Origin of the sequence: Streptomyces sp. NPDC093546 (genome assembly GCF_044765045.1) — a bacterium.
Lineage (GTDB): Bacteria > Actinomycetota > Actinomycetes > Streptomycetales > Streptomycetaceae > Streptomyces.
Map to the genome: position 1 here is coordinate 1 of NZ_JBIWJG010000019.1, position 96,078 is coordinate 96,078.

Consider the following 96,078-nt stretch of genomic DNA (forward strand, 5'->3'; position numbering starts at 1 on the left):
GCGGCCCCCACCCCGGTGCGGGCCAAGGCGGCCGAGGAGTTCTTGAACGCCGCGCTCGAAGAGGGCGGCTTCTGGGACAACGGCAAGATCATCACTCCCTCGATCGCCAAGCAGTTCGCGGAGCTCGCCTCCGCCGCCTGCAACCCGATCGACGACGTACGAGGCACCGCCAAGTACCGCCGTCACGCCGTCGGGATCATGGCCCGCCGCACGCTCGGCTGGACCTGGGAGCAGTACCGCGGCACCGGCCGCACCCTTGAAGGAGCTGCATAACCATGCGCGTCAATTTCACGGTCAACGGACGTCCGCAGCAGGCCGACGACGTCTGGGAGGGCGAGTCCCTCCTGTACGTCCTGCGTGAGCGCCTGGGCCTGCCCGGCTCCAAGAACGCCTGTGAGCAGGGCGAGTGCGGCTCCTGCACGGTCCGCCTGGACGGTGTCCCGGTGTGTTCGTGCCTGGTCGCGGCCGGCCAGGTCGAGGGCCGCGAGGTCGTCACCGTCGAGGGCCTCGCCGACTACGCCAAGCAGCGTGCCGAGCACAGCGGCGCGTGCGGCACCGGCGCGTGCGGCTCGGCCGGCTCCGGCGGCAAGGAGGGCACCTCCCTCCAGGCGGCCCAGCAGTGGTCCGCCAAGGGCACCGACTCGCAGACCGGTGAGGGCGGCGAGCTCTCCCCGATCCAGCAGGCGTTCATCGACGCGGGCGCCGTCCAGTGCGGCTTCTGCACCCCGGGTCTGCTGGTCGCGGCCGACGAGATGCTGGAGCGCAACCCGTCGCCGTCCGACGAGGACATCCGCGAGGCGCTCTCCGGCAACCTCTGCCGCTGCACCGGTTACGAGAAGATCCTCGACGCGGTCCGCCTGGCGGCCGCTCGTCAGGGAGAGGCAGTCTGATGGCTCAGAACACCCGAGTCGCGTCCGCCCCGGCGGGCACCCCCACCAAGGTCACCCAGGGCTCCCAGACCAAGGGCGGTATCGGCGAGTCGACGCTCCGCCCCGACGGCACCCTCAAGGTCACCGGCGAGTTCGCCTACTCCTCGGACATGTGGCACGAGGACATGCTCTGGGGCCAGATCCTCCGCTCGCCCGTGGCGCACGCCGAGATCGTGTCCATCGACACCTCCGAGGCCCTCGCGCAGGCCGGCGTCTACGCCGTCCTCACCTACGACGACCTGCCCACCGAGGTGAAGAACTACGGCCTGGAGATCGAGGACACCCCTGTCCTCGCCCACGGCCGGGTGCGCCACCACGGCGAGCCGGTCGCCCTGGTCGCCGCCGACCACCCGGAGACCGCCCGCCGCGCCGCCGCGAAGATCAAGGTCGAGTACAAGGAGCTGCCCGTCGTCACCGACGAGGCCTCCGCGCTCGCGCCGGACGCCCCGCTGCTGCACCCGGGCCGGGACGACCACCACGCCGGCCACGTACCGCACCCGAACATCGTGCACCGCCAGCCGATCATCCGCGGCGACGTGGAGGAGGCCCGCAAGCGGGCCGACGTGATCGTCGAGGGCGAGTACACCTTCGGCATGCAGGACCAGGCCTTCCTCGGCCCCGAGTCCGGCCTCGCCGTGCCGTCCGAGGACGGGGGTGTCGACCTCTACGTCGCCACCCAGTGGCTGCACTCCGACCTCCGCCAGATCGCCCCGGTCCTCGGCCTGCCCGAGGAGAAGGTCCGCATGACGCTCTCCGGCGTCGGCGGTGCCTTCGGTGGTCGCGAGGACCTGTCGATGCAGATCCACGCCTGCCTGCTGGCGCTCCGCACCGGCAAGCCGGTCAAGATCGTCTACAACCGGTTCGAGTCGTTCTTCGGCCACGTCCACCGGCACCCGGCGAAGCTCTACTACGAGCACGGCGCCACCAAGGACGGCAAGCTCACGCACATGAAGTGCAAGATCGTCCTGGACGGCGGCGCGTACGCCTCCGCCTCCCCGGCCGTCGTCGGCAACGCCTCCTCGCTCTCCGTCGGCCCGTACGTCATCGACGACGTCGACATCGAGGCCATCGCGCTCTACACGAACAACCCGCCCTGTGGCGCCATGCGCGGCTTCGGCGCGGTCCAGGCGTGCTTCGCGTACGAGGCCCAGATGGACAAGCTCGCGGCGAAGCTGGGCATGGACCCGGTGGAGTTCCGCCAGCTCAACGCCATGGAGCAGGGCACGCTCATGCCGACCGGCCAGCCGGTCGACTCGCCCGCCCCGGTCGCCGAGCTGCTGCGCCGCATCAAGGCCCGCCCGCTGCCGCCCGAGCGCCAGTGGGAGACCACCGCGGGCGCCGACGTCCGCGCGCTGCCCGGCGGTCTGTCCAACACCACGCACGGCGAGGGCGTCGTCCGCGGCGTCGGCTACGCGGTCGGCATCAAGAACGTCGGCTTCTCCGAGGGCTTCGACGACTACTCCACCGCCAAGGTCCGCATGGAGGTCATCAACGGCGAGGCGGTCGCGACCGTCCACACCGCGATGGCGGAGGTCGGCCAGGGCGGCATCACCGTCCACGCCCAGATCGCCCGCACGGAGCTGGGCGTCACCCAGGTGACGATCAACCCGGCCGACACCCAGGTCGGCTCGGCCGGCTCCACCTCCGCCTCCCGCCAGACGTACGTCACCGGCGGCGCGGTGAAGAACTCCTGCGAGCTCGTCCGCGAGAAGGTGCTGGAGATCGGCCGCCGCAAGTTCGGCACCTACCACCCCGCGTGGGCCACCGCCGAGCTGGTGCTCGAAGCCGGCAAGGTCGTCACCGACGGCGGCGAGGTCCTCGCCGACCTGGTGGACGTCCTGGAGGACGAGGTCGTCGAGATCGAGGCCGAGTGGCGCCACCGCCCGACCGAGGCGTTCGACCTTCGGACGGGCCAGGGCAACGGCCACGTCCAGTACTCCTTCGCCGCGCACCGCGCGGTCGTGGAGGTCGACACCGAGCTCGGACTGGTCAAGGTCATCGAGCTCGCCTGCGCCCAGGACGTCGGCAAGGCCCTCAACCCGCTGTCCGTCGTCGGCCAGATCCAGGGTGGCACCACCCAGGGCCTGGGCGTGGCGGTCATGGAGGAGATCATCGTCGACCCGAAGACCGCGAAGGTGAAGAACCCCTCCTTCACGGACTACCTGATCCCCACCATCCTCGACACCCCGACCATCCCGGTCGACGTGCTCGAGCTCGCCGACGACCACGCGCCCTACGGTCTGCGCGGCATCGGCGAGGCCCCGACCCTGTCCTCCACCCCGGCCGTCCTCGCGGCGATCCGGAACGCGACGGGCCTGGAGCTCAACAAGACGCCGGTACGCCCCGAGCACCTCACCGGCACCCTGTAAGCCCTCGGGGCCGTGAGGCCCCGGGGCCCGCAAGCCCTCCGGGTGGTGCGTGCCTCCCAGGAACGTCACACTTCCCAGCCCGCACCGCCCGGAGCAGCAACCGCGCCGCTCGCGGTTCCCCCCACGCTTCACCCCCCACCGATCCTCCATCCCCCAACCCCCCCACACCGACGAAGTACCCCCACGCAGAACCCCGTTCGTCTCGGGCCGTCCCCCGGGTCGTGCAGCCAACGCACCATCCCAAATCCCGCAGCTTTATGCCCCTGTGCATGCGGGTGCCCCTTTGAACCTTGGGAGTAGGCACCATGACCCAGTCGTCAGTGGAGCCGAAGACCGTCGCCGACGACGCGGGCTCCGGCTCTCGCGTCCCCGCCGGACGGTCTTGGCTCGACCGGTACTTTCACATCACCCACAGAGGATCCACGGTCGCGCGAGAGGTGCGCGGCGGCATCACCACCTTCATGGCGATGGCCTACATCCTCCTGCTCAACCCTCTGCTGCTCGGCGGCGAGGATTCGCTCGGCGACAAGCTGAGCCAGCCCGCGCTGATCACGGCCACCGCCCTCGCAGCAGCGGTCACCACTCTGGCGATGGGTTTCATCGGCAAGGTTCCGCTCGCCCTCGCGGCGGGCCTGAGCGTCGCGGGCGTCATCTCCACCCAAGTCGCCCCCGAAATGACCTGGCCGCAGGCCATGGGCATGTGCGTCATCTACGGCGCCGTGATCTGTCTGCTGGTGGTCACCGGCGTCCGTGAAGTCATCATGAACGCCATACCGCTGGCGCTGAAGCACGGCATCACGATGGGCATCGGCCTCTTCATCGCGATGATCGGCTTCGTCAACGCCGGCTTCGTCGGCAAGGGCGAGGGCGGCGGCCCCGTCACCCTCGGTGTCGGAGGCTCCCTGACCGGCTGGCCGGTCGCGCTCTTCGCCTTCACGCTCCTGCTGATCTTCGCGCTCCAGGCCCGCAAGATCCCCGGAGCCATCCTGCTCGGCATCGTCGTCGGCACGGTCGTCTCCGTCATCGGCACCGCCACCGGCCTCATCGGCGAGAAGGAGTGGGGCGGCGCCGCGCCGATCCTGCACGGCAGCCCGGTCTCCATGCCGGACTTCTCGCTCTTCGGCCAGGTCAGCTTCGGCGGCTGGGACAAGCTGGGCTACGCCGCCGTCAGCATGATCGTCTTCACCCTGGTGCTGGCCGGCTTCTTCGACGCCATGGCGACCATCATCGCCGTCGGCCAGGAGGCCAAGCTCGCCGACGCCCAGGGCAAGATGCCCGGCCTGAACAAGGCGCTGTTCATCGACGGCGCGGGCGGCATCATCGGCGGTGGCGCCGGTGCCTCCGGCCAGACCGTCTTCATCGAGTCCGCGACCGGCGTCGGTGAGGGCGCCCGTACGGGCCTGTCCGCCTCGGTCACCGGCCTCTTCTTCGCCGCGTGCCTGTTCTTCACCCCGCTCACCCAGCTGGTGCCCGGCCAGGTCGCCTCCGCCGCCCTGGTGGTCATCGGCGCCATGATGCTGCAGAACGCCCGGCACGTGGACTGGACCGACTGGTCCGTCGCCGTCCCGGTCTTCCTCACGGTCGTGCTGATGCCGTTCACCTACACCATCACCACGGGTGTCGGCGCCGGTGTCATCGCGTACTGCGTCATCAAGGCCGCCCAGGGCAAGTGGCGCGAGCCCAGCATTCTGATGTGGGTGCTGTCGGCGGTGTTCATCTTCTACTTCGCCATGGGTACCGGTCACTGACGGAAGACCGGGCCCTCCACACCGAAGCTCTCTCGAAGGAGGCCGACATGCTGGACATCGCCGAGGAACTCACCCGGTGGGTCGAGCAGGGACGCGACTTCGCCGTGGCCACCGTGGTGGCCGTCGGCGGCAGCGCGCCCCGGCAGCCGGGCGCCGCTCTCGCCGTCGACAGCGAGGGCACCGCGATCGGCTCGGTCTCCGGCGGATGTGTGGAGGGCGCGGTCTACGAACTGTGCCAGCAGGCGCTGGCGGACGGCGAGACCGTCCTGGAGCGCTTCGGCTACAGCGACGAGGACGCCTTCGCGGTCGGCCTGACCTGCGGCGGCATCATCGACATCCTCGTCACCCCGGTTCGCGGCGGGGTCTACCCCGCCGCGCTGGCGGCCGCCGCCGGAGGGGAGGCGGCGGCCCTCGCCAGGATCACGGAGGGACCGGCGGAGCTGCTCGGTACGGCTCTGCTGGTCCACCCGGACGGCTCGTACGAGGGCAGCCTCGGCGGCCACCCCGAGCTGGACCGCACGGCGGCGGGCGAGGCCCGCGCCATGCTCGACGCCGGCCGCACCGGCACGCTCGTCATCGGCGAGGACGGCTCCCGCTGCGGACAGCCGCTCACGCTGCTGGTCGAGTCCAGCCTCCCCGCGCCCCGCATGATCGTCTTCGGCGCCATCGACTTCGCGGCGGCGCTGGTCCGGGTCGGCAAGTTCCTCGGCTACCACGTCACCGTGTGCGACGCCCGCCCCGTCTTCGCCACCCCCGCCCGCTTCCCGGAGGCGGACGAGGTGGTGGTCGAATGGCCGCACAAGTACCTCGAGTCCACCGAGGTGGACGGCCGCACCGTGCTGTGCGTGCTCACCCACGACGCCAAGTTCGACGTGCCCCTGCTCGAACTGGCCCTGAAGCTCCCCGTCGCGTACGTCGGCGCGATGGGCTCCCGCCGCACCCACCAGGACCGCAACAAGCGGCTGCGCGAGGTCGGCGTCACCGAACTGGAGCTCGCCCGCCTGCGCTCCCCGATCGGCCTGGACCTCGGCGCCCGTACGCCGGAGGAGACGGCCCTGTCGATCGGCGCGGAGATCGTCGCCGCCCGGCGCGGCGGCAGCGGCGTCTCCCTCACCGGCGCCCACACCCCGATCCACCACGACGGCCCCGACGCCCCGGCGGGCCGCATCGGCTCCGTCGCCTGACAGCGCCGCCGCAGGCTCTGCTCAGTCGGTCGCGTCCCGCGGCGGCACGTACGCCAGCTGCACCCGCCGGGACGCGCCGCGCCGGTCCGTCATCGTGCAGCGGCCCGGGCGGTCGCCGGAGAGCGTGATCTCCTGGGCGCCCTGCTCCCGTACGCCCTGCGTGAGCGGTTCGTACATCGCCCGCGAGGCCCGGACCGAGCTGCGGCACAGCACCAGACGCAGGCCCAGGTCCCGGCCGAAGGGCAGGAACTCCAGCAGCGGGTGGAGCGGGTTGCCCGAGGCGGTGGCGACCAGCTCGTAGTTGTCCACGAGGACGAAGAGGTCGGGGCCCGTGTACCAGCTGCGGTCGCGCAGCTGCTCCGCCGTGACGTCCACGCCGGGCATCCGCTCCCGGAGCACCGCCACCAGCTCGGCCACCACCTCCTTGAGCCGGGCGCCGCTCGCGCAGTACTGCGTGCGGTCGGGGGGCAGGTCGTGCAGCAGGGACCGCCGGTAGTCGGCGACGACCAGCACCGCCTGCCGCTCCGCGTACCGGGAGGTGATCTGCCGGCCGATCAGCCGCAGCAGGGAGGACTTGCCGAACTCGTGGTCCCCGACGACGACGAGGTACGGGTCCGACTCGAAGTCGATGGTCACCGTCGACAGGCTCGCCTCGTCTATGCCGATGGTGATCTCCCGCCCGGGGTCGTCCTCCCGCTGCCGGCCCAGCTCCTCCAGCGGCAGCAGCGCCGGCAGCACCCGTACGGGCGGTGCCGACGGGCCCGCCCAGGCCTCGCCGATCGCGGTGACCAGGTGCGTGGTGGCGGCCTCAGCCGACGCGTCCGGCCCGTCGGGCCCCTCGCTCAGGCGCGGTACGGCGGCCAGGAAGTGGTACCCGCCGGGGCTCAGACCACGGCCGGGAGCGCCGATCGGGACGGCCTCCGCCTTGCGCCGGTCGATCTCCGACTCCGCGGGGTCGGCGAGCCGCAGCTCGGTCGCGGGGCCGAGCCGGTCGCGCAGGGCGGGGCGTACGTCGGCGTAGCGTGGTGTCGCGAGGATCAGGTGGACGCCGTGGGCGGGGCCGCGCGCCGCCAGGTCCACGATGGTCTCCTCCAGCTGCTCGTAGTCGCTCCGGAAGGCCGACCAGCCGTCGATGACCAGGAAGACGTCGCCCCACTTGTCCTCGGCCCACTCGCCGGTGGAGCGGGCCCTGCGGTACTCCTCCATGGAACCGATGCCGTGGAGCCGGAAGAACGCCTCGCGCTCGGCGAGGACGCCGGCGATCTCGGCGACCGTACGGCGCACCTGCTCCCCGTCGAGCCGGGACGCCCGCCCGCCCAGGTGCGGCAGGCCCTCCAGCAGGCGCAGGGAGCCGCCGCCGAAGTCGAGGACGTAGAACTGCGCCTCGCGCGGCGTGTGGAGGAGGGCGAGCCCGCAGATCAGCGTGCGCAGCAGCGTCGACTTCCCGGACTGCGGCGCGCCGATCACCAGACCGTGTCCCGCGGGGCCCGAGAAGTCGGCGTACCGGACCTCGCGGCGCTGCTCCTCCGGCTTGTCCAGCAGCGCCACCGGCACGGTGAGCGGCGCCGGACGTCCCTCGGGGCCGTCGGCGGAGCGCCGGGGGTGCAGTCCGCGCTCGTCGTCGGTGACCAGGGGCGGCAGCAGGTCGGTGAGGGCCGGGGGCGTGTCCAGCGGCGGCAGCCACACGCGGTGTGCGGCCGGGCCCTGCCCGCGCAGCCGCCGCACGGCGAGGTCGAGCAGCGACTCCTCCGACGGGCCGGCCGCGCCGGAGACGTACGCCCCCTTGAACCGGACCAGCGTGTTCGTCCCGGACCGGAGGTAGCCGAGGCCCGGGGCCTGCGGCAGGTGGTACGCGTCCGCCACGCCGATCGCGGCGCGCGACTCGGCCGCCGAGGAGGCCCGCAGGCCGATGCGGTACGAGACGAAGGCGTCGAGCCCGCGGATCCTGGTTTCCTCCAGGCGCTGGGAGGCCAGCAGCAGGTGGATGCCGAGCGACCGGCCGAGCCGGCCGATCCGGATCAGCAGCTCCAGGAAGTCGTGCCGGGGGGTGAGCAGGTCGCCGAACTCGTCCACCACGATCATCAGCGACGGCAGCGGCTCGAGGGCGGCGCCGTCGGCGCGGGCCTTCTCGTACGCGGTGACGTGCGGGAAGCTCCCCGCGTCCCGCAGCAGGTCCTGGCGGCGCCGCAGCTCGCCGGTGAGCGCCTCGCGCAGCCGGTCCACGAGGGCGGGATCGTCCGCCAGACCGCCGACGACGGCCGAGACGTGCGGCAGTTCCGCCAGGGCGGCGAACCCGGAGCCGTCCTTGGCGTCCGCGAGGAGGAAGTTGACCGTCTCGGAGGAGTGGGTGACGGCGAGCGCCAGCACCAGGGCCCGCAGCAGCTCCGACTTGCCGGAGCCGGTCGCGCCGACGCACAGGCCGTGCGGGCCCATGCCGCCCTGGGAGGCGTCCTTCAGGTCGAGGTGGACCGGCCCGCCGTCGTCGTCCAGACCGAGCGGGACGCGCAGCCGCTGGTCCGCCCGGCGGCGGCGCCGCAGGCGTGCCACGTCCAGGCGGGCGGGGTCCTCCAGGCCGAGCAGCGTGGCGTAGGACGTGAGCGGGTCGGGCGGGGTCGCGGCGGCTCCGCCGCCCCGCCGGGCGCCGAGCCAGCGCTCGCGCATCCGCAGCGTCGTGTCGGCCAGGGCCCGCCGGGCCTCCGCCGTACTGGTCGCGTCCTCCAGCCGGGGTACGGCCACGCGGAAGCGCCGGCGCCGGGCCAGCGCCCAGCCGACGCCGATGCTGGAGGCGAGGGTGGCGTCGACGTACGACTCGGACGGGTCCTCGAGGGCGAGCTCGACCCGGGTGCCGAGCAGCCCCAGCAGGCCGGGGCCGAAGTCGCTCCACCGGCGGGCGGAGACCAGGAGGTGGACGCCGTAGTTCAGTCCGGTGTTGACCAGGCGGTGGATGGTGTCGGCGAAGGCGGGGTCCTCCCAGTGGAAGTCCAGCCAGCCGTCGATCACCACGAAGATGTCGCTGCCGCTGCCGTCCGGCAGCTCACCGGCCGCACGCAGCTCGCGGAACTCCTCGACGGAGTCGATGCCCCGGTCCCGGAAGAGCGCGCGCCGCGCCGCGACCGCGTCCCGCACGGCCGTCAGGACCTGCTGGACGGCGCTGTGCTCGTGCGGCGCGGCCACCAACCGCACGTGCGGCATGGACCGCAGCACCCCGAGCCGGTTGACGGCCCCTTCGAGGAGGTAGAACTCCACCTCGTGCGGGGTGTGGGTGAGGGCCAGGGACATCGCGATCACCCGCAGCAGGGTCGTCTTGCCGCTGCCCAGCCGGCCGACCACCGCGGCGTTGCCCTCCCGCCCGGCCAGGTCCAGGAACATCGACTCCCCGCCCGAGGTGGCCTCGGTGCGGCCGATCGGCACCAGCAGCCGGGACGCGCCCTCCCAGGAGTCGCAGATGAACCCCCGGTCCGGGGTGTCCACCGGCGGCGGGAGCAGCGCGCCGAGCAGCAGCTCGTCGGCCTTCGCGGTCCGGGCGGCGAAGGGCCCCGCCGCGGCGTCGATCACCGGGGCGTACGCGAGGGGCACGTGCCCCTCGTACTGGCCCGACTTGGTGGGCGTCTGCTCGGGCCCCACCTGGTTGACCACCGCGTCGTGGACGTACGTGTACAGCTCGTCGGGCGTGATCACGCCGTCGCGGTCCAGGTCGGCCAGGCCCGTGGCGAGCCCTTCGTTGACCGCCGTGGTGAACCGGGAGCCGGGGCGGGCGTTGTCGAGGGTGAGCTGGTCGCCTTCGTACGCGTACTCCAGCGCCGTGGAGGCGGTGATCACGAAGGTGCCGCGGCCCACCAGCGCCGACTCGACGTCGACGGGTGCGGGCGACATGGGGGTGCCGCGGTGGAAGAGGCCGCTGTAGCAGCAGTCCAGCAGCACGATCTTGGCGCGGGCCTCGCACTCGTCGAGGAGCTGGTGGACGAGGTCGGCGCGGACGGCGGTGGTGTGCGGGCGGCCGAGGTCGGTGCCGATGGTGGCGAAGAAGAGCCGGCCCGTGTCGTTGCGGACGCCGTGGCAGGAGAGGTAGAGCAGCACCAGGTCGTCGGGGGCGCGGTGCGCGAGCAGCGCCTCCATCTCGCGCTCGATCTCGTCCTTGGGGCGGTTGGAGAGCGTGCGGACGAAGTCGAAGCGGCCCACCGCCGGGTCCCTGAGCAGCGCCTCCAGCTCCCCGGCGCCGCGCGCCGGGGACCGCAGCTGGTTCAGCCCCGGGTCGACGTACCCGTCAGTCGCGACCAGCAGCGCGATTCTGCGTCCCGCCATCGCCGTCCCCCGTCGCGCCGTCCGTTTCCGCGCCGTCCGCGCCCGCCGCGATCCGCGCCGCCACCACCTCGACGAGCGCCGACTGGTCCTTGGCGGACAGCGCCTCGAAGGTGCCCTTGTGGCCGTCGAACTCCCACGCCACGGAGCGCGCCTTGGAGCGCTGGATGTACGCCACCAGCACATTGCTCATCGCCTTCACGGCGGCGGCCGAGAACGCCCCGCTGACGACCAGGACCCCGAGCTCGTACCCCGCCGAGGCCATGGACCCGCCCGGGGCCAGGGCCGGCTTGCGCCGCACCTGGAACCGGCCGAGCGCGCGCAAGTCCTGGTAGAGGGACGTGACCTGACGGTCGAGCTGCTCGGGGGAGGCCGAGGGTCCGGCATCCACCCTCAGTTCCATCTCGTCCATTCCGCCTCCCTGGGCCCCGGGGTTACGCCGATCGAGCCGATCGTATAGCGGGCCGGTGACAGTGCGTCAGTGGTTCGCCACGGATGGGTGCCGCTCGGGCGTCGCGTCCGGGCCCGGGTCCTGGTCCGGGTTCAAGCCGGGTTCGACGGGAACTCGCCAGATCCCGGTGGTGGGCGGTGCGCGGCCTGCCCGGACCCGGGATGATGGGCGTCCCGCGTGGTCCCCGCCGGATGCGATGGAAAGGTGGTTTCCGTTGCGCACTGTCGGAGTGGAAGAGGAACTCCTGCTGGTGGATCCGCACAGCGGCGAGCCACGGGCGCTGTCCATGGCCGTGCTGGCCCTCGCCGCCAAGGAGAGCCGGGACGGAAGGGAGAACGCCTTCCAGAAGGAACTGCAGGGTCAGCAGCTGGAGTTCGCCACGCACCCGTGCTCCGGCATGCGCGAGCTGCACGCCGAGGTGGAGCGCTGGCGCGCGGAGGCGGCCCGGCACGCGGCCGCGGCGGGCGGCGCCGTCGCCGCCCTGGCGACCTCACCCCTGCCCGCCGGGCCCGCCTTCACCGAGGGCGCGCGCTACCGCTGGATGCAGGAGCAGTTCGGCCTCACCGCCCAGGAGCAGCTCACCTGCGGCTGCCACGTCCATGTGTCGGTCGAGTCCGACGAGGAGGGCGTCGCCGTCCTCGACCGCGTCAGGCCCTGGCTGCACGTGCTGCTCGCGCTCAGCGCCAACTCACCCTTCTGGCAGGGCCGCGACAGCGGGTACAGCAGCTACCGCAACCGCGTCTGGGGCCGCTGGCCCTCGGCCGGCCCGGTCGAGCTCTTCGGCTCCGCCGACCGCTACCACCAGCAGGTTCGCGACCTCCTCGGCACGGGCGTCCTGCACGACGAAGGCATGATCTACTTCGACGCCCGGCTGTCCCACGCCTACCCGACCGTCGAGGTCAGGGCCCCGGACGTCTGCCTGGACGCGTCCACCACCGCCCTGATCGCCACCCTCGCCCGCGCGCTGGTCGACACCGCGGCCCGCGAGTGGCGCGACGGCGTGCCCCCGGCCCGCCACACCGTCGGCCTGCTGCGGGCCGCGGCGTGGCGGGCGAGCCGCTCCGGCGTGGACGACGAGCTGCTCCACCCCCTGACCATGCGGCCCGTCCCCGCCGAGCACGTCGTGCACGCGCTGCTCGCCCACGTCGAGGACGCCCTGGAGGCCAACGGCGACCTGCCCGACGCCCGCAAGGGCGTCGCCGAGCTGCTCGCCCACGGCAACGGCGCGCGCGTCCAGCGGGAGCTGCTGCGCCGCACCGGCAGCCTGCGCGATGTCGTCCTCGCGTGCGTACGCCGTACCCAGGAGCACGTGTACTGAGGGCGGGGCCGCGCCCGTACGCATGGAGGGCACGCGCGTGCGAATCCGGTGGCATGATCCGCGGAACTTCGGGCAGGGGCGGGTGGCCGGGCGGCGCCCGGCGACCGCACCGATGTCCCCGGTCCCAGGAGAACCACGCATGAGCACCCGAACCTCTCGCCCCGGCTCGCCCATATACGACCAGCTGGTCGAAGAGCACGGAGACGTGATCAAGGAGGCGAGAAGGCTCGCCGAGCTCACCCACCGGCAGGCCGACCGGGTGCTCAGCTGGGACACGCCGTCCCTGGGCTTCCTGTCCTGGGAGGACGGGGAACGGTCGGGACCGGGGCACCCCGACCGCGACGCCCACTGACTGGTTCGCCCGGAATGCCGGGAGGTGTGACCTGTTCCAGTCTGGATACGCGATCAGGCGTAGCGCCTGACGTCCGGGTCAGGCCCGATCAGCACACGGGAGCCACGCCATGGGAACCGAGGAATCGATGGGTGACGAGGTCTACCAGCCCGTCGCCGAGGACCGGGAGGACACGGGCATCCTCGACCCCGAGGACACCCTGTCGGACCGCGAGGCGGACCCGTACGACGAAGGCTGGTCGCCGCCTGAGCGGCCGCTGGCCGTGGACCACACCGGCACCACCGCCCGCGAGCAGCGCGAGGGCGAGAGCCTGGACCAGCGGCTGGCCGAGGAGGTCCCGGACCCGGCGCTGCAGCCCGAGGACCCCCAGGCCGTGTCCAACGGCATCGGGGACCTGCCCGGCGGGGACGGCGAACCCCTCGACGACCAGGTGGGACGCGAGCGCTCCGGCCGGCTCGTCGCGCCCGACGAAGGCGCCCACGCCGACACCGAGAAGGACGTCGTCGCCCGCGACGTGGGCATCGCCGGAGCCGCGGCCTCCGCCGAGGAAGCCGCCATGCACACCGTCCCCGACGAGGGCGACGAGGCCTTCTGATGCCGGCCGCGCCGTCCCCCGGGTCCCCCGAGGCCCCCACGCACTCGCACGTCACCCTCACGGTGAACGGCGCGCAGCACACCCTCGCCGTCGACCACCGCACGACGCTGCTCGACCTGCTGCGCGAGCGCCTCGGCCTGACCGGCGCGAAGAAGGGCTGCGACCACGGCCAGTGCGGCGCCTGCACCGTGCTCGTCGACGGCCGGCGCGCCAACAGCTGCCTGCTCCTGGCCGTCGCGCAGGACGGCTGCGACATCACCACCGTGGAGGGCCTGGCGGCCCTCGGCGACGGCGGAGGCGAGCTGCACCCGCTCCAGCGGGCCTTCCTGGACCGGGACGCCTTCCAGTGCGGCTACTGCACCCCCGGCCAGCTCTGCTCGGCGGCCGGCGCCCTCGACGAGGCCGCCGCCGGCCACCCCTCGTACGCGACCGACCCCGCCGCGCCGCCCGCTCAGGGGCCCGTCCGCCTCACGGCCGACGAGATCCGCGAGCGGCTGAGCGGCAACCTCTGCCGCTGCGGCGCGTACCCGAACATCGTCGCCGCCGTCGAGGACGTGACGAGGACGTGATCCGCTCATGAAGCCCTACGCGTACGTACGCGCCACCAGCGTCGAGGAAGCGACCGCCGCCCACGCCGGCAGCCCCGGCGCCCGCTACCTCGCCGGCGGCACCAACCTCGTCGACCTGATGAAGCACGGCGTCGAGACGCCCGACACCCTCGTCGACGTCAGCCGGCTCCCGCTGGACGCCGTCGAGGAGCTGCCGGACGGCGGGCTGCGGGTCGGCGCGACCGTACGCAACAGCGACCTCGCCGCCCATCCGCTGGTACGCACCCGCTACCCTGCCCTGTCGCAGGCGCTGCTCGCCGGCGCGTCCGGGCAGCTGCGCAACGTCGCCACCACCGGCGGCAACCTGCTCCAGCGCACCCGGTGCCCGTACTTCCAGGACACCTCCAAGCCGTGCAACAAGCGCGAGCCGGGCGCCGGCTGCGCCGCCCTCGCCGGCGTCCACCGCGACCACGCCGTCCTGGGCCACTCGCCGCACTGCATCGCCACGCACCCGTCGGACATGGCCGTCGCGCTCGCCGCGCTCGACGCCACCGTCGAACTGCGCGGCCCGGACGGCGGGCGGACCGTCCCGGCGACCAAGTTCCACCGCCTGCCCGGCGACCACCCGGAGCGGGACACCGTCATCCGGCCCGGTGAGTTGATCACCGCCGTCGCGCTCCCGGCGTCGACGGCCGGGCTGCCGTCCACGTACCTCAAGGCACGTGACCGCGCGTCCTTCGCCTTCGCGCTCGCCTCCGTCGCCGCCGTCCTCGACGTGGACGAGAAGGGGCGCGTACGCCGGGTGGGGCTCGCGTTCGGCGGCCTCGCGCACCGCCCGTGGCGCGCCCGCCTCGCCGAGGCCGCGCTCCTCGGCCACCCGCCGAACTCCGCGAACATCGGCCACGCGGTCAACGCCGAACTGGCCCTCGCCGAGCCGCTCGGCGACAACGCCTTCAAGGTGCCGCTCGCCCGCAACCTCGCCCGCCGCGCCCTGGCGCAGCTCGCGCAGGCCAGAGAGCTCGCCCACCACTGACGCGCCCACCTCGCACGATCCTCCCGCCGACCGACCGCACCCGGAGAGCCGCGATGCGCCCTACCCAGACCACCTCTGGCGCCGCCGCAGCAGCGACGGCCACCCCCGCCGGCGGCGGCCTCGGAGCCCCTGCCGAGCGCCTCGAAGGCCGCGACAAGGTCACCGGCACCGCGCGGTACGCCACCGAGCTTCCGCACACCCCGCCCGACTGCGCGTACGCCTGGCCCGTCCCCGCCACCGTCGCCCGGGGCCGCGTCACCGCCGTCGACACCTCGGCGGCCCTCGCCACCCCCGGCGCCCTCGCCGTCCTGACACCGTGGACGGCGCCCCGGCTCGGCGAGCCCGACGACCCGGCCCTCGCCGTGCTCCGGGACGACCGCGTACCGCACCGGGGCTGGTACGTCGCGCTCGCCGTCGCCGAGACCCTGGAGGCCGCCCGCGCCACCGCCGAGGCCGTCCACGTCACGTACGCCGCCGAGCCGCACGACGTCACCCTCCGCGCCGACCACCCGGACGCGTACGAGCCCGACGAGGCCAACGGCGGCAGCGCCGCCCGCCGGATGCGCGGCGACGCCGAGGCGGCCTGGGCGGCCGCGCCCGTACGCGTCGACGCCACCTACCGGATACCGCCGCTGCACAACCACCCCATGGAGCCGCACGCCGCCTACGCCCGCTGGGACGGCGCCGACGGCTCCGACCACCTGACGGTGTACGACTCCAGCCAGGGCGCGGGGCCCGTCCGCGCCGTCCTGGCCGGGATGTTCCGGGTCCCGGAGGAGCGGATCACGGTCGTCTCCGAGCACGTCGGCGGCGGCTTCGGTTCCAAGGGCACGCCCCGTCCGCACGTCGTGCTCGCCGTCATGGCCGCCCGCCACACGGGCCGCCCGGTGAAGCTGGCGCTGCCCCGCAAGGACCTGCCGACGACCGTCGGGCACCGCGCGCCGACCGTCCAGCGCGTCCGGCTCGCCGCCGAGCGGGACGGCACCCTCATGGCGGTGGGCCACGAGGTCACCACGCAGACCTCCCGGATCACCGAGTTCGTCGAGCAGGCGGCCGTCCCCGCGCGGGTCATGTACGCCTCGCCGCACAGCCTCACCAGCCACCGGGTCGTGCCCCTCGACGTACCGTCCCCGTCCTGGATGCGCGCCCCGGGTGAGGCGTCCGGCATGTACGCGCTCGAATCGGCCATGGACGAACTGGCCGACGCCCTCGGCCTCGACCCCGTCGAGCTGCGCGTCCGCAACGATCCCGCCACCGAGCCCGACAGCGGCCTGCCCTTCTCCAGCCGGAACCTCGTCGCCTGCCTGCGCGAGGGCGCCCGCCGCTTCGGCTGGCACGACCGCGACCCGCGCCCGGCGTCCCGTCGCGGCGGTCCGAAGGGGCGGTGGCTGACCGGCACGGGCGTGGCCGCCGGGACCTACCCGGTGCTGCTCGCGCCGTCCACGGCCACCGCGACCGCCCTGCCCGACGGCACCTACGCCGTCGACGTCAACGCCACCGACATCGGCACCGGCGCCCGGACCGTCCTCGCCCAGATCGCCGCCGACGCCCTGTCCACCCCCCTCGGCTCCGTACGCATCGGCATCGGCTGCACCCGCCTCCCGCGCGCCCCGCTCGCCGGCGGCTCGTCCGGCACGGCCTCCTGGGGCTCGGCCGTGCACCAGGCGTGTACGCGCCTGGCCGAGCGGCTCGCCCGCCACGAGGGGCCGCTGCCCGTGGGCGGCCTGTCGTCCACGGCGGACACCACCGAGGAGGCCGAGCGCACCCCGCCGTTCGCCCGCCACGCCTTCGGCGCCCACTTCGCCGAGGTGGCGGTCGACACCGCCACCGGCGAGGTCCGGGTCCGGCGGCTCCTCGGCGTGTACGCCGCCGGGCGCATCCTCAACCCGCGCACCGCGCGCTCCCAGTTCATCGGCGGCATGGTGATGGGCCTCGGCATGGCGCTGACCGAGCACTCCACCGTGGACCCGGCGTTCGGCGACTTCACCGAGCGCGACCTGGCCGCGTACCACGTGCCGAGCCAAGCCGACGTGCCGGACGTGGAGGCCCACTGGGTCGAGGAGGAGGATCCCCACCTCAATCCGATGGGCAGCAAGGGCATCGGCGAGATCGGCGTCGTCGGCACGCCCGCCGCCATCGGCAACGCGGTCCACCACGCCACCGGCGTCCGCTTCCGCGAGCTCCCGCTCACCCCGGACCGGGTGCTTCCGCAGCTCCCGTAGCCCGTACTGTGTGGGCGTGTCACCGCGCTTCGCCTCCGTCCTCGACCGCATCGCCGCCGAGATCGCCGCCGTCCCCGACCGCGACCGCGGCCGCCCAGCCGACTACATCCCGGCCCTCGCCGAGGCCGACCCGGGCCGCTTCGGGATGGCCGTCGCCGAGCTCGACGGCACCGTGTACGGGGTGGGGGACTGGCGGCGGCCCTTCTCCGCGCAGTCGATCACCAAGGTCTTCACGCTCGCCCTGGTGCTGTCGAGGGACGGCGAGGCGCTGTGGGAGCGCGTCGGCCGGGAGCCGTCCGGCAACCCGTTCAACTCGCTGGTGCAGCTGGAGTACGAGAACGGCATCCCGCGCAACCCGTTCATCAACGCGGGCGCCCTCGTCACCACCGACCGCCTCCAGGCCCTCACCGGCGGCGACGCCTCCGGGGCGCTGCGGGACTTCCTGCGCGCCGAGAGCGGCAACCCCGGCCTGGACTTCGACGAGAAGGTCGCCGCTTCCGAGGCCGCGCACGGGGACCGCAACGCCGCCCTCGCGCACTTCATGGCCTCGTACGGCAACATCACCAACCCGGTCCCGGAGCTGCTGGAGCAGTACTTCCGCCAGTGCTCGCTGGAGGCGTCCTGCGCCGACCTGGCCCTGGCCGCGGGCTTCCTCGCCCGGCACGGCATACGCGCCGACGGCTCGACCCTGCTGACCCGCAGCCAGGCCAAGCAGATCAACGCCGTGATGCTCACCTGCGGGACGTACGACGCCGCCGGGGACTTCGCCCACCGGGTCGGCCTGCCCGGCAAGAGCGGCGTCGGCGGCGGGATCATCGCGGTCGTCCCCGGTCACTGCACCCTGTGCGTCTGGTCCCCGGGCCTGGACCGGCGCGGCAACTCGGTGGCGGGCGTGGCCGCCCTGGACCGCTTCACCACCCTGACCGGCCTCTCCGTCTTCTGAGCACTCCGGATCACTCCGCCGGGACCCGGGCGAAACGCCCTACCACCGCCAGGTCCGCCTCGACCCGGTCCGCCGCCGTCCGCAGCTCGGGCAGGACCTCCGCGACGCACTCCTCGGCGCTGCGCCGCACGCTGTGCATGGCGACGTTCGCCGCCGCGACCACCGTCCCGGCCCGGTCGCGTACGGGTACGGCGATGGAGCGCAGCCCTTCCTCCAGCTCCTCGTCGACGAGCGCGTGGCCGCTCGCGGCGACCCCGTCCAGGACCGCGGCCAGCTCGCCCCGGTCCGTGACCGTGTACGGCGTCAGTGCGCGCAGCTCGGCCCGCGCGACCCGCTCCTCGCGCTCGGCGCGCGGCAGCCCCGCCAGCATCACGCGGCCCATGGACGTCGCGTACGCCGGAAAGCGCGTGCCGACGGTGATGTTGACGCTCATGATGCGGCTGGTGGCGACGCGCGCCGTGTACCGGATGTCGTCCCCGTCGAGCACGGCCAGCGACGCCGAGTCGTGCACGCGCGTGGCGAGCTCCGCCAGGTGCGGCGCGGCGATGGCGGACAGCGTCGTGCGCGACAGCGGGGGATACCCGAGGCCCAGCACGCGCGGCGTCAGCCGGAACGTCCGCTCGTGCGCCGTGACGTAGCCGAGGTGCTCCAGCGTGATGAGTGCCCGCCGGGCGGTCGCCCGGGCCAGGCCCGTCGCCTCGGCCACGGCGCTGAGCGTGAGCGCGTCGCGGCCCTCGCCGAAGGCGGTCGGCACGGTCAGCCCCCGGGCGAGGGACTCGATGAAGTCCCGGCCCAGCTCCTGCTTGGAGGCGCCCGTCCAGGCGGCCAGCGCGTCGGGGCGTGCCCCGGGGCCCGGCGGCGGCGCCTCCCGCAGCGCCTGCTCCATGGCGCCCACCGCCGCGCGCAGCCGGGGGAGCGCGGCGTCGCGCAGCGAGGAGGCGCTGTGCCGGCTGGTGTGGCTCACCACGCTGAGCGCGCACGCCACGCGGCCGTCGGCGGCCCGGACCGGCACGGTCACCGCGACCAGGCCCGGCTCGATGAGCTGGTCGTCGAGCGCCCAGCCCCGCTCCCGCGCCCGTGCCACCCGCTCCTCGAAGTCGGCCTCGGCCTCGCGGTGGCGCGGTGGTACGGCGGGAAAGCCCCGGTCCTCCGGGTCGGCGGCGCGGCGCTCGCGCCACCGGGCCCACTCCTGCGCCGTCCACTCGGCGGCGAACAGCGGCCCGGGCCCGGTGCGTTCGGCGGGCAGCAGGTCGCCGATGCGGAAGCTCAGGGACATGGCGCGGCGCCGGGTGGCCTGGTGGACGAACCGGATGCCGTCACCGTCGCCCACCGCCAGGGAGACCGACTCGTCCAGCTCGTCGGCGAGCGCGTCCGCGTGGGCACCCAGCAGGTCGGGCAGCCGGATCGCGGCGAGGTAGGCGTTGCCGAGCTCCATCAGGCGCGGGGCGAGCGCCGCGTCGCGGCCGTCGAGGCGTACGTACCCCATGCGCGCCAGCGTGGCCGTGACCCGGTCGACGGTGGCGCGGGCCAGGCCGGTGGCGCGCTCCAGCTCGCTGAGGCTCAGCCGCGCGTCCGCGTCGGTGAGCGCGCGCAGGACCGCGATGCCGCGCATGAGCGGGGCCACGGCCTCGGGGGGCGGGTCGGCGGGGCTGGTGGAAGGCATCGGCTCTCCCTCATAGAGGAACGGGGGCGTTGACAGCCCCGGGCGGCGCGCGCAGACTCGGCGCACCCATTCTTGTGAAGTTTACTTCACTACGCGAACAGGAGAGCGCATGCACACCACCGTCGGGATCATCGGCGGCGGCCCGGCCGGACTGCTGCTCGCCCGGCTGCTCCACCGCGCCGGTGTCGACAGCGTCGTGCTGGAGAGCCGCGACCGCGCGTACGTCGAGCGCCGCCAGCGCGCCGGCATCCTGGAGCAGGGCACCGTCGACGTGCTGCGTTCCGTCGGCGCCGGGGCGCGCCTCGACCGCGAGGGTTTGGTCCACGACGGTATCGAGCTGCGCTTCGACGGGCGCGCCCACCGCCTCGACTTCCCCGCCCTCACCGGCGGGCGCAGGGTCACGGTGTACGCCCAGACCGAGGTGGTCAAGGACCTCGTCGCCCTCCAGCTCGCCGAGGGAGGCCCGCTGCTCTTCGAGGCCGAGGTCCACGCCGTCGACGGCGCCGACACCGACCGCCCCGCCATCCGCTACACCCACGAGGGCCGGGAACAGACCCTCACCTGTGACTATGTCGTCGGCTGCGACGGCTTCCACGGCATCGCCCGCACCGCCGTCCCCGAACACCTGCGCACCACGTACGAGCGGACCTACCCCTACTCCTGGCTGGGCATCCTCGCCGAGGCGCCGCCCGTCTACGACGAACTGATCTACGCCCACTCCCCGCGCGGCTTCGCCCTCGCCAGCATGCGCACCCCGGCCGTCAGCCGCCTCTACCTCCAGGTCCCGAACGGCACCGACCCCGCCGACTGGCCCGACGAGCGCGTCTGGGACGAGCTGGACGCCCGCTTCGCCCTCGACTCCGCGCCCGACTGGCGGCTGAAGCGCGGCCCGGTGACGCAGAAGGCGGTGCTGCCGATGCGCAGCTGGGTCACCGAGCCGATGCGCCACGGGCGGCTCCTCCTCGCCGGGGACGCCGCGCACATCGTGCCGCCCACCGGCGCCAAGGGCCTCAACCTCGCCGTGGCCGACGTGGTGGTGCTCGCCCGGGCCCTCGCGCACCGGGCGGACACCGGCTCGGAGGAGCTCCTGGAGGCGTACTCCGACACCTGCCTGCGCCGGGTGTGGCGGGCGGAGCACTTCTCGTACGCCATGACGACGACCCTGCACGCCGCCCCGGCGCAGTCGCCGTTCGACACCCGCCTCCAGCTCGCGCAGCTCGAACGGATCGCCACCTCGCCGCACGCCGCCGCCGAGCTGGCCGACAACTACACCGGCCTGCCGATGGGCTGAGCGGCCCCGCCGCGCGGGGAGCGCGCGGCGAGCGGGACGCAGGCGATGGCGACGGCGCCGGCCAGCCCGGCCAGGGCGAACGCCGTGAAGCCCCAGCTGTCGTGGCCGCTCGCCGCCAGCACCCCGCCCAGCCACGGGCCGAACACCGCGCCCGTACGGCCCACGCCGGTCACCCAGCCGAGGCCCGCGGCGCGCTCGCTGTCGCGGTAGACGGTGGTGACGGCGGCGTACACCATGACCTGCGCGCTGAAGAGCACCACACCGGTGCCCGCGACCACCACGTACGTCCACCCCAGCGGCAGCTGCGACCGCAGCAGCAGCGCCCCGGCCGCCGTGAGCACGAACCAGATCGCCGACACCCGCACCGGGCCGAACCGGTCGGCGGTGCGGCCCGCGATGAGCAGACCGACGATGCCGCCCGCGTTGATGACCAGCAGGAAGCTGACGGAGGAGCCGACCCCGTAGCCGGAGGCGCGCATCATCTGCGGCAGCCACGTCGACACCCCGTACACCAGCAGCAGCCCGCAGAAGGCCGCCAGCCACAGCAGCGGCGTCGCCCACCGCGACTCCGGCCGGAACAGCGCCCGTACGGCCTCCAGGCGGCCCTTCGCCCCGGCCGCCGGCGCCTCCACGGGCGTCGGCCGCGCGAGCCCGTACCGGTCCGCGACCGCGTCCGCCCGCTCCCGCTCGCCCCGCGCGAGGAGCACCCCGGGCGACTCGGGCAGCAGCCTGAGCAGCAGCGGTACGGCGATGACGGCGGGCACCGCGCCCGCCCAGAACACCCAGCGCCACCCGGCGGCGGGCGCCACCGTGAGGCCGAGGCCCGTCGCGGCCATGCCGCCCGCGTGGTACGAGGTCATCAGCAGCCCTGTCGTCAGGGCGGCCCGGCGCGGCGGCGCGAACTCCATCACCATCGCCAGGCACAGCGGCATCAGCCCACCGAGCCCCAGGCCCGACACGAACCGCCCGGCACCGAAGAACGCCGGGCTGCCCGCGAGCGCGCAGAGCGCCGAGCCGAACGAGAAGAGCGTGATGCTCGCGACCAGCAGGGGCCGGCGCCCGAGCCAGTCGGTGACGTTCCCGGCGGCGAGCGCGCCGATGAGCATGCCGAAGGTGGTCCAGCTGCCGATCGCGCCCGCGCTCGCCTTCGTGAGGCCGAGCCCGGCGTCGTCGAGCATGTGCGGCATGACGGCGCCGTAGATGTTGACGTCCATCCCGTCGAAGAAGACGGCCAGCCAGCACAGGGCGAGCACGGGGAAGACCGTACGGAACGTGCGTGGAGAAGTCATGACCGTCCCTGGGAAAGTCCGTTCGCGTGGTGAAATCGGTTTCACTTTTGTGCGGGCGAAGAGTCTCGGCTCGCGGCCCACTCCTGTCAATGCGTCGCGCGCGGTCGTGTCCACCAGGCGCCCGGGCCGCGCGGAGGCGAGGGTGGAAGGACACGGACCCACCGCCTCGGACCCCCAGGGAGCCCCATGAACCGCCCCGACGGCCCGGCGCTCTGCCTCGTCACCGGCGCCACCGGCTACATCGGCGGCCGGCTCGTCCCCGAGCTGCTGGCCGCCGGCCACCGCGTCCGCTGCCTGGCCCGCTCGCCCGGCAAGCTCCGCGACCTCCCGTGGGCCGACCGGGTCGAGGTGGTCCGCGGCGACGTCACCGACGAGGAGTCGGTGCGCGAGGCGATGCGCGGCGTGGACGTGGCGTACTACCTGGTCCACGCCCTTGGCAGCGGCCCGGACTTCGAGAACACCGACCGCACGGCCGCCCGCATCTTCGGCCGCTGCGCCCGGGGCGCCCACGTCCGCCGCCTCGTCTACCTCGGCGGGCTCACCCCCGCGGGCGTACCGGAGCGCGCGCTCTCCCCGCACCTGCGCTCCCGCGCCGAGGTCGGCCGGATCCTGCTCGACTCCGGCGTGCCCACCGCCGTGCTGCGCGCCGCCGTCGTCCTCGGCTCCGGCTCGGCCTCCTTCGAGATGCTGCGCTACCTCACCGAGCGGCTGCCTGTCATGGTCACCCCCAGCTGGGTCCGCACCCGCATCCAGCCCATCGCCGTGCGCGACGTCCTGCGCTACCTCGTCGGCAGCGCGGACATGCCCGCCGACGTGAACCGCACCTTCGACATCGGCGGCCCCGACGTCCTGACCTATCGCGACCTGATGCGGCGGTACGCCGCCGTGGCCGGGCTGCCCCGACGGCTGATCGTGCCCGTGCCCGTGCTCACCCCGCGCCTGTCCAGCCTCTGGATCGGCCTCGTCACGCCCGTACCGCCCGGCATCGCCCGGCCACTCGCCGAGTCGCTGCGCCACGAGGTCGTCTGCCGGGAGCACGACATCGCCGCCCACGTCCCCGACCCGCCCGGCCACCCCATCGGCTGCGACCGGGCCCTCGCCCTCGCCCTGCGCCGGGTCCGCGAGGCCCGGGTGACCACCCGCTGGTCCTCCGCGTCCGTGCCCGGCGCGCCGAGCGACCCGCTGCCGACCGACCCCGACTGGTCGGGCGGCAGCCTCTACACCGACCGGCGCGCCCGGTGGGTCGACGCCTCGCCCGACTCCCTGTGGCGGGTCATCGAGGGCATCGGCGGCGAGAACGGCTGGTACTCCTTCCCCCTCGCCTGGGCGGTGCGCGGCTGGCTCGACCGGCTCGCCGGAGGCGTCGGCCTGCGCCGCGGCCGCCGGGACGCGCACCGGCTGAGGGTGGGCGACTCGCTCGACTTCTGGCGCGTCGAGGAGATCGAACGGGGCCGGCTGCTGCGGCTGCGCGCCGAGATGCGGCTGCCCGGCCTCGCCTGGCTGGAGATGTACGCCGAGGAGGACGGCGACGGCCGCAGCCGCTACCGCCAGCGCGCCCTGTTCCATCCGCACGGCCTCCTCGGGCACGCCTACTGGTGGGCCGTGTCCCCCTTCCACGCCACCGTCTTCGGCGGCATGGCCCGCAACATCGCCCGCGCCGCGGAGGACGAGGAGCGGAGCCGCCGGTCCCGGACGCGGGCCGCCCGGCGCACCGGGGCCGCGCCATGAGCGGCGCCACCGACCGCGCGGTCTCCGTCGTGCTGTTCACGGGCGACCTGAGGCTCCACGACCATCCACCGCTGCGGGCCGCCCTCGCCGGCGGCGGGCCGGTCGTGCCCCTCTTCGTGCTCGACTCCGCCATCGAGGCCGCCGGCTTCGCGGCGCCCAACCGCCGGGCCTTCCTCGCCGACTGCCTGCGCGACCTGGACGCGGGCCTGCGCAGGCGTGGCGGACGGCTCGTCGTCCGCTCCGGGGACGTGGTGGCCCAGACCCGCGCGGTCGCCGCCCAGGCGGGTGCCGACGCGGTGCACATGGCCGCCGAGTACACCCGCTACGCCACCCGCAGGGAGGACCGCCTCCGCGCCGCGCTGGAGGCGGACGGCCGCCGCCTGCACGTCCACGACGCCGTGGTCACGGCGGTGCCGCCCGGCGCCCTCACCCCGGCCGCCTCCGACCACTTCGCCGTCTTCACCCCCTACCACCGGCGCTGGACGGGCGTACGGCTGCGCGAGCCGCTCGCCGCCCCCCGCCGGGTGCCCGTACCCGACGAGGTCCCCTCCGGGCCGCTCCCCGCGCGCGCCGAGGTGCCCGGCACCTCCCCGGGCCTGGCGCCCGGCGGCGAGACCGAGGGGCGCGCACGGCTCACGGCCTGGCTGCGCACCGGCGCGGCCGGCTACGAGGACGGCCACGACGACCTCGCCGGGGACGCCACCTCCCGCCTCTCGCCGCACCTCCACTTCGGCACGGTCTCGGCGACCGAGGCCGTCCACCGCGCCCGGCGCGCCGGCGGCCCGGGCGCCGAGGCGTTCGTCCGGCAGCTGTGCTGGCGCGACTTCCACCGCCAGGTGCTCGCCGCCCGCCCGGCCGCCGCCACCCGCGACTACCGCACCCGCCACGACCACTGGCGTACGGAGCGGACCGCCGCCGGCGACATCGAGGCGTGGCGCCGGGGCCTGACGGGCTACCCGGTCGTGGACGCCGCCATGCGGCAGCTGGCGCACGAGGGCTGGATGCACAACCGCGGCCGCCTCCTGACCGCGAGCTTCCTCGCCAAGACGCTGTACGTCGACTGGCGCGTCGGCGCCCGGCACTTCCTGGAGCTGCTCGTCGACGGCGACATCCCCAACAACCAGCTCAACTGGCAGTGGGTGGCGGGCACCGGCACCGACTCCCGGCCGAACCGCGTCCTCAACCCGGTGGCCCAGGGCAAGCGCTACGACCCCGACGGCGCGTACGTACGCCGCTGGGTGCCCGAACTCGCCGGCCTGGCCGGGCCGGCCGTGCACGAGCCGTGGACGCTGCCGCCCCGCGAGCGGGCCCGTCACGACTACCCCGACCCCATCGTGGACCTCGCCGACGGCCTCGCCCGGTTCCGGCGTGCGCGCGGGCGGGACTGAGCGCGCCGGGAACGCCGCCCGGCACCGCCCGCCGCTCCCGACCGCTGCCCAATACGAGTGACGTGGCCACGGCCAGGCGAGCCAAACCCTCCGCGCCCCGCGGTACTGCGTAGCGTTGCGGCCCATGGTGACATCGACCGAGCCCGTCGCCCCGGCACCGGTCTCCTCCTCCCCCTGGCGCCGTCGGGGCCGCGCCCTGGTGGGGTGGCTGACCACGACGGACCACAAGAGGATCGGACACCTGTACCTGGTCACCTCGTTCGGTTTCTTCCTCTTCGCGGGGGCCCTGGCCCTGGTGCTCCGCGCCGAACTGGCCCGCCCCGGCATGCAGCTGGTCACCAACGAGCAGTACAACCAGGCCTTCACGCTCCACGGCACCGTGATGCTGCTGCTCTTCGCCACCCCCACCTTCGCCGGGTTCGCCAACGCCGTCATGCCGCTCCAGATCGGCTCGCCCGACGTGGCGTTCCCGCGCCTGAACATGCTGTCGTACTGGCTCTTCCTCTTCGGCGGCCTCATGGTGGTCGGTTCCCTGCTGACCGCCAACGGCGCCGCCGACTTCGGCTGGACCGCCTACGCCCCGCTCAACCGGCGCGAGCACAGCGCCCAGATCGGCGCCGACCTGTGGATCATGGGCCTGGCGCTCTCCGGGTTCGGCACCATCCTCGGCGCGGTCAACTTCATCACCACGATCATCGGGATGCGGGCCCCCGGGATGACCATGTTCCGGATGCCGATCTTCACCTGGAACGTGCTGCTGACCTCCGTCCTGGTGCTGCTCGCCTTCCCCGTGCTCGCCGCCGCGCTCCTCGCCCTGGAGTCCGACCGCGCCTTCGGCTCGCACGTCTTCGACCCCCGCAACGGCGGCACGCTGCTGTGGCAGCACCTGTTCTGGTTCTTCGGCCACCCCGAGGTGTACATCCTGGCGCTGCCGTTCTTCGGCGTGGTCACCGAAGTCCTTCCGGTCTTCTCCCGCAAGCCCCTCTTCGGCTACATCGGCCTCATCGGCGCCACCATCGCCATCACCGGCCTGTCGGTGGTGGTGTGGGCGCACCACATGTTCGCCACCGGCGCGGTGCTCCTGCCCTTCTTCTCACTGCTGAGCTTCCTCATCGCGGTGCCGACCGGCGTGAAGTTCTTCAACTGGATCGGCACCACCTGGAAGGGCTCCCTCAGCTTCGAGACCCCGATGCTGTGGGCCGTCGGCTTCCTCGTCACCTTCCTCTTCGGCGGGCTGACCGGCGTCGTCCTCGCCTCGCCGCCGATGGACTTCCACGTCACCGACAGCTACTTCGTCGTCGGCCACTTCCACTACGTGCTCTTCGGGACGATCGTCTTCGCGATGTTCTCGGGCTTCCACTTCTGGTGGCCCAAGATGACCGGGCGCATGCTCGACGAACGGCTCGGCAAGATCCACTTCTGGACGCTGTTCGCGGGCTTCCACCTGACGTTCCTCGTCCAGCACTGGCTGGGCGCGGAGGGCATGCCGCGCCGGTACGCCGACTACCTCGCCGCCGACGGGTTCACCGCGCTCAACATGGTGTCGACCATCGGCTCGTTCCTGCTGGGCCTGTCGACGTTCCCGTTCCTCTACAACGTGTGGAAGACCGCCCGCCACGGCAAGCGGGTCGACGTCGACGACCCCTGGGGCTACGGGCGCTCCCTGGAGTGGGCCACCTCCTGCCCGCCGCCCCGCCACAACTTCATCACCATGCCGCGCATCCGCTCCGAGTCGCCCGCCTTCGACCTGCACCACCCCGCGATCGTCGAGCGTGAGCGGGAGGAGACCCTGGGCCGCCGCCGCGACGTGGTGGATCCGGGGCCGGGGGAGCAGTAGGACCCCGGGCGAGAAGCAGGACCCGCTGCGGCAAGGGCAGGGCGGCGCCGGGGCGTGCGGACCCGGGCCCCGGTGGCTACGGTGAGGACAGGGTGCCCTTCGACCGAAGGGACGGTGCCTCATGTCCGAGAAGCATTCCCAGGGCCACGGCCACTGCTGCGGGGACATCGGCCGCCGCGTGGCCGCCCGCCGCGAGGAGCTCGGCCTCAGCCGCGAAGAGGTCGCCCGCCGCGCCGGCTCGGCGCCCGGCTACATCCAGTACCTGGAGGAACAGCCCGCCACCCCCGGCATCGGCTTCCTGCTGCGCCTGGCCGACGCGCTGGAGACCAGCGTCATCGAGCTGGAGGGCGGCACCGCCGACCTTCCGCCCGGCTCCGGCGTCCCCGCCCAGCGGCCGCTCCTCACCGAGCTGAGCCGCGACGAGTGCGGCGCCCTGCTCGGCACCCACGGCGTCGGCCGGGTCGCGCTGACCAGCCACAGCCACCCCGCGATCATGCCGGTCACCTATGTCGTGGCCGAGGGCGAGGTGGCGTTCCGGACGCCGCCCGACGCCCTTCCGGCGACCGGCCCCGGCGGCGAGATCGCCTTCGAGGTGGACCACATCGACGATGCGGTGGGCCGCGGCTGGAGCGTCCTGATCGTCGGCGAACCCCGCCCGGTCACCGACCCCGAGGCCGTACGCCGCCTCGACCGGCGGGCGTACCGCGCCCCCTGGCCGGACCCCGAGGACGCGCGGTGGGTCGCGCTCGCGCCCACCCAGGTCACCGGTCGCCGGGTCGACGTGTGGGACGCCCACCGGCACGCACGCCGGCGTCTCGAACAAGCCTGAAGCCCTCCGGCCAGCGCCGGCTAGCGCACCACCGGCAGCGGCAGCTCGCACTCCTCGCCCGGTTCGACCAGCACCGCCCGTTCCGGCAGCTCCACGTCGATCGGGTCGCGCCCGGACCCCGGCACGGCGATGTGCAGGCTCCCCGGTGCCATCCGCAGCGACACGCCCCAGTGGCCCCGGTAGCGCAGCGTGAAGCAGAACTCCGACAGCTCCGGCAGCGGCACCGGGTCCAGCCGCAGCGCCCCGCCCCGCGTCTCCAGGCCCGTCAGGCCGCGCTGGACGAGGTCGAGGGTGCCCGCCATCGCGCCCAGGTGGATGCCCTCGCCCGTCGTACCGCCCTGGATGTCCGCGATGTCGCCCTCCAGTGCCTCCTGGCAGAACCGCCACGCCTCCGACCGCCGCACCCGCGCCAGCACCCAGCCGTGGACGAGGCCGCTCAGCGTCGAGCCGTGGCTCGTGCGGTGCAGGTAGTAGTCGACGGTGCGGCGCCACATCTCCTCGTCGAGGACGTAGCCCAGCCGGCTGAAGAGCGTGCGCAGCTCGGCGGGCGAGAACAGGTAGCCCAGCATCAGCACGTCCGCCTGCTTGGACGCCTTGTAGCGGTTGACGCTGTCGCCCTCCGCCTCCAGGATCCGGTCCAGCCGCCGGATGTCGCCGAACCGGCGCCGGTGCCCCTCCCAGTCGAACTCCGCCAGCTCCCCGAACCCCTCGAACTGGCTGATCACCCCCTCGTGGAACGGCACGTGCAGCATCCGCGACACGTCCTCCCACAGCTCCAGCTCCCCGTGGTGCAGCCCGGTGCGCTCCACCAGCTCCAGGCGTCGCGGCTCGGGCAGCGAGCGCAGCAGGTCCAGGGTGCGGGCCAGCACCCAGGCCGCCGTGACGTTGGTGTACGCGTTGTCGTCGAGGCCCGGCTCGGTGGCGCCCGGGTAGGCGTCGTGGTACTCGTCGGGCCCGACCACCCCGCGGATGCGGTAGCGGCCCAGCGCCGGGTCCAGCTGGGCGCGGCAGGCCCAGAAGCGGGCGATCTGCAGCAGCATCTCCGCGCCCTTGGTGTGCAGGAACTCGCTGTCGCCGCTCGCCTCGCAGTACTGCCACACGTTGTACGCGATCGCCGAGCCGACGTGGTGCTGGAGGTGCGAGTGGTCCGGCACCCAGCGCCCCGAGCGCGGGTTGAGGTGCAGCCGCTGCGCCTCCTCGCGGCCGTCGCTGCCGCTCTGCCACGGGTACATCGCCCCCGTGCACCCCGCGTCCAGCGCGCTGAAGCGGGCCCGCTCCAGCCGTCGGTAGCGGTAGGTGAGCAGCGCCCGGGACGTCTCGGGGAAGTGCAGGTTCAGGTACGGCAGCACGAAGAGCTCGTCCCAGAAGATGTGGCCCCGGTACGCCTCCCCGTGCAGCCCGCGCGCCGGGACGCCCACGTCGAGGTCGCCGGTGTGCGGCGAGAGGGTCTGCAGGACGTGGAAGAGGTGCAGCCGCAGGATCCGGCCCGCCTCGTCCGGCACCTCCAGCTCGGCCCGCCGCCACAGCTGCTGCCACGCGGCGCGGTGCCAGGCCAGCAGCTCCTCGAAGGACCCGGCGCGCCGCACCCGGTCCACGGCCGCGTGCAGCGGGTCGCCGATCGCCGGGTCGCGGGACGTGTGCAGGGCGACGGTCTTGTCCACGACGACCGCCCGCCCCGGCTCCATGGCCAGCAGCATGCGCTGCACCGCGCGCCGCTGCGGATGGTGGGACGTGCCGTCCGCGCCCTCCGCGGTGGTGCGGGCCGCCATGCCGACGCGGATGTCCGAGGTGGTGGTGCGGCAGCGCAGCCACACCGTGTCGGAGGCGGCGTCGCCCGTGTGCACGTGGATGAGGTGGCGGGTGGCCAGCTGCCGGTAGCGGGCCACGCCCGTGTTCTCGACCGACCCGTCGAGGGCGGCCTCCACCTCCAGCGTGCCGCTCCAGTTCTCGGCCGTGAACACCGTACGCAGGGCCGCCAGGTGCGGGTCGCCCATGTGCACCAGCCGGTGCTGCCGCACGGTAAGCCGCCGCCCCTGCTCGTCCTCGTACCGTGTCACCCGCTCCAGCGTGCCCTGGCGCAGGTCGAGCGTCTGGCGGTGCTCGAGGAGCCGGCGGCTGTCCGGGGTGAGCCAGGGGCCCGGCCGCCCCCCGCCGTTCAGCCGGTAGCGCAGCACCAGCCAGTTGGGCAGGTTGACCAGGTCCTCGTTCTCGACCGTGCGCCCGGCCACCTCGGACGTCAGGCGGTTGTAGCACCCGGCCACGTACGTACCGGGGTAGTGGGTGCCGTCGGCCGCGCACTCGGAGGCGGCGCCCCGGGTGGCGAAGTAGCCGTTGCCGAGGGTGCACAGGGACTCCCGCAGGCTCTCCTCCTCCGGAAGGTACGCCTCGTACCCCCACGTCCAGTCCGTCACGTCCGGGCTCCCTCGTCCGTGGGCAAGGAGTTCCGCGAGGTCGTGGACGACGAGGTCGGCGCCCGCGCGGCGCAGCGCGTCCGCCGTGCCGGGGCCCGCCCGGCGGTCCACGCCCACGACCAGGCCGAAGCCGCCGCGCCGCCCCGCCTCCACGCCCGCGAGCGCGTCCTCCACGAGCGCGCACCGCCCGGCGGGCACCCCCAGCCGGCGGGCCGCCTCCAGGAACAGCGCGGGCTCCGGCTTGCCCGGCAGTCCCAGCCGCGCCGCCTCGGCCCCGTCCACCACCGCGTCGAAGAGGCCGATGACGTCCGCGCCCGCCAGCAGCTCGCGGGCGTGCCGGGACGCCGACGCCGCCGCCAGCGGCACCCCGGCCGCGCGCAGCGCCCGCAGCAGCCGCACCGTGCCGGGGTAGGCGGCGACGGGCCGCTCCCGCAGCAGCCCGGTGAAGAGCCGCTCCTTCACGGCGGCCACCTCGGCCACCGCGGCGTCGTCCGGCCGCAGGCCCCGCGACGCCAGGAAGGCCGCCGCTCCGTCGGGGCGGGACCTGCCGTCCACGTGGCGCGCGTAGTCCTCGCCGGTGTCGAACGGGCGGCGCTGCCCCGGGTCCGGTGGCGGATGGTCGCGCAGGAAGGCGTCGAAGGCCCCCTTCCAGGCCGCCGCGTGCACCCTGGCCGAGTCGGTGATCACCCCGTCGGTGTCCAGGACCACGCCCCGCACCGAGTCCAGCGCCGGCACCCCTGCGGTCATGGCACCTCCCTCGGCCGGTGTCCTCCCGGGAGATGCGAGTCCCCAGGAACGGCCGCCGTACCCGTCCGGGCGGTGTGATCGAGGTGCTTACAGCGGCGCGAGACGCGGGAGGGTGCCGTTGAGGTAGTGGTCGCCGATGTCGCGCAGGCGCCGGGCCGGGGAGGTGTGCGCGGTCAGCACGCGCGCGTTGCGCCAGAAGCGGTCGAAGCCCGCGCTGTCGGTGAGTTCCAGGACGCGGGTGGTGATGTGCACGGCCGACCTGCTGGTGACGGCCTCCGCCGCGGCGACGAGCACGGCGATGTCGGCGTGTTCCTCCACGTCGAGCGCCACCCCCGCCGGCAGCCCGCGCGCCAGGGCGTCCGTCGCGCGCTCCACGACCGCGGCGGCGGTGTGCGCGGCGGTCGCCAGCTCTCCGTAGGCGAGGAGGAGGTACGGGTCCGCGCCCTCCGCCGCGGGCGGCCGGGCGGCCTGTGCGGCGCGGCTGACGTCGCGCGCCTCCGCCAGCGCGCCCTCGGCGACGCCCAGGGCGACGTGGACCCGCATGAGCCGCAGCGCGAGCGGGGCGAGGGCGGTGAACGGCGCGACGGCGTGGTCGTCGCGGGGCACGGCCCCGAGGACGTCGGCCGCACCGACCGGGACGCCGTCGAAACCGACGGTGCCGCCACCCGACAGGCGCTGTCCGACTTGGTCGGCCGCCGGGACGGCGGACACGCCGGGATGCGCCGGGTCCGCCAGGACGACCAGTAAGTCCCCGGTCCGGGTGCATCGGGCGCCGACGACCAGCCGGTCGGCGACCGCCACCCCGGCGTCGAAACGCCGGCGCCCGTTCAGGACGTACGCGCCGCCTTCCCGCGGTACGAGGGTGAGGCCGGGCCCGGCGCCGTCGTCCCCGCTCCCGCCCCCGTCCCCGGTCCCTCCGTCGCCGTCGGGCAGGTCGATGCCCCCGGCGAGGAGCCACCGGCCGCTCCTGGCGCGCCGCTCGAAGCGCGCGGCGGCGTCGCCGGAGCCGAGGAAGCGGCCGCTCCAGGCCAGGACGTAGTGGTGCGCGAGGAGTTCGCCGATGGAGCCGTCGGCCGCCGCGATCTCCTTGACCGCCGCGCAGGCCGTCCGCCAGTCGGCGCCGCCGTCCGCCTTCGGTGCGGGCGGTGTGAGCAGCGCCGGCAGACCGGCCTCGCGCAGGCGTGCGGCTTCGTCGAACGGCGGGCCGCCCGCCCGGTCTCGGGCGAGCGCGTCGGCGGCGAGGTCGTCGGCGACCTCCCGGGTGACGCGCGGCCAGTTCACGTCGTCCGCCGATGTCGGCGCTGTCGCGGTCGCCACGGTCACCTCACAGGAGTTCCGGTTTCCCCACTGATTCAGTAGGGATAGTGGCAGAGGTGACTCCCCGTGCCCAAGGGGCAGTTCGAGGCGTGGACACCGTGGGACCACAACGTGAGACGGTCGTGGATCGGACGGATCAGGGATTCGTCCAGGCGGTCGGGTTCTCGGTGAGCGCCGACACCTCGGCCGGCAGCCTGGCCGAGGCGACGTCGGCCAGGCTCACGCCCTCCAGGATCTGCCGCACGTGGGCCCGCAGGGCGATCCACAGCGGCAGCAGCGACTCCGCCGCTCCGGAGTACGACAACTCCGGCGGCCGCACCCCGCGCACCGACACGAGCGGCCCGTCCGCGACCCGTATGACGTCGGCGACGCTGATCGACGCCGCGGGCCGCGCCAGCCAGTAACCGCCGTTCCCGCCGCGCCGGCTGTGCACGAGTCCGCCGCGGCGCAGGTCGTTGAGGATCGACTCCAGGAACTTGTGGGACACGCCCTGGGACGCGGCGATCGCCTCGGCCTTGACCGGCCCCGTGTCCTGCGCGGCGGCGAGCTGGAGCGCGGCACGCACCGCGTAGTCGGCCCTGGCTGAAATGCGCATGCCCGGCATTATCCCGTACGCGGTGCGCGGCGCCCCGGGCGTCGGCCCGGCGTCCGCCCGGCGCCCGTGCTCAGACGCGCTGCCAGAGCGCCGGCACGTTCGGCGGCTCCCAGCCCGCCTGCGCCTGGTGGCCCTGGAGGCAGCGGTAGGCCGCGCCGCCGTAGGTCACCTGATCGCCGGCCGTGTAGACCGTGCCGGCCGCCCAGGTGCCCCCGGGCTCGCCCGGGTCGCCCGGGTCACCGGGGTCGCCCGGGCCCGTCGTCGTCCTCAGCGTCAGCCCGTACGCCTGGAGCAGCGGGTTGATCGGCTGGTGGAACGTCGTCCCGCCGCTGCGGCAGTCGCCCGAACCGCCGGAGGTGACCCCCTGCGCCTGGCTGCCCGAGATGTACGAGCCGCCCGAGTCGCCCGGCTCGGCGCACACGGACGTCCGGGTCACGCCGGTGATCGTGCCCTCGGGGTAGGTGACGCTGGTGTTGTGCTGCTGGATGGTGCCGCAGTGCCATCCGGTGGTGGAGCCCGAGCGGCAGATCGAGGCGCCGACCGGCTGCTGCACGGACCCGGTCACCTGGACGTTCTGGCCGCCGGCGCCCTTGACGTACGGGGTCGAGGTCCAGCTGCTGTTGGCCGCCACCCACGCCATGTCCCGGCCCGGGAAGCTGGACGCCTGGAAGGTGCCCTGCGCCACCTGGTTGAAGCCGCTCGTGCTCGTGCCCGCCCGGCCGCAGTGGCCCGCGGTGGCGAACCCCTGCTGGGTGCCGCGGGTGATGGCGAAACCGACGGAGCAACGCCCGCCGCCGCTCATGTAGTACGCGTCGCCGCCCCTGATGTCGTAGAGCGGGCGCGGTCGTTCGGTGGTCGCCTCGACCCGTACGCGCGTCCGGTCGGCGCCGCTCGCGCGGATCAGCGACTCGGCCGCCGACGTCTTCACGGCGCGTATCACCACGGTGTTGGCGCGGACGTCGACGTACCAGACGGGCGCGTCGGCCGTGGAGTTGCGGAGGGCCGCGCGGTCCAGGGCCGCCTTGGTGCGGTCGAGCTCGGCCAGGGTGTGCGGCACGACCCGGGCCCGGGCCCCGGCCGCCGTGATCGCGGCGGCGTCGGCGGCCCGCGTGGTGGCCACGGTGAGCGTGCCGGCCTCGGCGCCGTCCACCCAGGCCCCGGCGTACGTGCCCGCCAGCCGCTGCTGGAGCCGGGCCGCGGCCGCGCCCGCCTCCGCCTCGTTGGCGAGCCGCCGCGCGGCCTGGGCGGGTGTGAGGCCGAGGTCCCGCTGCAGGGCGCCCAGCAGCTCCGGCGGGGCGGCGGAGACGGCCAGGGTGTCGGCGGCGGTGAGGGGCCCGGGGGCGGGGGGAGCGGCGGCGCCCGCCGCCTGCGGCGCGGCCAGGAGCAGCGCGCCCGCGGCGGCCGCGGCGACGGCGCACACCGCTGCGGCGTTTCTGTGCGACATGGGGGAGTGCCCTTCCGGTCGGTTCGGTGAAGGTTGCCGAAACGGTAGGAAGGGCGAAGGGCCGCGCGGCAGATGTCAGTTGACCCTCTCCCTCGCGTTATGGACGACGGCGGGGGTACGCCGGGACGCCAGCCAGCGCGTATAGCTGGGGCTGCGCGCCACCGCGTCCCGGTGCGCGGCGCGCACGTGGGCGACCACCGCCGGGGCCCAGGCCGCCGCCGGGGCCTCGGGGTGCCAGCCCAGCAGATGCCGCCAGACCAGCGGCGTACCGGTGAGCGGCCGCGTCACCATCCCGGGCGTGGCCGGGAACGTGGCGCGGCACAGCCCCACGGCCCGCCCCACCTCCACCAGGTGCACGCAGGACGCGAGGTCCGTCTCGTACACGCACGCCGGGGTGAAACCCGCGCGGACGCAGGCGGCCGCGAAGCAGTCGCCGAAGCAGCCGTCGCCCGGCACGTCCGTCCACGCCTCCGCGGCCAGCTCCGCCAGCTCGATCTCGGGGCGCGCGGCGAGCGGATGACCGGCCGCGAGCATCACGAAGACCGGATCGCGCGCCACCTCCGTCCAGGCGAGCCGCCCCGCCGCGGGCTCGGGCGGCGCGCTCTCGCCGCAGGCGCCGACGAGGGCGTAGTCCAGCCGTCCCTCGGCCACCGCCGCGGCGATCTCGCGTTCGGACCAGGAGGTGTGGGTGGTCACCGACGCGCCCGGCTCGGCGGCGGCCAGCCGGTCCACCAGCCCGCCCAGCAGCGGCCCGTGGGTCCCGCCGAGCCGGAAGGCGGGCCCCCGCGCCGGGCCGGGCTCACGGGTGCGGGCGAACCGCACCGCCTCCTGCTGGAGTGCGCACACCGCGGGCAGGACCACCCGGGCCCGCTCCAGCACGAGTTGGCCGAGCGCCGTGGCCCGCACCCCGCCGCGCCCGCGCTCGAACAGCGCGCCTCCCAGTGAGCGCTCGATCCGGCGCAACTGCGCGCTGAGCGCGGGCTGGGCGAGCCCCAGCTCCGTGGCGGCCCTGGTCAGGCTGCCCGCGTCGGCGATGGCCCGGATCGTCTTCAGGTGGCGCAACTCCAAGTCCATGAGGGCAGCTTGGCGCCGCCGCCGCCCCCGGGCAATAAGCAGGTCCAGACCAAAAGTCGGCCGGAATCGGCCCGCGCCGGTCCGCGTGGGCCCGTACCCGCCCGGGCAGGATGCGGACGCCGGGCACCGCCGTGCCCGAAAGCACCCACGTACGCCACGTACGCCACAGACAGCGGAGAGCGGAGCACCCATGGCGACCACCGAGACGTCCCCACCCGGCCCGGCGGGCCTGCCGCTGCTCGGCTCCCTGCTGGAACTCAGGAGCGACTCGCTCGCCGCCTTCCTGCGGGCCCAGCGCGCGCACGGGGACGTCGTGCGGCTCACGGCCGGACCGCCCGGGCTGCGGTCGGAGCTGTACGGGGTCTTCTCGGCGGAGGGTGCCCAGCAGGTCCTGGCCACGGATTCCGCCGACTTCCGCAAGGACAACGCCTTCTACCAGGAGGTCCGGGAGTCCTTCGGCAACGGCCTGCTGACCAGCCAGGACGCCGACTACCTGCGGCAGCGCAGGCTCGTGCAGCCGCTCTTCACCCGCCGCCGCGTCGACGGCTACGCGTCGGCGCTCACCGACGAGACCTCCGCCATGCTGCGGCGCTGGGACGGCGCGCAGGCCGTGGACGTCCTCGACGAGATGACGCGGCTGACCCTGCGCGCCGTCGCCCGCATCCTCTTCGGGGTCGACGTCGACGCCGCCGTCGACGTCGTGGAGCGCTCCTTCCCCGTCATCGGCGAGTACGTCCTGCGGCGCGGCTTCTCGCCGCTCAACCCCCCGCGCGCGTGGCCGACCCCCGCCAACCGCCGTGCCGCCGCCGCGACGGACGAGCTGTACGCGGTCTGCGACCGCATCGTCGAGGAGCGGCGCGCGCAAAAGAGCGACGCCGAGGGCGAGGACCTGCTGACCCTGCTGGCGCGGGCCGAGAGCGCCGAGGACGGCAGCCTGGACGCCTCCGAGCTGCGCGACCAGGTGCTGATCTTCCTGCTCGCGGGCCACGAGACGACGGCGACCTCACTCGGCTTCGCCCTGCACCTGCTCGCCCTCCACCCCGAGGAGCAGACCCGGGCCCGCGCCGAGGTCGCACGCGTCCTGGACGGGCGCACGCCCACGGCCGCCGACCTCGACGCGCTGCCGTACCTGACCATGGTCCTCAAGGAGGCCATGCGCCTGTACCCGGCGGCCCCGGTGATCGGCCGCCGCGCCGTCCGGGCCACCGCCATCGGCGGCCACACCATCCCCGCGGGCGCCGATGTGATCGTCGCCCCCTGGGTGACCCACCGCCACCCGCTCTACTGGAAGGACCCGGAGCGCTTCGACCCGGAGCGCTTCACCCCCGAGGCCGAGAAGGCCCGGCCGCGCTACGCCTGGTTCCCCTTCGGCGGCGGGCCGCGCGCCTGCATCGGGCAGCACTTCTCCATGCTGGAGTCGGTGCTCGCGCTCGCGATGGTCCTCCAGGGGTACGAGCTCACCGCCGTCGACCGCACGGTGCCGGTGCGGGCGGCCATCACGCTGCGCCCGGCGGGCCCGGCGCGCTGCGTCCTGACACCGGTGGGCAGGGCCCGCTGATCGGGTAGTCGGCGGGCCCGGACCGGTAGCGCGGGGGCGGGAGCGGGTAAAGCCGCGCCCATGACCGGTATTGACCTCAGCAGCGCGGCGTTCGGCGACCACCAGGCGATCCCTCGCCGCTACACGGGCGAGGGGGAGGACATCTCGCCGCCCCTGTCGTGGTCGGCTCCGCCCGACGGCACCGCGGAGCTGGTGCTGGCCTGCGAGGACCCCGACGCCCCGAACGGCACGTTCCTGCACTGGCTGGTCACGGGCATCGACCCCGGCACCACCGGCGTGGAGGAGGGCGAGACCCCCGCCGGGGGCCGGGAGTGGCCCAACGACTTCGGCCGCACCGGCTGGGGCGGCCCCCTGCCCCCGCCGGGCCACGGCCGCCACCGCTACTTCTTCCGCCTGTGGGCCGTCTCCGAGCCGCTGCCGCTCGACGGCACCCCGTCGGCGGACACCGTGCACCGGGCGCTCGCCGGCCGCGAACTGGCGAGCGGCGCCCTCATGGGCACCTATCAGCGCTGACGGCCATCGGAGGGCGTCGCCGCGTCGGCGTACCGCAGCAGCGCCCCCACCCCGTCGCGCAGCCGCACGTCCCCCTCCGGTACGACGACGAGTTCGGCGCCGGTGCCCACCACCGCCCGCACCAGGGCCTCGTCGGCCCGTTCGCGGCGCGGTGCCCGGACGCCGAAGGAGAGCAGCTCCTCCTCCGAGAGCGCCAGCTGCGCGGGCCCGGGCCCGATCCACAGCAGGTCCGCCGGCTGCCACGGCCGCGGCGGGTGCAGCAGCAGCGCCGTGACCTGGCCCCGCTGCAGCGCGGCCACCGTGTCGGCGAGGCCCTCGGCCGTCGTGGCCCCGCCGCGCGCCCGCCGGGCCAGGAACGTCTCGACGAGGGCCCGGTCGTGAACGGCCATGCGCCCGCGCAGGACGGTCGCCACCTGCGGCTCCAACAGCGCGCGGGCCGTGTCCGTCGGGGTGGGCCCGCCGACCCGTACGACCCGGTCGCGCAGCTCGCGCGGCAGACGGCGGATCAGCACGTTGCCCGCCCACTCGTCGCCGCCGACCACGACGGCGTCGGCGCCGCCGCGCCCGGCCCGGGTGCCCAGCTCGCGGCCCAGCCGCACCGCGGCGGCGTGCCACTGGGCCACCGGCACCCGCCGCCGCAGCCGCTCGCCCGGGGCGACGCGGGAGACGGGCCACCTCCCGGCCTCGGCCGCCACCGTCACCGTGCCGTGCGCGTCGGCGGTCGGCAGCCCCCGGTAGTGCACCACCACGGCGAGGTACGGGATCTCCGGGACGTGCTGCGCCACCAGCGGCATGGCGTCCGGCAGCAGCCCGTACCGCGCGACGTCGTGCGCCGGCGGGCTCGGCAGCTCGTCGTCGAGCACGAGCGCCCCGTGCGCGGTGAAGATCGCCTGCCCGTGCAGACCGGGCACCTCCGCGTCCGCGCCCACCACCTCCTCCACGGCCGCGAGGGACTCGCGGTCCGCGCCCTGCCGCGCCAGCCGCTCCCGCAGCCGCCGCCAGCGCAGCGCGATCGCCCGCTCGGGATCGTCGACGTCCCGCGAGGTGTCCAGGTATACGGAGGTGAACGGGCCCCGCTCCGCGTAGAGGGGCTCCAGGAACGAAAGCCTCATACCTCCGATGATGCTTCAGGCACGGGCCCTCAGGCACGGGCCCTCAGGCACGGGTGGAGGGGGAGGGGCGCGGATAGACCCGGGACTGCTTGACGCTGCCGAAGGCGAAGCTCGACTCGATCGACGCGATCCCGGGGATGGCGTGGATCCGCGTGCGGACCAGCACCTCGTACGCCTCCAGGCTCTCGATGACGACCCGCAGCAGGTAGTCGCTGCTGCCCGCCATGAGGTAGCAGTCCTGGATGTGCTCGATGAGCCCGACGTGCTCCTCGAAGGCGTTGACGGCCTCGGCGGTGTGGCGCTCCAGCCGGACCCGGACGAAGACGGTGATCGGCAGCCCGAAGGCCACCTGGTCGACCATGGCCGTGTAGCCGCTGATCAGCCCGGAGTCCTCCAGCCGGCGCACGCGCCGCAGGCAGGGGGAGGGGGAGAGGCGGACCCGGTCGGCGAGGTCCTGGTTGGACAGCCGCCCATCGGCCTGCAGCTCCCGGATGATGTGAAGGTCGACGGCGTCCATGGTTCCTCGCTCTTTGGCAGATCCTGCCCCCATGGTGGCTCTGCGGGGCGAAAGTAGCAATCGCCTGCCCCGGCTCAGGACCTAATGTTGCTCACTGCCGGATCGGAGCAAGCCTGCTGGAGGAACGCGTGACGCCGACGAACACGAGCGCCCCGGCGGCCCCCGAGGCCGCGCCGCGTGCGCCGCGTGCGCCGCGCACGTGGTCCGCCCGCGGCTCGTCCCCCGACGCCCTCGGCATGCTCGCGCTCCTCCTCACCGTGGGCATCTGGGCCGCCTTCGCGCTCAGCGCCCGCGCCCTGAGCGCCTCGACCCTCCTGCCGGCCGACGCCGCGCTGCTGCGGTTCGGCGTGCCGCTGCTGGTGCTGGCGCCCGCGCTGTGGCGGCGGCGGCACCGGTTGCGGGCGGTGCGGCCGGGGCCCGCCGTGAAGATCGTCTGCGGGGCCGGGGTGCCGTTCTTCCTCGCCGCGATGCACGGCGGCTCCCTGACCTCCGCGGCCTTCGTCGGGGCGATCATCCCCGGCATGGTGCCGCTCTTCGTCTCCGCGCTCATGGTCGCGGGCGGCCGGGGCGTGCCGCGCGGTACGCAGGCCGCCGGGCTCGTCCTCATCGCGGTCGGCGTCGTCGCCCTGGTGTGGCGCCACCTCGTCCCGCTCGACACCGGCGTGCTGGCCGGAGCCGGCACGCTGCTGGTCGCCAGCGGGCTGTGGGCGCTGTACACCGTGGGGCTGCGCGAGGTCGACCTCGACCCCGTCGGGTCCATCGGTCTGCTGTGCCTGCCCTCCTTCGCCGTGCTTGCGCTCCTCGCCCTGACCGGTGTGCTCCCGACCGGCCTGGCCGACGCCGCCGCCGGCGACATCGCGCTGTTCCTGGTGGTGCAGGGCCTCGGCGTCGGGCTGTGCGCGGGCCTGCTGTACGCGTTCGCCATCCGCAGGCTCGGCCCGGAGCGCGCCTCCGTCGTCGGCAGCCTCAGCCCCGTCGCCGTCGTCCTCCTCGCCATCCCGCTGCTCGACGAGTCGCCGACGCTGCCCGTGCTCGTCGGCGTACCCCTGATCACCGCCGGCGTCGTCCTCGCCAACCGCCGCCGCACCCGCACCCGCACCCGTACCGGCGCCGGCCGCACCGGCCGCACCCGCACCACCCGACCCGAGGTTCCCACCGATGCTTGAGCTGCTCCCCGCCCCGCCCGCCGACCCGCTGTGGGACCTGGCCGCCGCGTACGCCGCCGACCCGCGCCCCGAGCGGCTGAACCTCGTCCTCGGTGTCTACCGCGACCACACCGGCGCCACCCCCGTCATGGCGGCCGTCCGCGAGGCCGAGATACGCCTGGCGGAACGGTCCGCCTCCAAGGAGTACCGGGGCCTGTCCGGCAACACGGCCTTCAACCGCGCCATGCTGACCATGGTGCTCGGCGGCACCGACGGGCCGGCCGACCGGGCCACCGCCGTCCAGACCGTCGCCGGCACGGGCGCGCTGCGCCTGCTGGCCGACCTGATACGCGTCACCCGCCCCGGCACCACGGTGTGGATCAGCGACCCCGCCTACGTCAACCACCGGCCCATCCTGGAGGCCGCGGGCCTGACCGTACGGACGTACGCCTGGCCCGGCATGCTCGACGACCTGCGCGCCGCGCGCCGCGACGACGTCGTGCTCCTCCAGGGCTGCTGCCACAACCCCACCGGCGTGGACCCGTCCCCCGAGACCTGGGAGGCGCTGGCCGACCTGGCCTGCCGCAACGGCTGGATGCCCTTCGTCGACCTGGCGTACCACGGCCTCGGCGACGGCCTGGAGGCCGACCTGTGGGCCACCCGGATGCTGGCGGCACGGGTGCCCGAGATGCTCATCGCCGTCAGCTGCTCGAAGAACTTCGGCCTCTACAGCGACCGCACCGGCTGCGCCGTCGTCCTCGGCCGGTCCCGCACCGCCCTGCGGCACGTCGAGACGGCCCTGCAGAACGCCGCCCGGACGCTGTACTCGATGCCGCCGGAGCACGGCGCCGCCGTCGTCACCACCATCCTGGAGGACGACGGGCTGCGCGCCGCCTGGCGGGCCGAGCTCGACGTCATGCGCGGCCGGATCACGGCCAACCGCGCCGACCTGACGGCCCACCTGGGCGCACTGGGCCGGGAGGGCGAGGCGCGGGCGCTGGCGGGGCAGAAGGGCATGTTCTCGACGCTGCCGCTCGGCCCCGAGCAGATGCGCCGCCTGCGCGACGAGTTCGCCGTCTACGGCACGGCCTCCGGCCGCATCAACATCGCGGGCATCCCGGCCCACCGCATTCCGTGCCTGGCGCGGGGCATCGCGGCGGTGCTGGAACAGCCGTACGCGGTGGCCGGGTAAGCACCCGTCGGTACGCCGTCGGGACGGCGTCAGGACGTCCCGGGGTCCCGGCGGGGAGGACCCCAGGGGCGTTGCAGAGTGGCGCGCAGCGCGGTCACGGTGGCCTCGCCGAGGCGTTGGGCCAGTTCCTCCTCCAGCCCGGCGATCACGGACCGCGCGAGGAGGTGCACGCGCCGTCCCTCGTCCGTCATCACGATGAGGCGGCTGCGCGCGGAGGCCGGGTCCGGCACCTGCTCGAGCAGGCCCATCTCGATCAGCGCGTGCACGGCCTGGTGCGCGCTCTGCCGCGTGATGCCCATGCGGCGGGAGAGGTCGGAGACCGTCGTACCGTCGGACGCCAGATGGGCGAAGACGTTCTGCTGGGCCAGGGTGATGGGCCGCTCCCCGGCGTCCTCCATGGCGGTGGACACGGCCGTGTCGAACCAGTACTTCGCCTGGGCGAGCAGCTGCGGCAGGTTGAGCGACTCGGGCTGTCCGTTTTTCTCCATGACGGGTCGAAAGTGTAGGCCGCCACGGGCCGTGCCCTTGCCCCCGGCCGGACCATGGGCCTAATGTCAGGTTGCCTGACATTCAATTTCGGTGGACGACCGGAGACACACATGACCATCGAGTACGCCACCCGGTACCGCACCCGCTCCCTCATCCCGCCCGAGCCGGGCACGCCGTACTTCATCGAGAAGGGCATGGGCGACCGCGCCCACCTCTTCGGCGACCTGATCACGGTCTACGCGGGCGGCGAGCAGACCGAGAACACCTTCAACTTCTTCACCGTCGAGGGCCCCAAGGGCGACCTCATCCCGTCCCACACCCACCCCGACACCTACGAGGTCTTCTACGTCACCGACGGCGCGGTGCGGCTGTTCGTCGAGGACCTGGAGGGCGAGCAGCACGAACGGCTGCTCACCCCCGGCGACTTCGGCTTCGTACCGAAGAACTGCGCCCACGCGTACCGCATCGAGCGCCACCACAGCCGGGTCGTCGGCGTGGCGGCCGGCCCCGGCGGCACCTTCGAGCGCTTCTTCGAGAACCTCGGCACGCCGACCGAGGAACTCACCCTCCCCAAGGAGCCGTTCGTCCCCGAGCCGCACGCATTCGGCACTGTGCCCGAGCAGTACGACGTGCGCTTCCTGCCCGGCCACCAGTGGCGCACCGGGAGCTGAACCGCCGTGCCGTACGTGGAGGCGCTGCTCGCCGGCGCCCTGGTGGGGGTCCTGTACGCCGCGCTGCGGGTCGCCTCGCCCGCGCCGCCTCCGGTCGCACTGTTCGGCCTGCTCGGCATGTTCCTGGGGCAGGCCGCACTCGTGGCGACACTGGGGGCGCGGTGAAGGCCTTCACCGGGAGCGCGGCGACCGCCTTCGCCGCTGGGCTCCTCATGGGCGCCGTCTACTGGCTCCTGGACCTCACCTCGCCCGCCCCGCCCCTGGTCGGCCTGACCGGCCTGGCCGGCATCGTCCTCGGTGAGCGCGCCGCCACGGCCGTACGCCGCCGCCTCCGCGCGCCCCACAACCCACACGGAGACCGACCATGACCGCCCCTGACCTTCCCGGCGATTCCCCCGGGCTCGTCGACGTCCACGCCCACTTCGTCACCCCCTCCTACGTACGCCAGGCCAAGGAGGCCGGTCACGCCATGCCCGACGGCGTACCGGCCTGGCCCACCTGGTCCGCCGCCGGGCACCTGGAGGTGATGGACCGCTGCGGCATCGACACCGCGCTGCTGTCCCTGTCGTCCCCCGGAGTGCACTTCGGCGACGACGGCGCCGCCCGCCGCCTGGCCCGCGAGGTCAACGAGGACGGCGCCGGGGCCGTCCGCGAACACCCCGGCCGCTTCGGCCTCTTCGCGTCCCTGCCCCTGCCCGACGTCGACGGGGCCCTGGACGAGCTCGCGTACGCCTTCGACACCCTCGGGGCCGACGGTGTGGTGCTGGAGACCAACACCCACGGCACCTACCTCGGCGACCCGGAGCTCGACCCGGTCCTCGCCGAGCTCGACCGCCGGGCGGCGGTCGTCTTCCTGCACCCCACCTCGCCGGTCTGCTGGGAGCGCTCGGCGCTCGGACGGCCGCGCCCGATGATCGAGTTCGTCTTCGACACCGCCCGCACCGTCACCGACCTGCTCATGGCGGGGGCGCTGGAGAAGTACCCCGACCTGAAGATCATCGTCCCGCACTGCGGCGGAGCCCTGCCGGTGCTGGCCGACCGCATCAACGGCTTCATGAAGATGTTCATGCCCGCCGACGGCCGGGCTCCCGACGCGGTGGCGCTGCTGCGCCGCCTGTACTACGACCTGGCCGGCCCCGCCCTGCCCCGCCAACTTCCCGCCCTGCTCGGCCTCGCCGACCCCGACCGGCTGCTGTACGGCAGCGACCACGTCTGGACCCCGGCCGCCGGGGTGGAGGCACATGTCGCCGGGCTCGACGCCGCCCCGGCCCCGGTCGACGGCTCCACCTGGCGCTCCCTCACCACCGCCAACGCCCGGCGCCTGCTGCCCCGCCTCACCTCTTCCTCCCGCTGCCCCTCCTCCCGCTGACCTCCGCCGATCCCACGGAGAAGCCGATGACGTCCGGCCCCGCTCCCTTCCCCCGGCACCTCCTCGCCCCCGAGGACCCGGTCTCGCTGCCACTGCCGCCGGTATCGCACCCCGCCCCGGGCGTGCGGCTCCTGCGCGGGGCCGTCTACGCGCTGCGCGAAGGCGCCCGCCCACTGGCCGTGGACCTGTGGCTGCCGCTGCCCGAGGAGGGCGGCGAGGCCCCGCCCGTCGTCGTCTTCGTCCACGGCGGCGGCTGGCGCACGGGCAGGCGCGACGACCCGGGCCCGCGCCTGCGCGCCTGGCGGCCCGGCCCGTTCGCGCGCCTCGCCCAGGCCGGCTTCGCCGTCGCGTGCCCCGACTACCGGCTCAGCGGCGAGGCCCTCCACCCCGCCCAGACCGACGACCTGGCGGAGGCGCTGGCGTGGCTGCACGCCCGCGCCCGCGAGTTGTGCGTGGACACCGGGCGCACCGTCCTGTGGGGCGAGTCCGCCGGCGGCCACCTGGCCGCCCTGACGACGCTGGACCACCACCTCCGCCGCGACGAAGCGCACGCGCCCGCGACCGCGCCCGCGACCGCCCCTGCGTCCGCGACCGTGACCGGGTGCGTCACCTGGTACGCGCCCACCGACGTCGAGCACCTCGCCGAGGACTGCCCGCCCGGCCGCTACGACCCGCGCGACCCCGGCACGCCGGAGGCCCTCCTGCTCGGCGCGGCCCCGGCGGACGCCCCGGGCCGCGCCCGCGCCGCCGGCCCGGTCGCGCGGGTGACGCCCGGGGCGCCGCCGTTCCTGGTGCTGCACGGCACCGACGACGCGCTCATCCCGGTACGCCAGGCGGTCCGGCTCGCGGACGCGTTGCGGGGCGCGGGCGTGGAGGTGGAACTGCGGCTGGTGGAGCGGGGCGACCACCTGTGGGTGGGGCTGTCGGACGGCGAGGTGGAGGAGTGCTTCCTGCGTACGCTCGCCTTCTTCCGGGCCCGTACGGCACGCCCCGGCAATTAGGTATGTTGACATAGGTAAATGTTCATAGCTAGGGTGGAGGCATGCCCGAGACCAGCGCCGACCCCGCGCAGACCGACCGCGTAGCCGCCGTGCTCGTGGCCTGCCTGCCCGCGCTGAACCGGGCCCTCGACCGGCGTATCGTCCGGGACCTTCCGTTCCCCCGGCTCCCCGAGGCCCAGCTCGCGCTGTTGCGGCTCGTCGCCGAGCGCGAGGGCGCCACGGTGCGGCAGTGCGCCGAGGCGCTGATGATGAAGCCCAACAACGTCAGTGCGCTCGTCTCCGCACTGACCGACCAGGGGCTCCTGGAGCGCCGCCAGGACACCGCCGACAAGCGGATCGCGCACCTCTACCCGACGGAGACGGCGAAGAGCCGCCTCGCCGAGGTCCGGAACCTGAAGGCCCGACACCTCTCCGAGGCGCTGGACGCCCTCACCGACGGCGAGCTGGACGCCCTGGGCTCGGCCCTGGGCGCGCTCGTATCACTGACGCGCACGCTGCACCCCGCGTCCCAGCGCTGAGCGCGCTTCCCGTACGAACACGCTCGCGCGCCTGCGTGCGCGCGAGCCTCCCGTGCGCACGTGCGTGCGTCCGCGCCTTCACGCGCTCCCGTACGGCTCGTACCTCACACCCCCTCAAGGACTCACACCCCCATGCCCTCCACCCCCGTGGACCACCTCGCCATGCCCGCCGCACCCGCCCCCCACCCGCCGTCGGCGGACACCGCGCCGCGCGGGCGGCGCGCCAACCCCTGGCTCACGCTCGTCGCCGTCGCCTTCGGCCTGTTCATGGTCGGCCTCGACGGCTCCGTCGTCTCCATCGCCAACCCCGAGATCGGCCGGGACCTGCACGCCTCCACCGCCGACCTCCAGTGGGTGACCAACTCCTACCTGCTGGCGCTCGCGGCCGCCCTGATCCTCGGCGGCAAGCTGGGCGACCGCTTCGGGCGGCGTACGTACTACCTCGTCGGCGTCGCCGGCTTCACGCTCTCCTCGGTCGCCATCGGCCTCGCCGGCTCCATCGAGGGCGTCATCGTCTTCCGCGCGCTCCAGGGCTTCTTCGGGGCGCTGCTGATGCCCAACACGCTGGGCCTGCTGCGCGCGGTCTTCCCGCCGAAGAAGTTCGGCATGGCGGTGGGCATCTGGGCCATGGTGTCGTCCGTGTCGACCGCGCTCGGGCCCATCGTCGGAGGGCTGCTGGTCCAGCACGTCGACTGGGAGTCCGTGTTCTACATCAACGCCCCCATCGGCGTCGCCGCCCTCGCCTTCAGCGCCTTCGTCCTCCCGCAGAGCCGCAACACCGCCGCGGCGGGCGAGAAGTTCGACATCCCCGGCGTGGTGCTGCTCGCCGCCGGGCTGCTCGCCGTCGTGTTCGGCGTCGTCAAGGGCGAGACGTGGGGCTGGACGTCCGGCGGCACCCTGGCCGCCATCGGCGCCGGACTCCTGCTCCTGCTGCTCTTCGGCTGGTACGAGACGCGCGTCGCGCACCCGCTGCTGCCCATGCGGCTGTTCCGCAACCCGGCGCTGACCATCGGGACAGTCATCACCGCGCTCAACTTCTTCGTGCTGCTCGGCGTGATCTTCTTCGTCATGCTGTACCTCCAGAACGTCCGGGGCTTCACGCCGGTCGAGGCGGGCGTGCGCACCCTGCCGCTGAGCCTCGCCTCCGTGGTCGCCTCCCCGCTGGGCGCCGCGCTCACCGAGCGCTTCGGCGCGCGGGTCACGATGCCGCTGGGGATGGTGCTGCAGGCGGCGGCGTCGTTCGGGATGCTCGCCTGGGGCGCCGACTCCTCCTACGCGGTGATGTGGCCGCCGTTCATCGCCCTCGGGCTGGGCGTCGGCATGGTGATGGCCGCGTCGTCCGACGCCATCGTCGGCAACGCGCCGGTGCGGGACGGCGGCGTTGCGGGCGGCCTCCAGGCCACCTCCCTCCAGATCGGCGGGGCCCTCGGGACCTCGGTCCTGATCTCCCTCATCAGCGGCCGCGTCGGCTCCACCCTCACCGCGGAGCTGACCGGCGCCGGGGTGCCGGCGCCCGTGGCGCACGGGCTCGGCGAGGCCAAGGACGCGGTGGCGATGGGTGTCGCTCCGGTCTCCGACGGCATGACGGCGCAGCTGAGGAGCGCGGTGGTGGAGGGCAGCGGTCAGGCCTTCATGAACGGCGTGCACACGGCCGTCCTGGTCACCGGGGTGCTGACGCTCGCCGGAGCGGTGCTCGCGGCGGTCGGCGTCCGGCGCCGCCCGGGGCACTGACCGACCGCCGACTCCACGGCTCAGCCCTTCGTGGCCTTCTCCGTCAGCAGGGAGTAGGCCAGCTGCAGGGCGTCCGCCCCCGCCGTCGCCGCCAGCCCGGCCATCACCGTCCGCGCCCCGCGCGGCCACAGGACCTGGCTCGCGGTGAGGGCGGTCGACACCCAGACGCTCATGCAGAAGGGGCAGGTCAGGAGCTCGGCCGCGACTTTGTGGCTGCCCTCCCGGGGGGACTCGCTCAGCTCGGCCGGCCCTTGCGGACCCTCGTACGTCGTGAAGGCCGCCCGCATCGGGCTGGTCACGGAGCTCTTGGTGAGGAGCCTGCTCAGCCGGAACGTCGCCACCGCCGTCAGCGCCACGTCCCACGGCTCCGGCCGCACCGGCGGCCGCGCACCCCTGCACCGGATGGCCGCCGCCCACCCCGACGCGTAGAGCCCGTACCCCGCCATGGCCGCGAGGTAGCCGCCCAGGGGGCGGTCCTCCCCACGCGAGTAGAGCCGGCGCGTACGTCGCAGAAGTTCCACCATGCGTCCCGCTTTCGTTCGGGGCCCCCTCGCCACCGGGCGGCGAGCCGGGCCGGCTCCATGGCCGCGTCCACCGGGCAAGGGGCGCGCGGCCCCACCACCCTTACCCGTCTTTCCCCGCCCGTCCCTCACGGGAGCCGCCGTACGCCTCCTGGCGCAGCGCGCGCAGCCGGTCGCTCGGCCGCAGGCCCGGGGCGCTGCGCGCGTACGGGTCGTAGCCCGGCGAGGTGCCCGTCCACGGAAGCCGCGCCGACAGGGTCACGACGCCCACGGGCCGCCACGGCTGCCCCCGCGCGGCCACGCAGAGGTCCAGGACCACGTCGGTGCGCGCCAGATGCCGCCGCAGGGCCCCCAGGCCCCCGCGCACCGAGGGGTGCGGCCCGCGCGGCACGGCCGCCAGCCAGCAGGTCCGCCGCCCGACCCGGTACGCCGTCAGCGTCCCGTACGGGCCCCGCAAGGGATGCCGGCGCGGCAGCGGCACATGGCGCAGCAGCCGTCCCGCGCCACTGGTGGTGAGCAGCAGGTCCCACGGCCGCCCCGGCCCGGAGGCGTCCTCCACCCTCAGGGCGAGGCCGAAGCCGTCCGGGAGCCGCTCCGGCAGCCCGAGCGCGCGCGACCAGCGGGCCGTGACGCGGTAGGTCCCCGGCTCGTCCAGCAGCGCCACGCCCCAGGCGCGGTGGGCCGAGCCCAGCACGGTCAGCTCCCCGGAGCAGTTCAGGCCGTCCGGGTGCAGCGCCGGCGCCCGGCGCCGCCGGGCCACGAACCGGCCCACCGCGCGGGCCGGCCCGCCGTCGGCCGGCTCTCGCCGCAGCCCTTGCCACAGTGCGCGCTTCCTCATGCCGCGCCGGGTACCCGGCGACGCCGCGCGTATCCAAGGGCGGTGCCCCGACACCCGATCGGCGTACGGCATACAGCGTGCGGCGTCGATATCACACCCTACGACCGCGCGAGCACGGCCACGTCGTACCGCTCCTCCACGGGCGCGGGGGAGGAGCCCCGCTCCGCGTGAGCGGCGGCTTCCAGGCGGGCCAGCCCGTCCTGAAACTCCACCGCGGTGAGCTGGGTGAACTTCGACTGCGGCCGGGCGACCATACGGGCGTGGTACTCCACGAGGCTCGCGGTGACCGGCCGGGCGAACGACGTGACGGTCCGGACCGTGAAACCGGCCGCGGCGAAGTCCTCCAGCACCTCGGCCTTTGACGGGAACCGCCGCTCGTCCAGCTCCCGCAGGCGCGGCCAGTAGTCGTACACCAGGGCGTCCAGCCGCTCCCGGAAGGTCGTCCGGATGACGAGCACCCCCTGGGGGCGCAGGACGCGGGCCAGTTCGCGGGCGGCCCGGCGCCGGTCGGGCACGTGATGGATCACCCGGGACATCAGGGCGAGGTCGAACAGCCCGCAGCGGGTGGGCACGGCCTCCGCCGTGCCCGCCAGATAGTGCACCCCGGGGTGGGAGTTGAAGCGGCGGGCCTGCCGCAGCATGGCCTCCGAGGCGTCGACGCCGACCACACGCGACGGCCGCAGCCACCGGGCCATGGCCGAGCAGAACATGCCGGTGCCCGAACCGACCTCCACCACCGAGGGGGCCGGACGGCCCGCGAAGGAGCCGATCAGCCCGGTCCAGTCGCGGAGGGACTCCTCGGGCATCTCGTTGCCGCTCTGATACGCCCCCGCCAGCCGCTCGTCGTCGTACACCCGGCTCACGCGTCGGCCCTCAGGGCATCGGCCAGTACGGCGGCCGCCTTGGCGACCAAGGGGTCGTCACCGGAGGCGTCCTTCTCCGGCTTGGTGGTCATCACCACCAGGACGACCGGCGGACGGCCGGGGGGCCAGGCGATCCCGGCGTTGTTGTTGGTGCCGTAATCGCCGCCGCCGGTCTTGTCGGCGAGGGTCCAGTCGGCGGGGAGCCCCTTGCGGAAGCGTTCAAGGCTGGTGGTGTTGGCGAGGAGCCAGTCGGTGAGCAGCCGGCGGTCGTCGGGGGCGAGCGCGTCACCCAGGACGAGCCGGGCGTACGTCCGCGCGATGGCGCGGGGCGTGGTGGTGTCCGTCTCCCGCCCCGGCTCCGCCGAGTTGAGCTCGGGCTCCCAGCGGTCGAGGCGCGTGGTCCCGTCGCCGAGGGAGCGGCAGAAGCGGGTGATGGCGGTGGGGCCGCCCAGCTCCCGCAGGAGGAGGTTGGCGGCGGTGTTGTCGCTGTGCGTGATGGAGGACGCGCACAGGTCCGCGACGGTCATCCCGTGCGCGAGGTTCTGCGGCTTCTTGGTGACCGGCGACCACCCGGAGCGCTCGACGTACTGCGCCGTATAGCGGATGCGGCGGGCCAGTACCTCGCCGTCGCGGTCCAGGTCCCGCAGGACCGCCGCCGCGCCGATGGTCTTGAACAGGGAGCACATCGGAAAGCGTTCGTCCGACCGGTACGTCACCGTGCGCCCGGTGGCGGTGTCGTACGCGTACGCGCCGAGCCGGGCCGAGTGCTCCCGCTCCAGCCCGCGCAACCGCCCATGGGCTGCGCGGGCCGGGGCCGCCGCGTGCGCAGGGGCCGGCGCGGAGACGGCGGCGAGGGCTGCCACGGCTCCGGCGGCTCCGGCGGCGAGGATGGTCCGGCGGGTGGTCGTGCGGGCTTCGACGGGTCGCACAGTCGTGTGCCTTTCGTTCGTACGGAAGATCACCTGACAGGACGTCACCACACGTCGCACCGGTTGCACACGCACCACCCCGCACGCCGCACGCCGCACTCCGCACCCGCACGGCCAGAGGCGTCAGCCGCGCGCGCCGAAGACCTGCGTCCACCACGGCCCGCCCGAGCCGGAGTGGATGCCCATGCCGATCTCCTTGAAGGCGCAGTTCAGTATGTTGGCGCGGTGGCCGGGGCTGTTCATCCACGACTCGACCACGCTCGCCGGGGTCTGCTGGCCCCGCGCTATGTTCTCGCCGTAGGTGCTCCACCGGTACCCGGCCGCGGAGACCCGCTCGCCGGGCCCCGAACCGTCCGGCGAGGTGTGGTCGAAGTAGTCGCGGGCGGCCATGTCCTCGGAGTGGCCCTGTGCCGCTGCCGCGAGCTTGTCGTTCATGGTCACCGGCGCGCAGCCGCTGTTGGCGCGCTCGCGGTTCACCAACTCCGTGACCTGCTGCGCGAATCCGCCTCCCGACGGTCGGTACGACGGCGAGGACGCGGGCGGCTTCCGGGACGGGGTGGACCGGGGCGGTGCGGTGCTCGGCCGCGCGGACTTCGGGGGCGCGGCGGGGGAGGAGGACGCGCTCTTCGAGGGGCTCGGCGACGCGGTCGGTGTCGTGGCGCTCGGGGACGGCGTGGTCTTCGGAGCCTTCGTGGCGGCGGGGACGGACGGCGCGGAGGACTCCGGCGCCGCCGCGGTCCGCACGGTCGCGCCGCCCGCGCCGTCGTGGGTGTCCGGCCACAGCCGTATGGCGCCCAGGGTCCCGCCGAGCACGGCGGCGCCCAGTACCACCGCGAGCGCGCGGCGCCTGCGACGGGAACGCTGCCTGCGGTCCCGCTGCGAGTCCCGGCCCGCCTGCCCTCGCCCTCGGCCTCGCCCCGGCCCACGCCCCGAGCCCTGGTCCTGCGGCCCGCCGCCGTACGCCACCGGCGCCATGGCCCCGGTCGGCGTCACGTCCGGCACGGCGGAGGCGGCGAGCGGCACCAGGCCGAGTCCCACGAGCAGGCCCTCGGCGGGGACCAGGCCCGACGAGTGGCCCGAGCACGCCACGCACGCGCGGGCGTGCCGGGCCACCCGCTTGCGCCACAGCGCGGACGGCACGCCGTCCCAGGCGTGGACGAGGGTGTCGAGCTCCGGGCAGCGCGGCGCGGCCGACAGCGCGCGCACCACCAGCCGGGCCGTCTCCAGCTGCGCCTTCATGCGCTGGACGCGTACGGCGGTGTGCTCGGGCGACAGCTCCATCGCGGCGGCCACCTCGGGGCGGGTGAGTTCACCCGCCGCCTCCAGCCACCACAGCGACAGCAGTTCGCGGTCGTCGCGCTCCAGCCAGCGGGTGGCCTCCGCGACTTCGCGGCGCTGCCCGGACAGGCCGAGGCGCACGATCGTCAGGTCGACGAAGTCGGCGCCCGGGTCGGCGACGTCGTACGCGTCGTGCAGCGCGCCGGTGTCCGGGGCGGAGTGGTGGTCGCGCCAGCGCCGGCGTATCTGGTTCATCGCTATGGCGACGAGCCACGAACGGAAGCTCGCGGGGTCGCGCAGTCCGCCCAGCCCCTCCAGGGCCCGGATCATGGTCTCCTGCACGACGTCGTCGACGTCGGCGTGGCCGTTCAGGGCCCGGCCGACGATGTTGTACACCAAGGGCATCCAGGCGGCGACGAGCGCGTCCTGAGCGCCCTGGTCGCCGTTGCGTGCGGCCTCGATCAAGGGGGCCATGCTCTGCTGGGTCACGGTCCGTGTCCACTCTTTTCCGACGGCGGTGCGCGTTGTGTGCACCGCTTGGGAGACCGCCGGGGGGCTGGCGGATAACAGGAAACGGCAGAGTAGCCGGAAGTTTTTTCGCCTACTGTTCGAGCGTGAGCGTTCATGTCGTCATAGGTTTCGGGCCCGCCGGGGCCGCCACCGCCCGGCTGCTGGCCCAACAGGGCCACGTGGTACGGGTCGTCACCAGATCGGGCCGTCCGCCGGAGCCGGGGATCGAGCACCTGGCGTGGGACGCGGCCGACAGTGAGCGGCTGACCGAGGCCGCGCGGGGAGCGGTCGCGATCCACAACTGCGCGGGGCTGCCCTACCACCGCTGGGCGAGCGACTGGCCCCCGCTCGCCGCCTCGGTCTGCGCGGCGGCCGAGGCGACCGAAGCCGTCCTCGTCATGCTGGGCAACCTCTACGGCTACGGCCCGGTGGACGGCCCCCTGACCGAGGACCTGCCCCTCGCGGCGACCGGCCCGAAGGGACGGCTGCGCGCCGCGCTGTGGGAGCGGGCGCGGACCCTGCACGAGCAGGGGCGCATCAGGGCGGTCGAGGTGCGGCCGTCGGACTTCTTCGGCCCCGGCGTGACCGACGGCGGGCACCTGGCCGCCCGCGCCATGCCCCGGCTGCTGCACGGCAAGCCGGTCGCCACCCTCGGCGACCCGGATGCCCCGCACAGCTGGACCTACCTCCCCGACGTGGCCAGGGCCCTGGTGGAGGTCGCGGGCGACGCACGGGCCTGGGGACGCGCCTGGCACGTCCCGACGCAGCCCGCCCTGTCCGTCCGCCAGATGGTCGACCGCCTCGCCGCCGAGGCGGGGACGGGTCCGGTCACGGTACGCAGGCTGTCACCGGCCCTGCTGGGGGTCGCGTCGGTCTTCTCCCCGCTGCTTCGCGAACTGAAGGAGGTCCGCTACCAGTTCGACCGTCCGTTCGTCGCCGACGCGAGCGCGTACGAGGCCACGTTCGCGGTACGGGCCACCCCTCTCGACGAACAGGTCAAGGCGACGGTGGCCTGGTGGCGCGAGCGGCAGCCCACGACGGGGTGACGGGCATGACGGTGCACGAGGTGGAGGCCGTCCTCACCGAGGCGGACGGCCAGGAGGACGCGGAGGGGTACTTCGTCTGACGTCTGACGCCTGACGCGGCCCCGGGGCCGGCGCACGGCCCACGTGGCGGCCATCAGCTGCGGACGAGGACGCCCAAGTCCTTGTGGCCCACTCCCGGTGCGGTCAGCGCCAGCCAGCCATGGCCGCGTATCCGGCTGCCGGCTCCGATCCCGGTGGGGTCCACCGACAGGTTGGCGCAGGCAGTGGCGACGTCCGCCATGCCCTCGTTGGGCTCGGCCTCGTCGTACTCCGGATCGAAGTCCTCGTCGTCGACGCGCAGGTCTTCCCAGGGCAGCGGCTCACCGACCCACTCGGGATCGCCCTCGCGCGTGTACCGGCGCCGGATGCGTCCGTGCTCGGCGACCACCCAGACGTTCGCTCCACCCGCTTCGTCCTCGAAGAACATCTGCGCTTCGCCGCAGTGGGCGCTCAGCCGTTCCACCGCGCTCATCCACGCGCCCCAGCCGGCGCCGACCGCGACCTCCAGGTTCCCGATGACGAGCCGCCAGCCGTCGATCTCGGGCGTGACGAACACCGGGAACGCTCCAGGCCTGTGCGGCAGCCGCACGACGTCCGCCCCTTCGTCGAGCGTGACGGGGAACCGGTCGTGCAGGTCCAAGGCGGTGAACAGGCCCTCGTAGCGCTCGCCCGGCACCGCGTACCACCAACTGTCCGCCAGAAGCGGGGAGGGCTTCTCGTCACAGGACTTGAGAAGGGCCCGGCGTGCGAGCAGCACCCTGTCGCGCTCGTCCAGACGGTCGGTGAATCCGGCTTCCAGCAGGGCGTCAAGCCTGTTCTCGATCATGAATTGGCAGCATAGGCCCAGCCACTGACAACGACCGACGGCCGACGACCGGCGTCCGACGGCGATGAGGGGGGTGATCTTGTTCCGGCTGTCCCTGCCGTAGCCTCAACGTGATCTGTTCATCCAGAAGTTATGGCTGTACCACCGCTGTGGTGTGGGATGTAGCTCGTGAAAGACGCAAGAGGCATCAATTGACGAAGCACAGGATCGCCGCCCGACTGGCGAGCGTGGCCGCTGTCGGCGCTGTGGTGGCCGGCGGCACCGTAGCGCTGGCGCCGGCCGCGTCCGCGGTGGGCTCCAGTGCCTGCACGAAGAATGTCGCCGACTACGACTCCCAGACGGACACTACGGTGAACTTCCGCACCGGACCCGGGACCGGCTACACCGCGAAGGGCACGGTGCCCTCCTCCACCGAGGTGCGCGTCTACTGCACCGCCAAGGGCGGCGCGTGGGCCTATCTGAAGGTCACCGAGGGCGCACACAAGGGAAAGACCGGCTGGATCGCCGACAAGTGGCTCGCTGTTCCCATGCAGACGAGCTGACGGGGATCCAGTAGTTGATCCTGTCGTGACGGCGGGCCCGGGGAGAAGCCTCTCCCCGGGCCCGCCGCCGCGACGACCTTACGGACACGCCCCTTTACGAAGGGACGACCGGCTCCGCAGGCGACTCGTCGACCTCCGGCTCCCGCAGCTGCTCGCGCACGTAGTTCCAGACCACCGCGATCAGCGCGGCCGCCGGTACGGCGAGCAGGCTGCCCACGATGCCGGCCAGGCTGCCGCCCAGCGTGACGGCCAGGAGCACCACCGCCGCGTGCAGGCCGAGCCCGCGACTCTGGATCATGGGCTGGAACACGTTGCCCTCGAGCTGCTGCACCACGACGATGATCACCAGCACGATCAGCGCGTCCGTCAGACCGTTCGAGACGAGGGCGATGAGCACCGCGACGAGACCGGCGAAGAGCGCACCCACGATCGGTACGAACGCGGACACGAAGGTCAGGACCGCGAGCGGCAGCACGAGCGGCACCTTGAGGACCCACAGGCCGACGCCGATGAGAACGGCGTCGAGCAGACCGACGAACGCCTGGGACCGCACGAACGCGCCGAGCGTCTCCCAACCGCGCTCGGCCACGACCGGGATGTCGGTGGCGAGGCGCCCGGGGAGCTGACGGGCCAGCCAGGGCAGGAACCGCGGACCGTCCTTGAGGAAGAAGAACATCAGGAAGAGCGCGAGCACGGCGGTGACCACACCGTTGACGACGGTGCTCACCCCCGTGACCACCGCGGTGACCATGCTCCCGAGGCTGTCCTGGACGCGGGCCACGGCCGTGTCCTGGGCGCCGGTGATCTGGTCGTCGCCGATGTGCAGCGGCGGCCCGGCGGCCCACTCGCGCAGCCGGTCGATGCCGGCGGCCACCCCGTCGGCCAGCTCACCGGCCTGCGACGCCACCGGAACCGCGATCAGCGCCGCGATGCCCGTGACAACGAGCAGGAACAGCACGGTCACCACCGCGGCGGCCAGGGCCGCGGGCCATCCCCGACGACGCAGGAAGGAGGCCAGGGGCCAGGTCAGGGTGGTGAGGAACAAGCCCACGATGAGAGGCCAGACGACCGACCACATCCGCCCCAGAAGCCACAGCGCCACCGACGTTGCCAGAAGGACCAACAGCAACTCGACGGAGACGCGGGCCGATGTGCGCAGCGCGGCGGCGGTTTTCGTGGAACTCAACGAAGCAGGCATGGGGGCACCCTATGGGTCGGCCCAACTCCGCTTTCAGCGTGGTGCCCCCGCCGCCCGGCTCATGCACGGGGCACGCCCTGCAGGCCGGCGCCGCGCTTCAACCGAACAGGCGGCTGCGGGCCTTCCGGGCAGCATGGCGCAGGAGCAGGCGGGGCGATCGGCGTACCAGCAAGCCCGTCACCAGGCCGATCGCGGCACCCCCGGCGACATCGCTCGGGTAGTGCGCGCCGGAGTGCACCCGCTCCACGGCCACGATGGCCGCCGGTACCGCGCAGACCGCCGCCGCCCCGGGCCAGACGCCCGCGACCGCCACGGTGAACCCCACGGCCGCCGCGGTGTGCCCGGAGGGGAAGGACGAGCTGTCCGGCCGCTCGTGTACGTCATCGTGGGGGATGAGGTCCTCGGGCGGGCGGCGCCGGGCGCACAGCGGCTTGCACAGCCCGTTGGAGACCAGTTCCGCCGCGCCCATGCCGATGATCCCCGCTGCCGCGGCCGTCCGGCCCCGACCGCCACCGACGGCGGACATGACCGTTGCCGCGGCCCACCACAGCTTCGTGTGCTCGGCCGCGGATCGCGCCATCGGCAGCACCCGGCGCGCCAGAGGCGACGTCCAATGCGCCGCACGCCGCGTGAGGCGCCGGTCCACTTCTCCCCACTCGGTCACGTCGGCCATGATCGTCTGGTTCCCGCTCCGAACGCGCGCACACCGACCATGTGCGCAAGACGCCCTCCCCGGCTCCGGCCCGGCTCCGCCTCCGGCCTCGTTCCGGTTGCGGGCCGGCGGGCGCGCATGTCCTGCAAGGAACTCGACAAGGCGGGCACCGAGTCCGACAAGGGCCAGATGGTCGGCGAGCACGCCAGGGAGGACTCGCCCCGCTGGGCCGCCCACAAGGACTGGCGCGGAGCCGTCCGGGATGCGCCTGCTGCACGCCCGCACCCGGGCCGCAGCGGCCGGCGGTGTGAGCTCGTACCCCACCCGTTCACCGGGCGAGCCGGACTCCGGCGGGCGGAGGTGGGGGGTGGGGACACGGATACCGAACTCCAGTCCCGGGCTGGGTGCCGGGGACCTTCCCACCCACCCCCCATGGCCGCGAGTCCCTCACGATCTCCGTCCGGCCCACCGCTTCGCACGGTATCCCGAGGCACTGACAACACGGTTACGGGACAAGCCTCAGGTCCTCCTTCCCTGAGCAGCGATCTTCGCGAGCAGTTGCTTGTCCAGCAGGAGCAGGGCGGTCAGCGCATGCCGGGCCGCCGCCGCCAACAGGCCGAGGTCGGCCGCGCGGCCGTGGTGATGGTGGTCGTGGTGGTCGTGGTGCGAGGTGTCGCGGAGGGATTCCTCGAGGTCGGTCAGCGGCCGGTCGAAGCCGCCGCACATCACGGCGGCCGTCCGGAGCGCCTGGACCAGGTCCGCGTCGAGGTCCTGGCCGCCGCCGTTCTCCAGGAGCGCGGGTATGAGGGTGCTGATGCGGAGCAGGCTGTGCAGCCTGCGCACAAGCGGGGGCCAATGGTCGTCGGGGGTGTCCGGCGCGCTCCAGACGGTCCGCGCCGCCTGTATGTCCTGGTGCAGTTCCCGAGCGATCCGGACTTCTGCCGGGCGCGCCGGCTGTGCCCTCAAGGCCCAGGCGATCCCGGCGTCCGTGACCGCGTCGTAGGCGGCCAGCCGGAGTCGTACGAAGTGGTCGGGTGACGCCCATGCGTCGATGCCCTTGGTCAACCGAAAGTCGTCCACGGGCGGACCGTATCGACACGCCCCGGGGCAGCGCACCGGTCCGGGCGAAACCCGCCGCCCACTCGTGACCAGCGTGGTCACCTTCCACGAGGAGTTCACCGCGGACCAGGTGCTGAGCCTGGCCGCCTCCGGCGAGCTGCCGGCCCGTCATCCGTCGCCGCGTTCGGCGGCCCTGGCACGTCAGCCGTGCGGCGGGCGTTGTGACCCCACGCAGTCCTCGTCCCGGACATGGGCTTCGCCCGCCGTGCAGCTGCCGCATGTCGCGGCGTCCGACCGCTTCCCTCCCGCTCCCCTTCACACGCTGCCGAGCAACTCCTCCAACGGGGCCGGGACGCCGTCGGGGTCGAGGGCCTCCACCAGAACGCGGCCGTAGTGGATCTTGCGGCCCTTCTTCGTGCCGAGGAAGCGCCGCAGCTGCTGCTCAGGAGCGCGGCCTTGCTGGGCGGGCTGGCGGAGGAAGGTCTGGAGGGGGCGCAGGTCGCCCTGTTCGTGGATGAGTTCCTGCACGCGTGGCACGCCCAGGGCGCGGATGAGTTCGTCCTCCAGGTCGGCCGCGCAGACGAAGAAGCGCTGCCGGGCCGCGCCGGCCCGTTCCCAGGCGCGGGCGTAGTAGGAGTGCTCCCGCTCGTCGCACAGGCCCGTGAGGCGCAGACCCAGGCCGGGCGGGCCGAGGAGACGGGCGAAGCGGGCGACGTTCATCGCGCCGCCCATCGGCAGCACGCAGACGCCCTCGGCCGCCAGATCGCGGCCGCGGCTCGCGGCCAGTGCGTCGACCGCCGCGGCGTCGCTCAGGCCTTCGAGCAGGACGGCCGTGCGGACGGGCAGCCGCGCGGCGAGCTCGCGCGCGGGGGCGCCGGGGCCGCCGGCCGCCCACGCCGTGACGGTCTCGCGGAATGCCCCCATGTCAGCCATGGGAGGAGTCTGCGCCGTTGGCCGTCACCCAGCTAACGCTTTTTCCACCGCGGCGCCGGGGAAACGAGCGACGAGACCGACTGAGCCGGGGGGCCGTACGGGCCCCACCCGATCGCCGCATGCGGCCCTCGGCTGAGGCCCGCTCGCATGAGCGGCGGTTGGAAGGTGTCGTCGTGCGAAAGGACCCTTTCGCGGCGGTCCGAGTGAAGCCCGGGCTCGGGGGCACGCGTTTTCCATGGGAGAGCTGAAACCGTGGGAACGCGCGATCGAGCACCTCGAGCAGGCGCTGCTGGCCAGGGTCTTCGGGAAGGAACCGGTGGAGGTCGTGGACGCCCTGCGCCGGGAGTGCGACGACCACGCGGTGGTGTGCAGCCACAGCCGGGTCGTGGTGCCGAACGTCTACATCGTCGAACTGGCCGACGCCGTGCACGCCGAGATCGACCGCTGCGCGCAAGCCGTGGGGCAGGAGCTGACCGACTCGCTGGCACGGCATGGCGAGCGGTCCGGCTACGAGTGGGCCGGCCCGCTCACCGTGCATGTCACCGGATCGGCGCACGTGCCCAACGGCCGCTACCGGGTGACGTGCGCCCCCATGCCGCGCATCAGGGCGGACGTACTGAGGGACGACATGCTCCAGGACCCCGGTGCCCAGGGGCCCTGAGCGCGGGACACAACGAGAGCCTGTCTCTCGGAAGTGCGGGGTGCCTGCTGCCGAGTGCCGGATCGATAACCTGTGTCGGCGTCGGCGGCATGGTGCGAAACTTCGGGCCATGACCTCACCCGAGCTCAGTGACCTGGACTATCTCCAGGAGATCGAGCGCCTCGCCCACCGCGTCAGTGTGGAGGCATCCGACGAAGGATGGCTCTCGTTCCAGGCAGACCCGGAAGAGGCGACACCACTCCATCGCAGCGTGAACGCGCTTGCTCGGGCTCTGCGCCACTACCACTTCGAGGGTGACGGCTGCCTGGACGAGGACCGGCCTCTGGTCCGCCTCGTCGGAGCCTCGGTGCTGAAGCCCGGTGCCATGCCGGCCGGGGTGGAGGAGGCGTACGAGGAGGTGTGTGCACGGATCGGCGTCGCCCCCAGGCGGGAGGGCTGGGCTCTGTGGAACACCTGGAGCGACGGGGATCTGCAGGTGACCATGGTGGTGTCCGCGGTCGAGACGACCGAGGGGCTGTTCGAGAACTGGGCGCGCGGGAGGGCACTCGACCCGGTGTCACCGCTGCCTTCCCAGATCGCCCTCGTCCGCCAGGGATGGATAGGGCCGATGACGCTCTCACCTCGCGGCGTCAATCGGACCGGCCTTGGCGGTCGGCCACTGTCCTAGGCCTAATCGCTCTCCAAACTCTGCCGGGTCCTCGGCAAGGCCACCCTGGGCATGATGCCGGCGACGCGGTTCTTCGACTCCATCCCCCGACGCCCCGGCCCCGGCGACGACCACTCACGTCACCGGCCCGACGGAAACCAGGCGTGGCCGCAGATGCCAACTGCCGCTTAATGAAAGCCAAAAGATAAGTACTGACAGAGTCCTTGACCGCTCGTGCCGTTACGGGCATGGTTCCGGAGAGCGCTCTCCCGCTGCGTTCTCGTGTCCAAGGAGCCCCCCCATGACCACAGTTGGCATACCGTCATTGGCGCCACCGGCGCCACGCAGATCCGCCCGCCGAGGTGTCGTCGGCGTGGTGGTCACCGCCCTCGCGGCCGCCCTTCTCGCCTTCGCCCCCGCCCACGAGGCCGAGGCCGCACCCGTGTTGCTGTCCCAGGGCAAGCCCGTCACGGCGTCGAGCCAGGAGCACGCCGGTACACCGGCGAGCGCGGCGGTCGACGGTGACACCGGCACCCGGTGGTCGAGCGCCTTCTCCGACCCGCAGTGGATCCGTGTCGACCTCGGTACGACGGCCACGATCAGTCAGGTCGAGCTGCGCTGGGAGGCCGCGCACGCCAAGGCGTACCGCGTCGAGACGTCCCAGAACGGAACGGACTGGACGACGGCCTACTCCACCACGTCCGGCACCGGCGGCACCGAGACGCTGAACGTCTCCGGGACGGCCCGCTACGTCCGGATGCTCGGCACCGCCCGCGCCACCGGATACGGTTACTCGCTCTGGGAGTTCAAGGTGTACGGCTCCACGGGCGGCGACGGCGGCCCGGCCCTGCCGGGCGGCGGGGACCTCGGCCCGAACGTGCACGTCTTCGACCCGTCCACCCCCGGCATCCAGGCCAAGCTGGACGAGGTGTTCAAGCAGCAGGAGTCGGCGCAGTTCGGCTCCGGCCGGCACGCCTTCCTCTTCAAGCCGGGCACGTACCACGGCCTCAACGCCCAGATCGGTTTCTACACCCAGATCGCGGGCCTCGGGCTGCGGCCCGACGACACGACCATCAACGGTGACGTGACGGTCGACGCCGGTTGGTTCAACGGCAACGCCACCCAGAACTTCTGGCGGGCCGCCGAGAACCTGGCGCTCAACCCGGTCAGCGGCACCAACCGGTGGGCGGTGTCCCAGGCGGCGTCGTTCCGTCGCATGCACGTCAAGGGCGGCCTGAACCTCGCGCCGAACGGATACGGCTGGGCCAGCGGCGGCTACATCGCCGACACCAAGGTCGACGGGCAGATCGGCAACTACTCGCAGCAGCAGTGGTACACCCGTGACAGCGCGATCGGCGGCTGGTCCAACTCCGTGTGGAACCAGGTCTTCTCCGGCGTCGAGGGCGCCCCCGCGACCAGCTTCCCCGAGCCCCGCTACACCACCTTGAACACCACCCCGATCTCCCGTGAGAAGCCGTTCCTCTACCTGGACGGCAACGAGTACAAGGTCTTCGCACCCGCCAAGCGCACCGACGCGCGCGGCACGACCTGGGCGAGTGGCACTCCGCAGGGCGAGTCGATTCCGCTGAGCCGCTTCTACGTCGTCAAGCCGGGAACGACCGCCGCCACCATGAACGCCGCGCTGGAGCAGGGCCTGCACCTGCTGTTCACCCCGGGGGTGTACCACGTCGACCGGACCATCAACGTCAACCGGGCGAACACCATCGTGCTCGGCCTCGGCCTGGCCACGATCATTCCCGACAACGGGGTGACGGCGATGAAGGTCGCCGACGTGGACGGGGTCAGGCTCGCCGGCTTCCTGATCGACGCCGGACCGGTCAACTCCCCGACCCTGCTGGAGATCGGCCCCCAGGGCGCCGCCGCCGACCACGCGGCCAACCCGACCACTGTCCAGGACGTCTACATCCGGATCGGCGGCGCCGGCCCCGGCAAGGCGACCACCAGCATGGTCGTCAACAGCCACGACACGATCATCGACCACACGTGGGTGTGGCGCGCCGACCACGGCGAGGGCGTCGGCTGGGAGACCAACCGCGCCGACTACGGCGTACGCGTCAACGGCGACGACGTGCTGGCCACCGGCCTGTTCGTCGAGCACTTCAACAAGTACGACGTCGAGTGGTACGGCGAGCGCGGCCGCACGATCTTCTACCAGAACGAGAAGGCGTACGACGCGCCCAACCAAGCCGCCATCCAGAACGGCACCACTCAGGGATACGCCGCCTACCGGGTGGACGACTCGGTGGACACCCACGAGGCGTGGGGCCTGGGCAGCTACTGCAACTACAACGTCGACCCGAGCATCCGCCAGCACCACGGCTTCAAGACCCCGGTCAAGCCCGGGGTGAAGTTCCACAGCCTGCTGGTGGTGTCCCTCGGCGGCATGGGCCACTACAACCACGTCATCAACGACACCGGAGCCTCCACGCTCCCCGCCGGCACCTCGACCGTGCCGTCCACCGTCGTGTCCTTCCCCTGACACCCGGTCCGCCGGCCGCCGGATGATCCGGTGCCGACCGGCAGTGATTCCCCTCCGGCCCGGGTGACATCCCCGCGACCCGGCCCGGAGGGGCCACCACCCGGTGCATGAACCCGAACGGTTCGCACCGCGCACCGCCTGAACGCCGACCGCGCCGTCCCGAGCCGGGAGCGCCGTCGCGACCACGCGCCGACGGGCGCCGGGATCCCCTGGAGAGCGCCCCCGGCCCCGCCCGGCACTCGGACCCGCCAGGAGAAGATGTGTTCAAAGCCGCCTCACCACCTGCCCCGGCCCACCGCCGCGTCGGCGTCCCGCTACTGGCCCTCTGCGCGCTGGTGGCGTCGACGCTCACCCTCGTCGCCCCGCCCGCCCAGGCGGCGGACACCCTGCTGTCGCAGGGCAAGCCCGCCACCGCCTCGTCCCAGGAGGGAGACGGGTACGCGGCGTCGGCGGCCTTCGACGGCAACCTCACCGGCACCCGCTGGGCCAGCCAGTGGAGCGACCCGCAGTGGGTGCGGGTCGACCTCGGGCAGCGGTCGAACCTGAGCCGTACCGTCCTGACGTGGGAGGGAGCGTACGGCAGGAGCTATCAGATCCAGGCGTCCGACAACGGCACCGACTGGCGGACGCTGAAGACCGTGACCGGCGGTGACGGAGGCACCGACGACCTCGCCGTCTCCGGCTCCGGCCGCTACGTCCGGATGCTGGGAACCGAACGATCCACCGGCTACGGCTACTCCCTGTGGGAGTTCCAGGTCTACGGGAACGCCGACGGGTCACCGGCTCTCAAGGGAACTGGCAGCTGACCGCCGGTGGCCAGCCGTACACGGTCAAAGGTCTGACCTGGGGCCCAGCCGTTGCGGACGCCCCGAAGTACATGCCCGATGTGAAGTCGATGGGTGTCAACACCCTCCGCACCTGGGGGACGGACGGCTCCACCAAGCCGCTGCTGGACTCGGCGGCCGCCCACGGGATCCGCGTGATCAACGGCTTCTGGCTCCAGCCGGGCGGCGGCCCCGGCAGCGGCGGCTGCGTGAACTACGTGACCGACACGACGTACAAGAACACCATGCTCACCGAGTTCGCGAAGTGGGTGGACACCTACAAGTCGCATCCGGCCACCCTGATGTGGAACGTCGGCAACGAGTCGGTGCTCGGCCTCCAGAACTGCTACAGCGGCACCGAGCTGGAGGCCCAGCGCAACGCCTACACCTCCTTCGTCAACGACGTGGCCAAGAAGATCCACTTGATCGACCCGGACCACCCGGTCACCTCGACCGACGCCTGGACCGGCGCCTGGCCGTACTACAAGCGCAACGCGCCCGACCTCGACCTGTACTCGATGAACTCCTACGGCGACATCTGCAACGTGCAGGAGGACTGGGAGGCGGGCGGCTACACCAAGCCCTACATCATCACCGAGGGCGGGCCCGCCGGTGAGTGGGAGGTGCCGGACGACGCCAACGGGGTCCCCGACGAGCCCACCGACGTGCAGAAGGCGGACGGCTACACCCAGGCGTGGAACTGCACCACCGGCCACCGGGGTGTCGCGCTCGGCGCCACCCTCTTCCACTACGGCGTCGAGCACGACTTCGGCGGTGTCTGGTTCAACCTCGTGCCCGACGGCCTGAAGAGGCTGTCGTACTACGCCGTCAAGAGGGCCTACACCGGGTCGACCAGCGGTGACAACACACCTCCGGTCATCACGAACATGGCCGTCAGCCCCGCCGCCTCGGCCCCCGCGGGCGGTGAGTTCAGCGTGCGCGCCGACGTGCGCGATCCGGACGGCGACCCGATCACGTACAAGATCTTCCTCAGCGGCAACTACGCGAGCGGCGACAAGCGGCTCGTCGAGGCCCGGTGGCGCTCCACCGGCAACGGCACCTTCGCCGTCACCGCGCCCGAGAAGCTGGGCGTCTGGAAGGTGTACATCCAGGCCGAGGACGGGCGCGGGAACGCCGGCATCGAGACCACGTCGGTCAAGGTCGTCGCCCCGCCGGTCTCCGGGACCAACGTGGCGCTGAACAAGCCGACCACCGCCTCCTCCTTCCAGGCGTCGTACGGCGACTGCCCCTGCGAGCCGGCCAAGGCGACGGACGGCAACCCGAACACGCGTTGGGCCAGCGACTGGAGCGACCCGCAGTGGATCCGCGTCGACCTCGGCGCCCCCACCGCCATCCGCAAGCTCCAGCTGGTGTGGGACCCGGCCTACGCGAAGTCATACGAGGTCCAGGTGTCCGACGACGCAAGCACCTGGCGCACGGTCCACACCACGACGACCGGCAACGGCGACATCGACACCATCGACGTCGCGGCGACCGCGCGGCACGTCCGTCTCCACCTGACGGCCAGGGGGACGGGCTGGGGCTACTCGCTCCACGAGTTCGGCGTCTACAGCTGACGCACCACGCACGCCACGCCCCGGCAGGGGGCGGCGCTCAGCCCCCTGCCGGGTCACCGTCCCCCCACCCAAGGGCTGGAGGCCCGCCATGAGATGGCGTTCGAAACGACTCCCCGCACTCCTTGTCGGCAGCGCTCTCGTCGCAACGCTCCTCGGCATCGGCACGGTCGCCACCGCGGCCGATCCGGGCAGTCACGCCGCGGCCGGCAGCCACACCGGACACACGACGGCCGTGTCGACCCAGGCGTCCGGCGACGACCCCGACGGTGACGGCTACATACCGGCCGTCCCCCAGGTCACCGGCGTCACACCGTCCACGCACACTCCGCCACCGCGCTACCACAAGGAGTTCCAGGCCAACTGCTCCGTCACGCATACCGCGCCGGACGACCCGATCGTGTACCCGGGACAGCCGGGCACGTCCCATGACCACACCTTCATGGGCAACACGACGACGAACGCGGCCAGCACGACCGCGAGCCTCTACGGAGGCAGGACGACCTGCCTGGCGCCCGCCGACGCGTCCGCGTACTGGATGCCGTCCCTGTACAACGGGGACAAGAAGATCCTCCCGGTGGGCCCGCAGGTCATCTACTACAAGGCCGGTGTCACCGACTACACCAGCGTGCGGCCGTTCCCCAAGGGGCTGCGGTTCGTCGTGGGTGATCCGATGCAGAGCGCCGACGACTTCCGCCGCCACCGCGGCTTCGTCGAGGGCTGGGAATGCGGTGACAGCTTCTTCAACGTCGACATCCCGGCGAGCTGCCCGAGCCGGCCCGACGTACAGCTGAACCTCCGGATGCAGGCCCCCAGTTGCTGGGACGGGAAGTACCTCGACACCCCCGACCACAAGAGCCACATGGCCTACCCGGTCGTCAAGCCCGGCACCAACGACAACATGTGCCCGGTCTCCCACCCGGTCGCCGTGCCGATGATCGAGTTCAAGATGGCCTTCCCGGTCAACGGCGACATGAGCCAGGTCCGGTTGGCCAGTGGTCGCGGCTACTCCTTCCACTACGACTTCTTCAACGCGTGGGAGGAGCGCACCCTCAAGGCGCTGGTCGACGGCTGCATCGTGGGCGGCTTCCAGTGTGACGCGCGCGGCTACGACCTGTACCACCCGGGACGGCCCGCGGTCCTGAACGCGGACTACCGACTGCCCTGACCGAGCAGCTGTGAGGGAGGGGCGGGAATGAAGGACGACAGGACGCTCGATCGGCTCGTGGGCAAGCTGACCCTCGAGCAGAAGGTACGTCTGCTCACCGGTGCGACGACGTGGCGCACGGCCGGGGAGGCCGACATCGGGCTGCGGGAGATGGTGATGTCGGACGGGCCCGCCGGTGTCCGCGGTGAGGCGTGGGACGAGCGACGCCCCTCCGCGCTGCTCCCGTCCGCCTCGGCCCTGGGAGCCCTCTGGGACGAGGACCTGGTGGAGGCGCTCGGCGGGCTGCTGGCCGCGGAGGCCGTCCGGAAGGGCGTCGACGTGGTGCTGGCCCCGACGCTCAACCTCCACCGGACCCCGCTCGGGGGCAGGCACTTCGAGTGCTTCTCGGAGGATCCCGAACTGACGGGCCGCACCGGTGCCGCCCTGATCCGGGGCATCCAGGCCCACGGAGTGGGGGCCACGGCCAAGCACTACGTCGCCAACGACTCCGAGACCGACCGGCTGACCGTCGACGTACGGGCGTCCGAACGCACCCTGCGGGAGGTCTACCTCGCGCCGTTCGAGGCGGCCGTCGAGGCGGGGGTGTGGCTCGTCATGGCGGGCTACAACGCCGTCGACGGCGTCACGATGACGGCCAGTCCACTCCTGAGGGAACCCCTCAAGGGGGAGTGGGGGTTCGACGGCGTCGTCGTGTCCGACTGGGCCGCGCTGCGGTCGACCGGGGGACCGGCCCGCGCCGCGCTCGACCTGGCGATGCCGGGCCCGCGGAGCCCCTGGGGCCCCGCACTGGTCCGGGCGGTGAAGGACGGCGTGGTACCGGAGGAAACCGTCGACGACAAGGTCCGGCGACTGCTTCGGCTCGCCGGCCGGGTGGGCGCCTTCGCGCCGCGCCGCCGCATCCCGGTGCGGGGCGCGCGCGAGACGCGTGCCCTCCTGCGCCGGGCGGCCGCGGCCGGGTCCGTCCTGCTGACCAACAGCGGGGTGCTCCCCCTCGATCCGGCGAAGCTCGCCACCGTCGCGGTCATCGGTGCGCATGCCGCGGCACCGCGCGTCCAGGGCGGTGGCAGCGCGGGTGTCTTCCCGTCCGAGGTGGTCACCCCCCTCGCCGGCATCCGTGCGCGGCTGCGCGGACGCGCCCGAGTGGTGCACGCGCCCGGCCCGCCCCTGGGGGTCCCTGCCGCCCCGCTCGACACCGGCCGGTGCAGCGACCCGAGGTCGGGTGCTCCCGGTGTGCTGCTGCGCGTGCTGGACGACGAGGGGCGGGAGCTGTTCGCGGAGCACCGCTTCTCGGGCCGCCAGCTCGAGCCGGCCTTGCCCCCGGGTGCCCGCACGGTGGAGATCAGCGCGCGTCTGCGGCCGCAGCGGGCGGGGGAGTGGTCGTTCGGTGTCGGGGGCTTTGGCCGGATGACGCTCACCGTCGACGGGCGCACGCTCCTGGACGGCACGTTCCCCCGCGAGACGGACGACCCGGCGGTGGTCCACGTGAATCCGCCCGTGCACACGGCCCGGGTGGTGCTGACTTCGAAGAGGCCGGTGCACGTGGTGGCGCGGCGCGAGCTGGCCCCCGGCTGCGGGCGCGCCACCGTCGTCACCGCGGCGCCGCCGGACCCCGACGCGGCGGGCGCGCTGGCGGCCGCGGTGGAGGCGGCCCGGGACGCGGATGCCGCGATCGTGGTCGTCGGTACCACCGAGCACGATGAGACCGAGGGGTACGACCGCACCGGCCTGGCCCTCGGCGGGCACCAGGACGCTCTCGTACGGGCGGTGGCCGCCGTCAACCCGCGCACGGTCGTGGTCGTCAACAGCGGCGGCCCGGTCGAGATGCCGTGGCGGGAGGAGGTCGGCGCGCTGCTGCTCGCCTGGTTCCCGGGGCAGGAGGCCGGTGCGGGCCTCGCCGACGTCCTGTTCGGCCTGGCGGAACCGGGCGGCCGGCTCCCCACGACCTGGGGCGCCTCCCTCACGGACGCGCCCGTGACGCGCACCCGGCCCACGGGGGGCCGCCTCGACTACGCCGAGGGCCTCCACATCGGCCACCGGGCCTGGCTGCGGGCCGGCCGTGCGCCGGCCTTCTGGTTCGGCCACGGCCTCGGTTACACCACCTGGGAGTACGAGGCCGTCGACGCGCCGGCGAAGGTCGCGGCGGGCGCCGCGTTCACCGTTCGGGTACGTCTCCGCAACACGGGGGCGCGCGCCGGGCGCGAGGTGGTCCAGGTGTACCTGGCCCGGCCGGGGTCGGCCGTGGAGCGGCCCGTGCGCTGGTTCGCCGGCTACGCGGCGGTCCGGGCGGAGGCGGGCCGGACGGTGACCGCCGCAGTCGAGGTGCCGGCCCGTGCCCTGCGCCACTGGTCGCGGGAGGAGCGTGCCTGGTCCACGGAGCCGGGGCCGTACCGGCTCATGGTGGGGAGGTCGGCGGGGGACCCGCGGTGGGCGGGGACGGTGACGGTCGAGCGCCGGCCGGCCACCGGCTGAGGCTCCTCACTGCGCCGCCCGTTCCCGCAGGGTCGTCTGCCAGGCGGGGCTCTGCTCCTCCGGATCCGCCTCGGCCCGGCGGCCGCCGAGGGAGAAGAAGTCGGCGAGCGGCAGGATCGCGGCTCCGACCGTGACGGCGTCCGGTCCCAGGGTGCCGAGATCGATCTCCACGCGCGCGGCCGGGTACTTCAGTGCGTACGAAGTGGCGTACGTCCGCACGGAGTCGAGGAAGCGCCGGCCGAGCTGGAGACCCGCCCAGCCGCCGACGAGGATGCGTTCGGGCTGGAAGAGGTTGATCAGGTCGGAGAAACCGGCACCGAGGTACTCGGCGGTCTCCTCCAGCACGGCCAGGGCGGTCTCGTCGGGCGGCGGTGCCGTTCCGTCGGCGGCCGGGGCGGGGTAGGCGGCGTCGAGCATCGCGGTCAGCGCGGTCTCCTCGTCCACGCCGGCGGGGGGCCGGCCACCCGCCTCGGACCAGCGCTCCAGGAGGGCCTCGGCGCCGGCGTACGCCTCCAGGCAGCCCTGGGCGCCGCAGCGGCAGTGGCGGCCGCGTACCCGTACGGTCAGGTGCCCCCACTCCACGGCCCGGCCGGAGCGGAGGTCGTCGGTGACGAGGCAGGCGCCCACTCCGGAGCCGAAGAGGACCACCACGGCGCTCTGCGCACCGCGCCCGGCGCCGAACCACATTTCCGCCTGGCCGAGCGTCTTGGCGCCGTTGTCGATGTAGTACGGCACGGTCTCGGGCAGGAGCCGCGACTCGCGCAGAAGCCGTTCCAGCGGGACCGCGTCCCAGCCGATGGTCTGGCCGTGCACCACGGCGCCGTCCTCGGGGGTCCTGGCGACGATGCCCGGCACTCCGATGCCGACGCCCAGCAGGCGCTCCGTCGGGATCCCGGCCCGGCTCAGGACCTCGGGGATGCCCTCGCGCAGATGGCCGACGACGACGCCGACGTCGTACCGGTCGACCCGGCGCGGACCCTCGGTCTCCAGCGGCTTCTCGACCCGTGCGAGTTCGGTGAGGGCCAGGTCGAAGAGTTCGATCCGCACGCGCGTCTCACCGATGTCCACGCCGATCATGTAGCCGCTGTCCGCGCGGATGCGCAGGAGGGTGCGGGGGCGGCCGCCGGCCGAGTCGACGCTGCCGGCCTCCTCCACCAGCCCCTCGGCCACGAGCTCGGACACCACGTTGCTGACCGAGCCGGAGCTCAGGCCGGTGGCCGGTCCGAGCGAGAAACGGCTCAGAGGCCCGTCGAAATACAACCGTTGCAGTACCGCGGTGCGGTTCTCCCGCCGCAGGTCACGCACAGTACGGCCGCTGCGCACCTTCACCCTGCCCCCTCATCTCCGTTGTCCTTCAAGGAACTTACATGTGACGAGGGCCTTGACGCGACCTTCGCTTGAGGTTTAACTCACATCCTAAATTAAGAGCGGGGGTTTTGGGATCCGGACGCGGGGTGCTCATCGCGTCGCATTCCTCCCCGCAGGCGAACTCCGTCCACCTCCCGGAAGGCCCCTGGAGTCATGCGCAGAATCAGAGCCGCAGCCGTCGGCGCAGTCACCCTCTCGCTCGTTCTCACCGCGGCCGCCTGCGGCGGGGGTACGTCCGGCTCCGAGGGCTCCAACGAGCAGCCGAGGACGCTCACGTACTGGGCCTCGAACCAGGGCGCCAACATCGAGGTGGACAAGAAGGTCCTCCAGCCCGAACTCGACAAGTTCGAGAAGGAGACCGGCATCAAGGTGAAGCTGGAGGTCGTGCCCTGGTCCGACCTGCTCAACCGGATCCTCACCGCGACCACCTCCGGTCAGGGGCCCGACGTCCTCAACATCGGCAACACCTGGAGCGCCTCGCTCCAGTCCAGCGGCGCCCTGCTGCCCTGGGACGCGAAGAACTTCGAGGCGATCGGCGGCAAGGACCGCTTCGTGGAGTCCGCCCTCGGCTCCACCGGTGCCCAGGGCCAGGATCCCGCCGCCGTACCGCTGTACTCCATGGCCTACGCGCTCTACTACAACAAGAAGATGTTCGCCGACGCCGGCATCCAGAAGCCGCCCGCCACATGGGCGGAGCTGGTGGAGACCGGCAAGAAGCTCTCCAAGAACGGGAAGTGGGCGCTCGGCGCCGAGGGATCCAACCTCTCCGCCAACATCCACCAGGTGTTCGTCCTCGGCAAGCAGCACGACGCGGACTTCTTCACCCCCGACGGCAAGGCCGACTTCACCTCCGACGGCGCCGTCGCCGCCGTCAAGCAGTACGTCGACCTGATGGCCGAGCACAAGATCATCGCTCCGGGCAACGCCGAGTACGCGCAGAACCAGTCCCTGAGCGACTTCGCCAAGGACAAGACGGCCATGGTCCTGTGGCAGACCGCGTCGGCCACCTTCAAGACCCAGGGCATGAACGACGACGAGTGGGGCGTGGCGCCCGCCCCGGTGCAGTCCGGAAAGCCCGGCCCGGGCGCGGCCACCAATTCCATGGTCGCCGGCATCAACATGGCCGTCTTCAAGAACACCAAGAACATCGACGGCGCCAAGAAGTTCGTCAAGTTCATGACCAGCGACGAAGAGCAGGTCGTCCTCAACAAGGCATACGGCTCCATCCCGCCGGTCAAGACCGCCCAGCAGGACCCGGCCTTCAACACCCCGGCGCTCGCCGTCCTGCGCGAGACCCTCGCGTCCAGCGCCACCGCACTTCCCCAGGTCCCGGAGGAGTCGCAGTTCGAGACCGTCGTCGGCACCGCGGTCAAGGAGCTCTTCGCCGACGCCGCCGCCGGCCGGCCGGTGACCACCGAGTCGGTGCGGGCCAAGCTCGAAAAGGCTCAGCAGCAGATGCCCAAGAAGTGAGCACGGACACCTCGATGACCCTCACCGCTGCCTCCAGCACAGGCGAGCGGACGGCACGGAAGGACTCTCCAGGAGCGGCGCCGCGCCCGCGCCGCTCCGGGCGGCTGCGCCGCATCGGCCTGCCGTACCTCCTGCTGCTCCCCGCCCTCCTGCTCGAACTCCTGGTCCACCTGGTGCCGATGGTGATCGGCATCGTCGTCAGCTTCAAGGAGCTCACCCAGTTCTACATCCGCGACTGGGGCACCGCCCCCTGGACCGGGTTCGACAACTACTCCCTCGCGGTCGACGTCAACGCCCCCGTGGGCGAGGCGTTGCTGAAGTCCTTCCTCACCACCTGTCTGTTCACCCTGTTCTCGGTCGGGCTGTGCTGGCTGCTCGGGGTGGCTGCCGCCATCTTCCTGCAGGAGAGCTTCCGCGGCCGGGGCATTCTGCGCACGGTCTTCCTCGTCCCGTACGCGCTGCCCGTCTACGCGGCCGTCATCACCTGGGCGTTCATGTTCCAGCGCGACAACGGGCTGATCAACCACGTCCTGCACGACCAGCTCGGCCTCACCGACAGCCCGCCGTTCTGGCTGATCGGTGACAACAGCTTCGTCACGCTGCTCGTCGTCTCCGTGTGGAAGGGCTGGCCCTTCGCCTTCCTGATCGTCATGGCCGGGCTCCAGAACATTCCCCGGGAGATCTACGAGGCCGCCGCCCTCGACGGTGCGGGGATGTGGCAGCAGATCCGCCGCATCACCCTGCCTTCGCTGCGTCCGGTCAACCAGGTCCTCGTGCTGGTGCTGTTCCTGTGGACCTTCAACGACTTCAACACCCCCTTCGTCCTCTTCGGCAAGGCGGCACCGGAGGCGGCGGACCTCATCTCCCTGCACATCTACCAGTCCTCGTTCCAGACCTGGAACTTCGGCACGGGCTCCGCCATGTCGGTCCTCCTGCTCCTGTTCCTGCTCGTGGTGACAGGCGCCTACCTCCTGCTCACCTCCCGAGGAAGGAAGGCCACCGATGCCTAGCCACTCCCGGCGGCCGGTCCGCTCCCCGATGGCCGCCCCGCGGTCCTTCCTGTGGAGCCGGCGGATCTTCCTGACGCTCCTCACCGGCTTCGTGCTGCTGCCGGTGTACGTCATGGTCTCCAGCTCGCTCAAGCCGCTGGAGGACGTGTCCGGCGCGTTCGAGTGGATCCCCTCGTCCCTCACCGTCCGCCCGTACTTCGACATCTGGGAAACCGTCCCGCTGGCCGACTACTTCGTGAACTCCCTGATCGTGGCCGGGGCGGCGACCGTCTGCTCCGTGACGATCGCCGTGTTCGCGGCCTACGCGGTCAGCCGCTACTCCTTCCGCGGCAAGCGGGTCTTCACAGTGACGGTGCTCTCGACCCAGATGTTCCCCGGCATCCTGTTCCTGCTGCCGCTGTTCCTCATCTACGTCAACATCGGCAACGCCACCGGCATCGCCCTCTTCGGCTCGCGCGGCGGCCTGATCCTCACCTACCTGACCTTCTCGCTGCCGTTCTCGATCTGGATGCTCATCGGGTACTTCGACTCGGTGCCCCGCGACCTGGACGAGGCGGCCAAGGTGGACGGCTGCGGGCCGCTCGGCGCCCTCTTCCGGGTCATCGTGCCGGCGGCCGTCCCGGGCATCGTGGCGGTCGCGGTCTACGCCTTCATGACCGCCTGGGGCGAGGTCCTCTTCGCCTCCGTCATGACCAACGACACCACCCGGACCCTCGCCGTCGGCCTCCAGGGCTACTCCACCCAGAACGACGTGTACTGGAACCAGATCATGGCCGCCTCCCTGGTCGTGAGCGTGCCCGTCGTCGCCGGCTTCCTGCTCCTCCAGCGCTATCTCGTCACCGGACTGACCGCCGGTGCCGTCAAGTAGCCGACGCCGTCCCCTCCCTCACCTCACCCCTCCGACCACCTCAGAGAGGCCCTCTGTGTCCGATTCGATTGATCTCGCCGCTTTCCCGCCCGACTTCGTCTGGGGCACGGCCACCTCCGCCTACCAGATCGAGGGCGCCGTCGCCGAGGAGGGCCGGGCGCCGTCGATCTGGGACACGTTCTCCCACACCCCCGGAAAGGTCGACAACGACGACCACGGCGACGAGGCGTGCGACCACTACCACCGGTGGCCCGAGGACATCGCCCTGATGCGCTCCCTGGGCACCAACGCCTACCGCATGTCCATCGCCTGGCCGCGCGTCCTGCCCGCCGGCGACGGGCCCGTCAACGCGGCCGGCCTCGACTTCTACGACCGGCTCGTCGACGGCCTCCTCGACGCCGGGATCACCCCCAACATCACCCTCTACCACTGGGACCTGCCGCAGGCCCTCCAGGACCGCGGCGGCTGGACCCACCGCGACACGGCCGAGCACCTCGCCGCCTACGCCTCCGTCGTCGCCGAGCGGCTCGGCGACCGGGTCACCCGCTGGGCCACCTTGAACGAACCGCTGTGCTCGGGCTGGATCGGCCACCTCGAAGGCCGGATGGCCCCCGGCCTCACCGACCTCACCGCCGCCGTGCACGCCTCGTACCACCTGCTCCTCGGCCACGGACTGGCCACCCAGGCGATCCGCGCGGCCGCACCGGGCGCCCAGGTCGGGCTCGTGACCAACCACTCGCCCGTGGAGGCCGCCTCCACCCGCCCGGAGGACCTCGCCGCGGCCGCCCGCATGGACGGTCACACCAACCGCTGGTGGCTCGACCCGGTCTACGGCCGTGGCTTCCCCGCCGACATGCGCGAGCTCTACGGCGTCGAACTGCCGGAGCGCCCGGGTGACCCGGAGACGATGGCCGTCCCGCTCGACTGGCACGGACTCAACTACTACTTCCCGCTCACGGTCGCCGACGACCCGGCCGGCCCCGTCCCGTACGCCCGCGAGGTCCGGCTGCCCGACGTGCCCCGCACCGGCATGGACTGGCAGATCGACGCCGGCGGCCTGGGGGCGTTCCTGATGCGGCTGACCGACGACTACGGCGTACGCCGCCTCTACGTCACCGAGAACGGCTCGGCCTTCCCCGACACCATCGGTCCCGACGGCACCGTCGACGACCCCGAGCGGACCCGCTACCTGGAACAGCACCTGGCGGCCTGCGCCCGCGCCGCGCGCAAGGGCGCCCCGCTCGCCGGGTACTACGCCTGGTCGCTCCTCGACAACTTCGAATGGGCCTACGGCTACGCCAAGCGCTTCGGCCTCGTCCACGTCGACTACGCGACGCAGGCACGCACCATCAAGTCGAGCGGCCACCGGTACGCGGACATCATCCGCGCCCACCGACAGGCCCATGCCTGATCAGCGGCACAGAGGCCGGGCCCTGCCGGCGTCACCTCAGGCGGACTCCCGTACGACCAGCTCGGGTTCGAAGATCACGATCCCGGGCTCGGTACGCGCACCCTGGACCTGCTCGTCCAGGAGCCTGGCCATCGTCGCGGCCATCTCCTCCACGGGCTGGCGCACCGTGGTCAGGGGCGGCCGGCACGTCACCGCGATGCTCGAGTCGTCGAAGCCGATGACCGCGACGTCCTTCGGCACCCGCTTGCCCTGCTCACGAAGGACTTGGCAAGCCCCTTGCGCCATCAGGTCGTTGGCCGCGAACACCCCGTCCACCCCGGGATGCTCCCGCAGCAGCCTGGTCATCGCCGCCGCGCCGCTGTCGAGGGTGAAGGCGCCCTCGACGACCGGGGGGTGATGCCGGCCGGCGCGGGCCAGAGCGTCGCGGAACCCGGCGAGACGGTCCTGGCCGGCCGGGAGCTCCGGTGGCGCGCTGATCGCCGCGATGTGCCGGCAGCCGCGGGCCAGCAGATGAGCGCCGGCCAACTCGCCCCCGGCATGGTGGTTCAGGTCGACGTAACCGACCGGTGCCGCCCGGCCGGGGCGGGCGAACAGGACCGTGGGTATCCCGGCGGAGAGGAGCATCTGCGGCAGGGGGTCGTCGGCCAGGACCGATACCACCAGCGCCCCGTCGGCGCTGCCCTGCCGCACGTAGTCGACCACCTGCTTCCCGGCCGCCTCCGATTCGGCGAACAGCAGCACCGGGTGCATCGCGCGGGCTCGGAGGTACCCCACGACGCCGCTCACCACGCGCCCGAAGAACGGATCGGCGAATACCCTGGCGGCGAAGGCGTCCCCCGCTCCGGAGACGATCAGGGCCACGGTTTCCGCCCGCCGGGTGACCAGCGACCTTGCCGCGCGGTTGGGCGTGTAACCGGTGCGCTCGATCGCGTGACGGACCAGATCCTGGATATCGGGATCGACGTTGCGGACGCCGTTCACGACCCGTGACACCGTCGCCCGGGACACCCCCGCCTCCCGCGCGACATCCTCCAGCGTCGGGGCCCGTCTGTTCATCCCCGAACTCTACCGCCGGTGATCCTCGCCTCGCAGGGAGCGTAGAAGAGCACGTGCGCCGTGGGAGACGTGCACGTCGGCGTCGACGATCAGGTCGGTGACGAAGTCGGGAAGACCGGCCCCGGCGAGGATCTGCCGGTACTGCTCGGCGGGCATGGCCGCGTAGGTGACCGGCCTGCCGGACTGCGCGGCGCTCTCGGCGGCCGGCTCCGGCAGCGACCAGGCGGTGTCACCGGTGAGGTCGTAGACCTTTCCGGCCTGGTCGTCGCGGGTGAGGACCACGGCGGCGGCGTCGGGGAGGGCCGCGCGGGTGGCGGAGGTGATCCGCCCCTGGCCCGCGCCGCCCGCGATGACGCCGCGTGCGACGGCGTCGTCCGGGCCGGTCGAGGAGACGAGCAGGAGCTCGTCGGCTCCGTCGAAGGCGGCCAGGAGGGTCTCGGGTCGCTCGTAGTCGGCGAGGCGGATTTCGACACCCCGGGCGGCGAGGTCTGCCGCCTTGGCGGGGCTGCGCACCGCCGCGGCGATCCGTCGGGCGGGCTGCTGAGGCAGTCCGCCGTCGTGCCGTATCGCGATCGGTTCCCTGTGCACACCCCTGAGGCGGTGGCCGGTCGTCAGCGCCAGCCGAAACGGCGGTCCACCACCGCCGCGAACTCCTCCAGCGTCAGAACCGTGTCCCCGTTCTGATCCGCGGTGTCGAACAGCGCGGAGGAGGCATCGGCGTCTCCCAGGCCCCAGAACGGCAGGACTCCCGCCGCGGCGAGGGACGGGCCCTTCGTCCGCAGCGCGGTGATCACCTCTTCACGGGTGAGCGTCCCGTCCCCGTCGAGGTCGAGCGCCGCGAAGAGCTCGCGGGCCTTGTCGCTGGTCACGCCTTCTGTGTCCCTTCCCCGTGCGGGCGGGCCGGTCCGCACGCTCATGGATCACAACGCCCCCCGGCCCCCGCCGGTTCCGCGGCCCCCTCGCGGGAAGCGGGCGCACGATGACGCACCGGGGCTTCAGCGGCGCCGGGCGGGCAGCCGTACGCCGGGGCCCTCGCGGGCCGGCTCGGTCACCGGCTTCCTCACGGATCGCGCGGCGCCGTGAACGACGCGAAGGCCCCGCCGGGGAAACCGGCGGGGCCTTCGTCCCATCCTCGTCGCGCGGAGGCTACTCGAACGCCACCGAGAAGCGCTTGGACGCGTCATTCGCCCGGTCCTGCTCCTGCACGCGCAGGAGGAGGTCCCGGATCTGGTCGAACGTGGCTTCGCCCAGTGCGGCTCTGCTGAGGCCCGCGTCCTTCCAGACGAGCTCCACCGGCCGCTCGACGTCCGTGGTCAGCCGGTCCCACAAGGCGCTCAGATTGGCCCCGTAATAGGGACCGAAATCCAGAGCCCGGGACAGAAACCCGTGGAGGTCGGACACGGTGCGGACGGCCGCACCCTCGATGACGACCCTCATGACCCTCACTTCCAGTTGGGGAGCAGGTGGAAGCTCTTGTAGTGGTCGAACGTCACATAGGCGAGTCCGTCGTCCGAGTAGACCAGCCGGGTACCCGGCTGCTTGGACCGCTTCATCGTGTTGGTGAGTCCGATGTCCGCTTCGTACCACGTCCTGCCAGGGTAGTCGGGCAGCAGCCCGTCCTCGTTCCGGAAGGGATCGCCGCCGATCTGGGCGTCCTTGAGGTGGTTGCCCAGGGCCTTGCCCTCCTCCCAGCCGGCTGCCTTGGCTTGGTCCTTGGTCACGTAGTGGCCGGGCAGCTTGCCCGTCTTCTGCAGGCTCTCGATCAGCTCGTTGGCCATTTCGGCGGTCTTGAGGGCCGCGCCGTAGAGCTTGCACGTGGAGTTGTGCGACAGGACCGGAGCGGTACCCGCCAGCACGTAGTACGTGTGCAGGTCGTCGACCGTCAGGTTGTGGACCCGCAGCGGCTGGTTCCAGGCACGCACGCCGACGAGTTCCCTCGTCGAGCCGTCGGGCGTACGCAGCAGGTCGCCGGCCACGAGGTCGCCGGCGTCCACCCAGTCGTGGCGGTTGACGACCCAGAAGGGGTGCCCGTCCGTGGCCGTGAGGGTGCCGGTGGCGTCGCCGGCCGCACCGTCGGTGTCGACGGTGAGCGTCCGCAGGGACTTCTGCCCCTCGCCGGTGATCAGGCGGGTGACGGCGCGCCCACCGGAGTCACCGGTGGTGGGGTCGGTCGCCAGGACCCGTTCCCCGACGCGTATGTCCTTGATCTGCTTGTACGTGCCGTCGGCCATCAGCACCCTGGTGGCCGGCGTGAAGCTGTTGCCGGGGTCCGGGCACGGCGGGTTCTTGCGGAACTTGTCGATCAGCTCCTGACTCTTGGAGATGAGCTTCTTCGCCGCCGCCGAGTTCTCCAGGAAGTCGTCGAGGCCTCCGACGATCTTGACGAGTGCCTTGGTGATCGCCGGCGTCGCCTTGATGACCTGAAGGGCCTTGCCCCAGGGAAGCGCGCCGACCACGGCCCAGAAGCAGCTCTCGAAGTTGCCCTCGGTGAAGCACTTCTTGATGTCCTCGAAGAGGAGGTCGACGATGATCTGGCCACCGTTCTCGACCAGGAAGTCGAGGATGTCCTTGTCCGCGAGGGCACGTGCCTTCTCGAAGTCCTCCGGCGAGATCCCGGCGGCCTTGAGCGCCTCGATCTCCCACGGGGTGAGCTTCGCGGTGCTGCCCTTCTGCTCGGCGGCCTTCGCCGCCGCCTCACGGGCCTTGCGATCCTGCTCGCGCTGGTACTCCTCGGCCTTCTTCGCCGCCTCGTCCGCCTCGCGGGCGTAGGTGTTGGCGTTCTTCGCCGCCGCCTCCGCCGACTTGGCGTGGCCCTCGGCGGACTCGGCGAACTTGTTCGCGTCGGCGGCGTCCTTCTCCGCCTGAGCGGCGGCACCCTGGGCGACGCTCGCCTCGTGCTCCGCCAGGTTCGCGGCGCTGTTGGCGGCCACCGCGTGGCTGTCGGCCTCGGCCGCGGCGCCCCGGGCACGGGCCGCCTCCGCCTCCGCCTGGTTGGCGGCGCTGCGGGCGGCCGTGGCGTCCGCGTACGCCGCGTTCGCGGCCGAGCGGGCGAGTTTCGCGTCGGCCTGTGCCTGCGCGTCCGCCTGGTTGGCCCGGGCCGCGGCCGCACGGGCCTTGGCGCCTTCCTCGGCGGCCTGCGCCGCCGACTTCATGGCCGCGGCGGCGGAGCGCGCGGCGTCCGCGGACGAACGCGCCGCATCCGCCGCCGCCTTGAACGCCGGGGCGACCTGGGCGTTCGCCCGCTTGGCCGCGGCTTCGGCGGCCTCGGCGGCCTTCACGGCCTCCGCGGCCTTCGCCTCGGCCGAGGCGACCTGCTCCGCACCCATCTCCTCCGCCGCGGCGGCGACCGCGGCGGCGAAGTCGGCGTCGACGTCCTTGCCGGCGAACGGCGCGGTCAGCGCGATGGCCGTATTGGCCGGCTCGGCGATGCCGGCGGCCGTGCTGCGGGCCGCGGCGGCCGCCGTGACGGCGATCGTGGACTGGACCCGCGCCATGGCCGCCTCGCGGACGGCGCCCTGGGCCTCGTCCTTGGTGCGGTTGGCGGCCTGGAGGGAGTTGTTCGCCTCCATGGCGGCGAGCCCGGCGAGACGGGCGGACTCGTGCGCGGCGATGCCGGCGCGGGCCTCCTGCGCCGTGGCCTCGGCGGCCTTCTGGTTGGCGCGCTGGGCGGCGGCGCGCGTGAGGGCGGCCTCGGCCTCCGCCTTGTTGGCGGCGGCGTTGGCGGCGGCGGCAGCGGCCTCGGCCTTGTTCGCCGCGGCGTTGGCCCGCGCGGCGTGGGCGGTGGCCTCGGCGGCGGCGGCCCGTGCGCGGGCGGCAGCGCCCGCGGCCTCCGTCGCGGCGGAGCGGGCACGTACGGCCGCGCCGCTCGCGGTGTCGGCGGCGCTCCGCGCCTGACCGGCCGCGGCGCCCGCCGTGTCGGCGTCGGCGCGGGCCGCGTCGGCGGCGGCGCGGGCGACACCCGCGTCGACGGTGCCGCGGCCCGCGGCGGCGAGTGCCTCGGTGGCCTTGGCGCGGGCCTCCTTGGCCTGGTGGTTCTGTTCCGCCTTGAAGGCGGCGTTGCGGGCGTTGCGGGCGTTGGTCTCCTCGGTCCGCGCCCGGCGGTCGGCCTCGGCCGCGACGCCGTCCTGGTGGGCGGCGTCCGCCCGCGCGGCGGCGGCCGTCGCGGCGGCCGCCTGTGCCTGGGCACGGGCGGCGGAGGCGGTACGGGCCTCGGCCTCGGCGCGCGCGCGTGCCGCCGCGGCGATGTCCCGCTCCCGCTCGGCCCGCGCCCGGGCGGCGGCGGCGAGGTCGCGCTCGCGTTCCGCGATCGCGCGCTGCTCGGCCGCGATCTTGGCCTGGCGCTGCGCCTCGACACGGGCGTCACGGGTCTTGCGGGCGTGCTCCCACGCCTCCCGCTCCGCCTGCTCGGCCGCCAGGCGTGCCGTCTTGGCACGCGCGGCGGCGGTCGCGGCGATCTTCGCCTGGGTCCCGGCGGCCGCGGCCAGCCGGGCCGCGGCCTTGGCGTGCTCCTCGGCGTTGGCGCGCCACGTGGCGGCCTGCTGCGCGTGCAGTTCGGCCTGGTTCTTGGCGTTGAGGCCGGCGGCGTCGGCGGCGGTGGCGTCCACCGCGTGCCGCGCGGTGGCGGCGGCCTTCGCGGCGGCGTCCGCCGCACCGGCGATGCCCGTGGCGACCTCGGACCACTGGGTGCCGTGCTCCAGGCCGGTCTCCACCAGCACGTCGGCCTGCACCTTGGCCTGGGCCGCGGCGACCTGCGCCGCCTTGGCGGCGTCCTCGGCGTACCCGACCTGACGTGACACCTCGGTCTTGACCGGGCTGTAGTCCGACAGGCGCTTGCCGGCCCGGTCGGCCGCCAGCATCCGGTCCGCCTCGCGTGCGGCCGCCGCTGCCGACGACATGGCGTTGGAGGCGTTCTTCAGCGCCTTGACGGCGTCGCCGTGCGCGGCGATCAGTTTGGTGCGGGCCTCGGCGGCGACGGCGGCCTTGCGGGCCAGTTCGCGCAGCTTCTCCGCGGCCTCCTGGGCCGCCTTCTGCGCCTTCTCGTGCGCGGCCCGATCGTCGGCGTCCTGCGTGGCCGCGACCTGGTAGCCCTTCTCCAGGAACTCCGCGATCACCGCGTCGTCCTTGGAGTCCAGCGCGGCCTGTGCGGCGCGCTTCACCGCGGGACCGCCCACCGATGCCAGCATCTCGACGCGCTTGCGGTTCTCCTCCGCCCGCTTCGCGGCGTTCTGCTTGTCCGCCTCGTCACGCTGCTTGGCGATGTCGGCGCCGAAGGCCAGGAAGTCGGCGCGGTCCTGCGCCGTGCCCTTCAGGACGCGCTCGACCTCGGAGTTGAAGAAGGAGCCGCCGGTGCCGCGCAGCGCCTCGATCTTCCGGCGGTTCTCCACGTCGGCGCCGGCGCGCTTGTCCTTGGCGCGCTGCCGTGCCTCGGCCTCCCCGTGCTGCAGGAAGTCGCGGATGGCGTTCGGGTCGGTGCTCGCCAGCGCCGCCTTCGCGGCCTCGCGGACCTCTTCCTCCTCGTCGAACTCGGCGAAGTCCTCGACCAGTTGCCGGTCCCGCTCGGCGCTGATCCGGTCGAGCTCGGACGTGGCGGCGGGTGCAGGCGCGGTGTCGCTCCGCGGCTTCACCGCTTCCGCCAGCCGGTCCAGCGACTGGAGCGTCCGCGTCAGCGACATCTGCTCGGTGCGTACGGAGGTCGCGGCGGCGGCCTCACCGGTGACGGTGCCGAGCACCGCCACGGCGATCGCCGCGGACACCGCCTTCCGTACGCGCGTGGCCACGCCGACGCGCAGCCTTCCGGCCCTGGGCCGGATTCTTCCCCTCACGGGAATCCCCCTAGACGAATGATCGAGAAAATCCCGCCCCGGTCATGGGCGGGTGGTCGTTGGCCGTGCGCGTCCGGCCGGCCCCGGGGCGCCCCGGGGCCGGCCGGAGTTCCGGGTTCAGCCCCGGTCACGGGCCGGCCGGTTCCCCGGCTCCGGCCCGGGCCACGGGCCTGCCGGACTTCCTGGTTCAGCCGCGGGCGCGGCTCTCACCGTCCTGGGCGCGGTCGAACATGGCCTTCCAGAACGCCGCCGCCTCGTCCGCCGAGGCCCGCTCCCCGGACCAGGCGGCCTCGTGAGGGTCGGCGGTGCCGGAGATCGCCTGCCAGAGGCGTTCGGCGGACTCGCGGGACAGCCGGGCGACGGTCCGCCAGTTCTCCGCCTGGGCGGCAGCGGCAGCCTGTTCGGCCTGCCAGGCGCGCCGCGCCGCATCGGCGTGCTCGGACACCGCCTGCCAGGCGCGCTCGGCCTCGGCGCGGGCGCGGGCGGCGTCCGCCGCGCCGGCCACGGCCGCCTCGGCCGCCGTCGCCTCCGCGATCAGGCGGGTCAGCGTGTGGTGGCGGACCGCCTCCGCGTCGGCCACCCGGGTGCGGTAGGCCGTCAGGTCCAAAGTGGCGCCGGTAGCCCAGCCGTAGCCGAAGAACTCCGCCACGTCCGCGTCGGTGGCACCGGGCCGCAGCGCCCACTGGGCCGCGACCCGCACCTGCTCCCCCGGGTCCTGCGCGCCGAGAGCGCGGACGAACTCGCGGTCGGCGGCGGCGACGTCCAGCCGCTGCTGCTCCCCGGCCTCGCGCGCGGCGCGGTCGCGGCGCTGCGCCTCGGCGTACCCGGAGGCGACGAACGCGGCCTGCTCGGCGACGCCGCCCTTGAGCGCCCGCGTCGCGGCGACCCGCACGTGCGGGGAGAACTCCGCCGTGTGGGTGGCGATCACCCGCTCGCAGAACGCCTTGTTGCGGGCGCGGGTGTCCCGGGCGCGCTGTTTCGCGGCGTCGAAGCCGCCGCCGGGAGCCAGCCACTCCAGGAGTGCCTGGTCCCCTCGGGAACTGCGCAGGGCGTTCCACGCCGAGGTCCGCACCTCGGCGGCCGGGTGGGTCTTCGCCATCGACGTCACCCGCTTGCGGGCCTCCGCGACGGCGGCGGCCAGTTCGGGCGACAGCGACAGCGACTGCTGCGGCAGGTCGGCCGGTACGGCGGTGACGGTGGCCGCCGCTTGCTGCGGTGCGGCGGCCGGGGTGGCGCCCGCCCACGCCGGTACGCCGCCCGCGAGGGCGATCGCGCCGGCCAGCGTGCCGACGGTCACCGCCCGCGCGCATCTCCACTGACGACTCAACTCAAGACCCCCTCGGGAATGAAGTACGGTTCACGGCCGCCGGGGCGGGACCGTGCGTACGGTCTCGCCCCGGCGCGACGTTCGACGCGCGTCCGTGCACGCCGTCCGGCCGGCTCACGCGACCGGCCGGACCTGCCACAACTGGGCGTCGGAGCGGTTGCAGGTGTAGAGCTGCGCGTCGATGCCGTTGTCCTGCTTGGCGCTGGGCACGTCGACGCACATTCCCTGGGCGTGCGCGGGCTGGAGCTCGTACAGCTTGCGCACGGGGTCGACCAGCATCATCCGCCAGCGCTGGTGTTCCCCCTGGCCGCAGGTGAACTGCTGGACGGCCGCGCCGTTCTTGACGCTCTGCCCCTGGATCTCGAGGCACTTGCCGCTCTTGACGTTGCGCAGCTCGAAGGTCGCGCTGCGCCCGGCGACGGCGCTCCACTTCTGGGAGTCGGTCGCGTTGCAGGGGTACTGCTGGGCGTTGACGCCGTCCGTGGCCTTGCCGCCCTCGATCTCGAGGCACTTGCCGCTGTGGGCGGCGGTGAAGGTGACGACCTGCTGGGCCATCTTGGAGCGGGCCATTGCCTCCGCGCGCGATGCGGCGACGACGATCGCCGTCTCGCGCGCCGCCTCGGCGGCGGCGCCGGAGGCGGTGGGCGTGCGGGGGTCACCGTCGGCCTGGACGGCGGTGGCCGTGCCGGCGAGGACGGCGACGGCCGCGCCCGCGGACAGGACGGCCCGGATGATCCGAGACATGTGAGGATCCGTTTCTCTCGCGTGTACGGGGGCTCAGGCGGCCGTGACGGGGTGGATGCGCCACTGCTGGGCGGCCGTGCCGTTGCAGGCCCACAGCCGCGCGATCGCGCCGTCAGCCTTGCTGGAGGACTCGACGTCCAGGCAGCGGTCCGTGCCGGCGGCGAGATGGGCGGGGCGCAACTCGTACAGCTCCTTGGCGATGTCGACCATGACCAGGCGCCAGCGCTGGTTGTCGGCCCCCACGCACCACCACTGCTGGACGGCCGTGCCGGTCTTGATGCCGGCGCCCTCCACGTCGAGGCACTTGCCGCTGTGCCCGAAGCGCAGCTCGAAGGTGCCGGCACCGGTGGGCACCATGTCGACGCGCTGGTTGACGGCGTCGTCGGCGCAGGCGGACTGGACGGTGTTGACGCCGTTGCGGAGGCTGGCACCGGGGATGGTGAGGCACTTGTCGCTGTGGACGGCCCTGAGCTGGACGGTCGAGGGCGTCGAGGCCGCGGCGGCGGCTCTGGCGTCACCGGCATTCACGGTGGCCGTGGACACGGTGGTGGCGGCGGGGGTCGGCTGGGGGCGCGCCTCGTCGGCGACGGCCACGGTCACGCCGCCGGCGAGCGCGGCGACACCGGCCACGACGGCCAGGGCGGATCGGACGATCCGGGACATGGGGTGCTTCCGTTCTTCTCAGGTCTGAAGGGGGAGGGCCCGGCGGGCGGATGGCCGGCGCGCGAGCGGGGTGACCACCGCCCGCGCGGTCAGCGCGCGAGCGGGGTGACGATCTTCCAGGAGGCGTCCTGGGCGAAGTCCTTCTCGACGTCGAAGCGGTTCTTGGCGGACTTGTTGGCCACGAAGAGGTCGCCGTAGTACTCGCGCAGGAAGCGGCCGGGCTGGCCGGCCGACTCGAAGGACGTGCCGGAGCCGCTCAACCCCTTCTTGGCGCACCAGGTGGCGTCCTTGCGGAACTGCGTGCTGTTGTCGCTCGCGGCCATCCTGACCCGGAGGTCCTTGTGCGTGAGGTAGTGGCCGAGCTTGCGGGAGGACTCGAAGGAGTAGCAGCCCGGGGAGCCGTTCAGGGCGGGGACGACGACCCAGGTGCCGTCCTCCCGGTCGGTCTGCTTGGAGCCCGAGGACAGCGGGGCGATGAACGCCTCCCCGGCGTCCGGCGTGGACTGCCGGACGTAGAAGCCCGCCGGCTTGCCGCTCGCAGGCTGGAACGACTGGCGCTTCGCCCGGTACTGGCTCTCCGCGGTGAGGAAGTTCGCGATGTCCTCGTCGGTGCCCGCCAGTGCCTTCTTCGCGGTGGCGACCAGGTGAGGGTTGACGCCGGTCTTCTCGGCGGCGGCCTGGATCTGGATGGCGAGGCGGCGGTTGGCGTCGGCGATCTGCTTGCGGCGCGCCTCGTCGTCCTTCTTGTACGCCTCTTCGGCGCCGGTGTGGATGAACTGCTTCCACACGGTCGGATCGGGGCTGAGCACCGCGCGCTGCGCCGTCGCGTACAGCTCGCTGCTCTTGGCGTCGGCGGGTGCGACGCGCAGCAGTTCGCGGATGAAGTTGTCGTCGCTGAGGACCAGCATGGCCTCGGACGGCGTGATGCGGAACAGTGCCGCCGCGTTGGTGCGGGCGGCGATCTCCTTGCGGCGCTCGGCCTCCGCGCGGTCCTTCTCCTCCAGCTCCTTGAGCTCGTTGGCCACGTCCCGCTGGTGGGCCTCGCGGGCGCCGTTGGTGATGAACTCCTGCCAGGCGGCGGCGTCTCCGGCCAGGGCCGTCGCGGCGGCGGCACGGACCTCGGGACCGGCGGCCTCGTGGCGCATCACGGCGCGGATGAAGTTGTCGTCACTCAGGTCGAGCAGATCGGGGCTGTTCGGGATGCCGATGGCGATCAGCGCCTGGGACTTGGCGAGCCGGGCGGCGCGGGCGGCGTCGGCCTTGTCCTTCTCGCGCTGCTTGTCGACCGCGTACGCCTCGTGGATGCCGGTGACGATGAACCGGACGTGGTCCTCGGCCGTCTCGCTCATCATGGCGGCCTCGGCGGCCTGGCGCACCGCGTCGAGGGGCTCCCCGCCGTCGCGGGCCTTCTGCCAGAGGGCGTGGATGAAGTCGTGGTCGCTGAGCAGCAGTACGTCCGGGCTCGGCTCGAGGCGCACCACGGCGGCCGCGTCGACGCGCTGTGTGTCGGTGGTGCCGATGCCGGCCGCCGCGGCCGGCGGGGCTGCGACGGCGGCATGCGGCGCGGCGACGGCAGTGACGGAGGCGAGCGCGGTGACGGTGACGAGTCCGCGGGTGACGGCTCTCCGCACACGGACGGAGTTCGTGTTGCTGTTCTTCATTCTGGTTCTGGTCCCCCTGCTAGGTCCCGCACGCGGTTCCCGAACGCGTGCCAGGTGGTCGGGGCGCAGTCTTGGAGATCACCCGGGGGGAGTCAAAGTGGAATTGACAGCTCCTGTCCGATCACCCGCCGGTATGGCTGCTTAATGTGCCACTTGACGCCAATTTTTGACTGAAAGGCGACTTGTGTAGACCGGCTCAGAACTCGCGGGTAACACGGAATGTGCTGTTCCATTTGGTGTGCCACCAGGGAGTACGACCACGCGCGGCACGCACCGAACGGTTCTGTCCCAAGCGGCATACGGCTCGACCCGCTCCGCCGCCCGGCCGGATTGCGTCGGTCCGCATGAGTGCGGGACATGTGAGGAAAAAATGTGGGCCGGTACACATCAACAAACGCACCCTTGCTGATGCCTTATCATTCGCCGCCCACGCCCCCCTCTGGCCAGATGCGCGGCGTCGCGGCGGGTCGGCCTCGCAGGCGTGGCGGGCGGACGCACAGGCGGCGTCCGCCCGCCGCGGGTGTCACTGACTTGCGGGCACCGTGTCCTCGAAGGTGGTGCCCGCCGCCCGGTAGGCGGCGATCTTCGTGGCGACCTGGGCCGGAGTCAGCACCTGGTCCTTGACGTGCAGCACGTAGTCGACTTTCTGGTCGTAGGCGCGCGGAGTGGTGCTGGTCTGGCCCGCCAGGTCGATGAGCCATTGGTTGAAGTTGATGGACATCGGCCGTTCGGGCAGGTAGCGGGCGTCATGACGGCCGAACTCCTGGCCGTCGACGTAGTAGGTGATGCTGCCGTCGTCGATGGTGACGACGAGGTCGTGCCAGCCGGCATAGCTGGTGCGTGACGCCGTGTGCTGGTTGACGGCCTCCCAGGGGTCGGGCCGGTAGGTCTCCCACGAGGTGGCGTAGAGGATGTTGGAGGGCTCGCCCCAGCCGCCGTTGGGCAGGTACTCGAAGTCGTACTCGGCGTAATCGTCCGCCATCGGGGCCTTGAGGTCGTTGATGGTGAAGAACGTCTGCACGACGCGGTCGCCGTCGGGACCCGACTTCGGCGCATCGGAGAACCGCACCCGGGCCGCGTAGGTCCCGTTCTTGAACTTCATCGCCTTGGTGAGGACTTCGGTGTGCTTCGTGGACTCGGGCGTGCCGGCTGTCGAGGTCTCCAGGTTCATGATCGAGTTGGTCCCCTCCTTGGCGAAGGTGACGTTCTGCGCCGCCCAGGTCGCGCCCGGCACCCCCGGCCCGCCCGCGTTGGACCGCACGCTCCAGCCGTGGGCGCCGATCGCCGGGTCGGTGTGCGAGGTGTAGTTGAAGTCGTCGAAGAGCGTGGCGCCCCCGGTCGGCGGATCGGTCGGGTCCGGACCGGGCCCCGGGTCGCTACCCGCGGGCGCCGTCCCCCACACCGTCGTACCGCCGACACTGGCGGTGACCTTGGACCAGTTGCCGTACGACGTTTGGGTCGGCCCGAAGGAGTAGTCGTCGTTCTGGTTCAGCGGCTGCCAGTTGGAGCGGTGGAAGCGCAGCTGCATGTCGCCGGTGTCCGCGCCGGGCGCGAGGGTGCCGGCACCGGCGGTGAAACCGATCTCCAGGTAGCGGTCGGCGGTGGCGGTCGGCCGGGCCAGGGTGCCGAAGGTGCCCGTGATGTTCCCGCAGCCCTTGACCGCCCAGGAGCAGGCGAAGGTGTACGAGGCGCCGGCGTCGGCCTTGAAGTAGTACCGGATCTTGACCTGACTGAGGGAGACCGGCGAGGTGCCGGTGTTGACCGCCTTGAACCAGGGCTCGGCCTGGTCGCTGCCGGTGGCGCTCTGCCGGTACTGGACTGTCAGTGACTCGCCGGCGGCGGCAGCGGGCGCCGCCGACAGGGTGGCGCAGCCGACGCCGGCCACGAGGGCGGCGGCCAGGGCCGCGTGTATCCGTGTGGTGCGTGCTTTTCTGCTCGTGCTGAAGCTGGTCACCTGGTGGTCCTTTCAGGACGAAGGATCGCGGAGGGGCGACTCGGTACTCCGAGAGCGTCGAGCCGGGTTCGGTGGTGGTGCAGCCGTGCCTGGAATCCGGGCCAGTCGCGGCCGCCGGACCAGGCGGTGTCGGCCAGCGCGCACAGCCGGGGGAAGACGAGGTACTCGGCGTGCGCCTCGGTGGGGACGTACTCGGTCCACAGCTGCGCCTGGGTGCCGAGCACCCGTGCGGCGGCCGCGGCCCCCCAGTGGGCGGGTGCGGGTTCGGTGGCGTACACGGTCGGCAGGTCGACCGTGTCGCCGGGCTGGCCGGGCGGTTCGTCGGGGTGGGCGGACTGCGGGTAGTCGAGGTACGTGGAGCGGTGCGGCGCCATGATCACGGGTTGGCCGCGGGAGGCCGCAGCCAGCCCGTGTTCCTCGTCGCGCCAGGCCACGACGGCGAAGGACTCCGGCAGGTCCCGGCCGGTGTCGGTCCACCCCAGCGGCCGCCTGCCGCGCGCGGTCACGACGTTCCCGATGTGCTCCATGAACCACCCGTGGAGTGCGTCGGGGCCGTCCAGCCCTTCCTCGGCCACGCGCCGCAGGGCGGTGGGTGAGCGGTGCCATTCGGTGGTCGGGCACTCGTCGCCACCGACGTGGATGTAGGGCGAGGGGAAGAGGTCCATGACCTCGTCCAGTACGGTGCGGCAGAAAACGAGGACGTCGTCGGTGACGCCGAAGATGGTGTCGGACACCCCCCAGCCCTGCCACACGTCCAGTCGCCGCTCGGGGAAGTTGCCGAGGTGGGGGTAGGCGGCCAGGGCGGCACGCGCGTGGCCCGGCATCTCGATCTCCGGTACGACGGTGACGCCCCGGTCGGCGGCGTACGCCACCAGATCGCGCAACTCCTCGCGGCTGTACGCGCCGCCGTGCGGCACCCCTGCGACCTCCGTGAGCCTGGGGTACGCCGCGACGGGCATCCGCCAGCCCTGGTCGTCCGTCATGTGAAGGTGCAGCACGTTGAGCTTGTGCAGGGCGAGCAGGTCGGTGAAGCGCCGCAGGAAGGAGACGGGCCGGAAGCGGCGGGCCACGTCGAGCATCGCACCGCGCCAGGCGTACCGGGGCACATCCGTGATCTCGACGCCGGGGACGGACCACCGCACCCCGCGTACCGGTTCCGACCGGAGGGCGGCGACGGGCAGGAGTTGCCGGATGGTCTGGACACCGTGGCGCAGCCCGGCGGCGTCCGCGGCGCGGAGCAGCACCGTTTCGCCGGTGACGCTCAGGCCGTAGCCTTCCGCGCCGAGGCCGGTGAGGCCGGGGTCGAGGACGAGGACGATCCGGCCGTCCGGGGCGAGGGGCAGTGGCAGACCGGTCGCGGGGGCCAGCAGGGTGCGCAGGAGGGCAGCCGCGGGCGCGGCGCCTGGGGTGACGCGGATCGTCGTCGTGTCGTCGAGCGTGAAAGCCCCGGCGGTCCGGCTGAGTTTCGAGGGGTTGGGGACGAGCCCGGGGTCTGTGGCCGGTGGGAGCACGGTGCCTCCTATGCCTTGACCGCGCCACCGGTCAAGCCGGTGGCGACCCGGCGCTGGAGCACCAGGAAGAGGATGAGGACGGGCAGCGCGAAGAGCGTGGAGGCCGCCATGGTGGCCCCCCAGTCGGTGCCGAAGACGTTCGAGAACGAGGAGAGCCAGACCGGGAGGGTGCGGTCGTCCTGGTTCTTGATGATCAGCATGTTGGCGAAGGCGAATTCGTTCCAGGCGGTGATGAACCCGAAGAGCGAGGTGGCGAGCAGGCCGGGCGCGAGGAGGGGGAACGTGACCCTGCGGAACGCCGCCGCACGGGTGCAGCCGTCCACCTGGGCGGCTTCCTCCAGTTCCTTGGGTATCGCGGTGAGGAAGCTTCGCAGGGTGACGATGGTGAACGGCAGGGTGATCATGAAGTAGACGAAGGTGAGGGTGGCGAGCCGGTCGAGCATGCCGGTGTCGCGTGCGATGACGTACATCGGAATGAGAAGCGCCTCCCAGGGCGCGACCTGTGCGATGAACACCATCAGGACGAAGCCGCGGCGGCCTTTCCAGCGCAGCCGCGCCACCGCGAAGGCCGCGCCGAGGGCGACCGCGAGGGCCAGCAGCACACAACCGGCGGTGACGATGAGGCTGTTGCGCCAGAACGACCAGAACCCGTCGGCGTTCACCGCTGCGGAGAAGTGCTCCAACGTCACCGAGGTGGGCAGGAAGACGGGCGTCTCGGCCTGGATGTCGGGGGTGGGCTTGAAGGCGGTGAGGACCATCCAGTACACGGGAAAGACGCAGAGGACGAAGACGACCAGCGCGCCCGCGTTCAGGGGTAACCGCCGCAGTGTGCCGGACGTGGATGCGGGGACGGGGCTCACAGCTCGGCCTCCTGCCGGAACATCTGACGGAAGTGGAGGATCAGGACGGCGATCAGGATGAGTACGGTGAGGGTGGCCGCGGCGGCTCCGAGGTCGTAACGGTGAAGCGACCTGGCCACCTGGTAGGCGTAGACCGGCAGGGTGGTGGTCGCTCCACCGGGCCCGCCCCCGGTGACGGCCCAGATCTGGGCGAAGCACCGGAAGACCCAGATGACTTCGAGGCTCAGGAGGAGTCCGAAGACCGGTCTGAGGAGCGGCAGGGTGATCGAGCGGAAGACGCGCCAGCCACCGGCGCCGTCGATGCGGGCCGACTCGAAGAGCTCGGCGGGAACCGTGGTCAGTGCGGAGTGCAGGGTGATGGCGACGAACGGCACAGACTGCCACACGACGAGCAATACCAGGACGGTGAAGGCCGCCGGGCCGTGCGCCAGCCAGGAGTAGTCCTGGAAGGAGTCGAACCCCAGGCGGACCAGCAGCCAGTTGACCACTCCCAGGCGGGAGGAGAAGAGCCACTGGAAGACGGTGGTCGTGGCGATGACGGGGCTGGCCCAGGCGAGCACCAGTCCGCTGAGGAGCAGGGTCCGCATGCGCTTGCCCAACCGCTGGAGCATCAGCGCGACGCCCGTGCCGATGACCATGATGAGGACGACGTTGATCCCGGTCCACCACATGGTGCGCCGGGCGACCTGCCAGAACTCGCCGTCGCGCAGGATCTCCTGGTAGTTCTCCACGCCGGCGAAGTCCGCGCCGCCCCGTATCAGTTCGGCCATCCCGTAGTGCTGGAGGGAGATCAGCAGATTGCGGACGAGGGGGTAGGCGAGCAGGAGGGTGATGCCGACGACCGTGGGTGCGATGAGCAGGTAGGGCCACAGGGTGTCGGGAACGGCGCGGCGGCGTCCGGCCGACGAGGGAGCCGGTGCCGCCTCCGATGCCGGGGCGGGCGCGGAAGCAGGAGCTGTCGCTTCCGCGATCGGGCCGGCTGCCGCGCCTGGGCGGGGGGCGGGGCGCGTCATGCTCTCTTCCCCGACCGGGTCCCGCTCATGAGTTGAGCGTCCTGCTGATGGCGTCGGAGGCGTCCTTCGCGGCCTTCCTCGGGTCGCTTCCGGTCAACACGGCGGTCATGTACTCCTTGATCGGGTTCGTGGCCTCGACGGCGGCCCACTGCGGTGAGTTGGGAGTCGCGCGCCCTCGCGCGGCCGCCGCGGCCATGGCGGCGGTGCCCTCGTCGTCCTCCAAGGCGTCGGCCAGTGACGTCCGGTTGGGTACGTAGCTCATGGTCTTGGCCAGATCCCTCTGCCACTTCTCCCCGGTGAGCGACTTGACCAGTTGGTAGGCCGCGTCGGGGTGGGCAGAGGCGGCGGGAATGATCAGATCCGAACCGCCGGTGAAGGTGGCTCCCGGTCTTCCCGCCGTGCGGCCGGGGATCGGGAAGAAGCCGAGCTTGCCCGCGAGGGCCGGGTTGGCCTGCTCGACGATCCTGGCGCCGCCGGGAACGGCGATGATCTGGGCCACGTCCCCCTTGGCGAATACGTCGGCCTGCGGCGGCTTGGCCTCGTCGGAATCCTTGGGGCCCTTGCCCAGCGCCTGGAGCCGCTTGTAGAAATCCATGCCCCGGAGAGCCTCCGGGCTGTCGAGCGAACCCTTCCACCGGTCACCGTTCTCCTCGGCGAGCTCTCCCCCCTCCTCCCAGACGAAGCCGGTGAGGGTGTACCAGTTCTGACCGGGAAGATAGATGCCCTGCGTCGTACCGCGGTTGAGCTTTTCGGTGATCCGCAGCCACTCGTCGCGGGTCCTGGGCGGGGAGGTGATCCCGGCCTTCTTGAAGAGGTCCTTGTTGTAGATCACGACGCGGTTGGCCGCGTACCAGGGGATGCCGTACTGCTTGCCGTCGATCCTCCCCGGTTCGGCGAGGCCGGGGAGCCAGTCATCGCCCCGCAACTCCCCGACCTTGTCGCTCAGGTCGAGGACGCCGCCGCTCTGCGCGTACTGAGCGACCTGGGTATTCCCCACCTCGATCACGTCCGGGGAGTCCTTGCTCGCGAGCGCGGCGGTGATCTTCTCGCCGATTCCGTCCCACTCCTGTATCTGGATGTCCAGGACGGTGTCCTTGTGCTGCCGCTCGAAGTCCTTCTCAAATCGCTGGAGATACGCGTCGGAGACGCTCTCCTTCATGATCCATACGGTCAGCGTGTCGGGGCCGGCCGCCTGGCCGGAGCCGGACGAGGGGGCACTGCAGGCGGCGAGGGCACAAGTGGCCGCGAGTGCCGCGGCAGGGGAGATGAAGCGGATCTTCACTGGATTCACCTCGAGGGATAGTTGACCAGTTGGTCAACTGGACAACGATGTGGCTCGAAGGTGGCATGGACCAATGGGAGCGTCAACCCCCGGGGAACAAGGCTTTCTCGGTGGGTGAGAAGTCGGTGAACACCTAGACTGCCGTTTACCACCAGACCAGTTGTGAGTAGCGAGGCAGAGAGGTCGGAGTCATGGAGAGCAACTCCTCACGTGCCGTACTCAAGCGGGAGCGGGTCCGGGAGTTTCTCCTCGGCCTGATCGAGGTACGCCGACCCGGTGACGCCATCCCCTCGGAACGCGCGCTCAGCGCCCAACTGGGCGTCTCCCGGCCCACCCTGCGCGCCGCCGTCGACGAACTGGTCGCCACCGGCCAGCTCGTACGCGAACACGGCCGCGGCATGTTCGTCGCCCCCGCCAAGATCACCCAGGAACTCGTCTCCGACGACGCCGCCTTCGCCGTGCCCAGGGCCGCGGGCGCCTGGTCCAGCAGGCTGCTGAGGCTCGACACCATCCGTGCGGGCGCCCGCATCGGCCGCAAGCTGCGCATCTCCCCGGCCGCCGAGGTGGTCTACATCGCCCGGCTACGGCTGGTCGACGGAACACCGATCGCCATAGAGCACCTGCACATCCCCGCCGACCTGGCCCCCTCCCTCACTCCGCAGGAGCTGGAGGCAGGAGACCTCTACGACCACCTGCGCGAGCACCACCAGGTCCACGTCGACCAGGCGGTGCAGTCCATCGAGCCGACCGTCGTCAACGAGGCCGAAGCCGGCGTGCTCGACGTTCCGGTTCTCTCACCCGCCCTGCTGATCGAGCGCCTGACCACCGACACCGCCGGCCACCCGGTCGAGTACGTCCACTCGGTCTACCGCGGCGACCGCTACCGCATCGTCTCCCGGCTCGCCCTGGGCGTCACCGCCCCGCGCCCACGCCCCGAGAGTCACCACCCGGGCATTCCACCGGGCGACTTCGCGCACGGGGACATCATCACTTCGTCGACGACGGGGGACGCGCGCTGACCGGGCCGGCCACCGGATCTCCATGCGCAGTGGCCGGGATCGCTGATCCCGGCCATGTGGTGAATCTCGGTCACCTGTTGTGGTCGACGTCTACAGCCAGTCCCGCCGCTTGAAGATGAAGTACAGGCTCGAACACACCACTGCCATCAGCAGGATCGCGAACGGATACCCGTACACCCAGTGCAGCTCCGGCATGTGGTCGAAGTTCATGCCGTAGATGGTCCCGACCAGCGTCGGGGCGAACAGGATGGCGGTGGGAAAGCTGCCGGAGAAGCGCTCTGACCTGCGCTGACGTCTCTTTCGGCTGCTTTCACCGTCGTGCCGCTTTACGCGACCGATTCTCCCCAGCCGCTCCCCGGTGGGGCTTCATTCTCCCCAGATTCTCCCCAGGGGTAGTCGTCCCGCGCGAGAGCCGTCTTCGCAGGCCAGGGGTCGGAGTGCTGAGGCGGGGCGGCTACGCAGCGTGTGGGAGACGTGGCGCACGACTGCCCATGCGGTACCCACATCCGTCGCCGAGTTTTCGGGCGCTTCGGCCGTACCTCCGGAGCCACATCTGGGTCCGTTATATGTCTTAAGACGGGTGTATCAGGTCCACGTCCGTGACTGCGGGACACCGGCGTCAGCGGAGAGCACACGCATCAGTGCGAAGAGCACTACCAGCTCGTCGGAACATCCTGGCGTCGGTGGGGAGGACTTGAACCACGCGGCGGGCATCGGCGGAAGGTCCGGAACACCCCCGCGTCGGCGGGGAGGACCCGACCACGCAAGATCATGTTATTTAGGGTGCAGGACCACCCCCGCGTCGGCGGGGAGCACATGTACGGCGGCCGGATCCTGGCCGGGCACAACAGAGCACCCCCGCGTCGGCGGGGAGCACGGCCCGGGTACCGGGCTCGGGGTGCCGCCGGGCGGAACACCCCTGCGTCGGCGGGGAGGACTGCCGCAAGTCCGCGACGATCGCGCGAGCGGCGGAACACCCCCGCGTCGGCGGGGAGGACCGGGACAAGGTCGTCATCGAGCTGAGGTCCTACGGAACAACCCCGCGTCAGCGGGGAGGACCTGTCCCAGACCGCATTCCACGCCTCATTCACCGGAACACCCCCGCGTCGGCGGGGAGGACGAGATCAGCGGCCCGTACGACACCGTGCTCGTCGGAACACCCCAGCGTCGGCGGGGAGGACGGACCTTCGGCAGGTGGGTCACTCGGTGTCTCCGGAACACCCCCGCGTCGGCGGGGAGGACGCACGCTGTACGGCCGGTCCACGTCTCGACGACGGAACATCCCCGCGTCGGCGGGGAGGACGGCCGGGCGGAACCCGCGCCCAGATGGCCAGCCGGAACACCCCCGCGTCGGCGGGGAGGACAACGTACGACTAGGGGAACTTGTAGTACGTGGCGGAACACCCCCGCGTCGGCAGGGAGGACCTGTCCCAGCTCGGCGACCTGCTCGGCAACATCGGAACACCCCCGCGTCGGCGGGGAGGACCGCCGGCAGCTTGCCGACCTCAGTGAAGGACACGGAACACCCCCGCGTCGGCGGGGAGGACAGCGTGACCATGCACCGCGTCTGACCCCACCACGGAACACCCCCGCGTCGGCGGGGAGGACATTCGACTGTTCGGGACTCGTCCAATACGTGATGTAACACCCCCGCGTCGGCGGGGAGGACTACTTGCGGACCGAGTCGGCGCCGTTGACCAGCGGAACACCCCCGCGTCGGCGGGGAGGACGGCCGCGGCTACCACCTCACCACGCTGATCGAAGGAACACCCCCGCGTCGGCGGGGAGGACCCGTTCCTGACGATCCGCCGGAGCGGCGCGGTCGGAACACCCCCGCGTCGGCGGGGAGGACCTGCTGATCCTGGCAGGCGTCGGCGGGACCGCCGGAACACCCCCGCGTCGGCGGGGAGGACGAGCGCATGGAGATGACCACCGACGGCAAGGGCGGAACACCCCCGCGTCGGCGGGGAGGACGTGCGCTTGCCGCGCCGGTAGCGGTCGACGGCCGGAACACCCCCGCATCGGCGGGGAGGACACGGTGTTGTGGAGCGAGTTCACTGCCGGCACGGGAACACCCCCGCATCGGCGGGGAGGACTCCGCCCCTCCAGGTGGTGACCCCACCCTGGTCGGAACACCCCCGCATCGGCGGGGAGGACGGCCGCACTTGGTGCCCGTACTGCAACGGACGCGGAACACCCCCGCATCGGCGGGGAGGACGGCCGCACTTGGTGCCCGTACTGCAACGGACGCGGAACACCCCCGCATCGGCGGGGAGGACTTGAACGTGGCCGCCTTCCACCCGCCACCGGTCGGAACACCCCCGCATCGGCGGGGAGGACCGCCATACCCCTTCGGCGTGCCGGTCCGCGTGCGGAACACCCCCGCATCGGCGGGGAGGACAGCTCGGCGGTGCGCACCCGTCGCGCAACCGGCGGAACACCCCCGCGTCGGCGGGGAGGACCGCCATACCCCTTCGGCGTGCCGGTCCGCGTGCGGAACACCCCCGCATCGGCGGGGAGGACAGCTCGGCGGTGCGCACCCG

At 73.0% G+C, this 96,078-nt stretch carries 78 protein-coding genes, 3 pseudogenes and 1 CRISPR repeat array; of the genes and pseudogenes, 42 read left to right on the plus strand and 39 right to left on the minus strand.

Translation table 11 applies throughout. The features are described 5' to 3' along the window. The 5 genes and pseudogenes from ACIRNI_RS29285 to ACIRNI_RS29305 form a co-directional block, all read left to right on the plus strand. Nucleotides 1-273, plus strand: a pseudogene (locus tag ACIRNI_RS29285) (xanthine dehydrogenase family protein subunit M); the annotation flags it as partial. A 2-nt stretch (nucleotides 274-275) separates the two neighbouring features. Continuing rightward, nucleotides 276-890 carry a (2Fe-2S)-binding protein gene (locus tag ACIRNI_RS29290; protein ID WP_403555975.1) on the plus strand — a complete coding sequence of 205 codons (615 nt, stop codon included), beginning with the start codon at nucleotides 276-278 and terminating at the stop codon, nucleotides 888-890. Next, entirely contained in the window at nucleotides 890-3,298 is a 2,409-nt protein-coding gene (gene pucD / locus ACIRNI_RS29295) for a xanthine dehydrogenase subunit D (RefSeq protein WP_403555977.1), read from the plus strand. The genes ACIRNI_RS29290 and pucD overlap by 1 nt, the downstream gene beginning before the upstream one ends. A 305-nt stretch (nucleotides 3,299-3,603) precedes the next feature. Beyond that, nucleotides 3,604-5,046: an NCS2 family permease gene (locus ACIRNI_RS29300; RefSeq protein ID WP_403555979.1), complete on the plus strand. Its 1,443-nt coding sequence runs from the start codon at nucleotides 3,604-3,606 to the stop codon at nucleotides 5,044-5,046. Between the two features lie 47 nt (nucleotides 5,047-5,093). Next, on the plus strand, nucleotides 5,094-6,230 hold the full coding sequence (locus ACIRNI_RS29305; protein ID WP_403555981.1) for an XdhC family protein: 1,137 nt from the start codon (nucleotides 5,094-5,096) through the stop codon (nucleotides 6,228-6,230). A 21-nt stretch (nucleotides 6,231-6,251) separates the two neighbouring features. Here the strand turns inward: ACIRNI_RS29305 and eccCb are convergent, their stop codons facing one another. Together eccCb and ACIRNI_RS29315 are read right to left on the minus strand one after the other, a co-directional pair. Beyond that, on the minus strand, nucleotides 6,252-10,532 hold the full coding sequence (gene eccCb, locus ACIRNI_RS29310) for a type VII secretion protein EccCb (protein ID WP_403555983.1): 4,281 nt from the start codon (nucleotides 10,530-10,532) through the stop codon (nucleotides 6,252-6,254). Beyond that, nucleotides 10,495-10,941 carry a hypothetical protein gene (locus tag ACIRNI_RS29315; protein WP_403555985.1) on the minus strand — a complete coding sequence of 149 codons (447 nt, stop codon included), beginning with the start codon at nucleotides 10,939-10,941 and terminating at the stop codon, nucleotides 10,495-10,497. Before ACIRNI_RS29315 ends, eccCb begins: the two co-directional genes overlap by 38 nt. A gap of 253 nt (nucleotides 10,942-11,194) precedes the next feature. Here ACIRNI_RS29315 and ACIRNI_RS29320 point away from each other — a divergent pair, with 253 nt between their 5' ends. The 7 genes from ACIRNI_RS29320 (at nucleotide 11,195) to ACIRNI_RS29350 (ending at nucleotide 17,991) form a co-directional block, all read left to right on the plus strand. Continuing rightward, a complete protein-coding gene (locus tag ACIRNI_RS29320; RefSeq protein WP_403555987.1) occupies nucleotides 11,195-12,298 on the plus strand; it encodes a glutamate--cysteine ligase in 1,104 nt (367 codons plus the stop codon). Between the two features lie 139 nt (nucleotides 12,299-12,437). Continuing rightward, entirely contained in the window at nucleotides 12,438-12,650 is a 213-nt protein-coding gene (locus tag ACIRNI_RS29325; RefSeq protein WP_403555988.1) for a hypothetical protein, read from the plus strand. A 109-nt stretch (nucleotides 12,651-12,759) separates the two neighbouring features. Then, nucleotides 12,760-13,245, plus strand: coding sequence for a DUF5709 domain-containing protein (locus ACIRNI_RS29330; protein ID WP_403555990.1), 486 nt, complete (start codon nucleotides 12,760-12,762; stop codon nucleotides 13,243-13,245). Continuing rightward, entirely contained in the window at nucleotides 13,245-13,814 is a 570-nt protein-coding gene (locus tag ACIRNI_RS29335) for a 2Fe-2S iron-sulfur cluster-binding protein (protein WP_403555992.1), read from the plus strand. The genes ACIRNI_RS29330 and ACIRNI_RS29335 overlap by 1 nt, the downstream gene beginning before the upstream one ends. A 7-nt stretch (nucleotides 13,815-13,821) precedes the next feature. After that, the gene (locus ACIRNI_RS29340; RefSeq protein ID WP_403555993.1) at nucleotides 13,822-14,826 is read left to right on the plus strand and encodes an FAD binding domain-containing protein; all 1,005 of its coding nucleotides are present in this window, start codon (nucleotides 13,822-13,824) and stop codon (nucleotides 14,824-14,826) included. Nucleotides 14,827-14,879: 53 nt separating this feature from the next. Continuing rightward, complete coding sequence (locus tag ACIRNI_RS29345) at nucleotides 14,880-17,048, plus strand: xanthine dehydrogenase family protein molybdopterin-binding subunit (RefSeq protein ID WP_403555995.1); 2,169 nt, start codon at nucleotides 14,880-14,882, stop codon at nucleotides 17,046-17,048. A gap of 10 nt (nucleotides 17,049-17,058) precedes the next feature. Further along, nucleotides 17,059-17,991 carry a glutaminase gene (locus ACIRNI_RS29350; protein WP_403555997.1) on the plus strand — a complete coding sequence of 311 codons (933 nt, stop codon included), beginning with the start codon at nucleotides 17,059-17,061 and terminating at the stop codon, nucleotides 17,989-17,991. A 10-nt stretch (nucleotides 17,992-18,001) separates the two neighbouring features. Here the strand turns inward: ACIRNI_RS29350 and ACIRNI_RS29355 are convergent, their stop codons facing one another. Further along, nucleotides 18,002-19,654 (minus strand): IclR family transcriptional regulator C-terminal domain-containing protein, encoded by a 1,653-nt coding sequence (locus tag ACIRNI_RS29355; protein WP_403555999.1) that lies wholly within the window; start codon nucleotides 19,652-19,654, stop codon nucleotides 18,002-18,004. 109 nt (nucleotides 19,655-19,763) lie between these two features. Here ACIRNI_RS29355 and ACIRNI_RS29360 point away from each other — a divergent pair, with 109 nt between their 5' ends. Then, nucleotides 19,764-20,945 carry a 4-hydroxybenzoate 3-monooxygenase gene (locus ACIRNI_RS29360; RefSeq protein WP_403556001.1) on the plus strand — a complete coding sequence of 394 codons (1,182 nt, stop codon included), beginning with the start codon at nucleotides 19,764-19,766 and terminating at the stop codon, nucleotides 20,943-20,945. Here the strand turns inward: ACIRNI_RS29360 and ACIRNI_RS29365 are convergent. Continuing rightward, on the minus strand, nucleotides 20,921-22,234 hold the full coding sequence (locus ACIRNI_RS29365) for an MFS transporter (RefSeq protein WP_403556003.1): 1,314 nt from the start codon (nucleotides 22,232-22,234) through the stop codon (nucleotides 20,921-20,923). The two genes, ACIRNI_RS29360 and ACIRNI_RS29365, sit on opposite strands and share 25 nt — an antisense overlap. Nucleotides 22,235-22,420: 186 nt before the next feature. Here ACIRNI_RS29365 and ACIRNI_RS29370 point away from each other — a divergent pair, with 186 nt between their 5' ends. The 4 genes from ACIRNI_RS29370 to ACIRNI_RS29385 all read left to right on the plus strand — a co-directional run bounded on the left by ACIRNI_RS29370 (nucleotide 22,421) and on the right by ACIRNI_RS29385 (nucleotide 28,016). Beyond that, complete coding sequence (locus ACIRNI_RS29370; RefSeq protein ID WP_403556005.1) at nucleotides 22,421-23,962, plus strand: SDR family oxidoreductase; 1,542 nt, start codon at nucleotides 22,421-22,423, stop codon at nucleotides 23,960-23,962. Beyond that, nucleotides 23,959-25,350, plus strand: a complete 1,392-nt coding sequence (locus ACIRNI_RS29375) for a cryptochrome/photolyase family protein (protein WP_403556007.1) — start codon at nucleotides 23,959-23,961, stop codon at nucleotides 25,348-25,350. The genes ACIRNI_RS29370 and ACIRNI_RS29375 overlap by 4 nt, the downstream gene beginning before the upstream one ends. A gap of 124 nt (nucleotides 25,351-25,474) precedes the next feature. Further along, complete coding sequence (ctaD, locus tag ACIRNI_RS29380; RefSeq protein ID WP_403556009.1) at nucleotides 25,475-27,187, plus strand: cytochrome c oxidase subunit I; 1,713 nt, start codon at nucleotides 25,475-25,477, stop codon at nucleotides 27,185-27,187. 121 nt (nucleotides 27,188-27,308) lie between these two features. Then, a complete protein-coding gene (locus ACIRNI_RS29385; RefSeq protein WP_403556011.1) occupies nucleotides 27,309-28,016 on the plus strand; it encodes a helix-turn-helix domain-containing protein in 708 nt (235 codons plus the stop codon). A 20-nt stretch (nucleotides 28,017-28,036) separates the two neighbouring features. Here the strand turns inward: ACIRNI_RS29385 and ACIRNI_RS29390 are convergent, their stop codons facing one another. From ACIRNI_RS29390 to ACIRNI_RS29415, 6 genes and pseudogenes are all read right to left on the minus strand, one after another. Continuing rightward, nucleotides 28,037-30,427 (minus strand): glycoside hydrolase family 65 protein, encoded by a 2,391-nt coding sequence (locus ACIRNI_RS29390; protein ID WP_403556149.1) that lies wholly within the window; start codon nucleotides 30,425-30,427, stop codon nucleotides 28,037-28,039. Nucleotides 30,428-30,553: 126 nt separating this feature from the next. Continuing rightward, nucleotides 30,554-31,174: pseudogene (locus ACIRNI_RS29395) on the minus strand (HAD family hydrolase); the annotation flags it as partial. Nucleotides 31,175-31,261: 87 nt separating this feature from the next. Next, a complete protein-coding gene (locus ACIRNI_RS29400; protein WP_403556013.1) occupies nucleotides 31,262-32,491 on the minus strand; it encodes an acyl-CoA dehydrogenase in 1,230 nt (409 codons plus the stop codon). Between the two features lie 136 nt (nucleotides 32,492-32,627). Continuing rightward, on the minus strand, nucleotides 32,628-33,086 hold the full coding sequence (locus tag ACIRNI_RS29405; RefSeq protein WP_403556015.1) for an RrF2 family transcriptional regulator: 459 nt from the start codon (nucleotides 33,084-33,086) through the stop codon (nucleotides 32,628-32,630). 70 nt (nucleotides 33,087-33,156) lie between these two features. Next, complete coding sequence (locus ACIRNI_RS29410; RefSeq protein ID WP_403556017.1) at nucleotides 33,157-34,530, minus strand: carbohydrate-binding protein; 1,374 nt, start codon at nucleotides 34,528-34,530, stop codon at nucleotides 33,157-33,159. Nucleotides 34,531-34,605: 75 nt separating this feature from the next. Continuing rightward, nucleotides 34,606-35,604, minus strand: coding sequence for a LysR family transcriptional regulator (locus ACIRNI_RS29415; RefSeq protein ID WP_403556019.1), 999 nt, complete (start codon nucleotides 35,602-35,604; stop codon nucleotides 34,606-34,608). Between the two features lie 190 nt (nucleotides 35,605-35,794). On the opposite strand from ACIRNI_RS29415, the gene ACIRNI_RS29420 reads away from it, so the two are divergent. Both ACIRNI_RS29420 and ACIRNI_RS29425 read left to right on the plus strand, forming a co-directional pair. Then, nucleotides 35,795-37,162: a cytochrome P450 gene (locus ACIRNI_RS29420; protein ID WP_403556021.1), complete on the plus strand. Its 1,368-nt coding sequence runs from the start codon at nucleotides 35,795-35,797 to the stop codon at nucleotides 37,160-37,162. Between the two features lie 60 nt (nucleotides 37,163-37,222). Continuing rightward, complete coding sequence (locus ACIRNI_RS29425; protein ID WP_403556023.1) at nucleotides 37,223-37,675, plus strand: YbhB/YbcL family Raf kinase inhibitor-like protein; 453 nt, start codon at nucleotides 37,223-37,225, stop codon at nucleotides 37,673-37,675. Here the strand turns inward: ACIRNI_RS29425 and ACIRNI_RS29430 are convergent. Further along, complete coding sequence (locus tag ACIRNI_RS29430) at nucleotides 37,666-38,787, minus strand: hypothetical protein (protein WP_403556025.1); 1,122 nt, start codon at nucleotides 38,785-38,787, stop codon at nucleotides 37,666-37,668. The two genes, ACIRNI_RS29425 and ACIRNI_RS29430, sit on opposite strands and share 10 nt — an antisense overlap. 43 nt (nucleotides 38,788-38,830) lie before the next feature. Beyond that, nucleotides 38,831-39,304 carry an Lrp/AsnC family transcriptional regulator gene (locus ACIRNI_RS29435; protein ID WP_355365897.1) on the minus strand — a complete coding sequence of 158 codons (474 nt, stop codon included), beginning with the start codon at nucleotides 39,302-39,304 and terminating at the stop codon, nucleotides 38,831-38,833. A gap of 128 nt (nucleotides 39,305-39,432) precedes the next feature. Here ACIRNI_RS29435 and ACIRNI_RS29440 point away from each other — a divergent pair, with 128 nt between their 5' ends. Together ACIRNI_RS29440 and ACIRNI_RS29445 are read left to right on the plus strand one after the other, a co-directional pair. Beyond that, nucleotides 39,433-40,470 carry a DMT family transporter gene (locus ACIRNI_RS29440; RefSeq protein WP_403556027.1) on the plus strand — a complete coding sequence of 346 codons (1,038 nt, stop codon included), beginning with the start codon at nucleotides 39,433-39,435 and terminating at the stop codon, nucleotides 40,468-40,470. Then, complete coding sequence (locus tag ACIRNI_RS29445) at nucleotides 40,463-41,641, plus strand: aromatic amino acid transaminase (RefSeq protein WP_403556029.1); 1,179 nt, start codon at nucleotides 40,463-40,465, stop codon at nucleotides 41,639-41,641. The genes ACIRNI_RS29440 and ACIRNI_RS29445 overlap by 8 nt, the downstream gene beginning before the upstream one ends. A 29-nt stretch (nucleotides 41,642-41,670) precedes the next feature. Here the strand turns inward: ACIRNI_RS29445 and ACIRNI_RS29450 are convergent, their stop codons facing one another. Further along, on the minus strand, nucleotides 41,671-42,129 hold the full coding sequence (locus ACIRNI_RS29450) for a MarR family winged helix-turn-helix transcriptional regulator (RefSeq protein ID WP_403556031.1): 459 nt from the start codon (nucleotides 42,127-42,129) through the stop codon (nucleotides 41,671-41,673). A 111-nt stretch (nucleotides 42,130-42,240) separates the two neighbouring features. Between ACIRNI_RS29450 and ACIRNI_RS29455 the strand changes: the two genes are divergently transcribed. The 7 genes from ACIRNI_RS29455 (at nucleotide 42,241) to ACIRNI_RS29485 (ending at nucleotide 47,420) form a co-directional block, all read left to right on the plus strand. Further along, entirely contained in the window at nucleotides 42,241-42,801 is a 561-nt protein-coding gene (locus ACIRNI_RS29455; protein ID WP_403556033.1) for a quercetin 2,3-dioxygenase, read from the plus strand. Between the two features lie 6 nt (nucleotides 42,802-42,807). Next, on the plus strand, nucleotides 42,808-42,966 hold the full coding sequence (locus tag ACIRNI_RS29460; RefSeq protein ID WP_403556035.1) for a DUF1427 family protein: 159 nt from the start codon (nucleotides 42,808-42,810) through the stop codon (nucleotides 42,964-42,966). Next, complete coding sequence (locus ACIRNI_RS29465) at nucleotides 42,963-43,169, plus strand: DUF1427 family protein (RefSeq protein WP_403556037.1); 207 nt, start codon at nucleotides 42,963-42,965, stop codon at nucleotides 43,167-43,169. The genes ACIRNI_RS29460 and ACIRNI_RS29465 overlap by 4 nt, the downstream gene beginning before the upstream one ends. Then, nucleotides 43,166-44,170, plus strand: a complete 1,005-nt coding sequence (locus tag ACIRNI_RS29470; protein WP_403556039.1) for an amidohydrolase family protein — start codon at nucleotides 43,166-43,168, stop codon at nucleotides 44,168-44,170. The genes ACIRNI_RS29465 and ACIRNI_RS29470 overlap by 4 nt, the downstream gene beginning before the upstream one ends. Before the next feature lie 26 nt (nucleotides 44,171-44,196). Further along, entirely contained in the window at nucleotides 44,197-45,171 is a 975-nt protein-coding gene (locus tag ACIRNI_RS29475; protein WP_403556041.1) for an alpha/beta hydrolase fold domain-containing protein, read from the plus strand. Between the two features lie 41 nt (nucleotides 45,172-45,212). Further along, nucleotides 45,213-45,689, plus strand: coding sequence for a MarR family winged helix-turn-helix transcriptional regulator (locus ACIRNI_RS29480; RefSeq protein WP_403556042.1), 477 nt, complete (start codon nucleotides 45,213-45,215; stop codon nucleotides 45,687-45,689). Between the two features lie 132 nt (nucleotides 45,690-45,821). Next, nucleotides 45,822-47,420: an MFS transporter gene (locus ACIRNI_RS29485; RefSeq protein ID WP_403556044.1), complete on the plus strand. Its 1,599-nt coding sequence runs from the start codon at nucleotides 45,822-45,824 to the stop codon at nucleotides 47,418-47,420. Nucleotides 47,421-47,440: 20 nt separating this feature from the next. Here ACIRNI_RS29485 and ACIRNI_RS29490 read toward each other — a convergent pair whose 3' ends face one another. The 5 genes from ACIRNI_RS29490 to ACIRNI_RS29510 form a co-directional block, all read right to left on the minus strand. Beyond that, entirely contained in the window at nucleotides 47,441-47,944 is a 504-nt protein-coding gene (locus tag ACIRNI_RS29490; protein ID WP_403556046.1) for a DUF1360 domain-containing protein, read from the minus strand. Nucleotides 47,945-48,044: 100 nt separating this feature from the next. Continuing rightward, nucleotides 48,045-48,779, minus strand: a complete 735-nt coding sequence (locus tag ACIRNI_RS29495) for a phosphodiesterase (RefSeq protein ID WP_403556048.1) — start codon at nucleotides 48,777-48,779, stop codon at nucleotides 48,045-48,047. A gap of 98 nt (nucleotides 48,780-48,877) precedes the next feature. Then, nucleotides 48,878-49,642, minus strand: coding sequence for a class I SAM-dependent methyltransferase (locus ACIRNI_RS29500; RefSeq protein WP_403556050.1), 765 nt, complete (start codon nucleotides 49,640-49,642; stop codon nucleotides 48,878-48,880). Continuing rightward, entirely contained in the window at nucleotides 49,639-50,571 is a 933-nt protein-coding gene (gene bla, locus ACIRNI_RS29505; RefSeq protein WP_403556052.1) for a class A beta-lactamase, read from the minus strand. The genes ACIRNI_RS29500 and bla overlap by 4 nt, the downstream gene beginning before the upstream one ends. 123 nt (nucleotides 50,572-50,694) lie before the next feature. Beyond that, nucleotides 50,695-52,338, minus strand: coding sequence for a sigma-70 family RNA polymerase sigma factor (locus ACIRNI_RS29510; RefSeq protein ID WP_403556054.1), 1,644 nt, complete (start codon nucleotides 52,336-52,338; stop codon nucleotides 50,695-50,697). 125 nt (nucleotides 52,339-52,463) lie between these two features. Between ACIRNI_RS29510 and ACIRNI_RS29515 the strand changes: the two genes are divergently transcribed. After that, nucleotides 52,464-53,405, plus strand: coding sequence for an NAD-dependent epimerase/dehydratase family protein (locus ACIRNI_RS29515; RefSeq protein ID WP_403556056.1), 942 nt, complete (start codon nucleotides 52,464-52,466; stop codon nucleotides 53,403-53,405). A 133-nt stretch (nucleotides 53,406-53,538) separates the two neighbouring features. On the opposite strand, the gene ACIRNI_RS29520 is transcribed toward ACIRNI_RS29515, so the two are convergent. Next, a complete protein-coding gene (locus ACIRNI_RS29520) occupies nucleotides 53,539-54,270 on the minus strand; it encodes a hypothetical protein (RefSeq protein WP_403556058.1) in 732 nt (243 codons plus the stop codon). A 191-nt stretch (nucleotides 54,271-54,461) separates the two neighbouring features. Here ACIRNI_RS29520 and ACIRNI_RS29525 point away from each other — a divergent pair, with 191 nt between their 5' ends. Then, on the plus strand, nucleotides 54,462-54,812 hold the full coding sequence (locus ACIRNI_RS29525; protein ID WP_403556060.1) for an SH3 domain-containing protein: 351 nt from the start codon (nucleotides 54,462-54,464) through the stop codon (nucleotides 54,810-54,812). 94 nt (nucleotides 54,813-54,906) lie between these two features. Here the strand turns inward: ACIRNI_RS29525 and ACIRNI_RS29530 are convergent, their stop codons facing one another. From ACIRNI_RS29530 to ACIRNI_RS29545, 4 genes are all read right to left on the minus strand, one after another. Then, nucleotides 54,907-56,010, minus strand: coding sequence for an AI-2E family transporter (locus ACIRNI_RS29530; RefSeq protein ID WP_403556062.1), 1,104 nt, complete (start codon nucleotides 56,008-56,010; stop codon nucleotides 54,907-54,909). Between the two features lie 97 nt (nucleotides 56,011-56,107). Beyond that, a complete protein-coding gene (locus tag ACIRNI_RS29535; protein ID WP_403556064.1) occupies nucleotides 56,108-56,590 on the minus strand; it encodes a phosphatase PAP2 family protein in 483 nt (160 codons plus the stop codon). A 591-nt stretch (nucleotides 56,591-57,181) separates the two neighbouring features. Continuing rightward, nucleotides 57,182-57,742 (minus strand): hypothetical protein, encoded by a 561-nt coding sequence (locus ACIRNI_RS29540; protein ID WP_403556067.1) that lies wholly within the window; start codon nucleotides 57,740-57,742, stop codon nucleotides 57,182-57,184. A gap of 294 nt (nucleotides 57,743-58,036) precedes the next feature. Beyond that, on the minus strand, nucleotides 58,037-58,654 hold the full coding sequence (locus ACIRNI_RS29545) for a TOPRIM nucleotidyl transferase/hydrolase domain-containing protein (RefSeq protein ID WP_403556069.1): 618 nt from the start codon (nucleotides 58,652-58,654) through the stop codon (nucleotides 58,037-58,039). Between the two features lie 235 nt (nucleotides 58,655-58,889). Here ACIRNI_RS29545 and ACIRNI_RS29550 point away from each other — a divergent pair, with 235 nt between their 5' ends. The 7 genes from ACIRNI_RS29550 to ACIRNI_RS29580 all read left to right on the plus strand — a co-directional run bounded on the left by ACIRNI_RS29550 (nucleotide 58,890) and on the right by ACIRNI_RS29580 (nucleotide 68,496). Further along, the gene (locus ACIRNI_RS29550) at nucleotides 58,890-59,315 is read left to right on the plus strand and encodes a DUF3662 domain-containing protein (RefSeq protein WP_403556071.1); all 426 of its coding nucleotides are present in this window, start codon (nucleotides 58,890-58,892) and stop codon (nucleotides 59,313-59,315) included. Between the two features lie 109 nt (nucleotides 59,316-59,424). Then, nucleotides 59,425-59,982 carry a hypothetical protein gene (locus ACIRNI_RS29555; RefSeq protein WP_403556073.1) on the plus strand — a complete coding sequence of 186 codons (558 nt, stop codon included), beginning with the start codon at nucleotides 59,425-59,427 and terminating at the stop codon, nucleotides 59,980-59,982. A gap of 280 nt (nucleotides 59,983-60,262) precedes the next feature. Further along, nucleotides 60,263-62,461, plus strand: coding sequence for a discoidin domain-containing protein (locus tag ACIRNI_RS29560; RefSeq protein ID WP_403556075.1), 2,199 nt, complete (start codon nucleotides 60,263-60,265; stop codon nucleotides 62,459-62,461). A gap of 260 nt (nucleotides 62,462-62,721) precedes the next feature. Further along, nucleotides 62,722-63,267: a discoidin domain-containing protein gene (locus ACIRNI_RS29565; protein ID WP_403556077.1), complete on the plus strand. Its 546-nt coding sequence runs from the start codon at nucleotides 62,722-62,724 to the stop codon at nucleotides 63,265-63,267. A gap of 89 nt (nucleotides 63,268-63,356) precedes the next feature. Further along, complete coding sequence (locus ACIRNI_RS29570; RefSeq protein WP_403556079.1) at nucleotides 63,357-64,862, plus strand: discoidin domain-containing protein; 1,506 nt, start codon at nucleotides 63,357-63,359, stop codon at nucleotides 64,860-64,862. An 88-nt stretch (nucleotides 64,863-64,950) separates the two neighbouring features. Next, complete coding sequence (locus tag ACIRNI_RS29575; RefSeq protein WP_403556081.1) at nucleotides 64,951-66,027, plus strand: DUF1996 domain-containing protein; 1,077 nt, start codon at nucleotides 64,951-64,953, stop codon at nucleotides 66,025-66,027. A gap of 27 nt (nucleotides 66,028-66,054) precedes the next feature. Beyond that, the gene (locus ACIRNI_RS29580) at nucleotides 66,055-68,496 is read left to right on the plus strand and encodes a beta-glucosidase H (RefSeq protein WP_403556083.1); all 2,442 of its coding nucleotides are present in this window, start codon (nucleotides 66,055-66,057) and stop codon (nucleotides 68,494-68,496) included. Between the two features lie 6 nt (nucleotides 68,497-68,502). Here the strand turns inward: ACIRNI_RS29580 and ACIRNI_RS29585 are convergent, their stop codons facing one another. Further along, on the minus strand, nucleotides 68,503-69,825 hold the full coding sequence (locus ACIRNI_RS29585; RefSeq protein WP_403556086.1) for an ROK family protein: 1,323 nt from the start codon (nucleotides 69,823-69,825) through the stop codon (nucleotides 68,503-68,505). 192 nt (nucleotides 69,826-70,017) lie between these two features. Here ACIRNI_RS29585 and ACIRNI_RS29590 point away from each other — a divergent pair, with 192 nt between their 5' ends. The 4 genes from ACIRNI_RS29590 to ACIRNI_RS29605 are packed head-to-tail and all read left to right on the plus strand — an operon-like array spanning nucleotide 70,018 to nucleotide 74,623. Beyond that, nucleotides 70,018-71,334 carry an extracellular solute-binding protein gene (locus tag ACIRNI_RS29590; protein ID WP_403556088.1) on the plus strand — a complete coding sequence of 439 codons (1,317 nt, stop codon included), beginning with the start codon at nucleotides 70,018-70,020 and terminating at the stop codon, nucleotides 71,332-71,334. A gap of 14 nt (nucleotides 71,335-71,348) precedes the next feature. After that, on the plus strand, nucleotides 71,349-72,344 hold the full coding sequence (locus ACIRNI_RS29595; RefSeq protein WP_403556090.1) for a carbohydrate ABC transporter permease: 996 nt from the start codon (nucleotides 71,349-71,351) through the stop codon (nucleotides 72,342-72,344). A gap of 28 nt (nucleotides 72,345-72,372) precedes the next feature. Then, a complete protein-coding gene (locus ACIRNI_RS29600) occupies nucleotides 72,373-73,212 on the plus strand; it encodes a carbohydrate ABC transporter permease (protein ID WP_403556151.1) in 840 nt (279 codons plus the stop codon). A 55-nt stretch (nucleotides 73,213-73,267) separates the two neighbouring features. Continuing rightward, nucleotides 73,268-74,623 (plus strand): GH1 family beta-glucosidase, encoded by a 1,356-nt coding sequence (locus ACIRNI_RS29605; RefSeq protein ID WP_403556092.1) that lies wholly within the window; start codon nucleotides 73,268-73,270, stop codon nucleotides 74,621-74,623. A gap of 36 nt (nucleotides 74,624-74,659) precedes the next feature. Here the strand turns inward: ACIRNI_RS29605 and ACIRNI_RS29610 are convergent, their stop codons facing one another. The 14 genes from ACIRNI_RS29610 to ACIRNI_RS29675 all read right to left on the minus strand — a co-directional run bounded on the left by ACIRNI_RS29610 (nucleotide 74,660) and on the right by ACIRNI_RS29675 (nucleotide 92,516). Beyond that, a complete protein-coding gene (locus ACIRNI_RS29610; RefSeq protein ID WP_403556094.1) occupies nucleotides 74,660-75,679 on the minus strand; it encodes a LacI family DNA-binding transcriptional regulator in 1,020 nt (339 codons plus the stop codon). A 9-nt stretch (nucleotides 75,680-75,688) separates the two neighbouring features. Next, on the minus strand, nucleotides 75,689-76,267 hold the full coding sequence (locus ACIRNI_RS29615; protein ID WP_403556096.1) for a hypothetical protein: 579 nt from the start codon (nucleotides 76,265-76,267) through the stop codon (nucleotides 75,689-75,691). A gap of 23 nt (nucleotides 76,268-76,290) precedes the next feature. Further along, on the minus strand, nucleotides 76,291-76,548 hold the full coding sequence (locus tag ACIRNI_RS29620) for an EF-hand domain-containing protein (RefSeq protein ID WP_403556098.1): 258 nt from the start codon (nucleotides 76,546-76,548) through the stop codon (nucleotides 76,291-76,293). Nucleotides 76,549-76,825: 277 nt separating this feature from the next. Then, nucleotides 76,826-77,116: a barstar family protein gene (locus ACIRNI_RS29625; RefSeq protein ID WP_344364348.1), complete on the minus strand. Its 291-nt coding sequence runs from the start codon at nucleotides 77,114-77,116 to the stop codon at nucleotides 76,826-76,828. Nucleotides 77,117-77,121: 5 nt separating this feature from the next. Further along, on the minus strand, nucleotides 77,122-81,501 hold the full coding sequence (locus tag ACIRNI_RS29630; RefSeq protein WP_403556100.1) for a polymorphic toxin-type HINT domain-containing protein: 4,380 nt from the start codon (nucleotides 81,499-81,501) through the stop codon (nucleotides 77,122-77,124). Between the two features lie 187 nt (nucleotides 81,502-81,688). Continuing rightward, on the minus strand, nucleotides 81,689-82,798 hold the full coding sequence (locus tag ACIRNI_RS29635) for a hypothetical protein (RefSeq protein ID WP_403556102.1): 1,110 nt from the start codon (nucleotides 82,796-82,798) through the stop codon (nucleotides 81,689-81,691). A 144-nt stretch (nucleotides 82,799-82,942) separates the two neighbouring features. Then, complete coding sequence (locus tag ACIRNI_RS29640) at nucleotides 82,943-83,572, minus strand: RICIN domain-containing protein (protein ID WP_403556104.1); 630 nt, start codon at nucleotides 83,570-83,572, stop codon at nucleotides 82,943-82,945. A 33-nt stretch (nucleotides 83,573-83,605) separates the two neighbouring features. Then, nucleotides 83,606-84,235, minus strand: coding sequence for an RICIN domain-containing protein (locus ACIRNI_RS29645; protein ID WP_403556106.1), 630 nt, complete (start codon nucleotides 84,233-84,235; stop codon nucleotides 83,606-83,608). A gap of 89 nt (nucleotides 84,236-84,324) precedes the next feature. After that, nucleotides 84,325-85,896: an AbfB domain-containing protein gene (locus tag ACIRNI_RS29650; RefSeq protein WP_403556108.1), complete on the minus strand. Its 1,572-nt coding sequence runs from the start codon at nucleotides 85,894-85,896 to the stop codon at nucleotides 84,325-84,327. A gap of 523 nt (nucleotides 85,897-86,419) precedes the next feature. Then, complete coding sequence (locus ACIRNI_RS29655; protein ID WP_403556110.1) at nucleotides 86,420-87,850, minus strand: cellulose binding domain-containing protein; 1,431 nt, start codon at nucleotides 87,848-87,850, stop codon at nucleotides 86,420-86,422. Beyond that, the gene (locus ACIRNI_RS29660; RefSeq protein WP_403556112.1) at nucleotides 87,847-89,361 is read right to left on the minus strand and encodes a beta-N-acetylhexosaminidase; all 1,515 of its coding nucleotides are present in this window, start codon (nucleotides 89,359-89,361) and stop codon (nucleotides 87,847-87,849) included. The genes ACIRNI_RS29655 and ACIRNI_RS29660 overlap by 4 nt, the downstream gene beginning before the upstream one ends. Nucleotides 89,362-89,369: 8 nt before the next feature. After that, complete coding sequence (locus ACIRNI_RS29665; protein ID WP_403556153.1) at nucleotides 89,370-90,119, minus strand: carbohydrate ABC transporter permease; 750 nt, start codon at nucleotides 90,117-90,119, stop codon at nucleotides 89,370-89,372. Nucleotides 90,120-90,217: 98 nt separating this feature from the next. Beyond that, nucleotides 90,218-91,234 (minus strand): carbohydrate ABC transporter permease, encoded by a 1,017-nt coding sequence (locus tag ACIRNI_RS29670; protein WP_403556114.1) that lies wholly within the window; start codon nucleotides 91,232-91,234, stop codon nucleotides 90,218-90,220. 25 nt (nucleotides 91,235-91,259) lie between these two features. Further along, nucleotides 91,260-92,516, minus strand: coding sequence for an extracellular solute-binding protein (locus ACIRNI_RS29675; RefSeq protein ID WP_403556115.1), 1,257 nt, complete (start codon nucleotides 92,514-92,516; stop codon nucleotides 91,260-91,262). Between the two features lie 191 nt (nucleotides 92,517-92,707). On the opposite strand from ACIRNI_RS29675, the gene ACIRNI_RS29680 reads away from it, so the two are divergent. Then, nucleotides 92,708-93,535: a GntR family transcriptional regulator gene (locus tag ACIRNI_RS29680; protein ID WP_403556117.1), complete on the plus strand. Its 828-nt coding sequence runs from the start codon at nucleotides 92,708-92,710 to the stop codon at nucleotides 93,533-93,535. 90 nt (nucleotides 93,536-93,625) lie between these two features. Here ACIRNI_RS29680 and ACIRNI_RS29685 read toward each other — a convergent pair. Next, a pseudogene (locus ACIRNI_RS29685) lies at nucleotides 93,626-93,787 on the minus strand (Loki-CTERM sorting domain-containing protein); the annotation flags it as partial. A 418-nt stretch (nucleotides 93,788-94,205) separates the two neighbouring features. Next, nucleotides 94,206-96,055: a CRISPR direct-repeat array (repeat unit 21 nt; unit sequence CACCCCCGCGTCGGCGGGGAG). The last annotated feature ends 23 nt before the right edge of the window (nucleotides 96,056-96,078 follow it).

Coding starts and splice junctions, on each gene's coding strand:
- ACIRNI_RS29330 (WP_403555990.1), top strand. CDS start 12,760: ATGGGAACCGAGGAATCGATGGGTGACGAGGTCTACCAGCCCGTCGCC.
- ACIRNI_RS29370 (WP_403556005.1), top strand. CDS start 22,421: ATGAACCGCCCCGACGGCCCGGCGCTCTGCCTCGTCACCGGCGCCACC.
- ACIRNI_RS29645 (WP_403556106.1), bottom strand. CDS start 84,235: ATGTCCCGGATCGTCCGATCCGCCCTGGCCGTCGTGGCCGGTGTCGCC.
- ACIRNI_RS29475 (WP_403556041.1), top strand. CDS start 44,197: ATGACGTCCGGCCCCGCTCCCTTCCCCCGGCACCTCCTCGCCCCCGAG.
- ACIRNI_RS29625 (WP_344364348.1), bottom strand. CDS start 77,116: ATGAGGGTCGTCATCGAGGGTGCGGCCGTCCGCACCGTGTCCGACCTC.
- ACIRNI_RS29430 (WP_403556025.1), bottom strand. CDS start 38,787: ATGAGGCTTTCGTTCCTGGAGCCCCTCTACGCGGAGCGGGGCCCGTTC.
- ACIRNI_RS29480 (WP_403556042.1), top strand. CDS start 45,213: ATGCCCGAGACCAGCGCCGACCCCGCGCAGACCGACCGCGTAGCCGCC.
- ACIRNI_RS29450 (WP_403556031.1), bottom strand. CDS start 42,129: ATGGAGAAAAACGGACAGCCCGAGTCGCTCAACCTGCCGCAGCTGCTC.
- ACIRNI_RS29560 (WP_403556075.1), top strand. CDS start 60,263: ATGACCACAGTTGGCATACCGTCATTGGCGCCACCGGCGCCACGCAGA.
- ACIRNI_RS29495 (WP_403556048.1), bottom strand. CDS start 48,779: ATGAGGAAGCGCGCACTGTGGCAAGGGCTGCGGCGAGAGCCGGCCGAC.
- ACIRNI_RS29360 (WP_403556001.1), top strand. CDS start 19,764: ATGCACACCACCGTCGGGATCATCGGCGGCGGCCCGGCCGGACTGCTG.
- ACIRNI_RS29365 (WP_403556003.1), bottom strand. CDS start 22,234: ATGACTTCTCCACGCACGTTCCGTACGGTCTTCCCCGTGCTCGCCCTG.
- eccCb (WP_403555983.1), bottom strand. CDS start 10,532: ATGGCGGGACGCAGAATCGCGCTGCTGGTCGCGACTGACGGGTACGTC.
- ACIRNI_RS29530 (WP_403556062.1), bottom strand. CDS start 56,010: ATGCCTGCTTCGTTGAGTTCCACGAAAACCGCCGCCGCGCTGCGCACA.
- ACIRNI_RS29580 (WP_403556083.1), top strand. CDS start 66,055: ATGAAGGACGACAGGACGCTCGATCGGCTCGTGGGCAAGCTGACCCTC.
- ACIRNI_RS29290 (WP_403555975.1), top strand. CDS start 276: ATGCGCGTCAATTTCACGGTCAACGGACGTCCGCAGCAGGCCGACGAC.
- ctaD (WP_403556009.1), top strand. CDS start 25,475: ATGGTGACATCGACCGAGCCCGTCGCCCCGGCACCGGTCTCCTCCTCC.
- ACIRNI_RS29550 (WP_403556071.1), top strand. CDS start 58,890: ATGGGAGAGCTGAAACCGTGGGAACGCGCGATCGAGCACCTCGAGCAG.
- ACIRNI_RS29595 (WP_403556090.1), top strand. CDS start 71,349: ATGACCCTCACCGCTGCCTCCAGCACAGGCGAGCGGACGGCACGGAAG.
- ACIRNI_RS29345 (WP_403555995.1), top strand. CDS start 14,880: ATGCGCCCTACCCAGACCACCTCTGGCGCCGCCGCAGCAGCGACGGCC.
- ACIRNI_RS29610 (WP_403556094.1), bottom strand. CDS start 75,679: ATGAACAGACGGGCCCCGACGCTGGAGGATGTCGCGCGGGAGGCGGGG.
- ACIRNI_RS29335 (WP_403555992.1), top strand. CDS start 13,245: ATGCCGGCCGCGCCGTCCCCCGGGTCCCCCGAGGCCCCCACGCACTCG.
- ACIRNI_RS29555 (WP_403556073.1), top strand. CDS start 59,425: ATGACCTCACCCGAGCTCAGTGACCTGGACTATCTCCAGGAGATCGAG.
- ACIRNI_RS29445 (WP_403556029.1), top strand. CDS start 40,463: ATGCTTGAGCTGCTCCCCGCCCCGCCCGCCGACCCGCTGTGGGACCTG.
- ACIRNI_RS29470 (WP_403556039.1), top strand. CDS start 43,166: ATGACCGCCCCTGACCTTCCCGGCGATTCCCCCGGGCTCGTCGACGTC.
- ACIRNI_RS29325 (WP_403555988.1), top strand. CDS start 12,438: ATGAGCACCCGAACCTCTCGCCCCGGCTCGCCCATATACGACCAGCTG.
- ACIRNI_RS29415 (WP_403556019.1), bottom strand. CDS start 35,604: ATGGACTTGGAGTTGCGCCACCTGAAGACGATCCGGGCCATCGCCGAC.
- ACIRNI_RS29375 (WP_403556007.1), top strand. CDS start 23,959: ATGAGCGGCGCCACCGACCGCGCGGTCTCCGTCGTGCTGTTCACGGGC.
- ACIRNI_RS29420 (WP_403556021.1), top strand. CDS start 35,795: ATGGCGACCACCGAGACGTCCCCACCCGGCCCGGCGGGCCTGCCGCTG.
- ACIRNI_RS29520 (WP_403556058.1), bottom strand. CDS start 54,270: ATGATCGAGAACAGGCTTGACGCCCTGCTGGAAGCCGGATTCACCGAC.
- ACIRNI_RS29600 (WP_403556151.1), top strand. CDS start 72,373: ATGGCCGCCCCGCGGTCCTTCCTGTGGAGCCGGCGGATCTTCCTGACG.
- ACIRNI_RS29410 (WP_403556017.1), bottom strand. CDS start 34,530: ATGTCGCACAGAAACGCCGCAGCGGTGTGCGCCGTCGCCGCGGCCGCC.
- ACIRNI_RS29300 (WP_403555979.1), top strand. CDS start 3,604: ATGACCCAGTCGTCAGTGGAGCCGAAGACCGTCGCCGACGACGCGGGC.
- ACIRNI_RS29570 (WP_403556079.1), top strand. CDS start 63,357: ATGGGTGTCAACACCCTCCGCACCTGGGGGACGGACGGCTCCACCAAG.
- ACIRNI_RS29305 (WP_403555981.1), top strand. CDS start 5,094: ATGCTGGACATCGCCGAGGAACTCACCCGGTGGGTCGAGCAGGGACGC.
- ACIRNI_RS29650 (WP_403556108.1), bottom strand. CDS start 85,896: ATGAAGAACAGCAACACGAACTCCGTCCGTGTGCGGAGAGCCGTCACC.
- ACIRNI_RS29385 (WP_403556011.1), top strand. CDS start 27,309: ATGTCCGAGAAGCATTCCCAGGGCCACGGCCACTGCTGCGGGGACATC.
- ACIRNI_RS29665 (WP_403556153.1), bottom strand. CDS start 90,119: ATGGTCCTCACCGCCTTCAAGCCCACCCCCGACATCCAGGCCGAGACG.
- ACIRNI_RS29455 (WP_403556033.1), top strand. CDS start 42,241: ATGACCATCGAGTACGCCACCCGGTACCGCACCCGCTCCCTCATCCCG.
- ACIRNI_RS29405 (WP_403556015.1), bottom strand. CDS start 33,086: ATGCGCATTTCAGCCAGGGCCGACTACGCGGTGCGTGCCGCGCTCCAG.
- ACIRNI_RS29575 (WP_403556081.1), top strand. CDS start 64,951: ATGAGATGGCGTTCGAAACGACTCCCCGCACTCCTTGTCGGCAGCGCT.
- ACIRNI_RS29340 (WP_403555993.1), top strand. CDS start 13,822: ATGAAGCCCTACGCGTACGTACGCGCCACCAGCGTCGAGGAAGCGACC.
- ACIRNI_RS29355 (WP_403555999.1), bottom strand. CDS start 19,654: ATGCCTTCCACCAGCCCCGCCGACCCGCCCCCCGAGGCCGTGGCCCCG.
- ACIRNI_RS29425 (WP_403556023.1), top strand. CDS start 37,223: ATGACCGGTATTGACCTCAGCAGCGCGGCGTTCGGCGACCACCAGGCG.
- ACIRNI_RS29640 (WP_403556104.1), bottom strand. CDS start 83,572: ATGTCTCGGATCATCCGGGCCGTCCTGTCCGCGGGCGCGGCCGTCGCC.
- ACIRNI_RS29435 (WP_355365897.1), bottom strand. CDS start 39,304: ATGGACGCCGTCGACCTTCACATCATCCGGGAGCTGCAGGCCGATGGG.
- ACIRNI_RS29590 (WP_403556088.1), top strand. CDS start 70,018: ATGCGCAGAATCAGAGCCGCAGCCGTCGGCGCAGTCACCCTCTCGCTC.
- ACIRNI_RS29485 (WP_403556044.1), top strand. CDS start 45,822: ATGCCCTCCACCCCCGTGGACCACCTCGCCATGCCCGCCGCACCCGCC.
- ACIRNI_RS29545 (WP_403556069.1), bottom strand. CDS start 58,654: ATGGCTGACATGGGGGCATTCCGCGAGACCGTCACGGCGTGGGCGGCC.
- ACIRNI_RS29535 (WP_403556064.1), bottom strand. CDS start 56,590: ATGGCGCGATCCGCGGCCGAGCACACGAAGCTGTGGTGGGCCGCGGCA.
- ACIRNI_RS29680 (WP_403556117.1), top strand. CDS start 92,708: ATGGAGAGCAACTCCTCACGTGCCGTACTCAAGCGGGAGCGGGTCCGG.
- ACIRNI_RS29670 (WP_403556114.1), bottom strand. CDS start 91,234: ATGACGCGCCCCGCCCCCCGCCCAGGCGCGGCAGCCGGCCCGATCGCG.
- pucD (WP_403555977.1), top strand. CDS start 890: ATGGCTCAGAACACCCGAGTCGCGTCCGCCCCGGCGGGCACCCCCACC.
- ACIRNI_RS29315 (WP_403555985.1), bottom strand. CDS start 10,941: ATGGACGAGATGGAACTGAGGGTGGATGCCGGACCCTCGGCCTCCCCC.
- ACIRNI_RS29490 (WP_403556046.1), bottom strand. CDS start 47,944: ATGGTGGAACTTCTGCGACGTACGCGCCGGCTCTACTCGCGTGGGGAG.